We start from the raw sequence: 112,574 nt of genomic DNA on the forward strand, positions 1-112,574 counted from the left end.
ACCCGGACCTGATCACGGTCCGCGGCCGCCGGCTCCTCGCCGAGGCCGACGTCGTCATCGCCGACCGCCTCGGCCCCCGCGACCTCCTCGCCGAACTCCCGCCGCACGTCGAGGTGATCGACGCGGCGAAGATCCCGTACGGCCGTTTCATGGCCCAGGAGGCCATCAACAACGCGCTGATCGAGCACGCCAAGCAGGGCAAGTCGGTGGTCCGCCTCAAGGGCGGCGACCCCTTCGTGTTCGGCCGCGGCATGGAGGAGGCGCACGCCCTCGTCGAGGCCGGCATCCCGTACACCGTCGTGCCCGGCATCTCCAGCTCCATCTCGGTCCCCGGCGCCGCGGGCATCCCCGTCACGCACCGCGGGGTCGCCCACGAGTTCACCGTCGTCAGCGGGCACGTCGCCCCGGACGACGAGCGCTCCCTGGTCGACTGGCCGTCCCTGGCGAAGCTCACGGGCACCCTCGTGATCCTCATGGGCGTCGACAAGATCGGCCGGATCGCGGAGACCCTCGTCGCGCACGGCAAGGCCCCGGACACCCCCGTCGCCCTCGTCCAGGAGGGCACCACGGCCGCCCAGCGCCGCGTCGACGCCACCCTCGCGACGGTCGAGGAGACGGTCCGGGCCGAGGACGTCCGCCCCCCGGCGGTCATCGTCATCGGCGAGGTCGTCACCGTGGGCCCCACCCCGTCGGCCTGACCCGCCACCACCAGCCCCACCCCCACCCACCCGGACGAGGCAGCAGCATCCCGTGGCCGAACTCATCACCGTCGACACCCCCGACGACCCGCGCCTGCACGACTACACCGGCCTGACCGACGTCGACCTGCGCCGCCGCCGCGAACCAGCCGAGGGCCTGTTCATCGCCGAGGGCGAGAAGGTCGTCCGGCGCGCCCTGGACGCGGGCTACGAGATGCGCTCGATGCTGCTGTCGGCCAAGTGGGTCGACGCCATGCGCGACGTCATCGAAGCCACCGGCGCCCCCGTCTACACGGTCGACCCGGAACTCGCCGAGCGCGTCACCGGCTACCACGTGCACCGCGGCGCCCTCGCCTCGATGCAGCGCAAGCCGCTGCCGACGGCGGCCGAACTCCTGGGCAGCGCCCGGCGCGTGGCCGTCATGGAGTCGGTGAACGACCACACCAACATCGGCGCCATCTTCCGCTCGGCGGCCGCCCTCGGCATGGACGCGGTACTGCTCTCCCCGGACTGCGCCGACCCCCTGTACCGGCGCAGCGTCAAGGTCTCGATGGGCGCGGTCTTCTCCGTGCCGTACGCCCGCCTTGAGGCCTGGCCGAAGGACCTGACGACGGTCCGGGAGGCGGGCTTCACCCTGCTCGCCCTCACCCCGGACGAGCGGGCGAAGACCCTCGACGAGACCGCCCCGCACCGGATGGACCGCGTGGCCCTGATGCTCGGCGCCGAGGGCGACGGCCTCTCCGCCCGGGCCCTGCGCGCGGCCGACGAGTGGGTCCGCATCCCCATGTCCCACGGCGTCGACTCGCTCAACGTCGGCGCGGCGGCGGCGGTCGCCTTCTACGCGGTGACGGCGGGCCGCCCCGAAGCGCACGTCTAGCGCTCGTCTAGCGCACGTCGTCCTCGAACGCCGCCCCGTACCGCTCGGCCGTCACCGGCGTGTCCAGTGGCCGGTCCGCCGGCTCCACCCGCTCCTGCCGCGTCGGCGCGGCTCCGCTCCGGCGGTCACCGCCGTCGAGTCCCCGCGACGGGCCCTGACACCCCTGGGCCGCGGCGATGCCGAGCGCCACGAGCAGGGTCACCACGACGAACACGAACAGCCGCTGCCGCAGCAGCCTCGGATTGGCCGGCCGCCGCCCGGTCCCCGTCGTGCGCGGCCCGGGACGTCCCGCCCCGCTGCGCGGCGCCGGACGGCTGCCGCTGCCCGGGCGGGTGCCGCGGCCGGTGGGCGTGGGCCGCGATCCCGACCGGGACGCCGTACCGCCCCCGCGCGATGCGGTACCGCCCCCGCGCGACGCCGGTCCACCGCGCGCCGCGCCGCCCCGTGACGGAGTCGCGCCGCGCACCGGCCCGGACCCCCGGGAAGCGGCACCGCCGCGCGACGCGGGACTGCCCTGCGGGCGGCGCCGCCCGGCCTCCGGGGGGCCCTCGGGGAGCCGCCCGGTCGGCCGGTCCGCGTCGCCGGTCCGGGGAGCCGGCGGCCGCGCGTCGGCCAGGCCCTGTGCCTCACGGGCGGCGATCTCCTTCAGCCGCATCGACAGCTGGAGCGTGCTCGGCCGCTCCTCGGGGTCCTTGGCGAGGCAGGCCCGCACCAGCGGGGCCAGCGCGTCCGGCACGCCCTGGAGATGCGGCTCCTCGTGCACCACGCGGTACAGCATCACCTCCGAACTGCCGTGCCCGAAGGGGGAGTCGCCCGTCGACGCGTACGCGAGCGTGGCGCCCAGCGAGAAGACGTCCGTGGCGGGCGTGACGGCCGCGCCCCGCACCTGCTCGGGCGCGAGGAAACCGGGGGAGCCGACCGCCGTGCCGACGTGGGTGAGCGTCGAGGCGCCCGTCGCCCAGGCGATGCCGAAGTCGATGATCCGCGGCCCCTTCGGGGACAGCAGGATGTTGGACGGCTTCAGGTCCCGGTGCACGACCCCGGCCTCGTGCACGGCGACCAGGCCCTCCGACAGGGCGGCCCCGACGGCCGCGACGTCGGCGGCGCACAGCGGCCCCCCGTCGGCGACCTTGTCGTGCAGGGACGGGCCGGGCACGTACTGCGTGGCGAACCAGGGGCGGTCGGCGTCCAGATCGGCGGCCACGAGCCGTGCCGTGCACCCGCCGCGGATCCGCCGCGCCGCCGAGACCTCGCGCGCGAACCGCGAGCGGAACTCCTGATCCTCCGCCAGGTCGGGCCGGATGACCTTCAGCGCGACCCGCTGCCCCTTCTTGTCGGAGCCCAGGTAGACAACGCCCATCCCGCCCGCGCCGAGCCGTCGGTGAAGCCTGAACGAGCCGACGACGCGCGGGTCCTCGCGCCTCAGGCGCATCATCGCCATGTTCATCCCCGCTGCCCGGTCCCTGTGACGTGCCACAGCTTACGTTTCCCCGGCCCCCCGCGCGCAGAGGCCGCGCCCTCTCCCGGCGACGGATTGTCGGTGCCGGGCGGGCGACTTGAGGGCGGGTCAGGACACCGGCCGCCGTGCCGGACGCGGACGCCACAAGATCCCAACCGGCCGACACGGCAGGGGGATTGGACCCGCACGGGACCGGCCGCGGGGCGCGTCCGGACAAGCGGACGGGACGACGCGCAGGTCAGGGGCGGTGCCGGCGGGGGAGGGGCGTCGGGCACGCACAGGGGTGCGCGGGGGTGTCGCGGAAGTGAGCGAAGTCACGCGCTCGGGGCCTCGCGCCCCATCGGGGACGGTTCGGAGAAACCGGGCGGACCCGCCGCCCCCTCCGGGAAGACCCGGAGACCCGGGACCGCGTCTCCACCCTGGGGAGTACGTGCCCCGGCACGGCTCATCCTCCGGGAGGCCCGGTATTCGGTACGAGGGCATGACGTCCCGGTGTGTCCCGGCACCTAGATTTGAGGACAAGCGGCGGGTGCAGGACTCGTCCCCCGAGGTCGGACACCCGCCGCCGCACAGACCGACCAACCAGGCCAACCAACGGTCAGGAGAACACCATGGCCCACACGGCATCGCGGACAGCGCTCCGCACGCGGGAGCGGGTGGCGTACGCCGCGTTCCGCCCGCGTCGCCAGGGCCGCCGTCACCCCCTGGTGGCGACGCTCATGGCGCTTCCCCTGGCGGTTCTGCTCCTCGTCGTCTTCGACGGCTGGGAGACGGTGGCCACACAGGCGTCGTCCGTGGGTGTGATGCTGGGGCGCTGAACCGCGACCCCAGGCCCGGAAGAGCGGTCCGGGTGGGGACATCCATCCATGAAACCCCGTGGGGACGGGGGTGCGGCGGACGGCACAGATGCCGGCGCAGCTGGGGAGCTGCGCCGGCATTGCCGTACTCCCACGACCGCCCGCGCACTGCTCCAGCGACCGCCCACCGCACCGCACCGGTGCCCCGGCACCGCCGGCGCGACTACCCTCACTCCGTGACAGCCAGCTCCCTCGTGTCCCAGCTGACCGGCAGGGCCACGAGCACCGCGCACGCACGGACCACCACCTGCCCCTGCGGGACGGACACGACGCTCGCCGACCGCCCGGACGGCACCGTCGTACGGCACGGGGAGACCGTCGCCAAGGCCCACCCGCCCGGCACGGACCCGCGCGAGCTGGCCCAGCGCCTCGCCCTCGCCACCCGCCTCCCGGACGTCCTCCTCGCCCCCGTCGAGCCGGCCCCGGTCGACCTGCACGGCAGACTCGTGACGTTCTGGCCGTACGGCAGCCCCGTCGACCCCGACGAGCCGGACTCGGCGCCCTGGGAGGCGGCCGGCGACCTGCTCGCCCGGCTGCACCGCACCCCCCTCGACGGCGCCGACGCGCCCGCCATGCGGGGCCCCCTCAAGGCGGCCCGTGCCGTCGAACACCTCCGCCGCGCCGCCGACCGGCACCCGGCCGCCGACGCCGTGCTGCGCGCCTGGGACACGCTGCCCGCCTGGGCCCGCGCCGAGGCGCCCGCGCCCGGCACCACGACCCTGTGCCACGGAGACCTGCACCTCGGCCAGCTCGTCCGGCACCCCGACGGCCGCTGGCTGCTCATAGACGTCGACGACGTGGGCACCGGCGTCCCCGCCTGGGACCTGGCCCGCCCGGCGGCCTGGTACGCCTGCGGACTGCTCACGCCCGAGGAGTGGGACCGGTTCCTGACCGCGTACCGCGCCGCGGACGGCCCCGCCGTGCCCGCGGCCGGCGACCCCTGGCCCGCGCTCGACGTCCCGGCCCGTGCGCTGACCGTGCAGACCGGCGCCCAGGCCCTGGTGAAGTCCGCGGCGGCCGGCCGGCCCCTGGACGAGGTGGAGGAACTGGTCCTGGCGGCGTGCGACCGGATGGCATCCGTACCGGCCGCTGCGGCCGATCCCTGCGAATCGGCACAAGGTTTCGCGAAGTAGGGTGCAACCGACCGCCGCCGGACGGAGTCTTGTCCTGGCGATACGCGAAGCAGGAACGACCGGCGAGGAGTTGAGCCGACGATGCAGTGTCCGAAGTGCCGAGCCCCGATGCACACCTACAACCGCAACGGCGTCCAGATCGAGCAGTGCAGCGGATGCCGGGGGATCTTCCTGGACTACGGCGAGCTGGAGTCGCTGACCCGGCTGGAGTCCCAGTGGCAGCAGCCCGCCGCCCCGCCGCCCCCGGCCGCCCCGCAGGCCTACCCCGCGGCACCCGCTCCCGCCTGGGGCGCCCCGCAGCACGGCCACCACCCCCACGGGCGCCGTCACAAGAGCTTCGGGCACATGCTGTTCTCCAGCTGAACGGCATGGACCGCGCCGCTGACCCGCACCACGAAGAAGCCCCCCGGTGAGAACCGGGGGGCTTCGGTGCGTGGACGATACTGGGATTGAACCAGTGACCTCTTCCGTGTCAGGGAAGCGCTCTCCCGCTGAGCTAATCGTCCTCGGGACCACGATCCGAAGATCGCGAGTACTGCGTGCGCGATACTGGGATTGAACCAGTGACCTCTTCCGTGTCAGGGAAGCGCTCTCCCGCTGAGCTAATCGCGCGGGTCAGACCTTCGACGACCGTCGAAGATCCAGTGGACGATACTGGGATTGAACCAGTGACCTCTTCCGTGTCAGGGAAGCGCTCTCCCGCTGAGCTAATCGTCCTTGGAGGTGGAGACGGGATTTGAACCCGTGTAGACGGCTTTGCAGGCCGTTGCCTCGCCTCTCGGCCACTCCACCAGGAGTGTAGGGGACGGAAATCCCCCTCTTCCTTCGAGCGGACGACGAGGTTCGAACTCGCGACCTCAACCTTGGCAAGGTTGCGCTCTACCAACTGAGCTACGTCCGCCTGTCGTTTCGGTCCGCTCGCGCGGCCCGGCGACGAGTTGAACTCTAGCGGATTCCGCAGCCAGGACAAAAACGCGTTTGCGCAGCGTGCTGCGCTACGCCTGCTCACGGACCTGCGAGGGTCCCCGCGGGGTCACGGCTAGGTCACCCCTCGGACACCCGCCCTAGACTCGATCGCGTGCTCGACCTCGCTCCTCTCGCCCGCTTCGGCGACCGCGTCGCCACCGGTCTGACCGACGTCACCAGCGATCCCGCGGCCCTGGACTCCACCGGCTTCTGGGCCGTCTGCGCCGACTTCGAGGGCCGTCTGACCTGCGCCCGCTTCCGGGACGTCCGGGAACAGCCGGTCCCGGCCCCCGTCCCGGGCGCCTGGCGCGGACCGGCCGCCGGTGACTGGACGTCGTCCCTCGACCGCGCCGCGTACACGGCGGGCGTCCGGCGGATCCGGGAGCACATAGCGGCCGGCGAGGTCTACCAGGCCAACCTGTGCCGGGTGCTGTCCGCGCCCGTCGCTCCCGACGCCGACGTCGACGCCCTTACCGCCCTGCTGGCCCGCGGCAACCCCGCCCCGTACGCCGGAACGATCCGGCTGCCCGGACACGGCGTCGAGATCGCCACCGCCTCGCCCGAGCTGTTCCTGCGCCGGGACGGCCGCACCGTCGAGTCGGGGCCGATCAAGGGCACCGGACGCACCGAGGCCGACCTCCTGGACAAGGACTACGCCGAGAACGTGATGATCGTGGATCTCGTCCGCAACGACATCGGCCGGGTCTGCGCCACCGGCTCCGTCTCGGTCCCCGACCTGTGCGCCGTCGAGAAGCACCCCGGCCTCGTCCACCTCGTGTCGACCGTACGGGGCGAGCTGCGCGACGGGGCCGGCTGGCCGGAACTGCTCGACGCCGCGTTCCCGCCCGGCTCCGTGACCGGCGCGCCCAAGTCCAGCGCCCTGACGATCATCGACGCCCTGGAGACGGCGCCCCGCGGCCCCTACTGCGGCGGCGTCGGCTGGGTCGACGCCGACCGGGGCACCGCCGAGCTGGCCGTCGGCATCCGCACCTTCTGGATCGAGCGGCCCGCCCCCGGCACCGCCGTCCTGCGGTTCGGCACCGGCGCCGGGATCACCTGGGGCTCCGACCCCGAGGGGGAGTGGCGGGAGACCGAACTGAAGGCGTCCCGGCTGCTCGCGGTAGCGTCGGGAGCGTACGAGGAGAGCGAAGGGACTTGTTGACGTGAAGATCTGGCTCGACGGCGGGCTGCAGGACATCGAGTCCGCCCGCGTCTCCGTCTTCGACCACGGACTGACCGTGGGCGACGGCATCTTCGAGACGGTGAAGGCGGTCGACGGCAAGCCGTTCGCGCTCACCCGGCACCTGGACCGGCTGACCCGGTCCGCGCGCGGCCTCGGCCTGCCCGACCCCGACCACGACGAGGTCCGCCGCGCCTGCGCCGCCGTCCTCGACGCGAACCCCATGCCGCTCGGCCGGCTGCGCATCACCTTCACCGGCGGCCACGGCCCGCTCGGCTCCGACCGCGGCGAGCACGGCCCCACCCTCGTCGTCGCCCTCGGCGGGACCACCCGGCGCCCCGACTCCACCGCCGTCGTCACCGTCCCCTGGACGCGCAACGAACGCGGCGCGCTCACCGGCCTGAAGACGACCTCGTACGCCGAGAACGTCGTCGCCCTCGCCCGCGCCCGCGAACAGGGCGCCTCCGAGGCGCTGTTCGGCAACACGGTGGGGCACCTGTGCGAGGGCACCGGCTCCAACGTCTTCGTCGTCCTCGACGGCGAGATCCACACCCCGCCGCTCGCCTCCGGCTGCCTCGCCGGCATCACCCGCGAGCTGACCGTCGAGTGGACCGGCGCCAAGGAGACCGACCTGCCGCTCGACGTCCTGGAGCGGGCCGACGAAATCTTCCTCACCTCCACGCTGCGCGACGTCCAGGCCGTGCACCGCGTCGACGGCCGCGAACTGCCCGGCGCACCCGGCCCGGCGACCGCCAAGGCCATGCGGATCTTCGACGAGCGGGCCGGCGACGATCTCGACCCCTGACAGCCGGGCATATTCGGCTGACCCGGTGGCGCGGCAGCGGGTAGAACACAACCGATGACCACGACCCTGCGGCCGACCGAGCCGCTCCAGCAGCACGCCGACGGGACACGTTCGCGCCGCTACCAGGTGTGCGTGAACAGCCGTCCCGTCGGCGTGATACACCTCGGCACGCATCCCGTCTTCGGCGACGCGGTGGCCCGCGTCATGAAGCTGCGGATCGACGAGCCGGACCGGCGGCGCGGCCGGGGCACCGTCGCCGCGCTCGCCGCCGAGGAGGTCGCCCGCGGCTGGGGCTGCCGGCGCATCGAGGCCGACGTCCCCGCCGAACCGGAAGCGGCCTTCCGCCTCGCCACCGCCCTCGGCTACGTCGTCCGCAACCGCAACATGACGAAGGCCCTCGGCGACACACCGCCCGCCCTGCCCGCCGGCACCCGGGCGCGCCCCATGACCGAGGAGGAGTTCGGGCCCTGGCTGGCCAAGGGCCGCGAGGAGTACGCCCGCAACTGGAGGGAGCGGGGCGTCCCCGAGGCCGAGGCCCGGGCCAAGTCCGAGCGCGACCACGCGAGCCTGCTGCCCGACGGGCGGCGCACGGCCGACATGATCTTCAGCGTCCTCGAACACGAGGGGACACCGGTCGGCACCCTGTGGCTGGCGCTGCGCCACGACCACGCCTTCGTCTTCGACGTCGAGACCGCCGCCGCACACCGCGGCCGGGGCCACGGCCGCTCCCTGCTGCTCCTCGCGGAGACCCAGGCCGTCGAGGGCGGAAAGCACGCCATCGGGCTCAACGTCTTCGCGGGCAACACCCCGGCGGAACGGCTCTACGACTCCCTGGGCTACGAGACGTCGCGGTACGCGATGTACAAGCCGCTGCTGTAGCCGGGGCCGGTCGGCCGGCGGCCGCTCACGCCTCCCGCGCCGCCAGCAGCCGGTCCGCGATCTCCTCGATCCGCGTCCGCAGCCCCTCCTGGCTCTTGCCGCCGTCGAGGCGCTCGCCCCCGATGACGTACGTGGGGGTGCCCGTCACGCCGATCGCCTTGCCCTCGGCCTGGTCCGCGTCGACGATCAGGATGTGCCGGCCGTCGATCAGCGCGGTGTCGAACTCCTCGGCGTCCAGACCGAGTTCGCCGGCGACATCGACGAGCACCGGCTCGCCCCGGCGGGACAGGTCCTCGACCCGCTCCAGCACGGCCTCGACGTACTCCCAGCCCTTGCCCTGCTCAGCCGCCTCCTCGGCGGCCTGCGCAGCGGCGAAGGCGTGCTTGTGCTTCTCCAGCGGGAAGTGCCGCAGCCGCAGCTCGAGACGGTCGCCGTAGCGGGCGCGCAGGGCACGCAAGTCGGCCAGCGCGGTACGGCAGTCCGGGCACTGCAGCTCGCACCAGACGTCGAGGACGGGCGGGGCGGGGCGGACGGGGGAGGAGTCGCTCATGCCCCCAAGTCTTCCAGCCCCGGCCCCCGCGGCCCAATCGGCCCTCGCAGGTCAGGACGCGGAACGGCGGGGGCGCGCCGCCCGCGCGTACGTCCCGCCCGGCACCTGCGGAGGAGCCGACCCCGAGATGTCCCTGATCTACGGCCGGGGCATGGCCCGCCGGGGGCCGGGCGGTGCAGGATGGAAGGGACGAAGTGCCCGACAGCGCCACGCGTGGAGGACCGGATGATTGCCGAGACCGTCTGTTCCGCCGTCGCCGTGGCCGGCCTGGGCATCGCCGCGATCACCGCGTACCGCAAGAGGTTCCTGCCGGCGGCCCGCATCGCGGGCTACGCGCTCGTCCCGCTCGGCCTGGTGATGACGGGCGTGGTCGACTGGCTGGCCGACACCGCCCTCAGCCCGACGGCGTGGGCGGGCTTCGGGGTGCTCGGCGCCTCCTGGCTGCTGTTCGCGTCCACGCGCGCGGTGGAGCGCCGCCGGGGCGGCAGCCGCAAGGAGCGCAAGGCGGCAGCGGCGGCGGCACAGCGCGACGCCGTGGCGCCGACCGCCTCCGCGCCCTCCCTGGGGCAGGGCGCACGCCCGGCGGCCAAGCCCGCGCCCTCCTCCGCACCCCGCGCCGAGGACGACTTCAGCGACATCGAGGCCATCCTCAAGAAGCACGGAATCTGACGCTCCCCGTGCCTGGCTGAAACGACACAGTGGGCCGCCCGAGCGCCCCGAAACGATCACAAGCGGCACCGGACCACGCGGATTTCTGTGAACTCCGGTGCTTTCCGGGCGGCTTGTTCGCGCGGGACCCCTCACCTGCGTCATCATCGCGGCGAGATGCTGGACACGACACAGAGCGAGGCCGCGCCGTCGCACGACGAGCCGTCCAAGGACGAGCCACGCGGTTGCCTCTTCGCCCTTTCCCAGCCACCGCTGATGATCTTCCTTGCGGTGATCGGGTGTCTGCTGCTCATGGCTTCGCTGCACGATCTGCTGCTGCTCTGAGCCGTACCCGCGGTCTCCGGCGTCACCCGCCGGGGGCCGCGTCGACAACCCGTCCCGGGATCGGTGGACAGCCGGCCCCGGGTCGTCGGACCACCCGCCCCGGCACGTGTCCGGCGCCGGCCGCGGCGGACGTCAGCCCGCCGCCTCCTTGCGCCGCGCCCGGTACGCGGCCACGTGCAGCCGGTTCCCGCAGGTGCGGCTGTCGCAGTAGCGCCGCGAGCGGTTCCGCGAGAGGTCGACGAAGGCCCGACGGCAGTCGGGCGCCTCGCAGCGCCGCAGCCGCTCCTGCTCCCCGGCGACGACGAAGAACGCCAGCGCCATCCCGCAGTCGGCGGCCAGGTGGTCCGCGACGGAGGCCCCGGGCGCGAAGTAGTGCACGTGCCAGTCGTGGCCGTCGTGGTCGGTGAGGCGCGGCGTGGTGCCGGCCGCGGCCACCAGTTCGTTGATCAGCACGGCGGCCGACCGGGCGTCGGGGGCCGCGAAGACCGACGCGAACCGGGCGCGCACCTTGCGGACCGCGGACAGGTCGAACTCCGAGAGCACCCCGGCGTCGCTGATCCGGTGGTTCCCCACGAACTCGGCGAGGGCGTCGACGTCCGCCAGTCCGTCCGGCGTCGTGTCGTCCTCCGGTGCGGTGTTCACCAGATCCACCACGGTGTCCAGTGCGCACCGGGTGTCGTGGGTGATCAGCACGTTTCGCTCCCTGGCCTGATGGTCGGGCGGGGCGCCCGCCGATGCTGGCCGATGGTAGTGGCTTCCGCGCCGGACGCACCGGCTCCGTCGCCGCCCTGGGCACCGCGGCTCCGTCGCCGACGCCGGTCCGGCCGCCCGTGGTGCCCGTACAACGACCTCCGCCCCGCCCGCGTTCCCGCCGCCCGCCGATGCCTCTCCGTCACGCACAGTGGCCGCCCCGGCCCGTGATCCGTACGGCCGCCACGCGCACCGGCGCCGCCACCGCGGAGGTCCGCGGCGACGGCGCCGTGTGTGTGCCTTATGCGGTTGTCTGAGCCCGAGCCGTCACCCCGAGTCGACGGCGCCGGGCGGTCTGGTGCGCCCTCGGCCTAGCTTTCCGCCAGGATGTGCGAAAGCTCCTGGTCGAGATCGAAGTGCCGGTGTTCCGTGCCGGGGGGCACGGCGGCGTCGGTCCGCTTCAGGAAGGACTCCAGGGCCCGTGCCGGGGCCTCGAGCAGCGCCTCGCCCTCCGGGGAGCTGAGGGCGATGCAGACGACGCCCTGACCGTGGCTGCGCGACGGCCAGACACGGACGTCGCCGGTGCCGGTGGGACGGTGAAGCCCTTCGGCGAGGAGGTCGCGGGCGAACACCCACTCGACGGTCTCCTCGGCTCCGGTGTGGAAGGTGGCGTGCACGGCGTAGGGGTCGGCCGTGTCGTACCGCAGGCCTGCGGGGACAGGCAGGGAGGACTCGCTCGACACAACGAGGCGCAGGTGCAGCTCGCAGCTGACCGTGGTGTTCATAAGCGCCAGGGCCTTTCGCTCAGTGTGCGCTCGGGGATTCGCACGTCGGCGAAATCGACATGCCACCTACGGTGCCGTTGTAAACCCCTCTGAGTGTTTTGCGTGCGTTTACGTAACTCTTCCGGCGGAGAGATCGTCCCACTCGGACGTCCATTACGGTGACCGGATTCCACTCGGGTAGGGTTTACCCGTATGAATACGGGGAGTAACGAGCCGGGCGAGGTGGCCATGGCAACGGACGAGACCGGAAGCGGCAGGGCCGGATCGGGCGCCACGGCCGCGGACACGGGTGCCGAGGAGCGGGGCCTCGGATCGCGCGCGCCGGAATTCGTGAAGGCGCGCCGCATGCTGCACCTCAGCTGGCAGGTCGGCGTCTTCGTGATCGGCCTGGCGGTCGTGGTGACCGGCATCATCATGCTGCCGCTGCCCGGTCCCGGCTGGGTCGTGATCTTCGGCGGCATGGCGATCTGGGCGACCGAGTTCGTCTGGGCGCAGCTCGTGCTGCGCTGGACCAAGCGCAAGGTCACCGAGGCGGCGCAGCGCGCCCTCGATCCCAAGGTGCGGCGCCGCAACATCATCCTGACGACCGTCGGCCTGGTGATCGTCGCCGCGCTGCTGGCGGTCTACGTCTGGAAGTTCGGCTTCGAGATGCCCTGGAAGATCGAGAACCAGTGAGCGGCGCGGGGCCGCGGTGACCGTCGGGCGCTGGTCACAGGCACCCCCTGACATGGGGTAATGTTCTTCCTGCGCCCGGGCGATTAGCTCAGCGGAAGAGCGCTTCGTTCACACCGAAGAGGTCACTGGTTCGAACCCAGTATCGCCCACCGGATCGCACGACGACCCGGCTCACGGAGGACCGTGAGCCGGGTCGTCCGCTGTGTCCTGAGCCGTGCGGCGCGCCGCGTGCGGGGCCCGAATCCGCCACATCCCGCCCGCCTTCACCCAACCGTAACCTTCCGGCTTGCCCGGTTTGTGGGGTCGGACGCTGTTCGACAGGTCGACCGCAGGGCTTTCACCTGGGGTTTTCCGGCGGCGGAGGTGAGGGTGAGGCGTCCGGCGCCGTCGTGGACGGGCCTTGCCAGGGATGAATTCCTGCCCGAATCATTGACGTGCTCGTAGGCCCTCCGTAACTTGTGGCGGCAAGCGCTTACTTGAAACGATTCATGAGAGCGGACGCAACCTCGCTGGGGAGGCTCATATGCAGCAGAACAGGAATGTTGAGAGGCGGACGGTCCTCAAAGCGGCCGGGGCCTCCCTGGCCGTCGCGGGACTGGGCGCCACGGCCACGGCCTGCGGCGGGGGCAGCGGTTCGGGCGACGGAACGGTGACGATCCGTTACGCCTGGTGGGGTGCGGAGGACCGGGCGCAGCGCATCAACAAGACCATCGAGCTCTTCGAGAAGAAGTACCCGAAGATCAAGGTGAAAACGGACTTCCAGCCGTACGGCGACTTCTGGAAGAAGTTCAACACCCAGGCCTCCGGCGGGAATCCGCCGGACGTCTTCCAGAACGCGATCGGATTCCTGCGGAAATACGACGCGAAGAATGTGCTGCTCGATCTCAACGAGCAGGTCGAGGCCGGCAATCTCTCGCTCGACGGATTCCGCGCCGGTCTCGAGAAGTTCGGCGAGGTCGACGGCAAGCTCCTCGGCGTTCCGGTCGGTTCGAACTCGATGGCCCTGGTCATCGACAAGCCCGTCTACACCCGCGCCGGCGTCAAGCCCGAACTGGGCTGGACGTGGGACGACTTCGACGAGGCGCTGCGCAAGATCCGCGACAAGACGGGCCGCGCCGGTGACAGCGGCATGTACGGCGTCATGTACCTCTACGACCTGTACCTCCGTCAGAACGGCAAGGCGTTCTTCACCGAGGACGGACTCGGTTTCACCGAGGCGGATCTGACGCAGTGGTGGACGAAGGCCGAGAAGGGCGTGAAGTCCGGCCTGTTCGCCGACCCGAAGAAGGTCGCCCAGATCAAGCCCAAGTCGGCCCTGTCGGCGGAACTCGCGGGCAGCGAGTTCACCTGGGACAACTTCACCGTCCGCTACACCTCCGAGGGCAAGAGCGAGTACGGTCTCGCGCCCATCCCGAGCACGGACGGCAAGAAGACCGGCCAGTACCTCGGCTCCCTGATGCTGAGCGCCTCCAAGCGCACCCAGCACCCCAAGGAAGTCGCCCAGTTCATCGACTTCATGACGCACGACCCCGAGGTCGCCAAGATCATGGGCTACGACCGCGGTGTGCCGGCGACGCAGGCGCAGTTCGACGCGTACCAGCCGACCGACCCGGTCAACAAGGCGATCGCCGAGTACGAGAAGTCCATCGAGGCGGCCGGCGTCCTGGAGACCATCACCCCGCACCCGAACGGCGCCGACATCTGTGAGGCCGCCTTCCTGCGCATCGCGGAGGAGATGGCGCTCGGCAAGCGGTCCGTGAGTGACGCCGTCAAGCAGTTCTTCACCGAGTCGAAGACGGCTCTCGGCAGCTGATGGGAACCACCGTGACACACGCCCCTGCGACGGAGGGCCTCATGAGGGACTCCGAGCCGCGGCACGGTCCGGTGAACTCCGCGAGCCCCGCCGCCCGCAAGCGGCGGGGCCGCCGGGAGAACCTGACCGGCTACCTCTTCATGTCTCCCTGGATCGCCGGGTTCCTGCTGCTGACGGCGGGCCCGATGGCGGCCTCGCTCTACTTCGCGTTCACCGACTACAACCTGTTCGACGCCCCCCGGTGGATCGGCTTCGACAACTTCTCCGAGATGTTCGGCGACCCGCGCTGGCGCCACTCGGTGCAGGTGACGCTCTGGTACGTCGTGGTCGGCACGCCGATCAAGCTGCTCGCCGCGCTCGGCGTGGCGCTGCTGCTGGCGCAGAAGCGGCGCGGCCAGGCCTTCTACCGCGCGGCGTTCTACGCGCCGTCGCTGATCGGCGCGAGCGTGTCCGTCGCGATCGTCTGGAAGGCGATCTTCTCGGACGGCGCGGTCGTCGACCGCACGCAGCGGTTCTTCGGGATCGACGCCGGCGGCTGGACCGGCGATCCCGACCTCATCATCTACAGCCTGGTGGCGCTGACGGTCTGGCAGTTCGGCGCGCCGATGGTCATCTTCCTGGCCGGTCTCAAGCAGGTCCCGCGCGAGCTGTACGAGGCGGCCGACGTCGACGGCGCCGGCAAGCTGCGCCAGTTCTGGAACATCACCCTGCCGATGATCTCCCCGGTGCTGTTCTTCAACGTCCTGCTGGAGACCATCCACTCCTTCCAGATCTTCAGCTCGGCGTACATCGTCGGCGGCGGCGCCGGAGGCAACGCCTGCGGCCCGGCGGACGGCTCCATGGTCTACACCTGCTACCTGTACGTCCAGGGCTTCGAGAACAGCCGGATGGGCCTGGCCTCCGCCATGGCGTGGATGCTGCTGGTCGCGGTCGCGCTGGTGACGGCGGTGCTGTTCTGGTCCCAGAAGCGCTGGGTGCACTACGAGGAGGGCGGCCGATGAGTACCGAGGCCACCGACGTCACGCCCGCCCGGTCCGCGAAGGGGGCGGCCCTGCGCGGCAGGCTGTCCGGTTCCCTCGCCTGGCACCTCGGGGCGCTGGCGGTCCTCGTCGTGATCCTCTACCCGGTGGTCTGGGTGATCGGCGGCTCCTTCAAGAAGAGTGAGGACATCGTCGGCAGCCTGGACCTGTTCCCGGCCGACCCGATCACGTCCAACTACACACGGCTGACCGAGGGCATCGCCGACGTCGCGATCTCGACGTTCTTCATGAACTCGCTGTTCCTGTCGCTCGGTTCGGTCGTCGGCATCCTGGTGTCCTGCTCGCTGACGGCCTATGCCTTCGCGAAGATCAGGTTCGTGGGCCGCAATCTGCTGTTCACGCTGATGATCGGGACGCTCCTGCTGCCGTACCACGTGCTGCTGATCCCGCAGTACGTGCTGTTCCGCAACATGGACATGATCAACACGTACACGCCGCTGCTGCTCGGCAAGTACCTCGCCACGGAGGCGTTCTTCGTCTTCCTCATGGTGCAGTTCATGCGGAACCTGCCGAGGGAGCTGGACGAGGCCGCCCGTCTCGACGGCTGCGGGCATTTCCGCATCTACTGGTCGATCGTGCTCCCGTTGAGCCGCCCCGCCCTGATCACCAGCGCGATCTTCACCTTCATCAACGCCTGGAACGACTTCATGGGCCCGCTGATCTACCTCAACGAGCCCGACAAGTACACGGTCTCGCTGGGTCTGAAGATGTTCGTCGACCAGGAGGCCGTGGCCGACTACGGCGGCATGATCGCCATGTCCCTCGTCGCGCTGCTGCCGGTGCTGGCCTTCTTCCTGGCCTTCCAGCGCTACCTGATCGACGGCATGGCGACGTCCGGTCTCAAGGGCTGAGGGGAGCCGGTCATGTCCCAGGCGCGTGCCAAGGCCCGTACGGAGCGCGGCGAGTCGCGGTTCTTCGAACGGTTCGCCGTGTTCGCCGAGTGCCTGCTCACCGGGGTGTGGATCGCGGTGGCCTCGCTGCCGCTGGTGACCTACCCCGCCGCGTTCGCCGCCGGCGCCCGGCACCTGCGGCGGCACACGCGCCACGAGGTCGGCGGCTGGCGCGCGTTCACCGCCGACTTCCGTTCGGCGGTGCGCCGCGGCTGGCTCGTCGGGCTCGGCGGATGGGCCGCGCTGGCCGCCGTCTGGATCGACGTGCAGGCCGTGCGAGCCGGGCTGCCGGGCGGACCGCTGGTCGGAGCGGTCGGGCTGTTCGCGTTGATCGGCGCCGCCGTCGCCGGACTGCGCGCGAGCGCCGCCTGGCAGCCCGGCGCCTCCTGGCGCGCGCTGCTCGCCGACGCCGGGCGGCGCACCGTCCTCGACCCGGCCGGCTCCTTCCTGATCGTCGGCGGACTGGCCGTGGTGGTCTGCTCCGCCTGGTTCGCCGCGCCGCTGGCGGTCCCCGTCCTCGGGGCCGTCGCGGCCGCCTGCCTCGCCGTCGAGGAGCGTTACCGGCGCCGCTGAGCGGTGCCCCCGGTTACAGGGCCGGCGCCCGCGGGCGCCGCGCCTCTATCTGTCATGCCCCTGACCATCCGTTTCTGCTCGGACAGGATCCCGCACGGACAAGGAAAGGCTGCGTCACCCATGTCTCCCATTCCCCGCAGATCCCTGCTCAAGGCCGCCGCGGTCGCCGGCGCCGCCGCTCAGTTCAGCTGGGCCCTCGGCCACCAGGACGCGCAGGCCGCGCCCGCCGCCGCACCGGCCGGCGCCGAACCGGTCACCCTGGACTGGCTGGAGGACGGCGGCCTCGGCGCCGCCCCCGGCTCCACCGTCGGCGTGCCCTGGCCCCGGGGCGCCCACCAGGAGGACCAGACCTTCGCGGTGACCGACGCCGACGGCAACTCCGTACCCGTGCAGTCCTGGCCGCTCGCCCACTGGCCCGACGGCTCCCTCAAGTGGACCGCCCACGCCGTCAGTTCCGGCTCCGGCAAGCTCACCCTCGCCGCCGGCGAGGCCGCCGCGCCCGCCAAGAAGGTCACCGTCGACAAGAGCGGCGGCACGATCGCCGTCTCGACCGGCGTCATCACCGCGAAGATCGGCACGTCCGGCGCCACGATCGTCAAGTCCGTGACCCGCGGCTCCACCGAGATCGCCAGGAACGGCCGGCTCGTGCTGCTGCGCCAGCCCGAGTTCGAGGACGGCGACCAGACCACCGTGAAGACCGAGCGCTTCGACGGCGTCATCTCCGACGTCGCCGTCGAGCAGGAGGGCCCGGTCCGCGCCGTCGTCCGCGTCGACGGCAAGCACCGCAAGGGCGACCGAAGCTGGATCCCCTTCTCCATCCGTCTGTACTTCTACGCCGGCGCCGACTCCTTCCGGATGGTGCACACCATCACCTTCGACGGCTCCCAGGAGCCCGGCAAGGCGAGCGGCGACTTCATCCGCGGCCTCGGCGTCCGCTTCAGCGTTCCCCTGCGCGACCAGTCCTACGACCGCCACATCCGCATGGGCGGCGAGGGCACCGGCCTGCTCCGCGAGGCCGTCAAGGGCATCACCGGACTGCGCCGCGACCCGGGCGCCGCCGTGCAGGCCGCCCAGTACGAGGGCAAGAAGCTGCCCGACCCGTCCACCTGGGACCAGCGCGTCACCACCCGCCTCCAGTACATCCCCGAGTGGGGCGACTACACCCTCTCCCAGCTCTCCGCCGACGGCTTCTGTCTGCGCAAGCGCACCAAGAAGGGCTACGGCTGGATCCCCGCGGGCGGCGGCCGGCGCGCCTCCGGCTTCGGCTACGTCGGCGGCGTCAGCGGCGGACTCTCCTTCGGCCTGCGGGACTTCTGGGAGAAGTTCCCCGCCCAGCTCGACATCCGCGACGCCCACACCGACGAGGCCGAGGTCACCCTCTGGCTCTGGTCGCCCGAGGCGCAGCCCATGGACCTGCGCTTCTACCACGACGGCATGGGCCAGGACACCTTCCCCGAACAGATCGAAGGCCTCAACATCACCTACGAGGACTACGAGCCCGGATTCGGCACCCCGTACGGCATCGCCCGCACCTCCGAACTCCTCTTCTGGGCCAACGAGTCCACGCCCGGCGCCGACACCCTCGCCGCACAGGTCGAGGCCGTCCGCGTCCTGCCACAGCTCGCCGCCCCGCCCAAGCAGCTGATCAAGGCCGGCGTCTTCGGCAAGGGCCTGTTCGCCGAACCCGACCGCTCCACCCCGGCCAAGGCGAAGATCGAGGACCACCTCGACTTCCTCTTCACCTACTACAAGGACCAGGTGGAGATGCGCCGTTGGTACGGCTTCTGGGACTACGGCGACATCATGCACACCTACGACACCCACCGGCACCAGTGGCGCTACGACATCGGCGGCTACGCCTGGGACAACTCCGAACTCTCGCCCGACCTGTGGCTCTGGTACGCGTACCTCAGAAGCGGACGCGCCGACATCTTCCGCTTCGCCGAGGCCATGACCCGCCACACCGGCGAGGTCGACGTCTACCACATCGGCGAATGGGCCGGCCTCGGCACCCGGCACGGCGTGCAGCACTTCGCCGACAGCGCCAAGCAGCAGCGCATCGCCAACACCACCTACCGCCGCTACTACTACTTCCTCACCGCGGACGAACGTGTCGGCGACCTCATGCACGCCAACGTCGACTCCGACGAGACGTTCCTCGCCCTCGACCCGCTGCGCAAGATCCGCACCGAGCCGTACACGCCCGACCGGCACGCCCTGTCGATCGGCTTCGGCACCGACTGGAGCGGCCTGGTCTCGGCGTGGCTCACCGAGTGGGAGCGCAAGGGCCCCAAGTGGGAGAAGGCCAAGGCCCGGGTGCTCTCCACCATGGAGACCATCGCCGCCCAGCCCAACGGCTTCGTGCAGGGCAGCGGCCTGTACGACCTGGACACCGGCAGGTTCGCCGTCGCCGACACCCCGAAGGTCGAGGTCTCCCACCTGTCGGCCGTCTTCGGCCTCGGCGAACTGTGCGCCGAACTCATCGACCTCGTCGACATGCCGAAGTTCAAGGAGGCGTACCTGGACTACTGCCGCTACTACAACGCCACCAAGGCCGAACAGGCCGCCCGCTACGGCAAGAACTTCGGCTCGATCATCCTCTTCCAGGGCCACTCGCGCCTCGACGCCTATGCCGCCGTCCAGACCGGCGACGGCAAGCTCGCCGCCCGGGCCTGGGACAAGTTCTACAACTCCGACGGCTACAAGGAGTCCGCGCCCTGGAAGACCGAGAAGCTCAGCGGCCCCGCCACCCTCGTGCCGGGCAGCGAGGCCACCTGGGTGTCCACCAACGACACCGCGCTCTACGGCCTCGCCGCCATCGAGAACCTCGCGCTGCTCGGTGACCGGATGCCGTAGCGCACCGATCGCGGCCGGGCGGGCACACTCCGGGCATGGACTGGAACCACTACCGCTTCCGCAGCACGTGGGCCCTGCCCGCGCCCGCCCCGGCCGTGTACCGCGCCCTGGAACGGATCGAGGACTACCCCCGCTGGTGGCCCCAGGTCCGTGAGGTCCGCCGCACCGACGCCACCAGCGGCATCCTGCGGATCCGCTCCCTCCTCCCGTACGACCTGACCACGGCCCTGCGGGAGGAGCGGCGCGACGCGGCGGCCGGGATCCTCCAGGTCTCCATCGGCGGCGACATGGACGGCTGGGCACGCTGGACGCTGATCCCCGACGGACGCGGCACCCTCGTCCGCTACGACCAGGAGGTCGACGTCCGCAAACCCCTGCTGCGCCGGCTCGCCGTACCCGGACGCCCCTTCTTCCGCGCCAACCACCGGATGATGATGCGGTCGGGACGGCGCGGCCTCGCCGCGTACCTGGCGGAGGACTGACGACGCCGCCCGAAGCGGTTTGAAGGAAGCCCTCCCACCCCTGTATTGTTCAGTGCGTTCCCGGGCGATTAGCTCAGCGGAAGAGCGCTTCGTTCACACCGAAGAGGTCACTGGTTCGAACCCAGTATCGCCCACGATCGCGAGAGCGACGTGTGTCCGCGTAAGGCGCGGACCGCGTCGCTCTCGCGTGTTTTGCGCGGCTGCGCCGCGCGGGTGGGGGCTCCGCCACCCACACCCCCGCGCTGCCGTGGTCGGCGTTGAGAGATCAGGCCGCCGCCGGCAGGCTCGGGCGCAGTGGCCACGCCGGGTCCACCGCCGCCTCCGTGCCGCTGCGGGCGAACCACGCCTGAAGGCCCCGCGCCTGTGCCGCGTGCCACAGCGCCTGGAGCGTGTGCAGCTCGGCCGGGGACAGCCGCTCGAGCCGCTCCGCGAACCGCCGCCCCACCGCCCGCACCACGTCCAGCGACGCCAGCGCGTCCGCACCGGCGTCGTGCGCGCCCTCCAGCGGAACGTCGTAGTGCGCGCACAGGTCCGTCAGCGTACGGCGGCCCTTGCGGTAGCGGTCCAGATGCCGGTCCAGCACCAGCGGATCCAGCACCCGCAGCGGCGTCGCCTCGAACCACCGGCTCAGCGACGACGCCCGGTGCCGGCGCAACTCCCGGTCCAGCAGCGTCAGATCGAACGGTGCGTTCATCACCACCAGCGGCCGTCCCGCCGACGCCTGCTCGGCCAGTGTCTCCGCCACCTCGTACATCACCGGCGCGGGCCAGCGGCCGTTGCGCTGCAGATGTTCCTCCGTCAGCCCGTGCACCGCCGTCGCAGACGCGGGCACCGGCACACCCGGGTTCACCAGCCAGCGGTACACCCGCGGCCGCATGCCCGGCGCGTCCTGGACGACGACCGCCGCCGACACAATGCGGTCGGTCTCGACGTCCACGCCCGTGGTCTCCGTGTCGAACGCGGCCAGGGGCCCCTCGAACCAGCACGCCATACTCAACCAACCCCTCGATCACCCTCGGCAGTTGGCGCGCCGTCCGCTCCGCCCGCTGCCCGTTTCGGTGATACCCGGGCTGTTTGCGCACTACGCCGGAAGGAGACAACAGGAGTACGGGTCCCCGCAGTTCAGCGACCCGCAGCGGGGAATCACCTGTTCTGGAAGGCTGTTGGTCATGGCCATCGCGCAGCCCGAACGGGGCGGGCTGCTGCCCGAGCGCACGGCACCCACCCGGGGCTCACTCGCCACCACCGCCTGCATGGAGACCTTGCAGGTCGGCTATCTGCACGCCGTCGCGGCCGCCGCCGGCTGCTCACTGTCCCAGCCGTTCCCGGACAACGGCATCGACTGGCACGTCAGCCACAGCGCGCCCGGACACACCGTCGATGACGAGGTCACCATCAAGGTGCAGCTCAAGGCGACCTACCAGCTCCCGCCGAACCCGCCCGGCCGGACCTTCGCCTTCACGCTCGACAACGACCACCTGGCCAAGCTCGCCCGCACCCCGGTCTCCGTGCACAAGATCCTCGTCGTGATGATCGTGCCGCGCTCCCGGGACCAGTGGCTGCGCGCCGGACACGACCGCCTCGACCTCAGGCACTGCTGCTACTGGACCAACCTGGCCGGCCACCCCGTCACGGGTCGCCGCCGCACCACCGTGCGGATACCGACCTCACGCGTCTTCGACGACCGCGCGCTCTGCGAGATCATGACGCGCGTCGGGACGGGCGGAAAACCATGAGGACGGCGAGGAACCGTGACGACGGCGGCGGCGAGGAAACCGTGAGGACGCCCGAGAAACCATGAGGACGCCCGAGAAACCGTGAGGACGGGAGGGACCCCATGACGCACCGCCCGACCGAGGAGCCCCCGCGCCCCGCCCGGCCGCACCCCGCCGGCCCCACCTGGCACGGCCGCGTCCCCGACCCCGGCGACGTCGACCCCGCCGTGCTCGCCGCCCTGCTCGGGCGGCACGGCTGGCAGCGCCACGGCGGCGCCGGCGGACGCTACGGCCGCTGGACCCCGCCCGGCCCCGGCGCCGGCGCCGGCGGCACCAGCCTCCTCGTGCCCGAGAGCCGCGCCTTCCCCGACAGCGACGACCTGCTCGGCGAGGCCCTCCACGCCCTCACCCGCAGCGGCACCCCCTCCGCCCGCGAGGTCCTGCTCGCCCTGACCGTGCCCAGCGACGAGGTCCACTGGTGGCGCGACGTCCCGGACGGACCCGCCGGCGCCGCCCCCTGGACCGTCGAGGAACAGCTGCGCACCGCCGCCCGCCGCATGCTCCTCGCCGCCGCCCTCGCCACCCGCGCGCGAGCCGGCTACCACGGCGCGCGGCACCGGCGGCCCGCCACCGCGGCCCTCGGCGACGTCCTCGTCGGCTCCGCGACCGGCGGCCGCAGCCTCACCGCCTTCCTGCCCGTCGCCACCGGCCGCCCCCTCGCCGTACGCCTCCACCAGGCGCTGTACGCCGCCCGCGAGGCCGTGGACTACCGGCGCGCCACCGGCGGCATGGACGCCTTCGACGCGGCCGTCGAGACCGGCGTCAGCCACGAACTCACCGACGCCCTCGTCGCCCTCGTCAAGGGCAGTGAGGGCGCCCGCGTCGCCGTCGCCTGGGCCCCCGCCGCCGGCGTCCCCGACGGCTGCGCCCCCGGCGCCGAGCCCGTCGAGTTCTCGCCCGGCGACCTGCCCGTGCTGCGCGAGGCCGGCGCCCGCTACCTGCGCGCCGAGCCGTCGGTGCCCGTGCGGCTGACGGGCGCCGTCGTACGGATGCGCAGGTCCGGGCCGCGCGGCCCCGGCACCGTACGGCTGCGGGTGCTCGCCGGGGCCGACGTCGCGCACGTGCGGATGACGCTGGACGAGGAGGCGTACCGCATCGCCGGACACGCGCACCTCGTCGGACTGCCGGTGCGCGTGCAGGGGCGGCTGGAGAGCCGGGACGGGTTCCGGCGGCTCACCGGGGCCGACGCGGTCGTGCCCGTGCAGGTCGACGACGCCGAGCGGGACCGGCTGATGAAGTCGCTCCAGGAGGACCTGGACTTCTTCGAAGGCGCCTGCGGAGGGGACATCGGCGACTGATCCGGGCGCCGCGGGGCTCAGGGAGCGGGGACCGATTTCGCGGAGGGCCGCCCCGGGTCGGTACGATCCGGTCATGCGCGCGCTCCCGGTATGGCGCCGCATTCCCCTTCAGTCAGGAGAGACCGGTGTCAGACGTCCGTGTGATCATCCAACGCGATTCCGAGCGGGAAGAGCGCGTGGTGACGACGGGCACTACGGCCGCCGACCTCTTCGCCGGCGAGCGCTCGATCATCGCCGCGCGCGTGTCCGGCGAGCTCAAGGACCTGTCGTACGCCCTGTCCGAGGGCGACGAGGTCGAGGGCGTCGAGATCTCCTCCGAGGACGGTCTCAACATCCTGCGCCACTCCACCGCGCACGTCATGGCCCAGGCCGTGCAGGAGCTCTTCCCCGAGGCCAAGCTGGGCATCGGCCCGCCCGTCAAGGACGGCTTCTACTACGACTTCGACGTCGAGAAGCCGTTCACGCCCGAGGATCTCAAGGCCATCGAGAAGAAGATGCAGGAGATCCAGAAGCGCGGGCAGAAGTTCGCCCGCCGCGTCGTCACCGACGAGGCCGCCCGCGAGGAGCTGGCGAACGAGCCCTACAAGCTGGAGCTGATCGGCCTCAAGGGCTCCGCGTCCAGCGACGACGGCGCGGACGTCGAGGTCGGCGCCGGTGAGCTGACGATCTACGACAACCTGGACGCCAAGACCGGCGAGCTGTGCTGGAAGGACCTCTGCCGCGGTCCCCACCTGCCCTCGACCCGCCTCATCCCGGCGTTCAAGCTGATGCGCAACGCGGCCGCCTACTGGCGCGGCAGCGAGAAGAACCCCATGCTCCAGCGCATCTACGGCACCGCCTGGCCGTCCAAGGACGAGCTGAAGCAGTACCTGGAGTTCCTCGCCGAGGCCGAGAAGCGCGACCACCGCAAGCTCGGCAGCGAGCTCGACCTGTTCTCCGTCCCGGAGCAGATCGGCTCCGGCCTCGCGGTCTTCCACCCCAAGGGCGGCATCGTCCGCCGCGTCATGGAGGACTACTCGCGGCGCCGCCACGAGGAAGAGGGCTACGAGTTCGTCTACACCCCGCACGCGACGAAGGGGAAGCTCTTCGAGACCTCGGGCCACCTGGACTGGTACGCCGACGGCATGTACCCGCCCATGCAGCTCGACGAGGGCGTGGACTACTACCTCAAGCCCATGAACTGCCCGATGCACAACCTGATCTTCGACGCGCGCGGCCGCTCGTACCGCGAACTGCCGCTGCGCTTCTTCGAGTTCGGGACCGTGTACCGGTACGAGAAGTCGGGCGTCGTGCACGGTCTGACCCGCGCACGCGGCTTCACCCAGGACGACGCGCACATCTACTGCACCCGTGAGCAGATGTCCGAGGAGCTCGACAAGACGCTCACCTTCGTGTTGAACCTGCTGCGCGACTACGGCCTCACCGACTTCTACCTGGAGCTGTCCACCAAGGACCCGGAGAAGTTCGTCGGCTCCGACGAGGCCTGGGAGGAGGCGACGGAGACCCTGCGCCAGGTCGCCGAGAAGCAGGGCCTGCCGCTGGTCCCGGACCCGGGCGGCGCCGCCTTCTACGGCCCGAAGATCTCCGTCCAGGCGAAGGACGCCATCGGCCGCACCTGGCAGATGTCGACGATCCAGCTCGACTTCAACCTGCCGGAGCGCTTCGACCTGGAGTACACGGCCGCGGACGGCTCCAAGACCCGCCCGGTCATGATCCACCGCGCGCTGTTCGGCTCCATCGAGCGCTTCTTCGCGGTGCTGCTGGAGCACTACGCGGGCGCCTTCCCGGCGTGGCTCGCGCCGGTGCAGGCGATCGGCATCCCGATCGGCGACGCGCACGTGGAGTACCTGGAGAAGTTCGCCGCGGCCGCCAAGAAGAAGGGCCTGCGCGTCGAGGTCGACTCCTCCTCGGACCGCATGCAGAAGAAGATCCGCAACGCCCAGAAGCAGAAGGTGCCGTTCATGGTCATCGCGGGCGACGAGGACATGGCGAACAACGCCGTCTCCTTCCGCTACCGCGACGGATCGCAGGAGAACGGCATCCCCCTCGAAGAGGCCATCGCCAAGATCGCCAAGGTCGTGGAGGAGCGGGCACAGGTCTGAGCGACCGGCCCGAAGGCTCCCGGTGGCCGGACGACACTGTTGGCGAGACCGTGTCCGGCCGCCGCGAGCCCTTCACCCCTTGGGGGGACGAAGCCGCCCAAGGGGCCGAGTTCCTCAGCCTGACCTGAGGAGGGCGAGTGTGGCGGTCCGTAGCGATGTCGCCGCTTCTTCCACGGACATGCGGTGCGCCCTGACTTCGTCGCCCGCCGCGTGACCGAGAGCGGTGACTGCGGCCACCAGCCAGGTGGCCGGCGGCGCGGCGTCGAACTCGCCTGACGCCTGGCCCTTCTCGATCAGCCGGGTGAGCCGGGCCGCGACGGGCTCATGCCGGGCCACGTCGGCGTCGGCGCCGGCACGGGTGCTTCCGAGCTGGAGGAGCACCGGGTTGCGTTCGAACAGCCGCCAGCCGATGTCCTGAAGTCGCAGGAGCGCGTCCAGGGCGGAACCACTCTTCTCTTCCGCCTCGTCCATCGCGGCCATGGCCTGGTCCGTGATCCGGTCCGCGACAGCCTCAAGCAGCGCGTCACGGGTGCCGAAGTGGGCGTATACGGTCTGGCGGGTGACGTCGGCCGCGGCGGCGATGGCGGCCATACCGGCGTCGGGCCGCTCGGCCAGCAGCCGGACCGCGGCGTCCAGCACTGCGGCCCTGCTGCGCTCGGCGTCGGCGCGACGGCGGGGCCGAACCCGCGGGGAGTCGTCCGAGGTCTCGAAAGCAGTCAACTCTTACACCCTTGTCAGAGATGGATGTCTCGCTATATCTTACGGGCATGTAAGAGGTTGTTGCGGGGTGGCCCCGCACGCATGGCAGGAGCATGGTGAATCCTCTCCACACGAAGCCTCCCGAGCAGTTCATCGCCGACTTCTTCACGACCTTTACCGAAGCCGTGGTCCATGGCTCGGAAGACGCCTCTGACCTGATGTCCAGGTACTACACACGCGACGTCGTTCAAGTCGCCGACGGCGTACCACTCGACTGGGACCGCCTCGTCGCTCACCTCCGCCCGGTGCGCAAGAACCTGCGCGAGTTCCGGTTCGAGGTGCACGAGGCGTTCGCGGACGGGGACCGCATCGCCACCCGCTTCACGATTCACGCCCGGATGCGCAAGGGCGGACCGGTGTCCACGCGAGTCCACATGTTCGCGGAGTTCACCCCCGACGGCTTGTTGCGACGAGCCGAGCAGCTCACGCGAGCCGTCGCCCCCACCGAAACCGAGGCGCAGGAGTAATCCGCATGCTCGTCCGGCTCGTCCAGGGCCTCGCCCTGCTGTCCACAGGTGCCCTTGCCGGCGCATTCGGCTATGGAGCGGCCAACCTCGTTCCCACCTTCAACGCCGTACCGCTCGACATGAGGCTGTCCTTCCACGCCCAGTTGATGCAGATGAACGGCATCACCATGCAAGGCGCCATGGGCATGTCGGCGCTCAGCGCCCTCGCACTCGCCGTCATGATGCGTGGCGCCTCACGGCGGCTGGCCGCAGGGGCGGGGCTCCTCGCCCTGGCGTCCTTCCTGATCACCCGTCTCGGCAACGTCCCCATCAACGGCCGCATCAAGCAGTGGGCGGCCACCTCGGCGCCCGCCGATCACGCCGAAATCCTGGCCCGCTGGGAGGCGTTCAACTACGCACGCACAGGCGCCGCCTTCGCGGCCTTCGCGCTGCTGATCCTTCTCTCCCTGCGCGGTGTTGATGCCGGCCAGTCGACAGGTGACCGCCGCCCGTAGCGAGCCTGTCGTATCCCTGCGTCACGTTCAGCCCGGGATTCGCCAGCGGTGGCCACGGACCACCGGGGGCCTTTCCCTTCCCCCAGGCGGGACGCCATATGCTGCACGCATGACGAGTGAGCCGGAGCAGCAGTTGGGAGTGGGGTCGCAGGACGCGTTCCAGCGTCTGTGGACGCCCCACCGGATGGCCTACATCCAGGGCGAGAACAAGCCCACCGGCCCCGGGGCCGGCGACGGCTGCCCCTTCTGCTCCATCCCCGCCAAGTCCGACGAGGACGGCCTGATCGTCCGGCGCGGCGAGCGGGTCTACGCGGTGCTCAACCTCTACCCGTACAACGGCGGCCACCTCATGACCGTGCCGTACCGGCACGTCGCGGACTACACCGAGCTCACCGCGGAGGAGACCGCCGAGCTGGCCGAACTGACCAAGCAGGCGATGACGGCCCTGCGCACCGCGTCCGGCGCGCACGGGTTCAACATCGGCATGAACCAGGGCACCGTGGCGGGCGCCGGCATCGCGGCCCACCTGCACCAGCACATCGTCCCGCGCTGGGGCGGCGACACGAACTTCATGCCGGTCGTGGGCCACACGAAGGTCCTGCCGCAGCTCCTGGCGGACACCCGCAAGATGCTGGCGGACGCCTGGCCGAGAGCCTGACCGTCACTTGGCAGCCAAGTCCGGCACCATCAGCCCGTCCGGCGCTTGAGGACGAGGCCGTCCAGGCCGAAAAAATGGGGGTTTCTGGGGGGGGCAAGCCCCCCCCAGAAACCCCCCGCCCAACCGCCGGACGGCTCACGCGTCGTAGACGTCCGCCTTCTTCGGCGCCGCGTCCTGCACCGCCGTGCTGAGCGACGCCGACCGCGACCCGAACTTCTCGGTGTCCACGCCGTTCTCCTTCAGCACCTTGATCGCCGCCGCGTGCACCACCCGCAGCACCGGCGTGGCCGCCCGCAGCGCGTCGTCGGCCATGAAGCGGTGCCGCCACGGCTTGTCCGCCCAGGCGTGCCGCAGACCGAACGGCTCGGGCAGGCTCAGCGAGCCACCGAGCCACTTCAGCAGCGGCGGGTACCAGGTCAGCGGCGCCCGCGCCGCGAGCCGCACCACCTCGTCCGTGTCGACCAGCGGCAGCTTCACCGTCCTGGTCTCCCAGAACTTGACCGACTTCTGGACCTGCTTCTCCTTGGCCGCCGGCTTCGTCGTGAACAGCGGGTGCACCGGCCCGAGCGCGTGCCCGGTCACCTCGATCCGCAGCGTCTCGTGCAGCACGGTCACCGTGATCAGCATGGTGATCACCAACTGGCCGTCCCACAGCGTCCACTGCACACCCAGGTAGTGCCGGTCGCCCGCGCCGAACTGCTGCTTGTTGCAGATGTCCTGTATCGCGTGCGACTTGACCTGGTACGCCTCGACGTCCGTGCCCTCCGGCCGGGACACCGCCCCCGCGTTCTCCCCGACGGGCGTGACGATCCAGTGCCGGATCGACGGCTTCGGGAAGCCGCCCGTGTTGAGCGGGCCGCGCTCCAGCATGCGCAGCTGGTCGTGGATGGAGCGGATGACGTCCCAGCTGCGGAACGGGTGGATCTCGCGGCTGGGATCGGCGGGCACCAGATCCTCGGCTAGCTGCCAGCTGCCCCAGCGGGTGCCCATGCCGAGGATGCCCTTGGGGCCCGCGTAGAAGACCGAGTTGGACTGCTGTTCCGCGGCGAGCCTGGCCAGGGACTGGCGCAGGTTCTCGGCGGCCGTCTCGCTCGGGCCGGTCGGCACCGTCTCGGGCACCTTGGCGCCCACGCTGCTGCCGGACAGCAGCCCGTCCCAGCGCTCCCGCAGGTCCCGCGCCGTGTTCTCGCAGACCCGCTTGGCGAGGAACCAGCCGACCACCGGCAGGATCACCGCCGCGCGCGCGTACCAGGCCCAGAAGCCCGTGAACGGCATGCGCAGCAGGAAGATCACCGCGAGGGCGCCCATCGCGACCAGCAGGGTCGTGGCGAGCGCTCCGGCCCGCTTGTCGTCGCGCTTGGCGATGGTGGTGCGGATCTGGAAGACCAGCAGCCAGACCAGCAGGCCCGGCAGGAACAGCAGACCGCACAGCACCATGATCGCGCTGAGCTGGTTGTCGCGGTTCTTGCGGATGTGGTTCGCCGCGAGGCAGTGCTCCACGACGACCTGCGGCTCGGCGCCGAAGGACTGGATCAGCGGCTTGCGGCCGGCGCCCAGCATCCGGTCCACCACGGCGCGCGAGAACGCCTCGCCGAGGTTCGGCTTGAACAGCGCGACCTTGCCCGCGCTGACCTTGGACTCGTGCCACTCGCCGTTGGCCTTGAGTATCTCCTCGACGTCGTTGTCCCGATAGGCCGCCGAGGCCAGCGCGAAGGTCGCCGTCTGCGCCTCGTCGCCCGTACGCGGCACTTGCGGACCGAAGATGTCCGCGTAACCGCTCTCAACGGTCATTCCCGCCCCCCAGATCGACGCCGTACCTGCTTCTGCGGCCTTCCCGACTTCCCTGCCGCGCACACCTGTTGATCAGGTCATCAGCGTATCCGCAGGCGGCGACGTGCGCCGACGGACGGGGAAAGCCGCCCGGCGGCGCACGTGGAAGCACGCGGGGGAGCACGCCGGTTGCGGCGTGCCCCAGGTGAACTACCCCGCTTCGGCGGTCTGTTGCCGGAGCCGCTCAGCGACCTGTGGCGGCATCGGTTCGTGCCGCGCGTACGCCCGGCTGAACCGGGCCGTGCCGTGCGACAGGGAGCGCAGGTCGACGGCGTAGCGGCTGATCTCGATCTCGGGCACCTCGGCGCGGATCAGGGTGCGTCCGCCGGGCGTCTGCTCGGTGCCGAGGACCCGGCCGCGCCGGCCGGACAGGTCGCTCATCACGGAGCCCACGTAGTCGTCGCCGACGAGCACCGACACCTCGGCCACCGGCTCCAGCAGATGGATCCTCGCGTCGGCGGCCGCCTCCCGCAGGGCGAGCGCGCCCGCCGTCTGGAACGCGGCGTCGGAGGAGTCCACCGAGTGCGCCTTGCCGTCCAGCAACGTCACGCGCACGTCGACCAGTCGGTTGCCGGACGTCACACCCTTGAGCGCCTGCGCCCGCACGCCCTTCTCGACCGACGGGATGAACTGCCGCGGCACGGCCCCGCCGACGACCTTGTCCACGAACTCGATGCCCGAGCCGCCCGGCAGGGGCTCCACCTCGATCTCGCAGATCGCGAACTGCCCGTGCCCGCCGGACTGTTTCACGTGCCGTCCCCGCCCGGCCGACTTCGTCGCGAACGTCTCCCGGAGCGACACCCGGTGCGGTACGACGTCGACCTGGACGCCGTACCGGCTGCGCAGCCGCTCCAGCGCGACGTCCGCGTGCGCCTCGCCCAGGCACCACAGGACCACCTGGTGGGTGTCCTGGTTCTGCTCCAGCCGCATCGTCGGGTCCTCGGCGACGAGCCTGGCCAGGCCCTGCGAGAGCTTGTCCTCGTCCGGTTTGCTGTGTGCCTGGATGGCGAGCGGCAGCAGCGGGTCGGGCATCTCCCAGGGCGCCATCAGCAGTGGCTCGTCCTTCGCGGAGAGGGTGTCCCCGGTCTCGGCGCGGCTCAGCTTCGCGACGCAGGCGAGGTCGCCCGCGATCACGTGCGAGACGGGTCGTTGCTGCTTGCCGAACGGCGTGGACAGCGTGCCGATCTTCTCGTCGACGTCGTGGTCCTCGTGGCCCCGGTCGGCGAGGCCGTGCCCGGAGACGTGGACGGTCTGGTCGGCGCGCAGGGTGCCGGAGAAGACCCGCACCAGCGAGATCCGGCCGACGTACGGGTCGGAGGACGTCTTGACGACCTCGGCGACCAGGGGCGCGTCCGGATCGCACGGCTTCAGCTCGCGCGGCTCGCCGTCCGGCGTCGTCACGCGGGGCGCCTCGCCCTCCAGCGTGGTGGGGAAGCCGCGGGTGACCAGTTCCAGCAGTTCCACGGTGCCGAGCCCCTGCCGGGCGCCGTCGGCGGCGGGGGCGGCGGCCAGGACGGGGAAGAACACGCCCCGCGCCACGGCCCGCTCCAGGTCCTGGATCAGGGTGCCGACGTCGACCGGTTCACCGCCGAGGTAGCGGTCCATGAGGGTCTCGTCCTCGCTCTCCGCGATGATCCCCTCGATGAGCCGGTTGCGGGCCTCCTCGATGAGCGGCAGCTGGTCCTCGCCCGGCTCGGACTCCTTGCGCTCGCCGGTCGAGTAGTCGAACAGCTTCTGCGACAGCAGCCCGATCAGTCCGGTCACGGGCGCGTGCCCGTCCGGCGCCTGCGGACCGCGCAGCGGCAGGTAGAGCGGCAGCACCGCGTCGGGATCGTCCGCGCCGAAGGCCTCGGCGCACAAGCGCGTCATCTCCTCGAAGCCGGCGCGCGCGGACTCAAGGTGCGTGATCACGATGGCCCGCGGCATGCCGACGGCCGCGCACTCCTCCCACACCACGCGGGTGGAGCCGTCCACGCCGTCGGAGGCCGAGACGACGAAGAGGGCCGCGTCCGCCGCTCGCAGACCGGCCCTGAGTTCACCGACGAAGTCGGCGTATCCGGGGGTGTCGAGGAGATTGATCTTGATGCCGTCCCATTCGACCGGCACCAGGGACAGCTGCACCGAGCGCTGCTGACGGTGCTCGATGTCGTCGTAGTCGGAGACGGTGCCGCCGTCCTCCACGCGGCCCGCCCGGTTCACCGCCCCCGCGGTCAGCGCGAGGGCCTCCACCAGCGTGGTCTTGCCCGATCCGGAGTGGCCGACCAACACCACATTCCGTACGGACGCGGGATGGTCGGCCGCCGGGGCCCTGCCGGCGGCTCCGGGGTGTGTGTGCGCCTTGTCGCCCATAACCTTGCCTCCCGTGCACGGTGAGGTCACTGTGGGCGCGGACACGCGGACACCGCGTGCTGGGCGGCTCCTGCGACGCCCGCGGTCCTTCGAGCTTTCCACTCCCGTCACGGTGCGTCCATACGAACGACGCGATCCCGCCGCGCCCGGGGCCTTCACGCGGGGCACGTGCGCCGTTCGCGCCGGGACACGTGCGCCGGGTGCCCGGCCGTCACCGGCACGCACGCGTGGCTACGATGGGCCAGCCGGTGGCCAGCAGGGGCCCTCCGGCGACACCGACCGTCGGGAAGGCCATGCTGAACAAGTACGCGCGTGCATTCTTCACGCGTGTCCTCACACCGTTCGCCGCGTTTCTCATCCGCCGGGGCGTGAGCCCGGACACGGTCACGCTCATCGGCACCGCCGGTGTGGTCGCGGGCGCGCTGGTCTTCTACCCCCGGGGAGAGTTCTTCTGGGGCACGGTCGTGATCACGCTGTTCGTGTTCTCCGACCTGGTCGACGGCAACATGGCCCGCCAGCTGGGCCGCAACAGCCGCTGGGGCGCCTTCCTCGACTCCACCCTCGACCGGGTCGCCGACGGCGCGATCTTCGGCGGCTTCGCGCTCTGGTACGCGGGCGGCGGCGACGACAACGTCCTGTGCGCGGTGTCGATCTTCTGCCTGGCCAGTGGCCAGGTCGTGTCGTACACCAAGGCGCGCGGCGAGTCGATCGGGCTGCCGGTGGCCGTCAACGGGCTCGTGGAGCGCGCCGAGCGGCTGGTGGTCTCGCTGGTCGCGGCGGGCCTCGCGGGCTTCGACACCTTCGGTGTGCCCGGCATCCACGTGCTGCTGCCCATCGCGCTGTGGCTCGTCGCCGTCGGCAGCATGGTCACGCTGATCCAGCGCGTCGTCACGGTCCGCCGGGAGTCCGCGGAGGCCGAGGCCGCCGCCGAGGCGCAGGACAATGAAGACGACCAGCACACCGACGAGCGCGACGACCAGCACAACGCCTCCCACGGCAGCGAGGCCGCGAAATGAAGGCCCGGGACCAGCTCACGGACGCGCTGTACGGCCTCGGCTGGAGCACCGTCAAGAAGCTCCCCGAGCCGGCTGCCGTACGGCTCGGCCGCACCATCGCCGACATCGCCTGGAAGCGGCGCGGCAAGGGCGTGCTGCGCCTGGAGAGCAACCTCGCGCGCGTGGTGCCCGACGCGGGTCCCGAGCGGCTCGCCGAGCTGTCCCGCGCGGGGATGCGCTCCTACCTGCGCTACTGGATGGAGTCGTTCCGGCTGCCGGCCTGGAGCCCCGAGCGCGTCAGCACCGGCGTCGAGGTCAAGGACCTGCACCACCTGACCGACGGCCTCGCCGCCGGCAGGGGCGTGATCGTCGCCCTGCCGCACCTGGCCAACTGGGACCTCGCCGGCGCCTGGGTCACCACGCACCTGAAGATGCCCTTCACGACCGTCGCCGAACGCCTCAGGCCCGAGTCGCTCTACGACCGTTTCGTCGCCTACCGCGAGGGCCTCGGCATGGAGGTCCTGCCGCACAGCGGCGGCAGCGCCTTCGGCACCCTCGCCCGGCGGCTGCGCGACGGCGGCCTGATCTGCCTGGTCGCCGACCGGGACCTGTCCGAGTCCGGCGTGCCCGTCGAGTTCTTCGGCGACACCGCCCGCATGCCCGCCGGTCCGGCGCTGCTCGCCCAGCAGACCGGCGCGCGGCTGCTGCCGGTGACGCTCTGGTACGACGACTCGCCGGTGATGAAGGGCCGGATCCACGCCCCGGTCGACGTACCCGAGTCGGGCACCCGCGCCGAGAGGACGTCCGTCATGACACAGGCGCTGGCCGACGCCTTCGCCACGGGGATCGCCGACCATCCGGAGGACTGGCACATGCTCCAGCGCTTGTGGCTCGACGACCTCGAACCGCGCCCGGGCGACGGCGCCGCGGACGGGGAGCGCCCGTGAGGATCGGCATCGTCTGCCCGTACTCCTGGGACGTCCCGGGCGGAGTCCAGTTCCACATCCGCGACCTGGCGGAGTACTTCCTGCGGCTCGGTCACGAGGTGTCCGTCCTCGCGCCCGCCGACGACGACACCCCGCTGCCGCCGTACGTCGTGTCGGCCGGCCGCGCGGTGCCGGTGCCGTACAACGGCTCGGTGGCCCGCCTCAACTTCGGCTTCCTGTCGGCGGCCCGGGTGCGGCGCTGGCTGCACGACGGCCAGTTCGACGTCATCCACATCCACGAGCCGACGTCGCCGTCCCTGGGCCTGCTGGCCTGCTGGGCCGCGCAGGGCCCGATCGTGGCGACGTTCCACACGTCCAACCCGCGCTCCCGCGCGATGATCGCCGCGTACTCCATCCTCCAGGCCGCCCTGGAGAAGATCAGCGCGCGCATCGCCGTCAGCGAGTACGCCCGCCGCACCCTCGTCGAGCACCTCGGCGGGGACGCGGTGGTCATCCCCAACGGCGTCGACGTGGACTTCTTCGCCAAGGCCGAGCCCAAGCCCGAGTGGCAGGGCGACACGATCGGCTTCATCGGCCGCATCGACGAACCCCGCAAGGGCCTGCCCGTGCTGATGAGGGCCCTGCCGAAGATCCTCGCCGCCCGCCCGCAGGCCCGGCTCCTGGTCGCCGGCCGCGGCGACGAGGAGGAGGCGGTGGAGACCCTGCCCGCCGAGCTGCGCTCCCGCGTCGAGTTCCTCGGCATGGTCAGCGACGAGGACAAGGCCCGGCTGCTGCGCAGCGTCGACCTGTACGTGGCGCCCAACACCGGCGGCGAGAGCTTCGGCATCATCCTCGTCGAGGCCCTGTCGGCCGGCGCGCCCGTCCTCGCCGCCGACCTGGACGCCTTCGCGCAGGTCCTGGACCGGGGCGCGGCGGGGGAGCTGTTCCCGAACGAGGACGCGGACGCGCTCGCCGAGACGGCCGTACGCCTCCTGGAGGACCCGGCTCGGCGCGCGGAACTGCGCGAGCGCGGCAGCAACCACGTGCGCCGCTTCGACTGGTCGACCGTCGGCGCGGACATCCTCTCGGTGTACGAGACGGTCACGGCGGGCGCGGCGGCGGTCGCGGCGGACGACAGGACGACGAGCCTGAGGGCACGGCTGGGTCTGGCGCGCGACTAGCCGGCACGAGGCCGGGTCCCCGGGATCCGCGCGCGACTGGGCGGGACGGGGACGGGGACGGGGTCTCGCGCGGGACCGGGGCTCGCGCGCGACCGGGCGACGCCCGGTCCGACACGGGCGGCACCGGGCCGATTCGGCACAGGTAGCCTCGGCGCGTGACCGCAACTCTCATCTGGATCCTCGTCGTCCTCGTGGCCGTCGGCCTCTACCTGAGCTGGACCGCCGGGCGGCTGGACCGGCTGCACGCCCGGATCGACGCCGCCCGCGCCGCGCTCGACGCGCAGCTGCTCAGGAGGGCCTCCGTCGCCCAGGAACTGGCCACCTCCGGGGTGCTCGACCCGGCCGCGTCGATCGTCCTGTACGAGGCCGCGCACGCCGCCCGGCAGGCCGAGGAGGAACAACGGGAGGTCGCCGAGAGCGAGTTGAGCCAGGCCCTGCGCGCGGTCTTCGGGGAAGCGCCGCAGGTGGAGGCGGTGCGGGAGGCGCCCGGCGGCGAGGAGGCCGCGCGCGAGCTGACGGAGGCGGTGCGCAAGGTGCCGATGGCCCGGCGCTTCCACAACGACGCCGTGCGGGCGGCGCGCGCGCTGCGCCGGCACCGCAAGGTGCGCTGGTTCCGGCTGGCCGGACACGCGCCGTTCCCGCTGGCCTTCGAGATGGACGACGAGCCGCCCGCGGCCCTGGTGGACCGGTCCGCGTAGCCGCTCGGCGCGGAAAACGATCCACCGCCTTCCCATTGGCCCTTGCTGTGGCCTGGTCCCCTCACGTTTCCTCGATGACGCAGCATCCCTCTTTCCCATCAGTGAGGTCACCCGTGTCCAGCACCGAGAACCAGGCTCCCGAGATCGGCACCGCCCGCGTCAAGCGCGGCATGGCGGAGCAGCTCAAGGGCGGCGTGATCATGGACGTCGTCACGCCGGAACAGGCGAAGATCGCGGAGGACGCGGGCGCCGTCGCCGTCATGGCCCTGGAGCGGGTCCCGGCCGACATCCGCAAGGACGGCGGCGTGGCCCGGATGTCCGACCCGGACATGATCGAGGGCATCATCGACGCCGTCTCCATCCCGGTGATGGCCAAGTCCCGCATCGGCCACTTCGTCGAGGCCCAGGTCCTGCAGTCCCTCGGCGTGGACTACATCGACGAGTCCGAGGTCCTCACCCCGGCCGACGAGGTCAACCACTCCGACAAGTGGGCGTTCACCACCCCCTTCGTCTGCGGCGCCACCAACCTCGGTGAGGCCCTGCGCCGCATCGCCGAGGGCGCGGCCATGATCCGCTCCAAGGGCGAGGCCGGCACCGGCAACGTCGTCGAGGCCGTCCGTCACCTGCGCCAGATCAAGAACGAGATCGCCCGCCTGCGCGGCTACGACAACAACGAGCTGTACGCCGCCGCCAAGGAGCTGCGCGCCCCGTACGAGCTGGTCAAGGAGACCGCCGAGCTGGGCAAGCTCCCGGTCGTGCTGTTCTCCGCCGGTGGCGTCGCCACCCCGGCCGACGCCGCCCTGATGCGTCAGCTCGGCGCCGAGGGCGTCTTCGTCGGCTCCGGCATCTTCAAGTCCGGCGACCCGGCCAAGCGCGCCGCCGCCATCGTGAAGGCCACCACCTTCTACGACGACCCCAAGATCATCGCGGACGCGTCCCGGAACCTCGGCGAGGCCATGGTCGGCATCAACTGCGACACCCTCCCCGAGACCGAGCGCTACGCCAACCGCGGCTGGTAACACCCATGTCCCGAGGAACCCCTGTCATCGGTGTCCTGGCCCTCCAGGGCGACGTACGGGAGCACCTCGTCGCCCTGGCCGCGGCCGACGCCGTGGCCAGGCCGGTCAGGCGCCCCGAAGAACTCGCCGAGGTCGACGGGCTCGTCCTCCCCGGCGGCGAGTCGACCACCATCTCCAAACTGGCCGTCCTCTTCGGCCTGATGGAGCCCCTTCGCGCACGCGTGCGGGCCGGCATGCCGGTCTACGGCACCTGCGCCGGCATGATCATGCTCGCCGACAAGATCCTCGACCCGCGGTCGGGCCAGGAGACCATCGGCGGCATCGACATGATCGTGCGCCGCAACGCCTTCGGACGGCAGAACGAGTCCTTCGAGGCGGCCCTCGACGTCGAGGGCGTCGCGGGCGACCCCGTGGAGGGCGTCTTCATCCGCGCCCCCTGGGTCGAGTCCGTGGGCGCGGCGGCCGAGGTGCTCGCCGAGCACGACGGCCACATCGTCGCCGTCCGCCAGGGCAACGCGCTCGCCACGTCGTTCCACCCGGAACTGACCGGCGACCACCGCGTGCACGCCCTCTTCGTCGACATGGTGCGCGCGAACGCCGGAGCCGAGTCCTTGTAGGATTCCTGCGTTCGGTGCAGAGATGGGTAACGCGAAGGAGACAGGCAGATGTCCGGCCACTCTAAATGGGCCACGACGAAGCACAAGAAGGCCGTCATCGATGCCAAGCGCGGCAAGCTCTTCGCGAAGCTGATCAAGAACATCGAGGTCGCGGCGCGGATGGGCGGCGCCGACCCCGAGGGCAACCCGACGCTGTACGACGCCATCCAGAAGGCGAAGAAGTCGTCGGTCCCCAACAAGAACATCGACTCCGCGGTCAAGCGCGGCGCGGGCCTGGAGGCCGGCGGCGCCGACTACGAGACGATCATGTACGAGGGCTACGGGCCGAACGGCGTCGCGGTGCTCATCGAGTGCCTCACCGACAACCGCAACCGCGCCGCCTCCGAGGTGCGCGTCGCCATGACCCGCAACGGCGGCTCCATGGCCGACCCGGGCTCGGTGTCGTACCTGTTCAACCGCAAGGGCGTCGTCATCGTCCCCAAGGGCGAGCTGTCCGAGGACGACGTGCTCGGCGCGGTCCTGGACGCGGGCGCCGAGGAGGTCAACGACCTCGGCGAGACCTTCGAGGTCATCAGCGAGGCCACCGACCTGGTCGCGGTCCGCACCGCCCTCCAGGACGCGGGCATCGACTACGACTCCGCCGACGCCAACTTCGTCCCGACCATGCAGGTCGAACTGGACGAGGAGGGCGCCAAGAAGATCTTCAAGCTGATCGACGCGCTCGAGGACAGCGACGACGTGCAGAACGTCTTCGCCAACTTCGACGTCAGCGACGAGATCATGGAGAAGGTCGACGCGTAACGCCGCCGCGGGCCTTGAATCCGCTCAACGGGCCGACGGGACACACCCGTCGGCCCGTCGTGTTGTCGGGCGTTGTCGGTGCCACCCGATAGCCTGCACAAACAGGTGATCGAAGGGAGGGGCGTCGCGTGCGCGTACTGGGGGTCGACCCGGGGCTGACCCGCTGCGGAGTCGGGGTCGTCGAAGGCGTCGCCGGACGGCCGCTCAGCATGCTCGGCGTCGGTGTCGTGCGCACACCGGCGGACGCGGACCTCGGCCACCGCCTCGTCGCCATCGAGCAGGGCCTGGAACAGTGGCTCGACGAACACCGCCCGGAGTACGTCGCGGTGGAGCGCGTCTTCAGCCAGCACAACGTCCGTACGGTGATGGGCACCGCCCAGGCCAGCGCCGTCGCCCTGCTGTGCGCCTCCCGCCGCGGCATCCCCGTCGCCCTGCACACCCCCAGCGAGGTCAAGGCCGCCGTCACCGGCTCGGGCCGCGCCGACAAGGCCCAGGTCGGCGCCATGGTCACGCGCCTGCTGCGGCTCGCCGCGCCCCCGAAACCGGCCGACGCCGCCGACGCCCTCGCGCTCGCCATCTGCCACATCTGGCGCGCCCCCGCGCACAGCCGCCTCCAGCAGGCCGTCGCCCGGCACGCCACCCACGCAACGAAAGGCCGTACGGCATGATCGCCTTCGTCAGCGGCACCGTCGCCGCGCTCGCCCCCGACGCCGCGGTCGTGGAGGTCGGCGGCGTCGGCATGGCCGTCCAGTGCACGCCCAACACGCTGTCCACGCTCCGCGTCGGGCAGCCCGCCAGGCTCGCCACGTCCCTCGTCGTGCGGGAGGACTCCCTCACCCTGTACGGCTTCGCCGACGACGACGAGCGCCAGACGTTCGAACTGCTCCAGACCGCGAGCGGCGTCGGCCCCCGGCTGGCCCAGGCGATGCTGGCCGTGCACACCCCGGACGCCCTGCGGCGCGCGGTGTCCACCGGCGACGAGAAGGCGCTCACCGCCGTCCCCGGCATCGGCAAGAAGGGCGCTCAGAAACTCCTGCTCGAACTGAAGGACCGCCTCGGCGAACCCCTCGGCGCGCCCGCCGTCGGCGCCCCGGTCACCGCCGGCTGGCGCGACCAGCTGCACGCCGCCCTCATCGGCCTCGGCTATGCGACCCGCGAGGCCGACGAGGCGGTCGCCGCCGTCGCCCCGCAGGCCGAGGCCGCCGAGGGAACGCCCCAGGTGGGGCAGCTGCTGAAGGCGGCCCTCCAGACCCTGAACAGAACGCGCTGAGCGCCCCGGACGGGACGCGCTGAGCGACCCGCCGGGCGCCCCGACCGCATCGGCCGGAAACCGCCCTCGCGGCAATGGCCGAAAGCCGCCCAGCGGGGCGCCTGCGGACGCTCAGCCGCACGCAGCCCGACCGCACGCAGCCCTCCCACCCCACCGACCGCGACCCCGAGGCACACTCCATGAACTGGGACGACACGACCGACAGCACCGCGGCCGAGCGGCTCGTCGGCTCCGTCGCCGACCGTGAGGACCAGGCCGTCGAGGCCGCGCTGCGCCCCAAGGACCTGGGCGAGTTCATCGGCCAGGAGAAGGTCCGCGAACAGCTCGACCTCGTCCTGCGCGCCGCACGCGCGCGTGGCGCCACCGCCGACCACGTGCTGCTCTCCGGCGCCCCCGGCCTCGGCAAGACCACCCTGTCGATGATCATCGCGGCCGAGATGGGCGCCCCCATCCGCATCACCTCCGGCCCCGCCATCCAGCACGCAGGCGACCTCGCGGCGATCCTGTCCTCCCTCCAGGAGGGCGAGGTCCTCTTCCTCGACGAGATCCACCGCATGTCGCGGCCCGCCGAGGAGATGCTCTACATGGCGATGGAGGACTTCCGCGTCGACGTCATCGTCGGCAAGGGCCCCGGCGCCACCGCCATCCCGCTCGAACTGCCCCCGTTCACCCTGGTCGGCGCCACCACCCGCGCCGGACTCCTGCCGCCCCCGCTGCGCGACCGCTTCGGCTTCACGGCGCACATGGAGTTCTACGAGCCCGCCGAACTCGAGCGCGTGATCCACCGCTCCGCGAGCCTCCTCGACGTCGAGATCGACACCGCGGGCGCCGCCGAGATCGCCGGCCGCTCCCGCGGCACCCCCCGCATCGCCAACCGCCTGCTGCGCCGCGTCCGCGACTACGCCCAGGTCAAGGCCGACGGCCACATCACCCAGGACATCGCCGCTGCCGCCCTCGCGGTCTACGAGGTCGACGCCCGCGGCCTCGACCGCCTCGACCGGGCCGTGCTGGAGGCCCTGCTCAAGCTGTTCGGCGGCGGCCCCGTCGGCCTGTCGACGCTCGCGGTCGCCGTGGGGGAGGAGCGCGAGACCGTCGAGGAGGTCGCCGAGCCGTTCCTCGTACGGGAGGGGCTCCTCGCCCGCACACCGCGCGGCCGCGTGGCCACGCCCGCCGCATGGGCGCATCTCGGCCTCACGCCGCCCCGGTCGCAGAGCGGGGGAAACGGACAACAGGACCTGTTCGGGGCGTGACGGCGAGCGCATTCGCCGAGGACAGGAACCCCGGTGCCATGCTGAGCGTTGTTCCATGCGCGCGGACTCGCTTAGACTCCGCCGATGCCGCCTTTGCCGGTGGCATCACACACCCCCAACCATCAGGCCGTTCACCATCGCGGTCGCGTGAAGGAAGTTCCGACCCGTGAGTCTCCTGACCCTCCTCCCGTTCATCGTGCTCATCGGGGCCATGTTCCTGATGACCCGCTCGGCCAAGAAGAAGCAGCAGCAGGCCATCGAGATGCGGAACCAGATGCAGCCCGGTTCCGGCGTCCGCACCATCGGGGGCATGTACGCCACGGTCAAGGAGGTCAACGAGGACACGGTCCTCCTCGACGCCGGTCCCGGCGTCGAACTGCTCTTCGCGAAGAACTCGATCGGTGCCGTCCTGACCGACGACGAGTACAACCGCATCGTGCACGGCATCGAGCACGACCTGAAGTCCGACGGCGACATCGTCCCGGACGACGCCTCCTCCCTCACCGGGACCGACGAGACCTCCGCCGCCGACTCCGACGACAAGTCCGTCGACCTCGGCAAGAAGGACGAGGCCGCGGCCGACGAGCCGGCCGAGACCGCCCCCGCCGAGGCGAAGACGGACGAGGCGCCGAAGAAGACCGACGGCGACTCCGAGGCGAAGTAGTAGCGCCCCGGGGCGTGCGGGGAACGGACCCGTGCGCTCCTGGGCCTGCGCAGCTCGCACGGGGGATCCCGACACCATGTCATGGCCGCCCGCGCGCCCACCCGGCGTGAGAGCGGCCCGAGAGGGAGTACGAGAAGGTGGCAGCACCTAAAAAGGGCCGGAACGCGAGCGCCCAGAGCAAGCCGGGGCGCTCGCTGGCCCTGATTCTGATCGCCATCGTGGCGCTCACCGGTGGCATGTTCGCCTCCGGGCACACCACTCCGCGTCTCGGCATCGACCTGGCCGGCGGTACGAGCATCACGCTCCGGGCGGTTCCCGAGGCCGGCCAGGAGAACGCGATCAACAAGACCAACATGGACACGGCGGTCTCCATCATGGAGCGCCGGGTCAATGGTCTGGGTGTCTCGGAGGCCGAGGTCCAGACGCAGGGCGATCGCAACATCATCGTCAACATCCCCAAGGGCACCAACTCCAAGCAGGCCCGGGACCAGGTGGGCACCACCGCCAAGCTCTACTTCCGTCCGGTCGTCGCCACGGAGCTCGCGGGCGGCGCCGCCCAGCCCAGCCCGGCGCCCAGCGCGTCCGGCGGCGCGTCCGACAAGGACAAGGCCGGGGACAAGGCCACGGACAAGGGCGACGAGAAGGCGTCCTCCGCGCCCTCCGCCGGCAGCTCCGCCGCCCCGTCGGCGAGCGCCACGACGCAGGGCCGCCCCGCGAGCGACGCCCTGAAGGCGAGCCCCACCCCGTCCGCGTCCGCCTCCGCCTCCGGTGACGCCTCCCCGAGCGCCCCGCCGTCCGCCGGCGCGAGCGCGCCCGCGGGCGACGCCAAGCTCCAGGAGCAGTACGCGGCGCTCGACTGCACCAAGCCCGCCGTCCGCGCCAAGGCCGGCGACGGCGCGAAGCCCGAGGACTCCACGCTCGCCTGCGGCCAGAACGCGCAGGGCCAGTGGCAGAAGTACATCCTCGGCCCCGCCGAGGTCGACGGCACGGACGTCGACGACGCCCAGGCGGTCTTCAACACCCAGACCGGTGCCGGCTGGACCGTCACGATGGACTTCACGAACAAGGGCTCCAAGAAGTTCGCGTCCATCACCGGCAAGCTGGCCCAGAACCAGTCCCCGCAGAACCAGTTCGCCATCGTCCTGGACGGCGAGGTCGTCTCCGACCCGTACGTCAGCCAGGCCCTCACCGGCGGCAACGCGGAAATCTCCGGCAACTTCGACCAGGAGTCCGCGCAGAACCTCGCCAACATGCTGTCGTACGGCGCCCTGCCGCTGACCTTCCAGGAGGACAGCGTCACCACGGTGACCGCGGCGCTCGGCGGCGAGCAGCTGGAGGCCGGTCTGATCGCCGGCGCGATCGGCCTCGCGCTGGTCGTCATCTACCTGCTGGTCTACTACCGCGGCCTGTCGTTCATCGCCATCGCCTCGCTGCTGGTCTCCGCGGCCCTCACCTACGTGATCATGTCGCTGCTCGGCCCGGCCATCGGCTTCGCGCTGAACCTCCCCGCCGTGTGCGGCGCCATCGTCGCCATCGGCATCACCGCGGACTCGTTCATCGTGTACTTCGAACGCGTCCGCGACGAGATCCGCGAGGGCCGCACGCTGCGCCCCGCCGTCGAGCGCGCCTGGCCGCGTGCCCGACGCACCATCCTGGTCTCCGACTTCGTGTCGTTCCTCGCCGCCGCGGTGCTGTTCGTCGTCACCGTCGGCAAGGTCCAGGGCTTCGCGTTCACGCTCGGCCTGACCACCGTGCTCGACGTGGTCGTGGTGTTCCTCTTCACCAAGCCGCTGCTCACGCTGATGGCCCGCCGCCGGTTCTTCGCGAGCGGCCACAAGTGGTCCGGCCTCGACCCGAAGAGCCTGGGTGCCCAGCCTCCGCTGCGCCGCACCCGCCGTCCCATCCACTCCGCCGCCGGCCCCGTCGACCCGAAGGAGGCGTGAGCGATGTCGAAACTCGGCACCCTCGGCGCCCGACTGCACCGTGGCGAGATCGGCTACGACTTCGTCAAGAACCGCAAGATCTGGTACGGCATCTCCATCCTCATCACCATCACGGCCATCGTCGGCCTGGCGGTGCGCGGCCTGAACATGGGCATCGAGTTCCAGGGCGGAGCGGTCTTCACCACGCCCAAGAGCACGAGCGCCTCGGTGTCGCAGGTGGAGGAGTTCGCCGAAGAGGCGTCCGGCCACGACGCGATCGTGCAGCAGCTCGGCGACGGCAGCATGCGCATCCAGGTCGCCGGCATCGACACCGGCGCGGCCGACAAGATCAAGGACACGCTCGCCGACGACCTCGGGCTCGACGCCGAGCAGATCAACGCGGACCTCGTCGGCCCCAGTTGGGGTGACCAGATCGCCAACAAAGCCTGGCAGGGCCTCGGCATCTTCATGGTCCTCGTGGTGATCTACCTGGCGATCGCCTTCGAGTGGCGCATGGCGCTCGCCGCGTTCGTCGCGCTGATCCACGACATCACCATCACCGTCGGCATCTACGCCCTCGTGGGCTTCGAGGTCACACCGGGCACGGTGATCGGTCTGCTGACCATCCTCGGCTATTCGCTGTACGACACGGTCGTCGTCTTCGACAGCCTGAAGGAACAGACGAAGGACATCACCAAACAGACCCGCTGGACGTACAGCGAGATCGCCAACCGCTCGATCAACAGCACCTTGGTGCGGTCGATCAACACCACGGTCGTCGCGCTGCTGCCGGTGGCGGGCCTGCTGTTCATCGGCGGCGGTGTCCTCGGGGCCGGCATGCTCAACGACATCTCGCTGTCGCTGTTCGTCGGCCTCGCCGCCGGCGCGTACTCGTCGATCTTCATCGCCACGCCGCTCGTCGCCGACCTCAAGGAACTCGAGCCGCCGATGAAGGCGCTCAAGAAGCGCGTCCTCGCCAAGCGTGCCCAGGGCGGCGGCGAGCCCGAGGACGCCCACGCCGACGAGGCCTACGACGACGAGCCGGACGACGAGGACGTCGACGTGGACGACGGCGCCGCCGCTGTCGTCGGCCCGCGCAGCCGCTCCGCGTCCCGCGCCCGGGGCCGCGGCCGTCCCCAGGGGAAGCGCCGATGACGGACATCCAGGAGCTGCTCCTCAGCCGCATCCGGGACGTGCCGGACCACCCGGAGCCGGGCGTGATGTTCAAGGACATCACCCCGCTCCTGGCGGACCCGGCGGCGTTCACGGCGCTCACCGACGCGCTCGCGGAGATCGCCGAGCGCGCCGGCGCCACCAAGGTCGTCGGCCTGGAGGCCCGGGGCTTCATCCTGGGAGCCCCCGTCGCCGTCCGCGCCGGCCTCGGCTTCATCCCGGTGCGCAAGGCGGGCAAGCTCCCCGGAGCCACCCTCGCCCAGGCGTACGACCTGGAGTACGGCTCGGCCGAGATCGAGGTGCACGCCGAGGACCTGGGCGCCGACGACCGCGTCCTGGTCGTCGACGACGTCCTCGCCACCGGCGGCACCGCGGAGGCCTCGGTCCAGCTCATCCGCAGGGCGGGCGCCGAGGTCGCGGGCCTCGCCGTCCTCATGGAGCTCGGTTTCCTCGGCGGCCGCGCCCGCGTGGAACCGGCCCTCGCGGGCGCCCCGCTGGAGGCGCTGCTCACCGTGTAGAGCGCCGCTGACCAGGGCGGAAGCACCAGCACGACACCGCGGAGGCGGGCCCGGAGGAATCCGGCGCCCGCCCCTCGTGTTTCCCCGGTTGACAGGTCTCACAATGGCCTGAAGGGGATCCTCCGGCCCGGGATCGCTACCATGGGGTCTCCGGAGCCTGACCGGGGGACCCGGATCGTGCACGAGGAGCCCTCTTGCCAGACGAGGCCCAGCCCCTGACCGCCGCGAAGCCCGAGTCCGCCTCGGCCGCCGCGGCCAAGCCCGCGCCGAGCACGCCCCAGGCGAAGAACGACCCCAGCGGGCCGGTCCAGCACGCCCAGTCGGCGCCCGTGGACAAGCGGGCCGAGGAGTCAAGGCCCAAGCCGGCACCCTCCGAGGAGCGCCCCGCGCAGCCGCCCGTCGTCCGCGCCCCCACCGGCCAGCCCGCCCGCGCCGGCTCCTCCAACCGCGTGCGGGCCCGCCTCGCCCGCCTCGGCGTCCAGCGCGCCAACCCGTACAACCCGGTCCTGGAGCCCCTGCTGCGCATAGTCCGCAGCAACGACCCCAAGATCGAGACGGCCACGCTCCGCCAGATCGAGCGCGCCTACCAGGTCGCCGAGCGCTGGCACCGCGGCCAGAAGCGCAAGAGCGGCGACCCGTACATCACGCACCCCCTCGCCGTCACCACGATCCTCGCCGAACTGGGCATGGATCCGGCCACGCTGATGGCCGGACTGCTGCACGACACCGTCGAGGACACCGAGTACGGCCTGGAGGACCTGCGCCGCGACTTCGGCGACGTCGTCGCCCTGCTCGTGGACGGCGTCACCAAGCTCGACAAGGTCAAGTTCGGGGAGGCCGCGCAGGCCGAGACCGTCCGCAAGATGGTCGTCGCCATGGCCAAGGACCCGCGCGTCCTGGTCATCAAGCTCGCCGACCGCCTGCACAACATGCGCACCATGCGCTACCTCAAGCGCGAGAAGCAGGAGAAGAAGGCGCGCGAGACCCTGGAGATCTACGCGCCGCTCGCCCACCGCCTGGGCATGAACACCATCAAGTGGGAGCTGGAGGACCTCGCCTTCGCGATCCTCTACCCCAAGATGTACGACGAGATCGTCCGCCTCGTCGCCGAGCGCGCCCCCAAGCGCGACGAGTACCTCGCCATAGTGACCGACGAGGTGCAGCAGGACCTCAGGGCCGCCCGCATCAAGGCCACCGTCACGGGCCGCCCGAAGCACTACTACAGCGTCTACCAGAAGATGATCGTCCGCGGTCGTGACTTCGCGGAGATCTACGACCTGGTGGGCATCCGCGTCCTCGTGGACACCGTCCGCGACTGCTACGCGGCCCTCGGCACGGTGCACGCGCGATGGAACCCGGTCCCCGGCCGGTTCAAGGACTACATCGCGATGCCCAAGTTCAACATGTACCAGTCGCTGCACACGACGGTCATCGGCCCCGGCGGCAAGCCCGTCGAGCTCCAGATCCGCACGTTCGACATGCACCGCCGCGCCGAGTACGGCATCGCCGCGCACTGGAAGTACAAGCAGGAGGCCGTCGCCGGCGCCTCCAAGGTCCGCACCGACGCGCCCCGGTCCGGCAAGGACAAGGACGCCATCAACGACATGGCGTGGCTGCGGCAGCTGCTGGACTGGCAGAAGGAGACCGAGGACCCCGGCGAGTTCCTGGAGTCCCTGCGCTTCGACCTCTCCCGCAACGAGGTCTTCGTCTTCACACCGAAGGGCGACGTCATCGCCCTGCCCGCCGGGGCCACCCCGGTCGACTTCGCGTACGCCGTCCACACGGAGGTCGGCCACCGCACGATAGGAGCACGGGTCAACGGCCGCCTGGTGCCGCTGGAGTCCACGCTGGACAACGGCGACCTGGTGGAGGTCTTCACCTCCAAGGCGGCGGGCGCCGGCCCCTCCCGCGACTGGCTCGGCTTCGTCAAGTCGCCGCGCGCCCGCAACAAGATCCGCGCCTGGTTCTCCAAGGAGCGCCGCGACGAGGCGATCGAGCAGGGCAAGGACGCCATCGTCCGCGCGATGCGCAAGCAGAACCTGCCGATCCAGCGCATCCTCACCGGCGACTCCCTCGTCACGCTCGCGCACGAGATGCGCTACTCGGACATCTCCGCGCTGTACGCGGCGATCGGCGAGGGCCACGTCTCCGCGCAGAACATCGTGCAGAAGCTGGTGCAGGCCCTCGGCGGCGAGGAGGCCGCCACCGAGGAGATCGACGAGTCGGTCCCCCCGGCCCGCGGCCGCAGCCGCAAGCGCCGCTCCAGCTCCGACCCCGGCGTCATCGTCAAGGGCGTCGAGGACGTGTGGGTCAAGCTGGCCCGCTGCTGCACCCCGGTCCCCGGCGACCCCATCATCGGGTTCGTCACCCGCGGCAGCGGCGTCTCGGTGCACCGCAGCGACTGCGTCAACGTCGACTCGCTGTCCCGCGAACCCGAGCGCATCCTCGAAGTCGAGTGGGCGCCCACCCAGTCCTCGGTGTTCCTGGTGGCCATCCAGGTCGAGGCCCTGGACCGCTCCCGGCTGCTGTCGGACGTCACGCGCGTCCTGTCCGACCAGCACGTGAACATCCTGTCCGCGGCCGTCCAGACCTCCCGCGACCGCGTCGCCACCTCCCGCTTCACCTTCGAGATGGGCGACCCGAAGCACCTCGGTCACGTCCTGAAGGCGGTCAGGGGAGTGGAGGGCGTCTACGACGTGTACCGCGTGACGTCCGCGCGCAACAGGACGTAGCGCCGCCCACCCGCACGACGAAGGGGCTTCCCGTACCGCGTGGGTACGGGAAGCCCCTTCGTCACTGCCGGCCCGTGCGCGTCAGCCGCCGAACTCCTGGAGGCCCTTCAGGGCCTGGTCCAGGAGCGCCTGGCGGCCCTCCAGCTCACGCTCCAGCTTGTCGGCCTTCGCGGTGTTGCCCTGGGCGCGCGCCTGCTCGATCTGGCCCTTGAGCTTGTCCACCGCCGCCTGGAGCTGACCGGTCAGACCTTCGGCACGCGCGCGTGCCTCCGGGTTCGTCCGGCGCCACTCGGCCTCCTCGGCCTCCTGAATGGCCCGCTCCACGGCGTGCATCCGGCCCTCGACCTTCGGCCGCGCGTCGCGCGGCACGTGACCGATGGCCTCCCACCGCTCGTTGATCGAACGGAAGGCGGCACGGGCGGCCTTGAGGTCCGTGACGGGGAGGATCTTCTCGGCCTCCTGGGCCAGCTCCTCCTTGAGCTTCAGGTTCTCCGCCTGCTCCGCGTCCCGCTCGGCGAACACCGAGCTGCGGGCGGCGAAGAAGACGTCCTGAGCGCCGCGGAAGCGGTTCCACAGGTCGTCCTCGTGCTCGCGCTGGGCGCGGCCCGCGGCCTTCCACTCCGTCATCAGCTCCCGGTACCGGGCGGCCGTCGGCCCCCAGTCCGTCGAGCCCGACAGCGACTCCGCCTCGGCGACCAGCCGCTCCTTGATCCGGCGGGCCTCCTCGCGCTGCGCGTCCAGCTGCGCGAAGTGCTGCTTGCGCCGCTTGGAGAACGCCGAGCGCGCGTGCGAGAAGCGGTGCCACAGCTCGTCGTCGGACTTGCGGTCCAGCCGCGGCAGACCCTTCCAGGTGTCCACCAGCGCCCGCAGCCGCTCACCGGCTACCCGCCACTGGTCGGACTGCGCCAGCTCCTCCGCCTCGGCGACCAGCGCCTCCTTGGACCTGCGCGCCTCGTCGGACTGCTTCGCCCGCTGCGCCCTGCGCTCCTCGCGGCGCTTCTCCACCAGCTCCACGAGCTTGTCCAGCCGGACCCGCAGCGCGTCCAGGTCGCCGACGGCGTGATGCGCATCGACCTGCTCGCGCAGGTGGTCGATGGCGGCCATGGCGTCCTTCGACGACAGGTCGGTCGTCTTCACTCGCTTCTCGAGGAGGCCGATCTCGACAACCAGGCCCTCGTACTTGCGCTCGAAGTAGGCCAGCGCCTCCTCGGGGGAGCCTGCCTGCCAGGAACCGACGACCTGCTCGCCGTCGGCCGTACGCACGTACACGGTCCCCGTCTCGTCGACGCGGCCCCACGGGTCGCTGCTCACAGCGCCTCCTCCACATGATGCCGTCGAGGGGCCTGTCGAGCTCCCCCGGGCATCGTCCACAGTTTCGTCACGGCCAACATAGGCGACCGGCGGGGCGGCTGTCCGCATCCCGCGCGACCGAAATTTCGCAGTTCGGGGTCAGGATTTCGTGACGGTCGCCTTGTTGATGACCACCGTCGCGTTCGGTGCTCCGTCACCGGCTCCGGTGCTCTCGCCCGCCTTGGCGATCTTCTGCAGCACCTTCATGCCGGACTCGGAAACGGTACCGAACGGCGTGTAGCTGGGCGGCAACTTGCTGTCCTCGTAGACCAGGAAGAACTGGCTGCCCCCGGAGTTCTTCTGCCCCGTGTTGGCCATCGCGACCGTGCCCTTGGGGTAGGTGTTGCCCTTCAGGCTTTTGTCCTTCAGGTTCTCGTCCGGGATCGTGTAGCCGGGGCCGCCGGTGCCCTGGCCGGTCGGGTCGCCGCACTGCAGCACGTAGATGCCGTTGGTGGTGAGGCGGTGGCACTTCGTGTGGTCGAAGTAGCCCTTCCCGGCGAGGAAGCTGAACGAGTTGACCGTGTGCGGGGCCGCCGACGTCTTCAGGTCGATGTCTATGTCGCCGCAGGTCGTCGCGAGCTTCATCGTGTACTTCGCGGACTTGTCGATCGACATCGCAGGTTCCTTCTTCCAGGTCTGCGACTCGACCTTGCCCTCGGCGGGCTTCTCGCACGGGTCGGGTGCCTTGCTGGGCGCCGACGCGCTCGGGCTGACCTCCGCGTTCGCGTTGGCCTTGTCGTCACCCTTGAGCGCTCCGGTCGTGTACAGCGCGAGGCTGCCCACCACGGTCACGCCGAGGACCGACGCGATCACGGCGGTGCGCATGCGCGCCTTGCGCCGTGCGGACGTGCGCCGCTGCTGCTGCCGCAAGAACTTCTCCCGGGCGAGCTGACGCCGCCGCTGCTCCTGGCTGACCACCGGGTTCTCTCCTCATGCGTCTCGTGTGTCGTCCGGTACGCGTGCGTGCGGTGAGCCGACCGCCTGCGTGTGCCCCGTACCGTATATGGGTTCGCTGAGGAATCGGCAGCGCCGGTAGGCTCTGACCACGGGCGCAGCCCGAGCGCAACCCCACCCGAACCGACACAAACGAAGGACGATCGTGCTCATTGCCGGGTTCCCCGCCGGGGCCTGGGGGACGAACTGTTATCTCGTCGCCCCCGCCGCCGGTGAGGAGTGCGTGATCATCGACCCCGGCCACCAGGCCGCCCAGGGCGTCGAGGAGGCACTGAAGAAGCATCGGCTCAAGCCCGTCGCCGTCGTCCTCACCCACGGCCACATCGACCACGTGGCCTCGGTCGTCCCGGTGTGCGGCGCGCACGACGTGCCGGCCTGGATCCACCCCGAGGACCGCTACATGATGAGCGACCCCGAGAAGGCGCTCGGCCGTTCCATCGGGATGCCGCTGATGGGGGAGCTCACCGTGGGGGAACCCGACGACGTCAAGGAGCTGGCCGACGGCGCGAAGCTGGAGCTGGCGGGCCTGGAGTTCTCCGTCGCTCACGCGCCGGGCCATACCAAGGGGTCGGTGACCTTCGGGATGCCCGGGACGGCGGACATTCCGCCGGTGTTCTTCTCGGGCGACCTGCTGTTCGCCGGCTCCGTCGGACGCACCGACCTGCCCGGCGGTGACATGGCCGAGATGCTCGACTCGCTGGCCCGCGTGTGCCTGCCGCTCGACGACTCGACCGTGGTGCTGTCCGGCCACGGCCCCCAGACGACCATCGGCCAGGAGCGCGCCACCAACCCCTACCTGCGGCAGGTGGCGGCCGGCCAGGGAGCACCGCACGCTCCCCGACGAGGAATGTGACGAGAGACCTTCCGTGAGTACCTTCCAGGCCCCCAAGGGCACGTACGACCTGATCCCGCCGGACTCCGCCACGTACCTGGCGGTCCGCGAGGCGATCGCCGCCCCGCTGCGCAACTCCGGCTACGGCTACGTCGAGACGCCCGGCTTCGAGAACGTCGAGCTGTTCGCGCGCGGTGTCGGCGAGTCCACCGACATCGTCACCAAGGAGATGTACGCCTTCGAGACCAAGGGCGGCGACAAGCTCGCCCTGCGTCCGGAGGGCACGGCCTCCGTCCTGCGCGCCGCGCTGGAGGCCAACCTGCACAAGACCGGCAACCTCCCGGTCAAGCTCTGGTACTCGGGCTCCTACTACCGCTACGAGCGCCCGCAGAAGGGCCGTTACCGCCACTTCTCCCAGGTCGGCGCCGAGGCGATCGGCGCGGAGGACCCGGCGCTCGACGCCGAGCTGATCATCCTGGCCGACCAGGCGTACCGCTCGCTGGGCCTGCGCAACTTCCGCATCCTGCTCAACTCCCTGGGCGACAAGGAGTGCCGGCCGGTGTACCGCGCCGCGCTGCAGGACTTCCTGCGCGGCCTGGACCTCGACGAGGACACCCTGCGGCGTGCGGAGATCAACCCGCTGCGCGTGCTCGACGACAAGCGGGAGTCGGTCCAGAAGCAGCTGACCGGCGCGCCGCTGCTGCGCGACTACCTGTGCGACGCGTGCAAGGCGTACCACGAGGAGGTCCGCGAGCTGATCACCGCGGCGGGCGTCGCCTTCGAGGACGACCCGAAGCTGGTGCGCGGCCTGGACTACTACACGCGCACCACGTTCGAGTTCCTCCACGACGGCCTCGGCTCGCAGTCCGCGGTGGGCGGCGGCGGCCGCTACGACGGCCTGTCCGAGATGATCGGCGGCCCCGCGCTGCCGTCGGTGGGCTGGGCGCTCGGCGTCGACCGCACGGTCCTGGCGCTGGAGGCGGAGGGCGTCGAACTCGAACTCCCCGCCGCCACCAGCGTGTACGCGGTCGCCATCGGCGAGGACGCCCGCCGCCTGTTGTTCGCGAAGGTCACCGAGCTGCGCAAGAACGGCGTCGCGGCCGACTTCTGCTACGGCGGAAAGGGCCTCAAGGGCGCCATGAAGAACGCGAACCGCAGCGGCGCGCGCTACACGATCGTCGCCGGGGAACGCGACCTCGCCGAAGGCGTCGTCCAGCTCAAGGACATGGAGTCCGGCGAGCAGACGGCGGTCGGCGTCAACGAGATCGTCGCCGAACTCGAGTCCCGGCTCGGCTGACCGTCGGGACGAAGGCGCCGCGGGCCCGTGCGTACGGGTGTGCGGCGCCTTTCGCGTGCCTGTCCGAAACCGCGCCACCTTCGGTCCCCGCTTATGCGGAGTGAACGGTGCGCACACAGGACCGTGCGGCACAATGGCCCTGCCCGAAGCAGGTCCGAACTCGCGAGTGACGGAATCGGCGTGATGAGCAAGACGACAGTCAAGGACGTCTCCACCGAGCCCGAGCCGGAGCGCGCCCCGAGCGCGTCGCGCGCCTCGCGCGCGGAGGGCGGCAGCCGCGCCCTCGCCCTGCTGCTCGTGATCACCGGCGCGGCCGGACTGCTCGCCGCGTGGGTCATCACGCTCGACAAGTTCAAGCTGCTCGAGGCCAAGGTCGCGGGCGAGACGTTCACGCCCGGCTGCAGCCTCAACCCCGTCGTCTCCTGCGGCAGCGTCATGGAGAGCGACCAGGCCGCCGTCTTCGGCTTCCCCAACCCGATGCTCGGCCTCGTCGCCTACGGCATGGTCGTCTGCGTCGGCATGAGCCTGCTCGCCGGGGCCCGCTTCCCGCGCTGGTACTGGCTCACCTTCAACGCGGGCACCCTCTTCGGCACCGGCTTCTGCGCCTGGCTGATGTTCCAGTCCCTGTACCGGATCAACGCGCTGTGCCTGTGGTGCTGCCTCGCCTGGGTCGCCACGATCGTCATGTTCTGGTACGTGACCTCGTTCAACGTCCGCAAGGGCTTCCTGCCCGCCCCGGCCTGGCTGCGCGGCTTCTTCGGCGAGTTCACCTGGGTCATGCCCGTGCTGCACATCGGCATCATCGGCATGCTGGTCCTGACCCGCTGGTGGGACTTCTGGACGAGCTGACAGCGGACGACGCGTTGTCAGTGGGGTGATTTAGGGTTGCCGACGTGGAGCCCGACCTGTTCACCGCCGCAGCAGAAGAACGCCAGGAGAAGGACCCCGCGGGCAGCCCCCTCGCGGTCCGGATGCGCCCGCGCACCCTCGACGAGGTGGTGGGCCAGCAGCACCTGCTGAAGCCGGGCTCACCGCTGCGCCGCCTGGTCGGCGAGGGCGCCGCCGGCCCCGCCGGTCCCTCCTCGGTGATCCTCTGGGGCCCGCCCGGCACCGGCAAGACGACCCTGGCGTACGTCGTCTCGAAGGCCACCAACAAGCGCTTCGTGGAGCTGTCCGCGATCACCGCGGGCGTCAAGGAGGTCCGCGCGGTCATCGAGGGCGCCCGCCGCGCGGTCGGCGGCTTCGGCAAGGAGACCGTTCTCTTCCTCGACGAGATCCACCGCTTCAGCAAGGCCCAGCAGGACTCCCTCCTCCCGGCCGTCGAGAACCGCTGGGTCACGCTGATCGCCGCGACCACCGAGAACCCGTACTTCTCGGTGATCTCCCCGCTGCTCTCCCGCTCCCTGCTGCTCACCCTCGAACCCCTCACGGACGACGACCTCCGCGGCCTGCTCCGCCGGGCCCTCGCCGACGAGCGCGGCCTCAAGGACGCCGTCACCCTCCCCGAGGACACCGAGGACCACCTGCTGCGCATCGCCGGCGGCGACGCCCGCCGCGCCCTGACCGCTCTGGAGGCCGCCGCCGGGGCCGCCCTCGACAAGGGCGAGACGGAGATCGCGCTGAGCACCCTGGAGGAGACGGTCGACCGGGCGGCCGTGAAGTACGACCGCGACGGCGACCAGCACTACGACGTCGCCAGCGCCCTCATCAAGTCCATCCGAGGCTCCGACGTCGACGCCGCCCTGCACTACCTGGCCCGCATGATCGAGGCGGGGGAGGACCCCCGCTTCATCGCGCGCCGCCTGATGATCTCCGCCAGCGAGGACATCGGCCTCGCCGACCCGAACGCGCTGCCCACCGCGGTCGCCGCCGCCCAGGCCGTCGCCATGATCGGCTTCCCCGAGGCCGCCCTCACCCTCAGCCACGCCACGATCGCCCTCGCCCTGGCCCCCAAGTCCAACGCCGCGACCACCGCCATCGGCGCCGCCCTCGAAGACGTCCGCAAGGGCCTCGCCGGCCCCGTCCCGCCCCACCTGCGCGACGGGCACTACAAGGGCGCCGCGAAACTGGGCCACGCGCAGGGGTACGTCTACCCGCACGACCTGCCCGAGGGCATCGCCGAACAGCAGTACGCGCCGGACGCCCTCAAGGACCGCCAGTACTACGAACCCACCCGGCACGGCGCCGAGGCGCGCTACGCGGACGCGGTCGAGTGGACCAGGAAGCACCTCGGTCGGAAGCGGTCCTGACCACCCTGTAGACTTGCCCGAAGTGCTGCGTCCCGTGTCCGGCTCCGGTCGGCGCCTCAGGCGGGACATCCAGCCGGATCTTTCGATCCAGGAGCGTCGCGCACCGTCGTAGGTGTCGCGGGCAGCCCACCACCACCCGGAGTCCCGGGACCGGTCGGTGGGCCGTTCGTGTGCTGCACGTATGTGCCCAGCCAGGGAAACGGCTGCCCGACTCGTCCCCCGCGGACCCGTCGGGAATCCCCCGGCTGCGGATGCGACCTCCCGTAACCCTGAGGCAGCCGAATTGAGAAAAGGAACAGAAGTGGCGAACCAGTCCCGCCCCAAGGTCAAGAAGTCGCGTGCCCTCGGCATCGCGCTGACCCCGAAGGCCGTCAAGTACTTCGAGGCCCGCCCCTACCCGCCGGGCGAGCACGGCCGCGGCCGCAAGCAGAACTCGGACTACAAGGTCCGTCTGCTCGAGAAGCAGCGTCTGCGCGCCCAGTACGACATCTCCGAGCGTCAGCTGGTCCGCGCCTACGAGCGTGCGTCCAAGGTCCAGGGCAAGACCGGTGAGGCCCTGATCGTGGAGCTGGAGAAGCGCCTCGACGCGCTGGTCCTGCGTTCGGGCATCGCCCGCACGATCTACCAGGCCCGCCAGATGGTCGTCCACGGCCACATCCAGGTCAACGGCAAGAAGGTCGACAAGCCGTCCTTCGTCGTCCGTCCCGACGATGTCGTCCAGGTCCGCGACCGCAGCAAGGAGAAGACCCTCTTCACGATCGCCCGTGAAGGCGGCTTCGCCCCCGACGGCGAGACCCCGCGCTACCTCCAGGTGAACCTCAAGGCCCTGGCGTTCCGCCTGGACCGCGAGCCGAACCGCAAGGAGATCCCGGTGATCTGCGACGAGCAGCTCGTCGTCGAGTACTACGCCCGCTGATCCTGCGGACGTAGTCACCCCAGCGGTACTTCAGCCCGCCGTCTCCCCGCCCTTAGAGGTGGGCGAGGCGGCGGGCTGCTGCGTGCGCGGCGCCGCCGGCCGGGGCTCCCGCGCGGTCGCCCCCCGCTGAGCCGGCAGCGCGTCCAGCGCCGCCCGCCGCCGCACCAGCGCCCGCGCCACCGCCTCCCGCCGACCGAGCCGCGCCCCCTGCGCCACGCACTCCTCGTACCGGGCGTCGCCCAGCCCTTCGCGGGCCATCGCCTCGCACAGCTCGTGCGGCGCGTTGAAGTACGCCGAGCCGAACAGCGGCAGACCCACCGACGGCCACATCCGCCCCGCCGCGCCCTGGAGCACCGCCGCCTCCGCCGCGTCGCCCTCCGCCGCCGTCACCAGCGCCACCAGCTCCACCGCCAGCACCGAGCCGAGCAGGTCGTGGAAGGAATGCGCGTCCGACAGGCAGTCGCGCAGCAGTTCCCGGGCCCGCTCCAGATCGCCCTCGTGCCAGGCCGCGTACGCCAGCACGTACAGGGCGTACGCCCGCGCCCACCGCTCGCCGTGGTCCTCGCACACCCGGCGCACGTCCTCGCACAGGCGCACCGCGTCCGGCAGATCGCCCTGGAACGCGCGCGTCATCGCCAGCTCCACCTGGCCCATCAGCACGTTGCTGTTCAGCTCGCCGATCCGCCGGTAGCGCTCCAGCGCCGCCCGCAGCAGCGTCTCCGCCCGCGCCATGTCGTCCGTGATCAGCGCCAGACAGCCCGTGCGGTGCTCCGCGTACGCCACCGCCGTCTCGCTCGCGAACCGCTCCGCCTCCGCGCGGCACTCCTGGAGCGCCGCCATCGCCAGTCCGGTGTCGCCCTGGAGGATCGCCACATAGCCGAGCACCCACAGCGCCTTCAGCCGGGCCTGGTCGTTGCCCGAGTCCAGCCGGGCCGCCTGCTCCAGCCAGTGCCGGCCCTCCGACAGCCGACCGCAGCCCACCCACACGAACCACAGGGTGCCCGCCAGGTACTGGCCGAGATGCGCCTCCTCCGGGTCGGACAGACAGAACTCCAGCGCCGCCCGCACGTTCGGCAGCTCCGCCTCGATGCTCGCCGCCACCTCGCCCTGACGCGGCGAGAACCACTCCAGCTCGCACCAGGTCGCGAGGCCCACGCACCAGTCGCGGTGCCGCCGGCGCATCCGCTCCGCGTCACCGGCCGCCTCCAGCCACTGGGCGCCGTACGCCCGCACCGTGTCGAGCATGCGGTACCGCACGCCCGCCGGACCCTCCTCGCGCGTCACCACCGACTGCGCGAGCAGCGCGCCCAGCACGTCCAGCACGTCCTCGGCGGCCAGCCCGTCGCCGCTGCACACGTACTCGGCTGCCTCCAGGTCGACCGGGCCGGCGAACACCGACAGCCGCGCCCACAGCAGCCGTTCCTCCGCGGTGCACAGCTCGTGGCTCCAGCCGATCGCCGTGCGCAGCGCCTGGTGCCGGGGCAGGGCGTCCCGGCCGCCGCCCGTCAGCAGCCGGAACCGGTCGTCCAGCCGCTCCAGCAACTGCGCGGGGGACAGCGCCCCGAGCCGACCCGCCGCCAGTTCGATCGCCAGCGGAATGCCCTCCAGGCGCCGGCACACCTCCCGCACCTCGGGGCCGTCGCCGACCGTGATGCCCTGCTGCTCCGCCCGGACCCTGAACAGCTCGACCGCCTCGTCCTCGCCCAGCGGCGCCAGCGGGACCAGCCGCTCCCCGGCCACGGCCAGCGCCCGCCGCGCCACCGCCAGGATCCGCAGCCCCGGCACCCGGTGCAGCAGTTCCGTCACCAGCGCCGCGCACCGGTCCACCAGGTGCTCGAAGCCGTCGAGGACCAGCAGCGAGCGGCGTCCGGCGAGATGCTCGACCAGCGTCTCGCGGGGCCCTCGCGTGGTGTGGTCCGTCAGGCCGAGGGCCGCCACCACCGCGTGGTCGACGAACGCCGGGTCACGCACCGGCGCCAGCTCCGCCCGCCACACCCCGTCCGGCGGCGCGGACTTCGCCGCCGCGTGCACCGCGAGGCGCGACTTGCCGACCCCGCCCATGCCCGTCACCGTCACCAGCCGCGCGTCCTCCAGGGCCCGGGAAAGCTCGGCCAGTTCAGCCGCCCGCCCCACGAAGGCGTCCAGTTCCAGGGGCAGATTGCCGTCCGCGGAGGTGCCGCCGCGCCGATGATCCCGCATGGGACACGGAGCGTACTGAAGCGAATTCGGTCCGTACAATCGCTTCCCGCCGCCCGCCGCCGACGGTAATGCGGTACGGACCCCCGCGCCCGGCGCGATAGGCTCGGTGCACGACTTTCTCGATGTTCAGGCACGTTTTCAGGGAGCGGGTGGCACACAGTGTCCGGTGGAGAGGTGGCCGGAATCCTGGTGGCCGTGTTCTGGGCGATCCTGGTCTCCTTCCTCGCCGTCGCGCTGGCGAGGCTGGCCCAGACGCTCAGAGCGACCACCAAGCTCGTGGCGGACGTGACCGACCAGGCGGTCCCGCTGCTGGCGGACGCCTCCTCGGCGGTGCGCTCCGCGCAGACCCAGATCGACCGGGTCGACGCGATCGCCACCGACGTGCAGGAGGTCACCTCCAACGCCTCGGCGCTGTCCACCACCGTCGCCTCCACGTTCGGCGGCCCGCTGGTCAAGGTCGCGGCCTTCGGCTACGGCGTGCGCAAGGCCATCGCCGGCCGCCGCGAGGAGGACGCACCCGCGAAGGCGTCGAGGCGTACCGTGATCGTGGGCCGTACGGTGCCGACCGCGCGGCGGACGAAGCGGAAGAAGGGCTGATCCCACATATGTTCCGCCGTACGTTCTGGTTCACCACAGGTGTCGCCACCGGTGTGTGGGCCACCACCAAGGTCAACCGCAAGCTGAAGCAACTGACCCCCGAGCACCTGGCCGTGACCGCGGCCAACAAGGCGATCGAGGCCGGTCACCGGCTCAAGGACCGCGCGGTCGGCTTCGCGCTCGACGTCCGCGACAACATGGCGCAGCGCGAGGCCGAACTGGACGACGCGCTCGGGCTGAACGCCCCCGTCGACCGTGAACTGCCGGAGGTCCGGCACTACACGGCCATCGAGAACCGCAACACCCCGAAGACGACCGCGAAGTACATCGACAGGACGACGTACTCGTACAACCGGAATGAGGACCACTGATGGAGTCGGCCGAGATCCGCCGCCGCTGGCTGAGCTTCTTCGAGGAGCGCGGGCACACCGTCGTCCCTTCGGCGTCGCTCATCGCGGACGACCCGACTCTGCTGCTCGTCCCGGCCGGCATGGTGCCCTTCAAGCCCTACTTCCTGGGCGAGGTCAAGCCGCCGTTCGACCGCGCCACCAGCGTGCAGAAGTGCGTGCGCACCCCCGACATCGAAGAGGTCGGCAAGACCACGCGGCACGGCACGTTCTTCCAGATGTGCGGCAACTTCTCCTTCGGCGACTACTTCAAGGAAGGCGCCATCAAGCTCGCCTGGGAGCTGCTCACCAGCCCTCAGGACAAGGGCGGTTACGGCCTCGACCCCGAGCGCCTGTGGATCACCGTCTACAAGGACGACGACGAGGCCGAGCGCATCTGGCACGAGGTCGTCGGCGTGCCCAAGGAGCGCATCCAGCGCCTGGGCATGAAGGACAACTACTGGTCCATGGGCGTCCCCGGCCCGTGCGGCCCCTGCTCCGAGATCAACTACGACCGCGGCCCCGAGTTCGGCGCCGAGGGCGGCCCCGCCGTCAACGACGAGCGGTACGTGGAGATCTGGAACCTCGTCTTCATGCAGTACGAGCGGGGCGAGGGCATCGGCAAGGACAACTTCGAGATCCTCGGGGACCTGCCGAGCAAGAACATCGACACCGGCCTCGGCCTCGAGCGGCTCGCCATGATTCTGCAGGGCGTGCAGAACATGTACGAGATCGACACCTCCATGGCCGTCATCGACAAGGCCACCGAGCTGACCGGCGTCCGCTACGGCGACGCCCACGACTCGGACGTGTCCCTGCGCGTCGTCACCGACCACATGCGCACCGCCACGATGCTCATCGGCGACGGCGTCACCCCCGGCAACGAGGGCCGCGGCTACGTGCTGCGCCGCATCATGCGCCGCGCCATCCGCAACATGCGCCTGCTCGGCGCCACCGGCCCGGTCGTCAAGGACCTCATCGACGTCGTGATCGGCATGATGGGGCAGCAGTACCCGGAGCTGATCACCGACCGCGAGCGCATCGAGAAGGTCGCCCTCGCCGAGGAGGCCCGCTTCCTCAAGACCCTCAACGCCGGTACGAACGTCCTGGACACCGCCGTCGCCGAGACCAAGGCCTCCGGTTCCACCGTGCTGCCCGGCGACAAGGCCTTCCTGCTCCACGACACGTGGGGCTTCCCGATCGACCTCACCCTGGAGATGGCCGCCGAGCAGGGCCTGAAGGTCGACGAGGACGGCTTCCGCCGCCTGATGAAGGAGCAGCGGGAGCGCGCCAAGGCCGACGCCCAGTCCAAGAAGACCGGGCACGCCGACATGGGCGCCTACCGGGAGATCGCCGACAGCGCCGGCGAGACCGAGTTCATCGGGTACACAGACACCGAGGGCGAGTCGACCGTCGTCGGCATCCTCGTCAACGGCGTCTCCTCGCCGGCCGCGACCGAGGGCGACGAGGTCGAGATCGTCCTCGACCGCACCCCGTTCTACGCCGAGGGCGGCGGCCAGATCGGCGACACCGGCCGCATCAAGGCGGACTCCGGCGCCGTCATCGACGTCCGCGACTGCCAGAAGCCGGTGCCGGGCGTGTACGTCCACAAGGGCGTCGTCCAGGTCGGCGAGGTCACCGTCGGAGCCAAGGCCCAGGCCTCGATCGACGACCGCCGCCGCAAGGCCATCGCCCGCGCCCACTCGGCCACCCACCTGACCCACCAGGCCCTGCGCGACGCCCTCGGCCCGACGGCCGCCCAGGCCGGTTCCGAGAACCAGCCCGGCCGCTTCCGCTTCGACTTCGGCTCCCCGTCCGCCGTGCCGCAGACGGTCATGACCGACGTCGAGCAGAAGATCAACGAGGTGCTCGCCCGCGACCTCGACGTGCGCGCCGACGTCATGGGCATCGAGGAGGCCAAGAAGCAGGGCGCCATCGCCGAGTTCGGCGAGAAGTACGGCGAGCGCGTCCGCGTCGTGACCATCGGCGACTTCTCCAAGGAGCTGTGCGGCGGCACGCACGTGCACAACACCGCCCAGCTCGGCCTGGTGAAGCTGCTCGGCGAGTCCTCCATCGGCTCCGGCGTGCGCCGTATCGAGGCCCTCGTCGGCGTCGACGCCTACAACTTCCTGGCCCGTGAGCACACGGTCGTCGCCCAGCTCCAGGAGCTGATCAAGGGCCGCCCGGAGGAGCTCCCGGAGAAGGTCTCCGCCATGCTCGGCAAGCTGAAGGACGCCGAGAAGGAGATCGAGAAGTTCCGCGCCGAGAAGGTCCTCCAGGCCGCCGCCGGTCTCGCCGAGTCCGCCAAGGACGTACGCGGCGTTGCCCTGGTGACCGGCCAGGTGCCGGACGGCACGACCGCCGACGACCTGCGCAAGCTGGTCCTCGACGTGCGCGGCCGCATCCAGGGCGGCCGGGCCGCCGTCGTCGCCCTGTTCACCACGGTGAACGGCAAGCCGCTGACGGTCATCGCCACCAACGAGGCCGCCCGCGAGCGCGGCCTCAAGGCCGGCGACCTGGTCCGCACCGCCGCCAAGACGCTCGGCGGCGGCGGAGGCGGCAAGCCGGACGTCGCCCAGGGCGGCGGCCAGAACCCGGCCGCCATCGGCGACGCCGTCGACGCCGTCGAGCGGCTCGTGGCGGACACCGCCAAGTGAGCGGACCGCAGCGGCACGACCAGGCGGCCGGCCCGGCGATGCGCCGCGGCCGCCGCCTGGCGATCGACGTCGGGGACGCCCGTATCGGGGTCGCCTCCTGCGACCCCGACGGGATCCTCGCCACCCCCGTCGAGACCGTCCCCGGCCGGGACGTCCCCGCCGCGCACCGCCGGCTGAGGCAACTGGTCGAGGAGTACGAGCCCATCGAGGTCGTCGTCGGCCTCCCCCGCTCCCTCAAGGGGGGCGAGGGCCCGGCCGCCGTCAAGGTCCGCGGCTTCGCCCAGGAACTCGCACGCATGATCGCGCCGGTTCCGGTGAGACTCGTGGACGAACGCATGACGACGGTGACGGCCACTCAAGGGCTGCGCGCCTCCGGCGTACGGTCCAAGAAGGGCCGCTCCGTGATCGACCAGGCGGCCGCGGTCATCATCCTGCAGCAGGCGCTGGAATCCGAACGGGTGTCAGGCAAAGCACCCGGCGAGGGCGTCGAAGTGGTCATCTGATCGCGATACGGTAACGTTCCGCGCGATGCGGCGGTGTTCGAACAGCCGCCGCACAAAGAGAGGCGGGACGGAAGCCGGGGCTGCACACCGTGCGACCGCCGCCTCGCGGCTCTAGGGGATCGATGACTGAGTATGGCCGGGGCCCAGGCTCCGAACCGTGGCATCCGGACGACCCGTTGTACGGGGACGGCGGATGGACAGGACAGCAGGCCCAGGTCGGTCAGCAGTCCCCTTACGGCGGCCAGCCGCAGCACTACCCGCAGCAGCAGCCGCAGCCGCAGTACGACGAGTGGGGCCGGCAGTACGACCAGCAGCAGTACCCGGCCGCACCCCAGCAGCACCCGCAGTACGACGGCGACGCCTGGGGCACCGGCGGCCACCCGCAGGTCCCGTACCCCGACCCCGCGGACCCCTACGGCGGGCAGAGCGCCGCGTACGGCGGCGACCAGTCCGACTACTACGGCAACCCCGAGGCCTATCCGCCGCCCGAGCCGCCGAGCCGCAGGCAGGCCGAGCCCGAACCGCGCACGGACTGGGACCCCGGCCCCGACCAGGGCGAGCACGCCTTCTTCGCGGGCGGCGGCGATGACGACGACGGTGCCGACGACCACGGCGACGACAGGGACCGGCCCGGACGCGGCCGGGGCCGCGGCGGCAAGGGCAAGAAGCGCCGCAACGGCTGCGCCTGCCTGGTGGTCCTCGCGGTGTTCGGTGGGGGAATCGCCGGAGTTGGCTACTTTGGCTTCCAGTTCTACCAGAATCGTTTCGGTGACGCCCCGGACTACGCGGGCGACGGCACCGGCCAGGCCGTGACCGTCCAGATCCCCAAGGGCGCGAGCGGCTACGACATCGGCCGGCGGCTGAAGGAGGCCGGCGTCGTCAAGAGCGTCGACGCCTTCGTGGCCGCCCAGGCGCAGAACCCCGACGGCAAGAGCATCCAGGCCGGTGCCTACCTGCTGAACAAGCGGATGTCCGCCGAGAGCGCGGTCGCGCTGATGCTCGACCCCAAGAGCCAGAACAACGTCATGGTCACGCCGGGCCAGCGCAACGTCCAGGTCTACAAGGCCATCGACGAGAAGCTCGGCCTGTCCGACGGCAGCACCGAGAAGGTCGCCGAGTCCAAGTTCAAGACCCTCGGCCTGCCCGAGTGGGCCAACAACGACGGCGACATAAAGGACCCGCTGGAGGGTTTCCTCTGGCCGGGCACCTATCCGGCGGCCGAGGGCATGAAGCCCGAGACGGTCCTGAAGGACATGGTCGCCCAGGCGAAGAAGAAGTACCTCGCGTACGAGCTGTCCGCCAAGGCCAAGGGCCTCAAGCTGGACAACCCGCTCGAACTCGTCACCGTCGCCAGCCTCGTGCAGGCCGAGGGCAAGACGCACGACGACTTCCGGAAGATGGCCGAGGTGGTCTACAACCGCCTCAAGCCCACCAACACCGAGACCAACCAACTGCTCCAGTTCGACTCGACCTTCAACTACCTGAAGGGCCAGAGCAACATCAACATCAGCGAGTCCGAGATCAACAGCAACCCGGACCCGTACAACACCTACACCAACAAGGGCCTGCCGCCCGGACCGATCGGCAACCCCGGTGAGGACGCGCTGAAGGCGGCGCTGAACCCGACCAGCGAAGGCTGGATCTACTTCGTGGCGACCGACGGTGCCCACAAGACCGAGTTCGCCCGGACCCACGACGAATTCCTGAAGCTCAAGGAAAAGTTCAATGAGAGCTCGGGCAACTGACGCCCGCCGGGCCGCCGTGCTCGGTTCGCCCATCGCCCACTCCCTCTCCCCGGTGCTGCACCGCACCGCCTACGAGGAACTGGGCCTGACGGGCTGGTCGTACGACCGCTTCGAGGTGGACGAGGCCGCGCTGCCCGGCTTCCTGGCGGAGCTCGGTCCCGAGTGGGCCGGGCTGTCGCTGACGATGCCGCTCAAGCGCGCCGTGATCCCGCTGCTCGACGAGGTCAGCGGGACGGCGGCCTCGGTCGAGGCGGTCAACACCGTGGTGTTCACCGGGGACGGCCGCCGCGTCGGCGACAACACCGACATCCCCGGCATGATCGCCGCCCTGCGCGAACGCGGCATCGAACAGGTCGACTCGGCCGCGATCCTCGGCGCCGGCGCCACCGCCTCCTCCGCGCTGGCCGCGCTCGCCCGGATCTGCACCGGCGAGGTCGTCGCCTACGTCCGCAGCGAGACACGCGCCGCCGAGATGCGGCAGTGGGGCGAACGGCTCGACGTCGAGGTCCGCACCGCCGACTGGGCCGACGCCGAACGGGCCCTGCACGCACCGCTCGTGATCGCGACGACCCCGGCCGGCGCGACGGACGCGCTGTCCTCCGCCGTCCCGGAACGCCCCGCCACCCTCTTCGACGTGCTCTACGACCCCTGGCCCACTGCGCTCGCGGCGCGCTGGTCGGCCTACGGCGGCGCCGTCGTCAGCGGCCTCGACCTGCTCGTCCACCAGGCGGTGCTCCAGGTCGAGCAGATGACGGGGCGGGCCCCGGCACCGCTGGACGCCATGCGAAAAGCGGGCGAGCACGCCCTCGCCGAACGCTAAGATCCTCTCCGTTCCGCAGGGGGCGGAACGGGGAGGGGAACAACCGACCATGTCCGAAAGCGTGACCCTGGCGTCCTGGAAGACCCAGATCTTCGAGGCGGTGCTGGGGTTTCTGCCCTTCTGGCTCCAGATGACCATCATCGGTCTGATCCTGGCGCTGCTCGTGGCCTACTGGGGCGTCTCACTGAAGCGGAAGATCGCCCACCGCCGTGCCGTGCGCAGCGGCCGGCCGATCCACGCCGCCGCCCAGCACGGGCAGGGCCGGGGCGCCGACCACCTGGGCCAGTACGCCCAGCCGCAGCCGCAGCCCGCGCAGCAGAGCAGCGGTGCCGACTACCTGGGCCAGTACGCGCAGCCGCAGGCCAACGCGGGCGACGCCCAGCGCGGTTGACCACCCGCACGTGACGATGTGACCGGTGTGCACGAAGCTCGTGCACACCGGCTGAATCTCCTCGGCAGGCCATTGCGGGCGCGGCGGGCGCCTGGGGATCATCGCCCGATGACCCCACATTCCCGGCGGAGGTTCCTCACCTACCTGGTGGCCGCGCCCACCCTGGCCCTGGCCACCGAGACGGCCGTCGGCGGGGCGCGGGAGGCCGCGGCCGTGGTGCCCACCCCGCCCCAGCCCGCCGACCTGCTCGACATCGGCGACGTCCTGATCCTGGCCGGCGCCCCCACCGCGCACATGCTGGTGCTCACCGTCGACGAAGAAGGCACGGCCGAGCTGAGACTGCCGCGCATGGAGTGCGGCCAGGGACTCACCACCGCGGTGGCCATGCTCGTCGCCGAAGAACTCGACACACCGCTCGACCGGGTCCGCGTCACCCTCGAAGACGCCCGCCCCGAGCTGCTGTTCAACCAGATGACCGGCGCCTCCAACGCCGTCCGCTCGCTCTACGACCCGGTCCGGCGCACCGCCGCCACCGCACGCGCCCGACTCGTCGCCGCCGCGGCCCGGCGCTGGAACACCGACGCCGGCACCCTCACCGTCCGCGACGGTGTCGTCCACTCGCCCGACGGGCACAGCGTCGGATACGGCGACCTCACCGCGGACGCCGCCTCCCGGGACCTGGCCACCGGCACCGCGACGCCCAAGCCGGAGTCCGAGCACACCCTCGTCGGCACCCCCACGAACCGCGTCGACGCCCGCGCGATGGTCACCGGCAGGCTGGCCTACGCCGTCGACCTCGACGTCCCCGGCGCCAAGCCCTGCGTGCTGCGCCGCCCGCCCACCCTCAACGGCACCGTCGAGTCCGTGCGCAACGCGGCCGCCGTGCGCGCCATGCCGGGCGTCCTCGACGTGGTGACCGTGGACACCGGTGTCGCCGTCGTCGCCGAGACCTTCGGGCAGGCCATCACCGCCAAGGACGCCCTCGACGTCGACTGGGGACCCGGCACCGTCGACGACCTCTCCGACGACGACATCAGGGCCCGGCTCAGGGCCGCCGTACCCGCCCTGCCGCTGCCGGGGCTGTCGGCCGCCGTGGTCGACGCCGAGTTCGACTTCGCCTTCGTCAGCCACGCCCCGCTCGAACCCAACTCGGCCGTCGCCGACGTGCGCGACGACCGCGCCGAGATCTGGTCGGGGCTCAAGACGCCGATCGCCGCCCAGCGGGCCGTCGCCGAGGCCGTCGGACTCCCGCTGGACAAGGTCACCGTCCACGTCACCCAGTCCGGTGGCTCCTTCGGCCGGCGCCTCTTCCACGACGGCGCCGTGGAGGCAGCGAAGGTGTCCAAGAAGGCCGGCAGGCCCGTACGCCTGATGTGGACCCGCACCGACGACATGCGGCACGGCCGGATGCGCCCCGCCACCCACCACCGCATCCGCGCCACCCACCTGCTCGGCGAGGTCCTCACCTTCACCCACCGGGTGGCCGCCGTGCGCACCGACTTCGGGCACGGCATGGGCGACGTCCTCACGTCCTTCGCCGCCGAACTCCCCGACGGCCTCGCCAACAAGACCGTCGCGCAGTCCGAGTTCCTGCTCACCGTGAAGTCCCCCTACAACTTCGGCGTCACCTCGCACTCCCTCACCGAGATCCCGCTGAAGATGCCCACCGGCTCCTGGCGCTCGGTGTACTCGGCCACCAGCCGCGGCGCCGAGGAGATCGTCGTCGACGAACTGGCGCGGCGGCTCGGCGCGGACTCCGTCGCCTTCCGGCGCCGCCACCTGCGCACCGACCGGCAGCGCGCCGTCCTCGACAAGGCGGCCCGCGAGGGGGAGTGGGGGCGTGACATGCCCGCCGGGCACGCCCAGGGCATCGGTTTCCACGACGAGTACAAGTCCTGCACGGCCTGCCTCGTCGAGATCGACGCCACGGACCCCGCCGACCCGCGCGTCGTCCGGGCCGTCATCGCCGTGGACGTCGGCCGGGTCGTCAATCCGCGCGGCCTGGAGGCGCAGATGCTCGGCGGCCTCACCGACGCCATCGCCACCACCCTGCGCGCCGGTCTGCACATCGAGCGCGGCCTGCCACTGGAGGGCAGCTACTCGCAGTTCCACTACGCGCGGCAGAAGGACAGCCCTCTCGACGCCCGGGTCTTCGTCATGCCCGGCACCGGCGAGCCCGGCGGCGCGGGCGAGCTGGGCCTGCCCGCCGCGGTCGGCGCCGTCGCGGGCGCCTACGCGCGGGCCACCGGGACCCGGCCGCGCCGCTTCCCGGTCAACTTCGACGTCGACTTCGAACCCTTCCCGCGCTGAGGAGCCCGCACCGTCATGCCGTCCCACACCTTCACCGTGAACGGGGAGACCGTCACCGTCGACGCCCCCGACGACCTGCCCCTGCTGTGGGTGCTGCGCGACCTGCTCGGCATCCGCGGCCCCAAGTACGGCTGCGGCATCAACGTCTGCAAGGCCTGCACCAGCCACCTCGACGGCGAGGCCGTCAACCCGTGCGTCGTCCCGGTCGCCGAGGCCGCGGGCCGCGAGGTCACCACCATCGAGGGCCTCGCCGACGGCGACACCCTGCACCCCGTCCAGGAGGCCTGGCTGGAGACCGACGTCGCGCAGTGCGGCTACTGCCAGCCCGGCCAGATCATGGCCGCCGTCGCCCTGCTCAAGCGCACCCGCAACCCCACCGACGCCGACATCGACGAGATCGCGAACGTCTGCCGCTGCGGCACCTACGTCCGCATCCGCGAGGCGATCAAGGCGGCCGCCGCCCGTATGCCCTGACCCGGCGGCCCGTCCGCCAGATGGACCGGCGGCCTGGCAGCGCCACCGGACGTGGGAGGATCGGAGGTGGCGGGCCGGGACCGCGCACCCGGTCGAGCCGTCGCCGTGCGCGAGGTCACGCGCACGTACGGGCAGTACTACCGGGGCGCGAGCACTGAGGAGCACCGTTGAGCAGGTTGCGCTGGCTGACCGCGGGGGAGTCCCACGGTCCCGCACTTGTCGCGACGCTGGAGGGCCTTCCCGCCGGCGTGCCGATCACCACGGAGATGGTGGCGGACCACTTGGCGAGGCGCCGGCTGGGCTACGGGCGCGGTGCGCGGATGAAGTTCGAGCGGGACGAGGTCACCTTCCTCGGCGGTGTCCGGCACGGCCTGACCCTGGGTTCCCCGGTCGCGGTCATGGTCGGCAACACCGAGTGGCCGAAGTGGGAGCAGGTGATGGCGGCCGACCCGGTCGACCCCGAGATCCTGGCCGGCCTCGCGCGCAACGCGCCGCTGACCCGTCCCCGCCCCGGTCACGCGGATCTGGCGGGCATGCAGAAGTACGGCTTCGACGAGGCCCGCCCGGTCCTGGAACGCGCCTCCGCCCGCGAGACCGCGGCCCGCGTGGCGCTGGGCGCGGTGGCACGGTCCTACTTGAAGGAGACGGCCGGCATCGAGATCGTCTCGCACGTCGTGGAACTGGCCGCGGCCAAGGCCCCCTACGGTGTCTACCCCACCCCGGGGGACGTGGAGCGGCTGGACGCGGACCCGGTGCGGTGTCTGGACCAGGACGCGTCGAAGGCGATGGTCGCGGAGATCGACCAGGCCCACAAGGACGGCGACACCCTCGGCGGCGTCGTCGAGGTCCTCGCCTACGGCGTCCCGGTCGGCCTCGGTTCCCACGTGCACTGGGACCGGCGCCTGGACGCCCGGCTGGCCGCCGCGCTGATGGGCATCCAGGCGATCAAGGGCGTCGAGGTCGGTGACGGCTTCGACCTGGCGCGGGTGCCGGGCTCCAAGGCGCACGACGAGATCCTCACCACCGACGAGGGCATCAAGCGCGCCACCGGCCGCTCGGGCGGCACCGAAGGCGGGCTGACCACCGGTGAGCTGCTGCGGGTGCGTGCGGCGATGAAGCCGATCGCGACCGTGCCGCGCGCGCTGCGGACGGTGGACGTGGTCACCGGCGAGGCCGCGCAGGCCCACCACCAGCGCTCCGACGTGTGCGCCGTCCCGGCGGCCGGGATCGTGGCGGAGGCGATGGTGGCGCTGGTGCTGGCGGACGCGGTGGCGGAGAAGTTCGGCGGCGACTCGGTCGTGGAGACGCGCCGCAACGTCACGTCGTACCTCGAGAACCTGGCCGTCCGGTGAGCCCGGCACCGCTGGTCGTGCTGGTCGGCCCGATGGGGGTGGGCAAGTCCACCGTCGGCCGGCTCCTCGCGGACCGTCTCGGCGTCGCCTACCGCGACACCGACGACGACATCGTGACCGCCCAGGGCAGGGCCATCGCCGACATCTTCGTCGACGACGGCGAACCCGCCTTCCGCGCCATCGAGAAGCAGGCGGTGCACCAGGCCCTCGCCGAACACGACGGCGTCCTCGCGCTGGGCGGCGGCGCGATCCTCGACGCCGACACCCGCGCGCTCCTCGCGGGCCACCGGGTCGTGTACCTCTCGATGGACGTCGAGGAGGCGGTCAGGCGCACCGGCCTGAACGCGGCCCGGCCCCTGCTCGCCGTGAACCCGCGCAAGCAGTGGCGCGAGTTGATGGAGGCACGCCGCCACCTCTACGAAGAGGTCGCCACCACGGTCGTCCCCACCGACGGCCGCACACCCGAAGAGGTCACCCAAGCCGCCCTGGACGCACTGGAGTTGAAGGAAGCATGAGCGAGGCAGTCACCCGGATCCAGGTCGGCGGCACGGCGGGCACCGACCCGTACGAGGTCCTGGTGGGCCGCCGGCTCCTGGGCGAACTGGCGGGACTGATCGGCCCGAAGGCCAAGAAGGTCGCGATCGTGCACCCGGAGGCACTGGCCGAGACGGGCGACGCCCTCCGCGCCGACCTGACCGGACAGGGCTACGAGGCGGTCGCCATCCAGGTGCCGAACGCGGAGGAGGCCAAGACGGCCGAGGTCGCGGCGTACTGCTGGAAGGCGCTCGGCCAGTCCGGCTTCACGCGCACCGACGTCATCGTCGGCGTCGGCGGCGGAGCCACCACGGACCTGGCCGGTTTCGTGGCGGCGACCTGGCTGCGCGGGGTGCGCTGGATCGCGATCCCGACGACCGTGCTGGCCATGGTGGACGCCGCGGTCGGCGGCAAGACCGGCATCAACACCGCCGAGGGCAAGAACCTGGTGGGCGCCTTCCACCCGCCCGCGGGCGTGCTGTGCGACCTGGCCGCGCTGGACTCGCTCCCGGTCAACGACTACGTCTCCGGCCTCGCCGAGGTCATCAAGGCGGGCTTCATCGCCGACCCGGCCATCCTGGACCTCATCGAGTCCGACCCCGAGGCCGCCCGCACCCCGGCCGGCCCGCACACCGCGGAACTCATCGAGCGTTCCATCCGGGTCAAGGCCGACGTGGTCTCCTCGGACCTCAAGGAATCCGGCCTGCGGGAGATCCTCAACTACGGCCACACCCTCGGCCACGCCATCGAGAAGAACGAGCGCTACAAGTGGCGGCACGGCGCCGCCGTGTCCGTCGGCATGCACTTCGCCGCCGAACTGGGCCGCCTCGCGGGGCGCCTGGACGACGCCACCGCCGACCGCCACCGCACCATCCTCGAATCCGTCGGGCTCCCCCTCCACTACCGCTACGACCAGTGGCCCAAGCTCGTGGAGAACATGAAGGTCGACAAGAAGTCCCGCGGCGACCTGCTGCGCTTCATCGTCCTGGACGGCCTCGCCAAGCCCACCGTCCTCGAAGGACCCGACCCGGCCGTCCTCCTCGCCGCCTACGGCGAAGTGGGCGAGTAGCTCCCCGAAAGACGCCTTCCGCCCGATTCGCTTCCCGCACCGGGCACTTGGCGCCGCCCCCGGCCGTTCACCAAACGACGGCCGGGGGCGGTACCGTTCGGTAGCACGCGGGTCTTCCCCCGCCGTCAGCGTCGAGATCGCCTGTACGAGACGGAGTGGCACCGGATGCAGCACGCAGTGGGTTCTCCGCTGCCGCCGCCCCACCAGCCGGGGCACGGACCGGCCGCCGGCTGGGCGCCGGCCGCACACCACCCGGGCCAGGGCCCCGCCCCCGCGCCGCCGGGCTTCACGGGAGCACCTCCGGTACCGCCCGCACCGCACCCGCCGATGCCCCCCGCCCCGGACACCACGGGCCACGTACCGCTGCCCCCGGGCGGCCCGGTCGCCATGCCGAGCCCACCACCGGCTCACACGGCGCCCGACCCCACCACCACGACCATCGCGGTGCTCCTCATAGGCCCGGCGGGCGCCGGCAAGACGAGCGTCGCCAAGTACTGGGCGGACCACCGCCGCGTCCCCACCGCCCACATCAGCCTCGACGACGTCCGCGAATGGGTCCGCTCGGGCTTCGCCGACCCGCAGTCCGGCTGGAACGACAACTCGGAGGCCCAGTACCGCCTGGCCCGCCGCACCTGCGGCTTCGCCGCGCGGAACTTCCTGGCCAACGGCATCTCGTGCATTCTCGACGACGCGGTCTTCCCCGACCGCCCGGTCGTCGGCCTCGGCGGCTGGAAACGCCACGTGGGCCCCGGCCTGCTCCCGGTCGTCCTCCTCCCGGGCCTGGACATCGTCCTGGAACGCAACGCGGAACGCTCGGGCAACCGGCGGCTCACGGACGAGGAGGTCGCCCGCATCCACGGCCGTATGGCCGGCTGGTACGGCTCGGGCCTCCCCATCATCGACAACTCCCAGCTGGACATCCCGGAAACGGCGCGAGTCCTGGACGAAATCCTGACCCGCTCCATAGCGAGCCCACCCCAGTGGTGAACGCGCCCACCTGAACCGGCGCTGACGGAGTGCCGCTGAGCCCCGCGGCACGACTGCCCGCAGCCATGTCGGCACGAGATGGGCGGGAGAGCCGCGATCCGGCGGGAGTGGGGCGTGGGGGTGTGGCGGCAGTCCGCCGCTTAGCCGGTCACCACCGCCGGTTGCCGTGAAGGCGGGCGTAAGGGCCCGACCCGCGGCGGACTCCGCCACACCCCACGCCCCCGACACCACGACGCACCCGACCGCGGCGTCACGCCAGCCACACCCACAGCCGCGCACCACCACGCAACCGCACCACCACGCAACCGCACCACCACACCGCCCCGCGACCGCACCACCACGCAACCGCCCCGCCGGCCCAGCGGCCGGCGCCCCGCGCAAACGGCCCCACCCAACCGGCAACATCCCCCCACCCCTCGTACGCTCGCCTCATGCCAGAGGTGTACGCGGACCGCCGAACCCGCCTACGGGAACGCTGCAACGCGGGCGGCAGCGCGGCGGCGCTCGTCTCCCGCCCCGCCAACGTGCGCTACCTCGCGGGCGCCGCCCCCCACGGCGCGGTCCTGCTCCTGGGCGCCACCGCCACGGACGACCTCCTGATCTGCGCCGACCCCCCTGACGCCCACCCCGCCCGACCTCCCGGCCCCAACGGCGGCCCCGGCACCTCCCTCCCCGACGACACCCTCCCCGTCCGCACCCTCAGCACCCTCACCACGCGCACCAGCACCACGACCACCACCACGACCGCCCCCGACCCCGCCACCGCAGCAGCCCGGGCGGCCGCGGAGCAGGGCGCCGACTCCCTGGCCGTGGAGGAACACCACCTCACCGTCGCCCGCCACCGCGGCATCCGCACGGCCGCCCCCCACCTCCGCCTCGCCGACCTCGGCGGCGCCGTGGAGCAGCTGAGGGTCGTCAAGGACGAGGAAGAGATCTCCTGCCTCCGCGTCGGCGCGGAGATCGCCGACCAGGCCCTCGGCGAACTCCTCGAGTCGATCCTCGTCGGCCGCACCGAACGCCACCTCGCGCTCGAACTGGAACGCCGCCTCGTGGACCACGGCGCCGACGGCCCCGCGTTCCCCACCTCCGTCGCCACCGGCCCGCACGCCGGCCGCCGGGGCCACCGCCCCACGGACCGCCGCGTGGAGGAGGGCGACTTCCTCTCCGTCTGCCTCGGCGCCACCTACCGCGGCTACCGCTGCGAGATCGGCCGCACGTTCGTGATCGGCACCAGCCCCGCGGACTGGCAGATCGAGCTGTACGACCTGGTCTTCGCCGCGCAGCGCGCCGGCCGCGAGAGCCTCGTCCCGGGCGCCGCCTACCGCGACGTGGACCGCGCCGCACGCCACGTACTGGATTCCGCCGGCTACGCCCAGGCGCTCCCGGCGCTCACCGGACACGGCGTCGGACTCGAAATCGACGAGGACCCTCAATTGGCCCCCGCGGCCATGGGTAAACTGGACGCTTGCGTGCCGGTCACCGTCGAGCCGGGGGTCCACCTCCCGGGCAGGGGCGGCGTCCGGATCGATGACACGCTCGTCGTGCGCCCCGAGGCGGACGGCGGACCCGAGCTACTCACCATCACGACCAAGGAGCTGCTCGCGCTGTAGCGGCACAGCCGCGGCGCCTGCCCCGGGGTCGTCCACGTCAGTCCAGGAGATTCCGCAACCGTGGCTTCCACGAACGACCTCAAGAACGGCATGGTGCTCAAGCTCGAAGGCGGCCAGCTCTGGTCCGTCGTCGAGTTCCAGCACGTCAAGCCCGGCAAGGGCCCGGCCTTCGTGCGCACCAAGCTCAAGAACGTGCTTTCCGGCAAGGTCGTCGACAAGACCTTCAACGCCGGCGTCAAGGTCGAAACGGCCACCGTCGACAAGCGCGACATGCAGTTCTCCTACATGGACGGCGACTACTTCGTCTTCATGGACATGGAGACCTACGACCAGCTCATGGTCGACCGCAAGGCCGTCGGCGACGCCGCCAACTTCCTCGTGGAGGGCTTCACGGCCACCGTCGCCCAGCACGAGGGCGAGGTGCTCTTCGTGGAGCTCCCGGCCGCCGTCGAGCTGACGATCCAGGAGACCGAGCCGGGCGTCCAGGGCGACCGCTCCACCGGCGGCACCAAGCCGGCCACGCTGGAGACCGGTCACCAGATCCAGGTCCCGCTCTTCATCACCACCGGTGAGAAGATCAAGGTCGACACCCGCACGAGCGACTACCTCGGCCGGGTGAACAGCTAACCGTGGCTGCCCGCAACACGGCCCGCAAGCGTGCCTTCCAGATCCTCTTCGAGGGCGACCAGCGCGGCGCCGACGTCCTGACGGTCCTCGCGGACTGGATCCGGCACTCCCGGACCGACACCCGGCAGCCGCCGGTGAGCGAGTACACGATGCAGCTGGTCGAGGGCTACGCGGAACACGCGAAGCGCATCGACGAGCTGATCGCGCAGTACTCGGTCGGCTGGACGCTCGACCGCATGCCGGTCGTGGACCGCAACATCCTGCGGCTCGGTGCCTACGAGCTGATCTGGGCCGACGAGACCCCGGACGCCGTCGTCCTCGACGAGATGGTGCAGCTGGCGAAGGAGTTCTCCACGGACGAGTCGCCCTCGTTCGTCAACGGCCTGCTCGGCCGTCTGAAGGAACTGAAGCCGTCCCTGCGCCGCGACGAGGCGTAACAGGCAGCGAAACGCCGAAGGGCCCGCAGCGATCCCGCTGCGGGCCCTTCGGCGTTCGTCCCGGGCCCCGCGCCCGGAGGTACGTTTCTGCTGATACCTCGGACGCTCTCGACCCGTGGAGCGGTCAGCTCTCCTCGTGGGCCACCGCGCGACGCGCGTCGGCGTCCAGCACACCCCAGCTGATCAGCTGCTCGGTGAGGACCGAGGGCGACTGGTCGTAGATGACGGCGAGGGTGCGCAGGTCGTCCTGGCGGATCGACAGCACCTTGCCGTTGTAGTCACCGCGCTGCGACTGGATCGTGGCCGCGTACCGCTGCAGCGGGCCCGCCTTCTCGGCCGGCACCGTGGCCAGGCGCTCCAGGTCCAGGACCAGCTTCGGCGGCGGCTCGGCCGCACCACCGGGCGTCGTGCCCGGAAGCAGTTCCTGCACGGGCACGCCGTAGAAATCCGCGAGCTCGGCGAGGCGCTGCACGGTCACGGCACGGTCGCCGCGCTCGTACGAACCGACCACGACGGCCTTCCAGCGTCCCTGGGACTTCTCCTCGACACCGTGGAGGGAAAGGCCCTGCTGGGTGCGGATCGCCCGGAGCTTGGCCCCGAGCTGTTTGGCGTATTCGCTGGACATATAGCTCCCCGGCACTGTGTCAACGCGGCCTGACTCTGATCCGTGCCGCGCGGCTGGTAACTCACTGTGAGGTTACGCAGCGTTACTCTCCCGCGTCAAGCCGAATGGTCCGCACCGACTCTTCCGTGCGAGCGGCGCCCGATTGCGCCGAACGAGTGAGGCCGGGGGCCGGTCAAGGCGTGTCGTGGGCGCCTGCTACCGTTGAGAACGCAATTCCGACGTCCTTTAAGGTCCGTCCCGTGAGGCGGAGAAGGAGGTCCGTTTCCCATGGACACGCAGGACACGCAGTCCGATGCGCGGCCCGTTCTCGAAGGCCCCGACATCGCGCGGGTACTGACCCGCATCGCCCACGAGATCGTCGAGCGCGCAAAAGGCGCGGACGACGTGGTGCTCCTCGGCATTCCGACCCGCGGCGTCTTCCTCGCCCAGCGGCTCGCCGCCAAGCTCGAGCAGATCACCGAACGCAAGGTGCCGGTCGGCTCGCTCGACATCACCATGTACCGCGACGACCTGCGCATGCACCCGCCGCGTGCGCTGGCCCGCACCGAGATCCCCGGTGACGGCATCGACGGCCGCCTGGTCGTCCTCGTGGACGACGTGCTCTTCTCCGGCCGCACCATCCGCGCCGCCCTCGACGCCCTGAACGACATCGGGCGCCCGCGCGCGGTGCAGCTCGCCGTCCTGGTCGACCGCGGCCACCGCGAACTGCCGATCCGTGCCGACTACGTCGGCAAGAACCTCCCCACGTCGCTGCGGGAGACGGTCAAGGTCCAGCTCGCCGAGGAGGACGGTCGCGACACCGTGCTGCTCGGTGCCAAGCCGGCCGCCCCGGGCGCGCACCAGTAGGACACCGGCGTACGCCGACGGCGTACGTCCGCCCAGCCGCGCCCCCGCCTGCCCGAATTCTCCCGAATGAACTGCCTTACGGAGCCTGACAGATGCAGCGTCATCTCATCTCGGCCGCCGACCTCTCCCGCGACGACGCCGTCCTGATCCTCGACACCGCCGAGGAGATGGCCCGGGTCGCCGACCGGCCGATCAAGAAGCTGCCGACCCTGCGCGGCCGCACCGTCGTGAACCTCTTCTTCGAGGACTCCACCCGCACCCGGATCTCCTTCGAGGCCGCCGAGAAGCGGCTGTCCGCGGACGTCATCAACTTCTCCGCCAAGGGCTCCTCGGTGTCCAAGGGCGAGTCCCTGAAGGACACCGCCCAGACCCTGGAGGCCATGGGCGTCGACGCCGTCGTCATCCGGCACGGCGCCTCCGGAGCCCCCTACCGCCTCGCCAACTCCGGCTGGATCGACGCCGCCGTGATCAACGCGGGCGACGGCACCCACCAGCACCCCACCCAGGCCCTGCTGGACGCCTTCACCATGCGCCGCCGGCTCGTCGGCCGCGACGCCGGGCTCGGCCAGGACCTCTCCGGCAGGCGTATCACGATCGTCGGCGACGTCCTGCACAGCCGCGTCGCCCGCTCCAACGTCGACCTGCTGAACACACTCGGCGCCGAGGTCACCCTCGTCGCCCCGCCCACCCTCGTGCCGGTCGGCGTCGAGACCTGGCCCTGCGAGGTGTCGTACGACCTCGACAGCACCCTGATGAAGTCCGACGCCGTGATGATGCTGCGCGTCCAGCGCGAGCGCATGAACGCCGCCTTCTTCCCGACCGAGCGCGAGTACTCGCGTCGCTACGGCCTCGACGGCGACCGCATGGCGAAGATGCCGGAGCACGCCATCGTCATGCACCCCGGCCCCATGGTCCGCGGCATGGAGATCACCGCCGAGGTCGCCGACTCCGACCGCTGCACGGTCGTCGAACAGGTCGCCAACGGCGTCTCCATCCGGATGGCCGTCCTGTACCTGCTGCTGGGCGGCAACGAGCCCGCCGTCACCCACACCCGTACCGAGGAGAAGTAAGAACGATGAGCAAGACCCTGATCCGTGGTGCGAAGGTGCTCGGCGGCGAGCCGCAGGACGTCCTGATCGACGGCGAGACGATCGCCGAAGTGGGCACCGGCCTGTCCGCCGAGGGTGCCGAGGTCGTCGAGGCCGACGGCAAGGTGCTCCTGCCGGGCCTGGTCGACCTGCACACCCACCTGCGCGAGCCCGGCCGCGAGGACTCCGAGACCGTCCTGACCGGTACCCGCTCCGCCGCCTCCGGCGGCTACACCGTTGTGTTCGCCATGGCCAACACCTTCCCCGTCGCCGACACCGCCGGCGTCGTCGAGCAGGTCTGGCGGCTCGGCAAGGAGCACGGCTACTGCGACGTGCGGCCCGTCGGCGCCGTCACCGTCGGCCTGGAGGGCAGGAAGCTCGCCGAGCTGGGCGCCATGCACGAGTCGGCGGCCGGCGTCACCGTCTTCTCCGACGACGGCAAGTGCGTCCACGACGCCGTGATCATGCGCCGCGCCCTGGAGTACGTGAAGGCCTTCGGCGGCGTCGTCGCCCAGCACGCCCAGGAGCCGCGGCTGACCGAGGGCGCCGAGATGAACGAGGGCGTCGTCTCCGCCGAACTCGGCCTCGGCGGCTGGCCCGCGGTCGCCGAGGAGGCGATCATCGCCCGCGACGTGCTGCTCGCCGAGCACGTCGGCTCCCGCGTCCACATCTGCCACCTGTCGACCGCCGGGTCCGTCGAGATCGTCCGCTGGGCCAAGTCCCGCGGCATCGACGTCACCGCCGAGGTCACCCCGCACCACCTCCTGCTCACCGAGGAACTGGTCCGGACGTACAACCCCGTCTACAAGGTCAACCCGCCGCTGCGCACCGAGCGTGACGTGATGGCGCTGCGCGAGGCGCTCGCCGACGGCACGATCGACATCGTCGCCACCGACCACGCCCCGCACCCGCACGAGGACAAGGACTGCGAGTGGGCCGCCGCCGCCATGGGCATGGTCGGCCTGGAGACCGCGCTGTCGGTGGTCCAGGAGACGATGGTGGAAACCGGCCTGCTCGACTGGGCGCAGGTCGCCGACCGCATGTCCGTCAAGCCCGCCCTGATCGGCCGCGCCGAGGGCCACGGCCGGCCCGTCTCGGCAGGTGAGCCCGCCAACCTCACGCTGGTGGACACCGCATACCGTGGGTCGGTGGACCCCGCGGGCTTCGCCTCGCGCAGCCGCAACACGCCGTACGAGGGCCGCGAGCTGCCGGGCCGTGTGACCCACACGTGGCTGCGGGGCAAGGCCACGCTCGTCGACGGGAAGCTCACGTGACACCTCTGATCCTGCTGGCCGCCGAGAAGAAATCGGCGGAAGTGACCGACTGGGCCGCCCGCATCGGCTGGGTCGTCGGCCTCGCCCTCTTCGTCGCGCTCGTCTACTGGCTGATGCGCGAGGGCTGGAAGTGGCGCGGCACCCTCCAGAGCGACCTTCCGGAGCTGCCCGCCGCGCCGGACGGCCCCGGCCCGGCGAAACTGACCCTGAGCGGCCGGTACCACGGCTCCACCACCGCCGGGCAGTGGCTCGACCGCATCGTCGCCCACGGCCTGGGCACCCGCAGCCGTGCCGAGCTCACCCTCACGGACGCGGGACTGGACGTCGTACGCCCCGGCGCGAACGACTTCTTCATCCCCAGGGCGGCGCTGCGCGAGGCCCGGCTCGACAAGGGCATCGCCGGCAAGGTCCTGACCGAGGGCGGACTGCTCGTCGTCACCTGGGCGCACGGCGACAAGCTGCTCGACTCCGGGTTCCGCTCGGACCGCGCGGCCGAGCACCACGCGTGGGTCGACGCCCTCAACTCCATGATCGAAACCAACAGCACGGAAGGCGCCGAACGATGACGACCTCCACCAGGGGAACCAGGGTTCCCGCCGTACTCGTCCTGGAGGACGGCCGGATCTTCCGCGGCCGCGCCTACGGGGCCGTGGGGGAGACGTTCGGCGAGGCCGTGTTCTCCACCGGCATGACCGGCTACCAGGAGACCCTCACCGACCCGTCGTACCACCGCCAGGTCGTCGTGATGACCGCCCCGCACGTCGGCAACACCGGCGTCAACGACGAGGACCCCGAGTCGAAGCGCATCTGGGTCGCGGGATACGTGGTGCGCGACCCCGCGCGCGTGCCGTCCAACTGGCGCTCCCGCCGCTCCCTCGACGAGGAGCTGGCCGCGCAGGGCGTCGTCGGCATCAGCGGCATCGACACCCGCGCCCTGACCCGGCACCTGCGCGAGCGCGGCGCCATGCGCGTCGGCATCTTCTCCGGCCACGCGCTGCCCGACGAGGGCACCATGCTCGCCGAGGTCCGCCAGGCCCCCGAGATGACGGGCGCGAACCTCTCCGCCGAGGTCGCCACCACCGAGCCGTACGTCGTCCCCGCGATCGGCGAGAAGAAGTTCACCGTCGCCGCCGTCGACCTCGGCATCAAGGGCATGACCCCGCACCGCATGGCCGAGCGCGGCATCGAGGTGCACGTGCTGCCCGCCACGGCCACCGTCGAGGACGTCTACGCCGTGAACCCCGACGGCGTGTTCTTCTCCAACGGCCCCGGCGACCCCGCCACCGCCGACCACCCCGTCTCCGTGATGCGGGGCGTCCTGGAGCGCGGCACCCCGCTGTTCGGCATCTGCTTCGGCAACCAGATCCTGGGCCGCGCCCTCGGCTTCGGCACCTTCAAGCTGAAGTACGGCCACCGCGGCATCAACCAGCCCGTGCAGGACCGCACGACCGGCAAGGTCGAGGTCACCGCGCACAACCACGGATTCGCCGTCGACGCCCCGCTCGACAAGGTGTCCGACACCCCCTACGGCCGCGCCGAGGTCTCCCACGTCTGCCTCAACGACAACGTGGTGGAGGGCCTCCAGCTCCTCGACAAGCCGGCCTTCAGCGTCCAGTACCACCCCGAAGCGGCAGCCGGCCCGCACGACGCCGCCTACCTGTTCGACCGCTTCGTGAAGCTCATGGAGGGCCAGCGTGCCTAAGCGCACCGATATCCAGTCCGTCCTGGTCATCGGCTCCGGCCCGATCGTCATCGGCCAGGCCGCCGAGTTCGACTACTCCGGCACCCAGGCGTGCCGCGTGCTCAAGGCCGAGGGCCTGCGCGTCGTCCTGGTGAACTCCAACCCGGCGACGATCATGACCGACCCGGAGATCGCCGACGCCACCTACGTCGAGCCGATCACCCCCGAGTTCGTCGAGAAGATCATCGCCAAGGAGCGCCCCGACGCCCTGCTGCCCACCCTGGGCGGCCAGACGGCCCTCAACACCGCGATCTCCCTGCACGAGAACGGCGTCCTCGACAAGTACGGCGTCGAGCTGATCGGCGCCAACGTCGAGGCGATCCACAAGGGCGAGGACCGCGACCAGTTCAAGGAGGTCGTGGAGGCCGTCCGCGCCAAGATCGGGCACGGCGAGTCCGCCCGCTCCTACATCTGCCACACCATGGACGACGTCCTGCGCGGCGTCGAGGAGCTCGGCGGCTACCCGGTCGTGGTCCGCCCCTCCTTCACGATGGGCGGCGCCGGCTCCGGCTTCGCGCACGACGAGGAGGAGCTGCGCCGCATCGCCGGACAGGGCCTCACGCTCTCCCCGACCACCGAGGTGCTCCTGGAGGAGTCCATCCTCGGCTGGAAGGAGTACGAGCTGGAGCTGATGCGCGACAAGAACGACAACGTCGTGGTCGTCTGCTCCATCGAGAACTTCGACCCGATGGGCGTGCACACCGGCGACTCCATCACCGTCGCCCCCGCGATGACGCTCACCGACCGCGAGTACCAGATCCTGCGCGACATCGGCATCGCCGTGATCCGCGAGGTCGGCGTCGACACCGGCGGCTGCAACATCCAGTTCGCGGTCAACCCCGAGGACGGCCGGGTCATCGTCATCGAGATGAACCCGCGCGTGTCCCGCTCCTCCGCGCTCGCCTCCAAGGCCACCGGCTTCCCGATCGCGAAGATCGCCGCCAAGCTCGCCGTCGGCTACACCCTGGACGAGATCCCGAACGACATCACGCGCGAGACCCCGGCCTCCTTCGAGCCGACCCTCGACTACGTGGTCGTGAAGGCGCCGCGCTTCGCCTTCGAGAAGTTCCCGCAGGCCGACTCCACGCTGACCACCACCATGAAGTCGGTCGGCGAGGCCATGGCCATCGGCCGCAACTTCACCGAGGCCTTCCAGAAGGCGCTGCGCTCGCTGGAGAAGAAGGGCAGCCAGTTCACCTTCGTCGGCGAGCCCGGCGACAAGACCGAGTTGCTCGAGCAGGCGGTCCGCCCGACCGACGGACGCATCAACACCGTCATGCAGGCCATCCGCGCCGGCGCCACCCCGGAGGAGGTCTTCGCGTACACGAAGATCGACCCCTGGTTCGTCGACCAGCTCTTCCTCATCAAGGAGATCGCCGACGAGCTCGCCGAGGCGCCCGAGCTGACCCGCGAGCTGCTCGCCGAGGCCAAGCGGCACGGCTTCTCCGACCAGCAGATCGGCGAGATCCGCGGCCTGCGCGAGGACGTCGTCCGCGAGGTCCGGCACGCGCTCGGCATCCGCCCGGTCTACAAGACGGTCGACACCTGCGCCGCCGAGTTCGCCGCGAAGACGCCGTACTTCTACTCGTCCTACGACGAGGAGACCGAGGTCGCCCCGCGCGAGAAGCCCGCGGTGATCATCCTGGGCTCCGGCCCCAACCGCATCGGCCAGGGCATCGAGTTCGACTACTCCTGCGTCCACGCCTCGTTCGCGCTGAGCGACGCCGGCTACGAGACCGTGATGGTCAACTGCAACCCGGAGACCGTCTCCACGGACTACGACACCTCCGACCGCCTGTACTTCGAGCCGCTGACGCTGGAGGACGTGCTGGAGATCGTCCACGCCGAGCAGCAGGCCGGGCCCGTCGCGGGCGTCGTCGTGCAGCTCGGCGGGCAGACCCCGCTCGGCCTGTCGCAGGCGCTCAAGGACAACGGCGTGCCCATCGTCGGCACCTCCCCGGAGGCCATCCACGCCGCCGAGGACCGCGGCGCCTTCGGCCGCGTCCTCGCCGAGGCCGGCCTGCCCGCCCCCAAGCACGGCACCGCCACCACCTTCGCCGAGGCCAAGGCCATCGCCGACGAGATCGGCTACCCGGTCCTCGTCCGCCCGTCCTACGTGCTCGGCGGACGCGGCATGGAGATCGTCTACGACGAGAACCGTCTGGAGGCGTACATCGCCGAGTCGACCGAGATCAGCCCCTCGCGGCCGGTCCTCGTCGACCGCTTCCTGGACGACGCCATCGAGATCGACGTCGACGCCCTGTACGACGGCGAGGAGCTGTACCTCGGCGGCGTCATGGAGCACATCGAGGAGGCCGGCATCCACTCCGGCGACTCGGCGTGCGCCCTGCCCCCCATCACCCTGGGCGGCTTCGACATCAAGCGGCTGCGCGCCTCCACCGAGGGCATCGCGCGGGGCGTCGGCGTGCGCGGCCTGATCAACATCCAGTTCGCGCTGGCCGGCGACATCCTCTACGTCCTGGAGGCCAACCCGCGCGCCTCGCGCACCGTCCCCTTCACCTCGAAGGCGACCGCGGTGCCGCTCGCCAAGGCCGCCGCCCGCATCTCGCTGGGCGCGACCATCGCCGAGCTGCGCGCCGAGGGCCTGCTGCCGGCCACCGGCGACGGCGGCGAACTGCCGCTCGACGCGCCGATCTCCGTCAAGGAGGCCGTCATGCCGTGGTCGCGGTTCCGCGACATCCACGGCCGCGGCGTCGACACCGTCCTCGGCCCGGAGATGCGCTCCACCGGCGAGGTCATGGGCATCGACTCCGTCTTCGGCACGGCGTACGCCAAGTCGCAGGCGGGCGCCTACGGGCCGCTGCCGACCAAGGGCCGCGCCTTCATCTCGGTCGCCAACCGCGACAAGCGCTCGATGATCTTCCCGGCGCGCGAGCTCGTCGCGCACGGCTTCGAGCTGCTCGCCACGTCCGGCACCGCCGAGGTGCTCAAGCGCAACGGCATCAACGCCACCGTCGTCCGCAAGCAGTCCGAGGGCCCCGGCCCGAACGGCGAGCGGACCATCGTCCAGCTCATCCACGACGGCGAGGTCGACCTCATCGTCAACACCCCGTACGGCACCGGCGGCCGCCTCGACGGCTACGACATCCGCACGGCGGCCGTGGCACGCTCCGTGCCCTGCCTGACGACCGTCCAGGCCCTCGCCGCGGCGGTCCAGGGCATCGACGCGCTCAACCACGGCGACGTGGGCGTCCGATCGCTCCAGGAACACGCGGAATTCCTGACCGCGGCCCGCGACTAGCCCCGAGGGGGACACCGGAAACGGTGTCCCCCTCCGCATGAGGACACCATGTACACCTTCTTCTTCACTCTCTTCTTCCGGCGGATGGACGCGGAGCGGGCCCACCACCTCGCCTTCCGCTGGATCCGGCTCGCCGCCCGCATCCCCGTGCTGCGCACCTTCCTCGCCGCCGTGCTCGCCCCCCGGCACAAGGAGCTGCGCACCGAGGCCCTCGGCCTGCGCATGCACGGCCCCTTCGGACTCGCGGCCGGCTTCGACAAGAACGCCGCCGCCATCGACGGCATGGCCATGCTCGGCTTCGACCACGTCGAGATCGGCACGGTCACCGGCGAGCCGCAGCCCGGCAACCCCAAGAAGCGGCTGTTCCGGCTGGTCGAGGACCGCGCGCTGATCAACCGCATGGGCTTCAACAACGACGGCTCGCTCGCCGTCGCCGCCCGGCTGGCCTCCCGCAACCCCGTCTTCAGGACCGTCGTCGGCGTCAACATCGGCAAGACCAAGGTCGTCCCCGAGGAGGAGGCCGTCGCGGACTACGTGAAGTCGGCCGAGCGGCTCGCCCCGTTCGCCGACTACCTCGTCGTCAACGTCTCCTCGCCGAACACCCCGGGGCTGCGCGACCTCCAGGCCGTCGACCACCTGCGGCCCCTGCTGAGCGCCGTCCGCGAGGCAGCCGACCGCCGGGTGCCCGACCGGCGCGTCCCGCTCCTGGTCAAGATCGCGCCGGACCTGGCCGACGAGGACGTCGACGCGGTCGCCGACCTGGCCGTCGAGCTCGGCCTGGACGGCATCATCGCCACCAACACCACCATCGCGCGCGAGGGCCTCGGCCTGACCTCCGCCCCCGCCCTGGTGCAGGAGACCGGCGGCCTGTCCGGCGCCCCGCTCAAGGCGCGCTCCCTGGAGGTGCTGCGCCGCCTGTACGCGCGCGTGGGCGACCGCGTCACCCTGATCGGGGTCGGCGGCATCGAGGACGCCGAGGACGCCTGGCAGCGCATCCTGGCCGGCGCCACGCTCGTCCAGGGCTACAGCGCCTTCATCTACCAGGGCCCCTTCTGGAGCCGCGCCCTCCACAAGGGCTTGGCCGCGCGCCTGCGCACCAGCCCGTACGCCACCCTCGCCGACGCGGTCGGCGCCGACGTGAGGAAGCCCGCATGACCGTATCGGAGCCCTTCGGCGCCCGCCTGCGCCGTGCCATGGACGAGCGCGGCCCGCTGTGCGTCGGCATCGACCCGCACGCTTCGTTGCTCGCCGAGTGGGGCCTGAACGACGACGTGGCGGGTCTGGAGCGGTTCAGCCGCACGGTCGTCGAGGCGGTCGCCGACCGGGTCGCCGTGCTCAAGCCGCAGAGCGCGTTCTTCGAGCGCTTCGGCTCGCGGGGCGTCGCCGTCCTGGAGAAGTCGGTCGAGGAGGCGCGGGCGGCGGGCGCGCTGGTCGTGATGGACGCCAAGCGCGGCGACATCGGCTCGACCATGGCCGCGTACGCGGAGTCGTTCCTGCACAAGGACGCCCCGCTGTTCTCGGACGCGCTGACCGTCTCCCCGTACCTCGGCTACGGCTCGCTGGGCCCGGCCGTCGCGCTGGCGCGCGAGAGCGGCGCCGGGCTGTTCGTGCTGGCGCTGACCTCCAACCCGGAGGGCGGCGAGGTCCAGCACGCGGTGCGGTCCGACGGGCGCAGCGTGGGCGCGACCGTGCTGGCCCACCTGGCCGCCGAGAACGCGGGGGAGGAGCCACTGGGGTCCTTCGGCGCGGTGGTCGGCGCGACGCTGGGCGACCTGTCGGCGTACGACCTGGACATCAACGGTCCGCTGCTGGCCCCCGGCATCGGTGCTCAGGGGGCGACCCCGGCCGATCTGCCGGGCGTGTTCGGTGCCGCGGTGCGCAACGTCGTGCCGAACGTCAGCCGCGGCGTGCTGCGGCACGGGCCCGACACCGCGGCCCTGCGCGCGGCCGCCGACCGCTTCGCCGGGGAGATCCGCGAGGCCGTGACCTCAGGCTGAGCACGGAGGAGTGCCGCCGGGCGCTCCCGGAGCGCTTCCCCCCGCTTGCGGGAGCCCCGGCCGGACGATCCAGCGCCCCCTTGAGCCTGGATACATCCTCAAATCCAGGGCATTATGTCCTAAATGTCCGCCCTGACGGAGGCTGACCAGGACTTTTCCGCTGTTCTCGCTGACTCTGGCGGAGTTGCCCGCTAGTCTCCGACGAGAGAACGGGCAAGCGTGTTGCTCGTGCCTCCCCAGGTGTGGGGCGACTAGGTTCCTCACCGGTCCGTATCCGACAGTTCGACATCCGAGGTGACGTAGGCGTGGCTCTTCCGCCCCTTACCCCTGAACAGCGCGCAGCCGCGCTCGAAAAGGCCGCCGCGGCTCGCCGGGAGCGGGCCGAGGTCAAGAATCGACTCAAGCACTCCGGCGCCTCCCTCCACGAGGTCATCAAGCAGGGCCAGGAGAACGACGTCATCGGCAAGATGAAGGTCTCCGCTCTCCTTGAGTCCCTGCCGGGCGTGGGCAAGGTCCGCGCCAAGCAGATCATGGAGCGACTGGGCATCTCCGAGAGCCGTCGTGTGCGAGGCCTCGGTTCCAACCAGATCGCCTCCCTGGAGCGCGAGTTCGGCAGCACCGGCTCCTGAGTCCCGGGCACCCCGGGACAACTGGAATAATCGCTGCATGACTGAACGTCCGCGGCTGACCGTGCTCTCCGGCCCCTCAGGGGTCGGCAAGAGCACGGTCGTCGCCCATATGCGCAAGGAACACCCCGAGGTCTGGCTCTCGGTGTCGGCGACGACCCGCAAGCCCCGCCCCGGCGAGAAGCACGGAGTCCACTACTTCTTCGTCACCGACGAGGAGATGGACAAGCTGATCGCCAACGGCGAGCTGCTGGAGTGGGCGGAGTTCGCCGGCAACCGCTACGGCACGCCGCGCGCGGCCGTCCTCGAGCACCTGGAGGCGGGTGTGCCCGTCCTCCTGGAGATCGACCTCCAGGGTGCCCGGCAGGTCCGCGAGTCCATGGCGGAGGCCCATCTCGTGTTCCTGGCTCCGCCCTCCTGGGAGGAGCTGGTGCGCAGACTCACCGGCCGGGGCACCGAACCGCCCGACGTGATCGAGCGGCGCCTCAGTGCGGCCAAGGTCGAGCTCGCGGCCGAGCCGGAGTTCGACGAGACCCTGGTCAACACCTCCGTCGAGGATGTGGCGCGCGAGCTGCTAGCCTTGATGGATGTTGTGTGATCACGGATTCCCCGATCCGCTGACCATTCGGCGCCGCCGGGTTCAGTGATCACGACCGATCTTTTCCCATCCATCGGAAGGTAGAGCGTGTCCTCTTCCATCTCCGCGCCCGAGGGCATCATCAACCCGCCGATCGACGAGCTCCTCGAGGCCACCGACTCGAAGTACAGCCTCGTGATCTACGCGGCCAAGCGGGCCCGCCAGATCAACGCGTACTACTCGCAGCTCGGCGAGGGCCTCCTCGAGTACGTCGGTCCGCTCGTCGACACCCACGTGCACGAGAAGCCGCTCTCGATCGCCCTCCGGGAGATCAACGCGGGGCTGCTGACGTCCGAGGCCGTCGAGGGTCCGGCGCAGTAGTATTTTCAGCTTTCAGTTGGTTTTTCCACAGGCCCGGCAGTCATGCTGCCGGGCCTGTGGTGTGTGATGGAGACGTGCGCTCGTCGTCCGGCGCACCCAAGCCGAGAAAGCGGGGAGAAACGGTGGACAAGCCGAAGGTCGTCCTGGGGGTCAGCGGAGGCATCGCGGCGTACAAGGCCTGCGAGCTGCTGCGCAGACTGACGGAGTCGGGCCACGACGTGCGCGTCGTCCCCACCGCGTCGGCGCTGCATTTCGTCGGGGCCGCCACCTGGTCCGCCCTCTCCGGCCACCCGGTCTCGACCGAGGTCTGGGACGACGTGCACGAGGTCCCGCACGTCCGCATCGGCCAGCACGCCGACCTGGTGATCGTCGCCCCGGCCACCGCCGACATGCTCGCCAAGGCCGCCCACGGCATCGCCGACGACCTGCTCACCAACACCCTCCTCACCGCCCGCTGTCCGGTCGTCTTCGCCCCGGCGATGCACACCGAGATGTGGGAGCACCCGGCCACCCAGGAGAACGTGGCCACCCTCCGCCGCCGCGGCGCCGTCGTCGTGGAACCGGCCGTGGGCCGCCTCACCGGCGTCGACACCGGCAAGGGGCGGCTGCCCGACCCCGCCGAGATCTTCGAGGTCTGCCGCCGGGTGCTGGCCCGCGGCGTCACCGAACCCGACCTCACCGGGCGGCACGTGGTCGTCAGCGCCGGCGGCACCCGCGAGCCCCTCGACCCCGTCCGCTTCCTCGGCAACCGCTCCTCGGGCAAGCAGGGCTACGCCCTCGCCCGCACCGCCGCCGCCCGCGGCGCCCGCGTCACGCTGATCTCGGCGAACGCCGCGCTGCCCGACCCGGCCGGCGTCGACGTCGTGCCCGTCGGCACGGCCGTCCAGCTGCGCGAGGAGGTGCTGAAGGCGGCCGCCGACGCCGACGCGGTCGTCATGGCCGCCGCGGTCGCGGACTTCCGCCCGGCGAGCTACGCCAGCGGGAAGATCAAGAAGAAGGACGGCCAGGAGCCCGAGCCCGTCACCCTGGTCCGCAACCCCGACATCCTCGCGGAGATCTCGGCCGACCGCGCCCGCCCCGGCCAGGTCGTCGTGGGCTTCGCCGCCGAGACCGACGACGTCCTCGCCAACGGCCGCAAGAAGCTCGCCCGCAAGGGCTGCGACCTCCTCGTGGTGAACGAGGTGGGGGAGCGCAAGACCTTCGGCGCCGAGGAGAACGAGGCCGTCGTCCTGGGCGCCGACGGCAGCGAGACCCCCGTGCCGCACGGCCCGAAGGAGGCACTGGCCGAAACCGTGTGGGACCTCGTGGCCGAACGACTGCGCTGAAGACCGCAGCCGAATTCACAGGTTCCTGAAACCATGCCCCTCCGGGCGCGGCGGCTCTGGCCAACCGCGCTTGCGATTGGGCAGAATGCGGGTGTCGCAGGTCACAGCGCTCCCGAGAGGCGAGACAGGGGGTCCAGTGGCCGAACGTCACCGATAAACTGTTACTCGGACGCCGCCGGGCGCAGCCCCCGGCCCGTCCACCAATGATCAGCCAGCAGCCGCTGCAACCCCAGGGAGCGTTGTGTCCCGTCGCCTGTTCACCTCGGAGTCCGTGACCGAGGGTCACCCCGACAAGATCGCTGACCAGATCAGCGACACCATTCTCGACGCGCTCCTGCGCGAGGACCCGACCTCACGTGTCGCGGTCGAGACCCTGATCACCACCGGCCTCGTGCACGTGGCCGGCGAGGTCACCACCAAGACCTACGCGGACATCGCGACCCTCGTCCGCGGCAAGATCCTCGAGATCGGCTACGACTCCTCCAAGAAGGGCTTCGACGGCGCCTCCTGCGGCGTGTCGGTGTCGATCGGCGCGCAGTCCCCGGACATCGCGCAGGGCGTGGACGCCGCCTACGAGGCCCGCGTCGAGGGCGACGAGGACGAGCTGGACCGGCAGGGCGCCGGCGACCAGGGCCTGATGTTCGGCTACGCGACGGACGAGACGCCGACGCTGATGCCGCTGCCGATCTTCCTGGCGCACCGCCTGTCGAAGCGCCTGTCCGAGGTGCGCAAGAACGGCACCATCCCCTACCTGCGCCCGGACGGCAAGACGCAGGTCACCATCGAGTACGACGGCGACAAGGCGGTCCGCCTGGACACGGTCGTCGTCTCCTCGCAGCACGCGTCGGACATCGACCTGGACTCGCTGCTCGCGCCCGACATCCGCGAGTTCGTCGTCGAGCCCGAGCTGAAGGCGCTCGTCGACGAGGGCATCAAGCTCGACACCGACAGCTACCGCCTGCTGGTCAACCCGACCGGCCGTTTCGAGATCGGCGGCCCGATGGGTGACGCCGGCCTGACCGGTCGCAAGATCATCATCGACACCTACGGCGGCATGGCCCGCCACGGCGGCGGCGCGTTCTCCGGCAAGGACCCGTCCAAGGTGGACCGCTCGGCGGCGTACGCGATGCGCTGGGTCGCGAAGAACGTCGTCGCCGCGGGTCTGGCCTCGCGCTGCGAGGTGCAGGTGGCGTACGCGATCGGCAAGGCCGAGCCGGTCGGCCTGTTCGTGGAGACGTTCGGCACGGCCAAGGTCGACACCGAGAAGATCGAGCAGGCCATCGACGAGGTCTTCGACCTCCGCCCGGCCGCGATCATCCGCGACCTCGACCTGCTCCGCCCGATCTACGCCCAGACCGCCGCGTACGGCCACTTCGGCCGTGAGCTGCCCGAGTTCACCTGGGAGCGCACGGACCGCGTGGACGCGCTGCGCAAGGCCGCGGGTCTGTAGCCCTCGGGCACGCACGTCAGGAGGCCCGGCACCCTTCGGGGCGCCGGGCCTCGGCGCGTTGGGCGTCGCGGCATCCGTTCCCGGTCCGGTCCCGGCGTACGGCCGGGTGCCCGGCCCCGGCGTACGGCTCCGGGCTCGGTGCGTGACGGCCGGAAATCCGCTCGCGGATCGCCGCCGCCCGGCGAGATGCTGGTGGAGCTGACACCGCGGTGCCCGGTGCGAAGGCAGCGGCTACTTCTGGGCTCGGGCGGACCACAGCCCCTGGAGCCCTCGCGGGTTCGAATCCCGTCGTCGGCCGGGCCTGCCCGGGCGACGTGGCCGAGTGGGCGATGGCAAAGTGCGTGCCGCAGCCGAAGGGGATCTCGGGCGCCGTCGGATGTCAGCGGGCTTTGGTAAGAATGCAAGCGTGAGCAGCGAGAACGAACAGGCCGACGGCGGCGCGGAGGGCGCGCCGCCCGAGCAGCTCGCGCTCATCCGGGAGAGCGTGCGCAAGGCGAGGACGCCGCGTGCCAAGCCGCGGACCTGGCGGGGCGCCGCGCTGGCCAAGGACCTGCCCGTGGCCCGCGTCCTCGTCGACAAGGGCGTGCTGCATCTCGACCGGTACTTCGACTACGCGGTGCCCGAGGAACTCGACGCGGACGCCCGGCCCGGGGTGCGGGTGCGGGTGCGGTTCGGGGCCGGGCGGCACCGGGTGCGCGACGGGCGGCGCGAGGGCGGCGGCCTCATCGACGGGTTCCTGATCGAGCGGCTCGCCGAGTCCGACTACTCCGGGCCGCTGGCCGCGCTCGCCCAGGTCGTCTCGCCCGAGCCGGTGCTCAGCGAGGAACTGCTGGGCCTGGCCCGCGCCGTAGCCGACCGGTACGCGGGCAGCCTCGCCGACGTGCTCCAGCTCGCCGTGCCGCCGCGCAACGCCCGCGCCGAGCAGCGGCCCTCACCCGCGCCGCTGCCCCCGCCGACCGCCCCCCGGGCCGCATCCTGGGCGCGCTACGAGCGCGGGGCCGCCTTCCTGGAGTCCCTGGCCGCGGGCGGCGCGCCGCGCGCCGTGTGGAACGCGCTGCCGGGTCCCGAGTGGAGCGACGAGCTGGCGCGGGCCGTCGCGGCGACACTCGCGTCGGGACGCGGGGCGCTCGTCGTCGTCCCCGACGGCCGGGCCGTCGCGCGGGTCGACGCCGCGCTGACCGCGCTGCTGGGGGAGGGCCGGCACGCGGTGCTCACCGCCGACGCCGGTCCGGAGAAGCGGTACGCGCAGTGGCTCGCGGTGCGCCGGGGGGCGGTACGGGCCGTCGTCGGGACCCGCGCCGCGATGTTCGCGCCGGTCCAGGATCTCGGCCTGGTCGCCCTCTGGGACGACGGCGACGACAGCCACAGCGAGCAGCACGCCCCGCAGCCGCACGCGCGCGAGGTGCTGCTGCTGCGCGCCGCACTGGACAAGTGCGGCTTCCTGCTGGGCGGTTGGAGCTGCACCGTGGAGGCGGCCCAGCTCGTGGAGACCGGCTGGGCCGGGCCGCTCGTCGCCACCCGGGAACAGGTGCGGGCCGCCGCCCCGCTCGTGCGGACCGTGGGCGACCAGGACCTCGCCCGGGACGAGGCCGCGCGGGCCGCCCGGCTGCCCACGCTCGCCTGGCAGGCCGTCAGGGACGGTCTGCGCAGCGGCCCGGTGCTGGTGCAAGTGCCCCGCCGGGGGTACGTGCCGAGGATGGCGTGCGCCACCTGCCGGGCGCCCGCCCGTTGCCGGCACTGCGCGGGTCCGCTGGAGGCGCAGGACGCGGAAGGGCTGCGCTGCGGTTGGTGCGGGCGTGAGGAGGGCGGCTGGCACTGCCCGGAGTGCGGTGGGTTCCGGCTGCGGGCCCAGGTCGTGGGGGCGCGGCGCACCGCCGAGGAGCTGGGGCGGGCCTTCCCCGCCGTGCCGGTGCGCACGTCGGGGCGCGAGCACGTGCTGGACACGGTGCCGGGAGCGCCCGCGCTGGTCGTGAGCACGCCGGGCGCCGAACCGGTGGCGGAGGGCGGCTACGCGGCGGCGCTGCTGCTGGACGGCTGGGCGATGCTGGGCCGGCCCGATCTGCGGGCGGGCGAGGACGCGCTGCGGCGCTGGATCGCGGCGTCGGCCCTGGTCCGGCCGCAGGGCGCGGGCGGCACCGTGGTCGTCGTCGCCGAACCGACGCTGCGGCCCGTGCAGGCGCTGGTGCGGTGGGACCCGGTCGGGCACGCCGTGCGGGAGCTGGGGGAGCGGGCCGAGCTGGGCTTTCCGCCGGTGTCGCGGATGGCGGCGGTGTCGGGTCCCCCGGAGGCGCTGGCCGCGTTCCTCGGCGCCGTCGAACTGCCGCTGCAGGCCGAGGTGTTGGGCCCCGTCCCGCTGCCCGTCACGGCGGCCGGAAGACAGCGCCGGCCCGGTGCGCCACCGCCCGGCGAGCAGTGGGACCGCGCGCTGATCCGGGTGCCCCCCGGCACGGGAGCCGCGCTGGCCGCCGCCCTGAAGACCGCCCAGGCGGCCCGCATGGCGCGGGGCGGAGCGGAGCCGGTGTGGGTGCGGATCGACCCGCTGGACATCGGGTGACACGACCGCACCCCGCCGGAGGCGGACGTGTCACCGCGAACACACGAGCCCCGGCCCCACACACGCCGCTGCCCTCCCAGGTCGGCGCCGGGAGGGCAGAACAGGCGGAGGGCGGCGCCGTCAGCCGTTGCGCGGGCCGGGGAACGGGGTCGGCCTCGGCTCTTCGCGGAGCGCCGGGCTGCCCGCCGTCGGCTGGGTCGGCATGGAGCGCGCCGCGGGGACCGTGGGCATGCCGGAACCCACCGCGACCGGCCGGTTGCCGGACGGCTCCGGGGCGTTCGCGGGTTCGGCGGCGGGCGCGGTCGGCTGCGGGGCGGCGCGGCGCGCACCGTAACGGCGGTGCACCGCCTGCTTGGTGACCCCGAGCGCGGAACCCACGGCGTCCCACGAGAAGCCGAGCGAGCGGTCGAAGTCCACGGCGGCCGTGACCAGCGTCTCGACACTGTCCCGCAGTTCCTGCGCGAGACGGACGGTGGGAGCGGGCGCGCGTCCGTAGACGACGAAGCCCGTGGCGGGGCCGGAGCGGCGCGGGCGGTAGACGTTGCCCAACTGGGCGGTGAGCGTGCGCAGTGCGTCCACCTGCCGGCGGACCCGCTCGATGTCCCGCACCAGCAAGTGCAGGCTGGCCCGAGCCTGGGCGTCGTGGGTTGCGTGGTCGGCCATGAACAAGCCTCTCGAACCGGCGTTGAAAGGAATGGGCCGCGTTCGCGGCCCGAAGTGGTCAACTCTTTCTTGACCAACGCGGATTCGCTCCGAGGGTCACGGGTCGGGGGCGTACGGGAATCTTCGCGCGCCCGTTTCCGCCGGCGCACCACCCGCTTCCCGCAGGCCCCCCGCCGCAGACGCGCGCCATAGACTTGCCCTGCCCGCCGACCCCCGCCCGAGAGGCCCGAACCACCCCATGAAGCTCGTCTTCGCCGGTACCCCCGAGGTCGCCGTTCCCGCTCTCGACGCTCTGCTCGCCTCCGGGCGGCACGAGGTGGCCGCCGTCGTCACGCGGCCCGACGCGCCGGCCGGGCGCGGGCGCAGGCTCGTCGCGAGCCCCGTCGCCGAGCGCGCCGAGGAGGCCGGCATCGAGGTGCTGAAGCCGGTGAAGCCGAAGGACCCCGAATTCCTCGCCCGGCTGCGGGAGATCGGCCCCGACTGCTGCCCCGTCGTCGCCTACGGCGCCCTGCTGCCCCGCGTCGCCCTCGATGTGCCCGCGCACGGCTGGGTCAACCTGCACTTCTCGCTGCTGCCCGCCTGGCGCGGCGCCGCCCCCGTGCAGCACTCCCTCATGGCGGGCGACGAGATCACCGGCGCGTCGACCTTCCTCATCGAGGAGGGGCTCGACTCCGGGCCCGTCTACGGCACCGTCACGGAGGAGATCCGGCCCACCGACACCAGCGGCGACCTGCTCACCCGGCTCGCCTTCGCCGGGGCCGGGCTGCTCGCCGCGACCATGGACGGCATCGAGGACGGCACCCTGAAGGCCGTGCCGCAGCCCGCCGAGGGCGTCAGTCACGCGCCGAAGATCACCGTCGAGGACGCCGAGGTCCACTGGAGCGCCCCCGCCCTGCGCGTCGACCGGATCGTGCGCGGCTGCACGCCCGCGCCCGGCGCCTGGACCACGTTCCGGGGCGAGCGGCTCAAGCTCATCCAGATCACGCCCGTGCCCGACCGGACCGACCTCGCCCCCGGGCAGCTCGCCGCAGGGAAGAACAGCGTGCACGTCGGCACCGGCTCGTACGCCGTGGAGCTGCTGTGGGTGCAGGCCCAGGGCAAGAAGCCGATGAAGGCGGCCGACTGGGCGCGCGGCGTGCGGATCGCCGACGGCGAGCGGCTCGGCGCCTGACGCGGGCGGCTCCCGGCCGCCCCGGACGACGTAGGCTGGAGCGCGCACTTCATCTCACCACCGGAGCACCTTTTTCGTGAGCGACCAGCCCCGTCGGCCCCGCAAACCCGGCAAGCCCTACCGACGGCCCCAGAAGGACCCCGTCCGCATCCTCGCCTTCGAGGCGCTGCGGGCCGTCGACGAACGGGACGCGTACGCCAACCTCGTCCTGCCGCCGCTGCTGCGCAAGGCGCGCGAGAAGGAGGGCCCCGAGAAGTTCGACGCCCGTGACGCGGCCCTCGCGACGGAACTCGTGTACGGCACACTGCGCCGGCAGGGCACCTACGACGCGGTGATCGCCGAATGCGTCGACCGGCCGCTGCGCGAGGTCGACCCGCCCGTCCTCGACGTACTGAGCCTCGGCGCGCACCAGTTGCTCGGCACGCGCATCCCGACGCACGCCGCCGTGTCCGCCACCGTCGAGCTCGCCCGGGTCGTCCTCGGCGACGGACGCGCCAAATTCGTCAACGCGGTGCTGCGCAAGATCGCCCAGCACGATCTCGACGACTGGCTGGACCGGGTCGCGCCGCCCTACGACGAGGACCCCGAGGACCATCTCGCCGTCGTGCACTCCCACCCGCGCTGGGTGGTCTCCGCCCTGTGGGACTCCCTCGGCGGCGGGCGCGCCGGCATCGAGGACCTGCTGCGCGCCGACAACGAACGGCCCGAGGTGACCCTGGTCGCCCGTCCCGGCCGCGCCACCACCGACGAACTGCTCGCCGAGGAGGCCGCCGTACCGGGGCGCTGGTCGCCGTACGCCGTGCGGCTGGCCGAGGGCGGCGAGCCCGGCGCCATCGACGCGGTGCGGGACGGCCGGGCGGGCGTGCAGGACGAGGGCAGCCAGCTCGTCGCGCTGGCCCTCGCCAACGCGCCCCTGGAGGGCGACGACAGGCGGTGGCTGGACGGGTGCGCGGGCCCCGGCGGGAAGGCCGCGCTGCTCGGCGCGCTCGCGGCGCGGCGGGGCGCGTTCCTGCTCGCCTCCGAGAAGCAGCCGCACCGGGCCGGGCTCGTGGCCCGCGCCCTGGACGGCAACCCCGGCCCCTACCAGGTGATCGCGGCCGACGGGACGAGGCCCGCGTGGCGGCCCGGCAGCTTCGACCGGGTGCTGGTCGACGTGCCCTGCACGGGACTCGGCGCGCTGCGCCGCCGCCCCGAGGCGCGCTGGCGGCGCCGCCCCGACGACCTGGACGGCTTCGCCCCGCTCCAGCGCGGCCTGCTGCGCGGTGCCCTGGAGTCGGTGCGGGTCGGCGGCGTCGTCGGCTACGCGACCTGCTCGCCGCACCTCGCGGAGACCCGGGCCGTGGTCGCCGACGTCCTCAAGCAGCACCCCGGCGCCGACCTCCTGGACGCCCGTCCGCTGCTGCCCGGCGTGCCGGACCTGGGCGAGGGGCCCGACGTCCAGCTGTGGCCGCACGTGCACGGCACGGACGCGATGTACCTCGCGCTCATTCGCCGGACCGCGTGACGGCGGGCTCCCTCTCCCGGGCCCTGCCGTCCTCGCGGGCCAGCCGGTGCGGCCACCACACCTTGGGGCCGACGTCCAGGAACAGGGACGTCACCAGCACCGACCGCACGACGAACGTGTCGAGCAGCACGCCGAGGGCGACCGCGAAGCCGATCTCCGCGAAGGCGACCATCGGCAGCGTGCCGAGCGCCGCGAACGTGCCGGCCAGCACCAGGCCCGCCGAGGTGATCACCGCGCCCGTCGTCGCGAGGCCGGTCACCACGCCGGGCCGGGTGCCCCGGTGGGCCGCCTCCTCGCGGATGCGGGTGGTCAGGAAGATGTTGTAGTCGATGCCGAGGGCGACCAGGAACACGAAGACGAACAGCGGGAAGTCCGTCGACTCGCCCGCGTAGTCGAAGACGTACCGGAACGCGAGGGCGCTGATGCCGAGCGCGGCGGCGAACGACAGGATCACCGTCCCGACCAGCAGCAGCGGGGCGATCAGCGCGCGCAGCAGCACGCACAGGATCAGCAGGACGACGACCAGCACCAGCGGGATGATCAGCACGTTGTCGTGCGTGGTCGCCTCGTCCATGTCCAGCAGGGCCGCGGAGCCGCCGCCCACCTTCGCGTCGGCGTCCGGCACCGCGTGCACGGCGTCGCGGACCCGCTCCACGGTCTGCTTCGCCTCCGCGCTGTCGGCGGGGGCGCGCAGGGTGGCCTCGAACAGCACCTTGCCCTCGTGGACCGGTTTCGCGCCCGGCGGGGGACCGAGCGACTCGGGGACGACGCCCTCGGCCGCGGCGACCGCGCGCCCCACCTGCCGCGCCTGCGCCTGGTTGCTGACCACGACGAGCGGATCGCCGCTGCCCGCCGCGAAGTAGCGCGCCGAGACCTCCTGCCCGGCGACCGAGTCCGGCCTGCCGGTGAACGCGTCGGCGTTCCCGATGCCCTCCGCCCGCAGCTGGACCAGCCCGAGCGAACAGACCGCCAGGAGCAGCGCCGTGACGCCCCAGACCAGCCGCGGGCGGCGGGCGATACGGCGGCCGGTGCGGGCCCACACGCCCCGTTCGGTCGGGTCGGCGGCGCCGTGGCGCGGGATCACCGGCCAGAAGATCCACCGGCCGAGGATCACCAGCAGGGCCGGGAACAGCGTCATCATCGCGAGCAGGGCGACCGCGACGCCGATCGCGGCGACCGGGCCGAGGCCGCTGGTGGAGTTCATCTCGGCGGCCAGCAGCACCAGCATGCTCAGCACGACGGTCGCACCCGAGGCGAGCACCGCCGGGCCCGCCCGGTGCAGCGCCAGCGTCATCGCGTCGTGCCGGTCCTCGTGGCGGCGCAGCTCCTCCCGGTACCGGGCGACCAGCAGCAGGGCGTAGTCCGTGCCCGCGCCGAACACGAGCACCGTCAGGATGCCCGCGCTCTGGCCGTTGACCGTGAGACCGGCGTGCTCGGCCAGGAAGTAGATCAGCGCCTGCGAGGTGAACAGCGCGGCGGTCACGGCGATCAGCGGCACCAGCAGCAGCGTCGGACTGCGGTAGGTGATCAGCAGCATCACCACGACCACGGCCATCGCCGCGAGCAGCAGCGTCGAGTCGATGCCCTCGAAGGCCTCGGCGAAGTCGGCCGAGGTGCCGCCCGGGCCCGTGATGTGCACGGCGAGTCCGCCGCCGCCCGCGCCGACGTCCTCCCGGATCGAGTCGACCGCGGGCGCGATCCGCTCCCAGCCCTGCTCGTCCATGGTGATCGGCACGTGGATCTGCGCCGCGCGCGGCTCGGACGGCCGGTCGAAGACGGGACCGCGGGTCTCCGCGCCGCGCACGCCGTACTCCCGCAGCTCCTTGAGCTGCGCCGCGTCCTCGGTGATCCGCGCGCGGTCCTGCGCCGTGAGGCCGCCGTCGCGCGCGTAAACCACGATTGCCGGAATCTGCTCCGGCCGGAAGTCCTCGGAGGTCTGAAGGACCTGCGTCGACTCGGCCGACCCCGGCAACCAGGACGCCGCGTCGTTGTCCTGGGCGTCGGCCAGCTTGGAGGCGAACGGCGCCGTGAGGAACAGCACCACCAGCCACAACACCAACACCAGCCACTTGGCCCGCCGCCCACACACCAGATGCCCGACGCCCCGCCCGCCGCTCATGGCGTCCCCCCGATCAGCGGGTCCGGCACAGGGGCGCGGGGAACCGCGCGACCAGCCACGGACGACCCGCACCGGACGTCGGACAGCTTCCCCCGGGTACCGATGCCGCCAACCCCCGGAGGGCATGGCACGCTTGGGTCATGGCCCCGCAGATCAACCCCAGCATCCTGTCCGCCGACTTCGCCCGACTCGCGGACGAGGCCAAGGCGGTCGAGGGAGCCGACTGGCTCCACGTCGACGTCATGGACAACCATTTCGTACCGAACCTCACGCTCGGTGTGCCGGTCGTCGAGTCGCTGGCCCGTGCGACGGACACTCCGCTGGACTGCCATCTGATGATCGAGGCCCCCGACCGGTGGGCGCCCCAGTACGTGGAGGCGGGAGCCGGTTCCGTCACCTTCCACGTCGAGGCGGCCGCCGCGCCGGTGCGGCTCGCCCGGGAGATCCGGGCCAAGGGCGCCCGCGCCTCCATGGCGCTCAAGCCCGCGACACCGATCGAGCCGTACGAGGATCTGCTCCCCGAGCTCGACATGCTGCTGATCATGACGGTCGAACCGGGCTTCGGGGGACAGGCGTTCCTCGACATCATGCTCCCGAAGATCCGCCGCAGCCGCGAGTTGATCAGCAAGCACGGCCTGGAACTGTGGCTGCAGGTCGACGGCGGAGTCTCGGCCTCCACCATCGAGCGGTGCGCGGACGCAGGCGCCGACGTCTTCGTCGCGGGATCGGCCGTCTACGGGGCATCCGACCCGGCCGAGGCGGTACGTGCACTGCGCAACCAGGCCGAGGGGGCGACGGCCAAGGCGTCCTGGGCGTGCGACCACTGAACCACGAGAACGTGAACGGCTCCCATCAGGGCTGATCAACCGCGCCGGATCTGCAAGGATGAACGGCGAATCCAGAGTGTGAACAGCAGTGAGGAGATCGCCGTGTCGGGTATGTCGGCGGGCCGGTCAGCCATGCGGATGGGACCCGCTGAGCTGGTGCAGGCGGCGGCCATGGCCCGCCGCTTCTACCTCGAGGGCAAATCCAAGATCCAGATCGCGGAGGAGTTCGGCGTCAGCCGCTTCAAAGTGGCCCGGGTCCTGGAGACCGCCCTCGAACGGGACCTCGTACGAATCGAGATCAGGGTGCCCGCCGAGCTGGACGCCGAGCGCTCGGACGCGCTCCGCGCCCGCTACGGGCTCAGGCACGCCGTGGTGGTGGAGTCCCCGGCCGACGCCGAGGAGACGCCCGATCCGGAGAACCTGGGGGAAGTGGCCGCCGACCTGCTCGGCGAACTGGTCAACGAGGGGGACGTGCTGGGCCTGGCCTGGGGCCGCTCCACCATCCACATGGCGGCGGCCCTGAACCGGCTGCCGCCCTGCACCGTCGTGCAGCTGACGGGCGTGTACGACGCCGGGACCGCCGAGCGCGGCTCCGTCGAGGCCGTCCGCCGCGCCGCGCAGGTCTCCGGCGGCGACGCGCACCCCATCTACGCGCCGATGCTGCTGCCGGACGCGGCCACCGCACAGGCGCTGCGCAACCAGACCGGCATCGCCCGGGCCTTCGAGTACTTCGACAAGGTCACGGTCGCCTGCGTCTCCATCGGCTCCTGGGAGCCCGGCATCTCGACGGTGCACGACATGCTCAGCGACGAGGAACGGGCCCACTACGCCTCGCTGGGCGTCGCCGCCGAGATGTCCGCGCACCTCTTCGACTCCGAGGGGCGCCGGGTCGGCAGGGACCTGGGGGAGCGGTGCATCACCGTCAAGGCCGACCAGCTGCGGCGCATCCCGGAGGTCGTCGCGATCGCGGGCGGCCAGCGCAAGGCCGCCGCCATCGACGCGGTGCTGCGCTCCGGCCTCGTCACCAGCCTGGTGACGGACACCTCGGCCGCTGACTACCTGATGACGGCCGGCACCACGCCGCGTCCCGCGCTGGGCAGGAACGACCCGGACGGGCTCTGACACCGGGACCCCGGAGGGCGGCCGTGGCAGCATCGACCGCATGCTGCCGCGGTTCGTCCCTCGCGTCCTCGCCGGACTGCTCGTCTGTCTGGCGGTGCTGGTCACCGGATGCTCCGGCACCGGCGGCCCGCCCCCCGCGCGGGACGGCGGCACGGCGACCGTCTGGGTGTCCGAGCTGCCCCCCGAGGCCCGTGAGACGCTCGAACGCATCGACGCCGGCGGCCCGTTCCCGTACGAGAAGGACGGCTCCGTCTTCGGCAACTTCGAGGGACTGCTGCCGGACCGCGAGCGCGGCTACTACCGGGAGTACACGGTCGAGACGCCCGGCTCGGACGACCGCGGCGCCCGGCGTCTGGTCACCGGGCGGGGCGGCGAGATCTACTACACCGACGACCACTACGCATCCTTCAGGGCGGTACGGAGATGACGGGCGGCACGGAGATGACGGGCGGTACGGAATGACGGACGACCTGGCGGGCCGGCTCCTGGTCACACTGGACCTCGACGGGGTGACCGACAAGGCGGACCTGATGGACCGCTGTGCCCGCGCCCTCGCCCTGCCCGACTGGTTCGGCCGCAACTGGGACGCCCTCGTCGACAGCCTCTCCGACCACACGGTCTGGCCCGAGGGCGCCGTGGAGCGGGGCCTGCTGCTCGTCGTCACCGGCTGGCAGGGCTATGCGAAGGAACGCCCCGCCGAGTGGCGCACCGCGCAGGACGTGTTCGCGGAGGCGGCCGACCGCACCCCGCGGCTCGCAGTGCTGCTCGCCCTTGGAGCTTCCTCCTAGCAGGCCCCTGACCTGCCTGGACGATGAGCCAGGACCGTGCATTCCGGTCGTCATGGGACAATGAAGTACGTGCTCTTCCCCCTGGCTGACCTGTCCGGGGGCCACCTCTGATCGACTGGGATGTGCAGCACGTGCGTTTCCTCAATGACATCCAGCCCGCCTACGACCTGACGTACGACGACGTCTTCATGGTGCCGAGCCGCTCAGCGGTCGGGTCGCGGCAGGGCGTGGACCTCAGCTCCCCGGACGGGACGGGTACCACGATCCCGCTGGTCGTCGCCAACATGACCGCCATCGCCGGCCGCCGCATGGCCGAGACGGTGGCCCGGCGCGGCGGCCTGGTCGTCATCCCGCAGGACATCCCCATCGAGGTCGTCACCGACGTCGTCTCCTGGGTCAAGAGCCGCCACCTGGTGCTGGACACCCCCATCGTGCTGGCCCCCCACCAGACCGTCGCCGACGCGCTGTCCCTGCTGCCGAAGCGGGCGCACAACGCCGGGGTCGTCGTGGACGACGAGCAGCGGCCGATCGGCGTGGTCACCGACACCGACCTGTCCGGCGTGGACCGCTTCACCCAGCTCGAAGTGGTCATGTCCAAGGACCTGTTGCTGATCGACGCGGACATGGACCCGCGCAAGGCCTTCAACACCCTCGACGCCGCCAACCGCCGCTACGCGCCCGCGGTCGACTCCGACGGCCGGCTCGTCGGCATCCTCACCCGCAAGGGCGCCCTGCGCGCCACGCTCTACACCCCGGCCGTCGACGGACAGGGCCGGCTGCGCATCGCCGCCGCCGTCGGCATCAACGGCGACGTGGCCGGCAAGGCCCAGCAGCTGCTCGCGGCGGGCGTCGACACGCTCGTCATCGACACCGCGCACGGCCACCAGGAGTCGATGATCAGCGCCGTCAAGCTGGTGCGCGACCTCGACCCGTCCGTGCCGGTCGTCGCGGGCAACATCGTGTCCGCCGACGGCGTGCGCGACCTGATCGAGGCGGGCGCCGACATCATCAAGGTCGGCGTCGGACCGGGCGCCATGTGCACCACGCGCATGATGACCGGCGTGGGCCGGCCCCAGTTCTCCGCCGTCCTCGAGTGCGCCGCCGAGGCGAAGAAGTACGGCAAGCACGTGTGGGCCGACGGCGGCGTCCGCCACCCGCGCGACGTGGCCATGGCGCTCGCGGCCGGCGCGTCCAACGTCATGATCGGCTCCTGGTTCGCCGGCACCTACGAGTCGCCGGGCGACCTCCAGCAGGACGCCAACGGCCGCCTCTACAAGGAGTCCTTCGGCATGGCGTCCGCCCGCGCGGTCGCCAACCGCACCAGCGAGGAGTCCGCGTACGACCGGGCCCGCAAGTCGCTGTTCGAGGAGGGCATCTCCACCTCCCGCATGTTCCTCGACCCCGGCCGCCCCGGCGTCGAGGACCTGATCGACTCGATCATCGCGGGCGTCCGCTCCTCCTGCACCTACGCCGGTGCCGCGAGCCTGGAGGAGTTCGCCGAGAAGGCCGTCGTCGGCATCCAGAGCGCCGCCGGATACGCCGAGGGCAAGCCCCTGCACGCCAGCTGGAACTGACCGCCGCACCCCCGGCCCCCGGTCGTCCCGCCACGGGACGACCGGGGGCCCCGGCACGTCCGCCCCGTGGCTCGTTCACCCTCCCGACGACCTCCCGTGCAATGGTCGTAAGCCTCCGCGCAACGAACGCCCGCCGCCGCCGGAGGAACGCAACGATCTTGCGGAGATGCGCAAGGTTGCTGCATTACAGGGGCAACGTCCCACTCGTAGGGTTCTGCGCTGTACGTGGCGTGGCGAGGACCCGCTCGGTGGGTCCCCGCATCCCGCGGGGTCGCCGCCGGTCCCCGCCACCTCGACCGGCAGCGACGAAGGAGTCAACGCGTGCTCGACCAAGGCGCACCCCCGCACCACCGCCCCCAGGCCGCCCCACCGTCCCCGGGCGTCGCCGGGCGCCTCATGCGCCGCAAGCCCGTCGAACGCCTGGTCGCGGAGGGTGGCCAGGGCGAGGGAGGCAGCCTGCGCCGCTCCCTCGGCCTGTGGCAGCTGACGATGATCAGCATCGGCGCCACCCTCGGCACCGGCATCTTCGTCGTCCTCGGCGAGGCCGTCCCGAAGGCCGGACCCGCCGTGACGCTCGCCTTCGTCATCGCCGGCCTCACAGCGCTGTTCTCGGCCCTGTCCTACGCCGAACTCGCGGGCACCATCCCGGTCTCCGGCTCCTCGTACTCGTACGCGTACGCAACGATGGGCGAACTGATCGCCTGGGTCTGCGGCTGGTGTCTGATCCTCGAGTACGGCGTCTCCGTCGCGGCCGTCGCCGTCGGCTGGGGCGAGTACCTCAACGAACTGCTCGACGGAACCATCGGCGTCACCATCCCGGCCGCCCTCTCCGCGCCGCCCGGCGACGGCGGGATCTTCAACCTGCCCGCGCTGATCGTCGTCCTGCTCGCCATGGCGTTCCTGCTCGGCGGCGCCCGCGAGTCCGCCCGCGCCAACACCGTCATGGTCGTCGTGAAGATCGGCGCGCTGGTGCTGTTCTGCGCCATCGGCCTCCAGGGCTTCCGCTCCGGCAACTACGAGAACTTCATGCCGCTCGGCATGGCCGGCGTCAGCGCCGCCGGAGCCACCCTGTTCTTCTCGTACATCGGCTTCGACGCCGCCTCCACCGCCGGCGAGGAGGCCAAGAACGCGCAGCGCGACCTGCCCCGCGCGATCATGCTGTCCCTCGTCATCGTCACCGCGCTGTACGTGCTGGTCGCGGCCGTCGCCGTCGGCGCCAAGCCCTGGCAGCGCTTCGAGGGCAGCGAGGCCGGACTCGCCCAGATCATGCGCGAGGTCACCGGCCAGAGCTTCTGGGGCACCCTGCTCGCGTTCTGCGCCGTCGTCGCCATCGCCAGCGTCGTCCTGACCGTCCTGTACGGCCAGACCCGCATCCTGTTCGCCATGTCCCGCGACGGACTCGTGCCCAAGGTCTTCGGCAAGGTCCACCCGCGCACCGGCGCGCCCCGCGCCAACACCCTCATCGTGTCGCTGTTCTGCGGCGTCCTCGCCGCCGCCGTGCCCCTCGGGCAGCTCGCCGACGCCACCAGCATCGGCACCCTCTTCGCCTTCGCGCTGGTCAACGTCGCCGTCGTGGTGCTGCGCCGGAAGCGTCCCGAGATGCCCCGCACCTTCCGCGTGCCGCTGTCGCCGCTCCTGCCGGCGCTGGGCTTCGCCTTCTGCCTGTGGATGATGGGCAGCCTGGACAGCGTCACCTGGGTGGTCTTCGGTGTCTGGATGGCCGTCGGGCTCGTGGTCTACTTCGTGTACGGCTACCGCCGCTCGCGGCTGGCCGCACCGCTCGCACCATCGGAGAAGTGAACCACCCACCGTGCTGAACGATCTCGACGAACGCATCGTGCACGCCCTCGCCGAGGACGCCCGCCGCTCCTACGCGGACATCGGGCAACAGATCGGCCTGTCCGCGCCCGCCGTGAAGCGGCGCGTGGACAGGCTGCGGGCCACCGGGGCGATCACCGGATTCACCGTCCGGGTCGACCCGGCGGCCCTCGGCTGGGAGACCGAGGGGTTCGTCGAGATCTACTGCCGCAGCAACACCTCCCCGGAGACCATCCAGCGGGGCCTGGAGCGCTACCAGGAGGTCGTCGCCGCCTCCACCGTGACCGGCGACGCCGACGCGGTCGCCCAGGTCTTCGCCTCCGACATGCGGCATTTCGAGCGGGTCCTGGAGCGCATCGCCGGGGAGCCGTTCGTGGAGCGCACCAAGTCCGTGCTCGTGCTCTCCCCGCTGCTGCGCCGCTTCTCGTCGGGCTCGCCGACCTGAGGGCGGGCCGACGGGGGAGTGCCCGTCGGGGAAGTGCCGGCCGGGGGAGCGCCCGTCGGCAAAAGGGCTGGCCGGGGCGGACCGCTCCGGTCTAGCCTCGTGTCATGACCTGGCGACATTGATCCACCAGCCGCGCCTCCCGAGGTCCGCCTCGGACGCCGTACCTCCGGCGTCCGATCGGTCCTTATGGGAAGGCCTCATGACACTCTCACCCGCACGCGTGCCCGCCACCGGTGTCCGGCGGCTCACGACCACGCTGTACGGCTACTCGTTCCTGGACGACTTCGTCCTGCTCTACCCGGTGTACGCGCTGCTGTTCGCCGACACCGGCCTGTCGCTCTGGCAGATCTCCTCCCTGTTCGCCCTGTGGTCGGTCACCGGCGTGCTCCTGGAAGTGCCCTCGGGCGCCTGGGCCGACGCCGTCTCCCGCCGCCGGCTGCTGTGGATCGGCCCGCTCCTGACCGCCGCCGGGTTCGCGCTGTGGGTGACGGTCCCGTCGTACGGCGCCTTCGCGCTCGGCTTCGTGCTGTGGGGCGCGGGCGGAGCGCTCGGCTCCGGAGCGCTGGAGGCCCTCATCTACGACGAACTGGACCACCTCGGCGCCGCCGACCGGTACGCGCGGATCATGGGCCGGGCCCGGGCCGCGCGGCTGACCGGCACCGTGGCCTCCCTCGGTCTCGCGGGGCCCGTCTTCGCCCATGGCGGTTACCTCGCCGTCGGCGCCGCGGGCGTCCTGTCCTGCGTGCTGACCGCCCTCACCGCCACCCGGTTCCCCGAGCACCGCAAGAGCCCGGAGACCACCGGCGAGACCTGGGGGACGACCCTGCGGACCGGACTCGCCCAAGTACGCGGGGACCGTGCGGTGCGCGGCGCCCTGCTGCTGATGCCGGCCGTCGCCGCGGTGTGGGGCGCACTCGACGAGTACACCCCGCTGCTGGTCCGGGAGATCGGCGTCGCGGATGCCACGGTGCCCTACCTGATCATGCTGATCTGGGCGGGCGTCACCGCCGGCAGCCTCCTGGCCGGGCCGGCCGAGCGCCTAGGCACCTCCGGATTCGCGGCCCTGCTCGCGGGATCCGCCCTCGCCCTGGCCGTCGGCGGCGCGTCCCGCACCCTGGCCGGCATCGCCCTGGTGAGCCTCGCCTTCGCCGGGTTCCAGCTGGCGGAGGTGCTGGCCGACGTCCGCCTCCAGCACCGCATCGACGAGTCCCGCCGCGCCACGCTCACCTCGGTGGCGAGCCTGGGCACCGAGCTGGCCACCGTCGCCACGTTCGGGGTGTACGCGCTGCTGGGCACCGGCCTGGCGCACGGCACCGTCTTCGCGGTCCTCGCGGTGCCCTACCTGATCACGGCCCTGGTGCTGGTCAGAACTCGGGCTGCCAGGGCACGACGGTGAAGTCGCCCGTCCCCTTGACGACCTTCTCGAAGGGGGCGGAGCTCACGCACTTGGGCAGCCCGTCCATCTCGGCCGGGTTGCCCGTCGCGGCCCAGCTGTAGCCGAGCCGGTCGTGGCGGCCGAGGTCGTGGACGGTGACGCCGACCCGCTTGCCCTCGGCGCCCGGCAGGTCGGACTCCGTGACGACGCCCGAGACGACGGCGACCGGGCCGCCGGTCACCAGGCAGTCGACCGCGACCTCGGCCCGGGCGCCCTCGCCGTCCAGGTAGTGGCTGAAGGTGAAGGTGCCGGTGGCCTTCATGGGGTCGGCCTTGTCCTTCGCGGCCAGGTGCGCGTCGAAGGAGAAGGTGATGTCGTCCCCGGCCGAGCGGTACAGCTTGGCGGTGCCGGTGAGGGCCGCCGCCTCCCGCGGCCGGGACGCGTCCGAGGCGGTCGCGGCCGAGGCCGCCCCGGCCGTGAGCAGCAGTACCGAGCCGAACACGACGATCTTCGTACGGCGCTTCATGGCGGTCCTTTCCGCGGGTCGTGTGGACAGCCCCCACTCTTCCGGCCCGGCCCGGGCAGGACATCGCGCCCGGGGCGGGACCCGGCCTCCGCCACGCGGCGGGGCGGACCGGACGGGGCCGGTCTCCCAGGAGGAGCGGAACTACGCCCGAAGTCGCGCAACGAATCGCCGCCGACCCCAGGAAGCACGCAACGAACCGTCCACAGGCGCGCAACGGCTCCTTCTTGTCCCCCCTGGTCAGCCGCCCGTACCGTCCTACGTGGCCCCTTCAACCATCCGTGCGGGCCCCCGCAGCCACCCTTTCGCCCGGTGAGGAACACGCATGCGCACCGCCCTGCTCCAGAGCTCCGGACGGCCCGGCTCCACCGCCGGGAACCTGAAGGTCCTCGACGAGGCCGCCGAGCGTGCCGCCGCCGCGCGGGCCGGACTGCTCGTGGTCCCGGAGCTGTTCCTCACCGGCTACGCCATCGGCGACGACATCGCCCGCCTCGCCGAGCCGGCCGACGGCGACTGCGCCGACGCCGTCGCGGAGATCGCCACCCGGCACGGCGTCGCCGTCACCTACGGCTACCCGGAGCGCGACGGCGACACGGTCTACAACGCGGCCCAGCTGATCTCCGCCGACGGCACCCGCCTCGCGAACTACCGCAAGACGCACCTCTACGGCTGCTTCGAGCGCGACCACTTCACCCCCGGCGACCAGCAGGTCGTCCAGGCCGAGCTGAACGGCCTCACCGTCGGCCTGCTGATCTGCTACGACGTGGAGTTCCCGGAGAACGTCCGCGCCCACGCCCTGGCCGGCACCGACCTCCTGCTGGTGCCGACGGCCCAGCTGCACCCGTACCAGTTCGTCGCCGAGTCCGTCGTGCCGGTGCGCGCCTTCGAGAGCCAGATGTACGTCGCGTACGTCAACCGGGTCGGCCAGGAGGGCGAGTTCGAGTTCGTCGGGCTGACCACCATGGCCGGACCCGACGGGGTGGCCCGCGCCCGGGCCGGGCGCACCGAGGAACTCGTCCTCGCCGACGCCGACCCCGTCCTCCTCGCCGCCTGCCGCGAGGCGAACCCGTATCTGAAGGACCGCCGCCCGGGCCTGTACGGGTCCCTGGTCTGACCCCTCCCCACCAGCTTCCCCCGTAGTTCATCGCGCAAGGAGTCCGTACCCCATGACGTCCACGGTGCCCAACGCCGTCGAGCACGCCGACGAGCAGCAGCCGCCGATCACCATGTTCGGCCCGGACTTCCCGTACGCCTACGACGACTTCCTCGCCCACCCGGCGGGCCTCGGCCAGATACCCGCCACCGAGCACGGCACCGAGGTCGCGGTGATCGGCGGCGGCCTGTCCGGCATCGTCGCCGCCTACGAGCTGATGAAGATGGGCCTCAAGCCCGTCGTCTACGAGGCGGACCGGATCGGCGGGCGGCTGCGCACCGTCGGCTTCGACGGCTGCGACCCGGCGCTGACCGCCGAGATGGGCGCGATGCGCTTCCCGCCGTCCTCCACCGCCCTCCAGCACTACATCGACCTCGTCGGCCTTCAGACCCGCCCCTTCCCGAACCCGCTCGCCGAGGCGACGCCGTCGACGGTCGTCGACCTCAAGGGCGAGTCGCACTACGCCGAGACCATCGACGACCTGCCGCAGGTCTACCGGGACGTCGCCGCCGCCTGGAACAAGTGCCTCGAAGAGGGCGCCGACTTCTCCGACATGAACCAGGCCATGCGCGAGCGGGACGTGCCGCGCATCCGCGAGATCTGGGCGAAGCTCGTCGAGAAGCTCGACAACCAGACCTTCTACGGCTTCCTCTGCGACTCCGAGGCCTTCAAGTCCTTCCGGCACCGCGAGATCTTCGGCCAGGTCGGCTTCGGCACGGGCGGGTGGGACACGGACTTCCCCAACTCGATCCTCGAAATCCTGCGCGTCGTCTACACCGAGGCCGACGACCACCACCGCGGCATCGTCGGAGGCTCCCAGCAGCTGCCGCTGCGCCTGTGGGAGCGCGAGCCCGAGAAGATCGTGCACTGGCCCTACGGCACCTCGCTGAAGACCCTGCACGTGGACGGCGAGCCGCGCCCGGCCGTGACCCGGCTGCACCGCACCGCCGGCAACCACATCACGGTGACCGACGCGCACGGGGACATCCGCACCTTCCGGGCGGCGATCTTCACCGCGCAGTCCTGGATGCTGCTGTCGAAGATCGCCTGCGACGACTCGCTGTTCCCGATCGACCACTGGACCGCCATCGAGCGCACCCACTACATGGAGAGCTCGAAGCTGTTCGTGCCCGTGGACCGGCCGTTCTGGCTGGACAAGGACGAGGAGACCGGCCGGGACGTCATGTCGATGACGCTCACCGACCGCATGACGCGCGGGACGTACCTGCTGGACGACGGCCCGGACAAGCCGGCCGTCATCTGCCTCTCCTACACCTGGTGCGACGACAGCCTGAAGTGGCTGCCGCTGTCCGCGAACGAGCGGATGGAGGTCATGCTGAAGTCGCTCGGCGAGATCTACCCGAAGGTCGACATCAGGAAGCACATCATCGGCAGCCCGGTGACCGTGTCCTGGGAGAACGAGCCCTACTTCATGGGCGCGTTCAAGGCCAACCTGCCGGGCCACTACCGCTACCAGCGGCGCCTGTTCACGCACTTCATGCAGGACCGGCTGCCCGAGGACAAGCGCGGCATCTTCCTGGCCGGCGACGACATCTCGTGGACGGCCGGCTGGGCCGAGGGCGCCGTGCAGACCGCGCTGAACGCGGTGTGGGGCGTCATGCACCACCTGGGCGGCACGACCGACCCGACCAACCCGGGCCCGGGCGACGTCTACGACGAGATCGCGCCCGTGGAACTGCCCGAGGACTGACGCCGGGCGGCGGGATCCGGGGCTCAGTCCGGCAGCGGCGTGAGCATCATGCGGCCGGCGAAGCCCACCGCCGCGTCCAGCCGCTCGGTGAACTCCCCGGCGACGTCGGGCAGTCCGCGCAGCGCCCACAGGGCCCGGGCCGCCGCCCAGGCGGCGTCCCGGGCCCGCTCCAGGCTCCAGGCTCCGAGCAGGTGCGTGAGCGGGTCGGCGATCCGGAGCAGGTCGGGGCCCGGCATCAGCTCCTCGCGGACGCGTTCCTCCAGGGCCACGAGCAGCTCGCCCACCTGGTCGAACTCGTCCTCCAGATCGGCCGGTCCGCAGCCGAGCGCACGGCAGGCGTCCACGACGGCGAGCGCGAGGTCGTGACCGATGTGCGCGTTGACACCCGCCAGCGCGAACTGCAGTGGGCGTACGCCGGGATGGCGGCGGAACTGGAACAGGGGACGCCAGCAGGCCGGCGGGCGGCGGCCCTGCGCAGCGGCGTCGACCGCGTCGAAATAACGCCGCGCGAACCGCACGTCCAGCGTCGCCGCGGCACGCGGATCCGCGAACATCCCGGCGTCGATGCGCCGGTCGACGGCCTCCGTGACGGCCAGGTAGACGCGGTTGAAGACGGCGACGCCGTCCCCGGCCGGCAGCGTCGCGTCGAGGTCGCGCATCCGGGAGACGACCGGGTCGACGGCGTCCACGGCAACGGCGGCGGTGAGTTGTTCGCTATGCGCCATGGGGGCAGAGTCGCAGCTTCGCGGGGGCCGCGGTGACGGCGGGCCGGACGCTTCCCCGGAACGGGGGAACGCGCCCGGCCCGCAGCACGCCGTACCCGGGGTTATGAACCGGCCCGCCGGGCGTCCCCGTCGTCGTACGACGACGTGCCCTCGTCCAGGAGCGGCTCCTGCGTCTTCAGATGGGCCGGCGCGAAGGCGCGCAGGGCGTGGTAGCCGGTGATGACCACGACGGTGCCCAGCGCGATGCCGCTCAGCGAGAAGGTGTCGGTGAACTCCATCGTGACGTTGCCGACGCCGATGATGATGCCCGCGGCGGCCGGCACCAGGTTCAGCGGATTGCGCAGGTCGACCCCGGCGTTGATCCAGATCTGCGCGCCGAGCAGGCCGATCATGCCGTACAGGATGACGGTGATGCCGCCGAGCACCCCGCCGGGGATCGCGGCGACGACCGCGCCGAACTTCGGGCACAGGCCGAACAGCAGCGCGAAGCCGGCGGCGGTCCAGTACGCGGCCGTCGAGTACACGCGGGTCGCGGCCATCACGCCGATGTTCTCGGAGTACGTGGTGTTGGGCGGGCCGCCCAGCGCGGTGGACAGCATCGAGCCGACGCCGTCCGCGGAGATCGCCGTGCCCAGCTTGCCGTCCAGGTCGTCGCCGGTCATCTCGCCGACCGCCTTGACGTGCCCGGCGTTCTCGGCGACCAGGGCGATGACCACGGGCAGCGCGACGAGGATCGCCGACCACTCGAACGACGGGCCGTGCAGGTCGGGCAGCCCGATCCAGTCGGCCCGGCCCACGGCGGACAGGTCGAGCCGCCAGTGGTCGGTGAGCTTGCCGCTGCCGTCCACCGAGTGGATCTTGCCGAAGACCTGGTCGAACGCCCAGGAGACGCCGTAGCCGAAGATCAGGCCGAGGAAGATCGCGATGCGGGACCAGAAGCCGCGCAGGCAGACCACGGCGAGACCGGTGAACAGCATGACCAGCAGGGCCGTCCACTGGTCCTGCGGCCAGTACGTGGAGGCCGTCACGGGCGCCAGGTTGAAACCGATCAGCATCACGACCGCGCCCGTGACCACGGGCGGCATCACGGCGTGGATGATCCGGGCCCCGAACCGCTGCACCGCGAGCCCGACGAGGAACAGCGCGACGCCGACGACGAAGACCGCGCCGGTCACCGTGGCACTCGTGCCGCCCTGGGCGCGGATCACCGCGGCCACGCCGACGAAGGACAGCGAACAGCCCAGGTAGCTGGGCACCCTGCCGCGCGTCGCCAGCAGGAACACGACGGTCGCGACGCCCGACATCATGATCGCGAGGTTCGGGTCGAGGCCCATCAGGACCGGCGCCACGAAGCTCGCGCCGAACATGGCCACCACGTGCTGGGCGCCGAGCCCCACGGTGCGGGGCCAGGAGAGCCGCTCGTCGGGGCGGACCACCGCCCCGGGCGCCGGAGTGCGTCCGTCGCCGTGCAGTTTCCAGCGGACGCCGAGATCCATGTCAGGTGTCGCTTTCGTCGTACGTGCAGGTCCGGTCCATTGTGAGGGGCGCCGGACGGTGATTCGCACACCTGAGCGTCCACTTAGTATGGGCGGCGCGCCGATGTCGGTGTATCCGGCACTCACCTGGCGCGCACTCAGCACTCACCCCGCACGTCCAGGAGCACCGCCCGTGACCGCCGAAGCCCCGACCGCCCCCGACCTGCCGTACGCCGCAGACCTGCCGTACGGACGGCTGGTCCCCGTCACCGTCCACTTCGACGACCTGGACGCGCTCGGACTGCTGCACAACGCCCGCTACCCGCTGATGGTCGAGCGGGCCTGGGCCGAGCTGTGGCAGGACCACGGCTTCCGCTTCGAGGGCGACTGGGCCGCGGCCGGCGACGCCTGCAACGCGGTCAAGGAACTCCGCGTCAGCTACGAGGCCCCGGTCACCAGGCCCGGCGCCTACGCCGTCCACCTCTGGCTGGAGCGGCTCGGCACCACCGGCCTCACCTACGGCTTCCGATTCTGCTCGGCGGACGGGGCGGTGACCTACGCGCGCGGCAGCCGGGTGCTGGTGCGGCTCGACGCCGGGACGCTGCGCCCGGCGCCGTGGAGCGAGGAGTTCAGGGCCGCGGGCCGGGAACTGCTGCGCCCGGCGGACTGATCCCAGGACCGGTTGCGAAAGTCCCGCCTGCCCCGCGGCGCCCAGCACGCACGCTCGCGGCGTTGTCGGGTCGCCCGCGTACGCCCAGTACGCGGGCGACCCTCCGCCTTGCGATCGCACGCACCGGACGCCGCGGGGCCCGCCCTACGGGCGGACGACGGGACTTTCGCAACCGGCCCTGGGCCGCTCGCGGTCCGCGCCGCGCAGCACGCCCGCGAACACCACGAGCCCGCACGCCAGCAGCGTCACCAGACCGAACGACACCACGAGGCTGGTGGCCTCGGCCAGACCGCCGATCGCGCTCGGCGCCACCAGGCCCGAGGTGTACGTGATGGTGGCGACGCCCGCGATGGCCTGACTGGGGCTGGGGCCGCTGCGGCCCGCCGCCGCGAAGCACAGGGGCACGACCACCGCGATGCCGAGACCCATCAGCGCGAACCCGGCCATCGCCACCGCCGGATGGCCCGCCACCACGACGAGCAGCCCGCCGAGCCCGGCGAGGACACCGCTGGACCGGACCGTGCGCACCGCCCCGAACCGGTCCACGACCTTGTCGCCCGCGATCCGGGCCACCGCCATGGTGAGCGTGAAGCCGGTGGTGCACGCCGCCGCCAGACCCGGCGAGGCCTCCAGTTGGTCGCGCAGGTAGACCGCCGACCAGTCCAGGCTCGCGCCCTCGGCGAACACGGCGCAGAACCCGACCGCGCCGATCAGCAGCGCCGACCTCGGCGGCAGCGCGAAGCGCGGCGGGGCGGCCTCGTCCTCGGCGGGCTGGAGGTCCAGCACCCAGGTGCACGCGGCCACGCCGAGCACCGTCAGCACGGCCGCCGCCAGCAGGTGGTGGAGCCGGGCGTCGGCGCCCAGGTGCGCGGCGAGCGTGCCCGCCGCCGACCCGACCAGCGCGCCCGCGCTCCACATGCCGTGCAGCCCGGACATGATCGACCGGCCGAGCCGGTTCTCGACCTCGACGCCGAGCGCGTTCATCGCCACGTCCGCCATGCCGGCCGTGGCGCCGAACGTGAACAGCGCCAGGCACAGCGTGAGCAGGTTCGGGGCGAGGGAGGGCAGGACCAGCGACAGCGTCCACAGGGCCATCAGCCCGCGCAGCGCGTTGCGGGCGCCGAAGCGGTGACTGATGCTGCCCGCGAGCGGCATCGCCACGGACGCGCC

104 protein-coding genes and 7 tRNA genes (2 of these 111 running past the window's edge) are annotated in these 112,574 nt (G+C 71.8%); 88 read left to right on the forward strand and 23 right to left on the reverse strand.

The window, feature by feature from the left end; translation table 11 throughout:
* On the forward strand, positions 1-698 hold the 3' portion of the coding sequence (cobA, locus tag ACZ7D7_RS23730; protein ID WP_470826793.1) for a uroporphyrinogen-III C-methyltransferase. Its footprint begins 535 nt before the window's first position; the window shows 698 of its 1,233 coding nt (coding positions 536-1,233); its start codon lies off the left edge, out of view; its stop codon occupies positions 696-698.
* Between the two features lie 52 nt (positions 699-750).
* Positions 751-1,575 (forward strand): TrmH family RNA methyltransferase, encoded by an 825-nt coding sequence (locus ACZ7D7_RS23735; RefSeq protein ID WP_470826795.1) that lies wholly within the window; start codon positions 751-753, stop codon positions 1,573-1,575.
* 7 nt (positions 1,576-1,582) lie between these two features.
* Here the strand turns inward: ACZ7D7_RS23735 and ACZ7D7_RS23740 are convergent, their stop codons facing one another.
* Complete coding sequence (locus ACZ7D7_RS23740) at positions 1,583-3,022, reverse strand: serine/threonine-protein kinase (RefSeq protein ID WP_470826997.1); 1,440 nt, start codon at positions 3,020-3,022, stop codon at positions 1,583-1,585.
* A gap of 623 nt (positions 3,023-3,645) precedes the next feature.
* Between ACZ7D7_RS23740 and ACZ7D7_RS23745 the strand changes: the two genes are divergently transcribed.
* From ACZ7D7_RS23745 to ACZ7D7_RS23755, 3 genes are all read left to right on the forward strand, one after another.
* A complete protein-coding gene (locus tag ACZ7D7_RS23745; protein ID WP_470826796.1) occupies positions 3,646-3,852 on the forward strand; it encodes a hypothetical protein in 207 nt (68 codons plus the stop codon).
* A gap of 215 nt (positions 3,853-4,067) precedes the next feature.
* Positions 4,068-5,024, forward strand: a complete 957-nt coding sequence (locus ACZ7D7_RS23750) for an aminoglycoside phosphotransferase family protein (RefSeq protein WP_470826797.1) — start codon at positions 4,068-4,070, stop codon at positions 5,022-5,024.
* An 81-nt stretch (positions 5,025-5,105) separates the two neighbouring features.
* A complete protein-coding gene (locus ACZ7D7_RS23755; protein WP_470826798.1) occupies positions 5,106-5,387 on the forward strand; it encodes a TFIIB-type zinc ribbon-containing protein in 282 nt (93 codons plus the stop codon).
* Between the two features lie 71 nt (positions 5,388-5,458).
* Here ACZ7D7_RS23755 and ACZ7D7_RS23760 read toward each other — a convergent pair.
* From ACZ7D7_RS23760 to ACZ7D7_RS23780, 5 genes are all read right to left on the reverse strand, one after another.
* Positions 5,459-5,530 (reverse strand) — tRNA-Val (locus ACZ7D7_RS23760).
* A 34-nt stretch (positions 5,531-5,564) separates the two neighbouring features.
* Positions 5,565-5,636: transfer RNA gene (locus ACZ7D7_RS23765), tRNA-Val, on the reverse strand.
* Between the two features lie 33 nt (positions 5,637-5,669).
* A tRNA-Val gene (locus ACZ7D7_RS23770) sits at positions 5,670-5,741 on the reverse strand.
* Position 5,742: 1 nt separating this feature from the next.
* A tRNA-Cys gene (locus tag ACZ7D7_RS23775) sits at positions 5,743-5,816 on the reverse strand.
* Between the two features lie 36 nt (positions 5,817-5,852).
* Positions 5,853-5,925, reverse strand: a tRNA-Gly gene (locus ACZ7D7_RS23780).
* A gap of 177 nt (positions 5,926-6,102) precedes the next feature.
* Here ACZ7D7_RS23780 and ACZ7D7_RS23785 point away from each other — a divergent pair.
* From ACZ7D7_RS23785 to ACZ7D7_RS23795, 3 genes are read left to right on the forward strand one after another with little or no spacing between them, the layout of a single operon-like run.
* The gene (locus ACZ7D7_RS23785; protein ID WP_470826800.1) at positions 6,103-7,152 is read left to right on the forward strand and encodes a chorismate-binding protein; all 1,050 of its coding nucleotides are present in this window, start codon (positions 6,103-6,105) and stop codon (positions 7,150-7,152) included.
* Between the two features lies 1 nt (position 7,153).
* Positions 7,154-7,975, forward strand: coding sequence for an aminotransferase class IV (locus ACZ7D7_RS23790; protein ID WP_470826801.1), 822 nt, complete (start codon positions 7,154-7,156; stop codon positions 7,973-7,975).
* 54 nt (positions 7,976-8,029) lie between these two features.
* Positions 8,030-8,854, forward strand: a complete 825-nt coding sequence (locus tag ACZ7D7_RS23795; RefSeq protein ID WP_470826803.1) for a GNAT family N-acetyltransferase — start codon at positions 8,030-8,032, stop codon at positions 8,852-8,854.
* 25 nt (positions 8,855-8,879) lie between these two features.
* Here ACZ7D7_RS23795 and ACZ7D7_RS23800 read toward each other — a convergent pair whose 3' ends face one another.
* Positions 8,880-9,404 carry a DsbA family protein gene (locus tag ACZ7D7_RS23800; RefSeq protein WP_470826805.1) on the reverse strand — a complete coding sequence of 175 codons (525 nt, stop codon included), beginning with the start codon at positions 9,402-9,404 and terminating at the stop codon, positions 8,880-8,882.
* Positions 9,405-9,629: 225 nt separating this feature from the next.
* Between ACZ7D7_RS23800 and ACZ7D7_RS23805 the strand changes: the two genes are divergently transcribed.
* Both ACZ7D7_RS23805 and ACZ7D7_RS23810 read left to right on the forward strand, forming a co-directional pair.
* Positions 9,630-10,073, forward strand: a complete 444-nt coding sequence (locus ACZ7D7_RS23805) for a hypothetical protein (RefSeq protein ID WP_470826806.1) — start codon at positions 9,630-9,632, stop codon at positions 10,071-10,073.
* A 156-nt stretch (positions 10,074-10,229) separates the two neighbouring features.
* Entirely contained in the window at positions 10,230-10,397 is a 168-nt protein-coding gene (locus tag ACZ7D7_RS23810) for a hypothetical protein (protein WP_470826807.1), read from the forward strand.
* A 132-nt stretch (positions 10,398-10,529) separates the two neighbouring features.
* Here ACZ7D7_RS23810 and ACZ7D7_RS23815 read toward each other — a convergent pair whose 3' ends face one another.
* Positions 10,530-11,090: a CGNR zinc finger domain-containing protein gene (locus tag ACZ7D7_RS23815; protein WP_470826809.1), complete on the reverse strand. Its 561-nt coding sequence runs from the start codon at positions 11,088-11,090 to the stop codon at positions 10,530-10,532.
* A gap of 368 nt (positions 11,091-11,458) precedes the next feature.
* Entirely contained in the window at positions 11,459-11,872 is a 414-nt protein-coding gene (locus tag ACZ7D7_RS23820; RefSeq protein ID WP_004002642.1) for an SsgA family sporulation/cell division regulator, read from the reverse strand.
* Between the two features lie 192 nt (positions 11,873-12,064).
* On the opposite strand from ACZ7D7_RS23820, the gene ACZ7D7_RS23825 reads away from it, so the two are divergent.
* From ACZ7D7_RS23825 to ACZ7D7_RS23865, 9 genes are all read left to right on the forward strand, one after another.
* The gene (locus tag ACZ7D7_RS23825) at positions 12,065-12,547 is read left to right on the forward strand and encodes a TIGR02611 family protein (protein WP_470826810.1); all 483 of its coding nucleotides are present in this window, start codon (positions 12,065-12,067) and stop codon (positions 12,545-12,547) included.
* Positions 12,548-12,624: 77 nt separating this feature from the next.
* A tRNA-Val gene (locus ACZ7D7_RS23830) sits at positions 12,625-12,696 on the forward strand.
* 374 nt (positions 12,697-13,070) lie between these two features.
* Positions 13,071-14,360 carry an ABC transporter substrate-binding protein gene (locus ACZ7D7_RS23835; protein WP_470826811.1) on the forward strand — a complete coding sequence of 430 codons (1,290 nt, stop codon included), beginning with the start codon at positions 13,071-13,073 and terminating at the stop codon, positions 14,358-14,360.
* Positions 14,360-15,361: a carbohydrate ABC transporter permease gene (locus tag ACZ7D7_RS23840; RefSeq protein WP_470826812.1), complete on the forward strand. Its 1,002-nt coding sequence runs from the start codon at positions 14,360-14,362 to the stop codon at positions 15,359-15,361. The genes ACZ7D7_RS23835 and ACZ7D7_RS23840 overlap by 1 nt, the downstream gene beginning before the upstream one ends.
* Complete coding sequence (locus ACZ7D7_RS23845) at positions 15,358-16,251, forward strand: carbohydrate ABC transporter permease (RefSeq protein ID WP_470826813.1); 894 nt, start codon at positions 15,358-15,360, stop codon at positions 16,249-16,251. The genes ACZ7D7_RS23840 and ACZ7D7_RS23845 overlap by 4 nt, the downstream gene beginning before the upstream one ends.
* Before the next feature lie 12 nt (positions 16,252-16,263).
* Entirely contained in the window at positions 16,264-16,863 is a 600-nt protein-coding gene (locus ACZ7D7_RS23850) for a hypothetical protein (RefSeq protein ID WP_470826814.1), read from the forward strand.
* A 120-nt stretch (positions 16,864-16,983) separates the two neighbouring features.
* Positions 16,984-19,719 carry an exo-rhamnogalacturonan lyase family protein gene (locus ACZ7D7_RS23855; RefSeq protein ID WP_470826815.1) on the forward strand — a complete coding sequence of 912 codons (2,736 nt, stop codon included), beginning with the start codon at positions 16,984-16,986 and terminating at the stop codon, positions 19,717-19,719.
* 35 nt (positions 19,720-19,754) lie between these two features.
* A complete protein-coding gene (locus tag ACZ7D7_RS23860; protein ID WP_470826816.1) occupies positions 19,755-20,201 on the forward strand; it encodes an SRPBCC family protein in 447 nt (148 codons plus the stop codon).
* 62 nt (positions 20,202-20,263) lie between these two features.
* Positions 20,264-20,335 (forward strand) — tRNA-Val (locus ACZ7D7_RS23865).
* A gap of 131 nt (positions 20,336-20,466) precedes the next feature.
* Here ACZ7D7_RS23865 and ACZ7D7_RS23870 read toward each other — a convergent pair.
* Complete coding sequence (locus tag ACZ7D7_RS23870; protein ID WP_470826998.1) at positions 20,467-21,192, reverse strand: exonuclease domain-containing protein; 726 nt, start codon at positions 21,190-21,192, stop codon at positions 20,467-20,469.
* A 178-nt stretch (positions 21,193-21,370) separates the two neighbouring features.
* On the opposite strand from ACZ7D7_RS23870, the gene ACZ7D7_RS23875 reads away from it, so the two are divergent.
* The 3 genes from ACZ7D7_RS23875 (at position 21,371) to thrS (ending at position 25,376) form a co-directional block, all read left to right on the forward strand.
* Entirely contained in the window at positions 21,371-21,937 is a 567-nt protein-coding gene (locus tag ACZ7D7_RS23875; protein WP_470826817.1) for a DUF4365 domain-containing protein, read from the forward strand.
* A 101-nt stretch (positions 21,938-22,038) separates the two neighbouring features.
* Positions 22,039-23,274, forward strand: coding sequence for a hypothetical protein (locus tag ACZ7D7_RS23880; RefSeq protein WP_470826819.1), 1,236 nt, complete (start codon positions 22,039-22,041; stop codon positions 23,272-23,274).
* A gap of 125 nt (positions 23,275-23,399) precedes the next feature.
* On the forward strand, positions 23,400-25,376 hold the full coding sequence (gene thrS / locus ACZ7D7_RS23885) for a threonine--tRNA ligase (RefSeq protein WP_470826820.1): 1,977 nt from the start codon (positions 23,400-23,402) through the stop codon (positions 25,374-25,376).
* Between the two features lie 114 nt (positions 25,377-25,490).
* Here the strand turns inward: thrS and ACZ7D7_RS23890 are convergent, their stop codons facing one another.
* Positions 25,491-26,096, reverse strand: coding sequence for a TetR/AcrR family transcriptional regulator (locus tag ACZ7D7_RS23890; RefSeq protein WP_470826821.1), 606 nt, complete (start codon positions 26,094-26,096; stop codon positions 25,491-25,493).
* 92 nt (positions 26,097-26,188) lie between these two features.
* Here ACZ7D7_RS23890 and ACZ7D7_RS23895 point away from each other — a divergent pair, with 92 nt between their 5' ends.
* The 3 genes from ACZ7D7_RS23895 (at position 26,189) to ACZ7D7_RS23905 (ending at position 27,754) form a co-directional block, all read left to right on the forward strand.
* The gene (locus ACZ7D7_RS23895; RefSeq protein WP_470826822.1) at positions 26,189-26,602 is read left to right on the forward strand and encodes a nuclear transport factor 2 family protein; all 414 of its coding nucleotides are present in this window, start codon (positions 26,189-26,191) and stop codon (positions 26,600-26,602) included.
* A gap of 5 nt (positions 26,603-26,607) precedes the next feature.
* Positions 26,608-27,096: an anthrone oxygenase family protein gene (locus tag ACZ7D7_RS23900; protein WP_470826823.1), complete on the forward strand. Its 489-nt coding sequence runs from the start codon at positions 26,608-26,610 to the stop codon at positions 27,094-27,096.
* 109 nt (positions 27,097-27,205) lie between these two features.
* Complete coding sequence (locus ACZ7D7_RS23905; protein ID WP_470826824.1) at positions 27,206-27,754, forward strand: HIT family protein; 549 nt, start codon at positions 27,206-27,208, stop codon at positions 27,752-27,754.
* 135 nt (positions 27,755-27,889) lie between these two features.
* Here ACZ7D7_RS23905 and ACZ7D7_RS23910 read toward each other — a convergent pair whose 3' ends face one another.
* Both ACZ7D7_RS23910 and ACZ7D7_RS23915 read right to left on the reverse strand, forming a co-directional pair.
* Positions 27,890-29,545 carry a hypothetical protein gene (locus tag ACZ7D7_RS23910; protein WP_470826826.1) on the reverse strand — a complete coding sequence of 552 codons (1,656 nt, stop codon included), beginning with the start codon at positions 29,543-29,545 and terminating at the stop codon, positions 27,890-27,892.
* Between the two features lie 189 nt (positions 29,546-29,734).
* A complete protein-coding gene (locus ACZ7D7_RS23915; protein ID WP_470826827.1) occupies positions 29,735-31,933 on the reverse strand; it encodes an elongation factor G-like protein EF-G2 in 2,199 nt (732 codons plus the stop codon).
* A gap of 236 nt (positions 31,934-32,169) precedes the next feature.
* On the opposite strand from ACZ7D7_RS23915, the gene pgsA reads away from it, so the two are divergent.
* The 15 genes from pgsA (at position 32,170) to relA (ending at position 47,699) form a co-directional block, all read left to right on the forward strand.
* Positions 32,170-32,949: a phosphatidylinositol phosphate synthase gene (gene pgsA / locus ACZ7D7_RS23920; RefSeq protein WP_470826999.1), complete on the forward strand. Its 780-nt coding sequence runs from the start codon at positions 32,170-32,172 to the stop codon at positions 32,947-32,949.
* A complete protein-coding gene (locus ACZ7D7_RS23925) occupies positions 32,946-33,875 on the forward strand; it encodes a phosphatidylinositol mannoside acyltransferase (RefSeq protein WP_470826829.1) in 930 nt (309 codons plus the stop codon). Before pgsA ends, ACZ7D7_RS23925 begins: the two co-directional genes overlap by 4 nt.
* Positions 33,872-35,035 carry a glycosyltransferase family 4 protein gene (locus ACZ7D7_RS23930; protein ID WP_470826830.1) on the forward strand — a complete coding sequence of 388 codons (1,164 nt, stop codon included), beginning with the start codon at positions 33,872-33,874 and terminating at the stop codon, positions 35,033-35,035. The genes ACZ7D7_RS23925 and ACZ7D7_RS23930 overlap by 4 nt, the downstream gene beginning before the upstream one ends.
* Before the next feature lie 155 nt (positions 35,036-35,190).
* Complete coding sequence (locus ACZ7D7_RS23935) at positions 35,191-35,733, forward strand: LemA family protein (RefSeq protein ID WP_470826831.1); 543 nt, start codon at positions 35,191-35,193, stop codon at positions 35,731-35,733.
* A 113-nt stretch (positions 35,734-35,846) separates the two neighbouring features.
* Entirely contained in the window at positions 35,847-36,752 is a 906-nt protein-coding gene (pdxS, locus tag ACZ7D7_RS23940; protein ID WP_470826832.1) for a pyridoxal 5'-phosphate synthase lyase subunit PdxS, read from the forward strand.
* A gap of 5 nt (positions 36,753-36,757) precedes the next feature.
* Positions 36,758-37,369: a pyridoxal 5'-phosphate synthase glutaminase subunit PdxT gene (gene pdxT / locus ACZ7D7_RS23945; RefSeq protein ID WP_470826833.1), complete on the forward strand. Its 612-nt coding sequence runs from the start codon at positions 36,758-36,760 to the stop codon at positions 37,367-37,369.
* 48 nt (positions 37,370-37,417) lie between these two features.
* Entirely contained in the window at positions 37,418-38,170 is a 753-nt protein-coding gene (locus ACZ7D7_RS23950; RefSeq protein WP_451598251.1) for a YebC/PmpR family DNA-binding transcriptional regulator, read from the forward strand.
* A gap of 128 nt (positions 38,171-38,298) precedes the next feature.
* The gene (gene ruvC / locus ACZ7D7_RS23955) at positions 38,299-38,838 is read left to right on the forward strand and encodes a crossover junction endodeoxyribonuclease RuvC (protein WP_470826835.1); all 540 of its coding nucleotides are present in this window, start codon (positions 38,299-38,301) and stop codon (positions 38,836-38,838) included.
* Entirely contained in the window at positions 38,835-39,440 is a 606-nt protein-coding gene (ruvA, locus tag ACZ7D7_RS23960; RefSeq protein ID WP_470826837.1) for a Holliday junction branch migration protein RuvA, read from the forward strand. The genes ruvC and ruvA overlap by 4 nt, the downstream gene beginning before the upstream one ends.
* A gap of 179 nt (positions 39,441-39,619) precedes the next feature.
* The gene (gene ruvB / locus ACZ7D7_RS23965) at positions 39,620-40,690 is read left to right on the forward strand and encodes a Holliday junction branch migration DNA helicase RuvB (protein ID WP_470827000.1); all 1,071 of its coding nucleotides are present in this window, start codon (positions 39,620-39,622) and stop codon (positions 40,688-40,690) included.
* 166 nt (positions 40,691-40,856) lie between these two features.
* A complete protein-coding gene (yajC, locus tag ACZ7D7_RS23970) occupies positions 40,857-41,354 on the forward strand; it encodes a preprotein translocase subunit YajC (protein WP_470826839.1) in 498 nt (165 codons plus the stop codon).
* A gap of 137 nt (positions 41,355-41,491) precedes the next feature.
* Entirely contained in the window at positions 41,492-43,297 is a 1,806-nt protein-coding gene (secD, locus tag ACZ7D7_RS23975) for a protein translocase subunit SecD (RefSeq protein WP_470826840.1), read from the forward strand.
* 3 nt (positions 43,298-43,300) lie between these two features.
* Positions 43,301-44,431 (forward strand): protein translocase subunit SecF, encoded by a 1,131-nt coding sequence (gene secF, locus ACZ7D7_RS23980; RefSeq protein ID WP_470826841.1) that lies wholly within the window; start codon positions 43,301-43,303, stop codon positions 44,429-44,431.
* Positions 44,428-44,967: an adenine phosphoribosyltransferase gene (locus ACZ7D7_RS23985; RefSeq protein WP_470826842.1), complete on the forward strand. Its 540-nt coding sequence runs from the start codon at positions 44,428-44,430 to the stop codon at positions 44,965-44,967. Before secF ends, ACZ7D7_RS23985 begins: the two co-directional genes overlap by 4 nt.
* Before the next feature lie 194 nt (positions 44,968-45,161).
* Positions 45,162-47,699, forward strand: coding sequence for a GTP pyrophosphokinase (gene relA / locus ACZ7D7_RS23990; RefSeq protein ID WP_470826844.1), 2,538 nt, complete (start codon positions 45,162-45,164; stop codon positions 47,697-47,699).
* Positions 47,700-47,780: 81 nt separating this feature from the next.
* Here relA and ACZ7D7_RS23995 read toward each other — a convergent pair whose 3' ends face one another.
* Both ACZ7D7_RS23995 and ACZ7D7_RS24000 read right to left on the reverse strand, forming a co-directional pair.
* Complete coding sequence (locus ACZ7D7_RS23995) at positions 47,781-49,010, reverse strand: DUF349 domain-containing protein (RefSeq protein WP_470826845.1); 1,230 nt, start codon at positions 49,008-49,010, stop codon at positions 47,781-47,783.
* Between the two features lie 138 nt (positions 49,011-49,148).
* Positions 49,149-49,967: a peptidylprolyl isomerase gene (locus ACZ7D7_RS24000; protein WP_470826846.1), complete on the reverse strand. Its 819-nt coding sequence runs from the start codon at positions 49,965-49,967 to the stop codon at positions 49,149-49,151.
* 181 nt (positions 49,968-50,148) lie between these two features.
* Here ACZ7D7_RS24000 and ACZ7D7_RS24005 point away from each other — a divergent pair, with 181 nt between their 5' ends.
* The 5 genes from ACZ7D7_RS24005 (at position 50,149) to rpsD (ending at position 55,297) form a co-directional block, all read left to right on the forward strand.
* A complete protein-coding gene (locus ACZ7D7_RS24005; RefSeq protein ID WP_470826847.1) occupies positions 50,149-50,856 on the forward strand; it encodes an MBL fold metallo-hydrolase in 708 nt (235 codons plus the stop codon).
* A gap of 13 nt (positions 50,857-50,869) precedes the next feature.
* Positions 50,870-52,132, forward strand: a complete 1,263-nt coding sequence (gene hisS / locus ACZ7D7_RS24010) for a histidine--tRNA ligase (RefSeq protein ID WP_470826849.1) — start codon at positions 50,870-50,872, stop codon at positions 52,130-52,132.
* 183 nt (positions 52,133-52,315) lie between these two features.
* Positions 52,316-52,981 carry a vitamin K epoxide reductase family protein gene (locus ACZ7D7_RS24015; protein WP_470826850.1) on the forward strand — a complete coding sequence of 222 codons (666 nt, stop codon included), beginning with the start codon at positions 52,316-52,318 and terminating at the stop codon, positions 52,979-52,981.
* Between the two features lie 44 nt (positions 52,982-53,025).
* On the forward strand, positions 53,026-54,381 hold the full coding sequence (locus tag ACZ7D7_RS24020) for a replication-associated recombination protein A (RefSeq protein WP_470826851.1): 1,356 nt from the start codon (positions 53,026-53,028) through the stop codon (positions 54,379-54,381).
* Positions 54,382-54,682: 301 nt separating this feature from the next.
* Entirely contained in the window at positions 54,683-55,297 is a 615-nt protein-coding gene (gene rpsD / locus ACZ7D7_RS24025) for a 30S ribosomal protein S4 (RefSeq protein ID WP_029383113.1), read from the forward strand.
* A gap of 30 nt (positions 55,298-55,327) precedes the next feature.
* On the opposite strand, the gene ACZ7D7_RS24030 is transcribed toward rpsD, so the two are convergent.
* On the reverse strand, positions 55,328-57,496 hold the full coding sequence (locus ACZ7D7_RS24030) for an ATP-binding protein (protein WP_470826852.1): 2,169 nt from the start codon (positions 57,494-57,496) through the stop codon (positions 55,328-55,330).
* 159 nt (positions 57,497-57,655) lie between these two features.
* Here ACZ7D7_RS24030 and ACZ7D7_RS24035 point away from each other — a divergent pair, with 159 nt between their 5' ends.
* The 16 genes from ACZ7D7_RS24035 (at position 57,656) to nusB (ending at position 73,995) form a co-directional block, all read left to right on the forward strand.
* Positions 57,656-58,093, forward strand: coding sequence for a DUF948 domain-containing protein (locus ACZ7D7_RS24035; protein ID WP_470826854.1), 438 nt, complete (start codon positions 57,656-57,658; stop codon positions 58,091-58,093).
* Positions 58,094-58,101: 8 nt separating this feature from the next.
* Positions 58,102-58,464 (forward strand): hypothetical protein, encoded by a 363-nt coding sequence (locus ACZ7D7_RS24040; protein WP_470826856.1) that lies wholly within the window; start codon positions 58,102-58,104, stop codon positions 58,462-58,464.
* Positions 58,464-61,136 carry an alanine--tRNA ligase gene (alaS, locus tag ACZ7D7_RS24045; RefSeq protein ID WP_470826857.1) on the forward strand — a complete coding sequence of 891 codons (2,673 nt, stop codon included), beginning with the start codon at positions 58,464-58,466 and terminating at the stop codon, positions 61,134-61,136. The genes ACZ7D7_RS24040 and alaS overlap by 1 nt, the downstream gene beginning before the upstream one ends.
* Before the next feature lie 38 nt (positions 61,137-61,174).
* Positions 61,175-61,639: a Holliday junction resolvase RuvX gene (gene ruvX, locus ACZ7D7_RS24050; RefSeq protein WP_470827001.1), complete on the forward strand. Its 465-nt coding sequence runs from the start codon at positions 61,175-61,177 to the stop codon at positions 61,637-61,639.
* 122 nt (positions 61,640-61,761) lie between these two features.
* Positions 61,762-63,384, forward strand: coding sequence for an endolytic transglycosylase MltG (gene mltG / locus ACZ7D7_RS24055; protein ID WP_470826859.1), 1,623 nt, complete (start codon positions 61,762-61,764; stop codon positions 63,382-63,384).
* A complete protein-coding gene (locus tag ACZ7D7_RS24060; protein ID WP_470826860.1) occupies positions 63,365-64,204 on the forward strand; it encodes a shikimate dehydrogenase in 840 nt (279 codons plus the stop codon). Before mltG ends, ACZ7D7_RS24060 begins: the two co-directional genes overlap by 20 nt.
* A gap of 49 nt (positions 64,205-64,253) precedes the next feature.
* Entirely contained in the window at positions 64,254-64,595 is a 342-nt protein-coding gene (locus ACZ7D7_RS24065; protein WP_470826861.1) for a hypothetical protein, read from the forward strand.
* Positions 64,596-64,703: 108 nt separating this feature from the next.
* Positions 64,704-66,905 carry a xanthine dehydrogenase family protein molybdopterin-binding subunit gene (locus tag ACZ7D7_RS24070; protein WP_470826863.1) on the forward strand — a complete coding sequence of 734 codons (2,202 nt, stop codon included), beginning with the start codon at positions 64,704-64,706 and terminating at the stop codon, positions 66,903-66,905.
* A 15-nt stretch (positions 66,906-66,920) separates the two neighbouring features.
* The gene (locus tag ACZ7D7_RS24075; protein WP_470826864.1) at positions 66,921-67,379 is read left to right on the forward strand and encodes a (2Fe-2S)-binding protein; all 459 of its coding nucleotides are present in this window, start codon (positions 66,921-66,923) and stop codon (positions 67,377-67,379) included.
* A gap of 167 nt (positions 67,380-67,546) precedes the next feature.
* Complete coding sequence (gene aroC, locus ACZ7D7_RS24080) at positions 67,547-68,731, forward strand: chorismate synthase (RefSeq protein ID WP_470826526.1); 1,185 nt, start codon at positions 67,547-67,549, stop codon at positions 68,729-68,731.
* 32 nt (positions 68,732-68,763) lie between these two features.
* On the forward strand, positions 68,764-69,246 hold the full coding sequence (locus ACZ7D7_RS24085; RefSeq protein WP_470827002.1) for a shikimate kinase: 483 nt from the start codon (positions 68,764-68,766) through the stop codon (positions 69,244-69,246).
* Positions 69,243-70,334, forward strand: coding sequence for a 3-dehydroquinate synthase (gene aroB / locus ACZ7D7_RS24090; protein WP_470826866.1), 1,092 nt, complete (start codon positions 69,243-69,245; stop codon positions 70,332-70,334). The genes ACZ7D7_RS24085 and aroB overlap by 4 nt, the downstream gene beginning before the upstream one ends.
* 165 nt (positions 70,335-70,499) lie before the next feature.
* Positions 70,500-71,321, forward strand: a complete 822-nt coding sequence (locus ACZ7D7_RS24095) for a Pro-rich N-terminal domain-containing protein (protein ID WP_470826868.1) — start codon at positions 70,500-70,502, stop codon at positions 71,319-71,321.
* Positions 71,322-71,752: 431 nt separating this feature from the next.
* Positions 71,753-72,931, forward strand: coding sequence for a M24 family metallopeptidase (locus ACZ7D7_RS24100; RefSeq protein WP_470826870.1), 1,179 nt, complete (start codon positions 71,753-71,755; stop codon positions 72,929-72,931).
* A gap of 60 nt (positions 72,932-72,991) precedes the next feature.
* Positions 72,992-73,558: an elongation factor P gene (efp, locus tag ACZ7D7_RS24105; RefSeq protein ID WP_006131211.1), complete on the forward strand. Its 567-nt coding sequence runs from the start codon at positions 72,992-72,994 to the stop codon at positions 73,556-73,558.
* 2 nt (positions 73,559-73,560) lie between these two features.
* A complete protein-coding gene (nusB, locus tag ACZ7D7_RS24110) occupies positions 73,561-73,995 on the forward strand; it encodes a transcription antitermination factor NusB (protein ID WP_470826872.1) in 435 nt (144 codons plus the stop codon).
* Positions 73,996-74,119: 124 nt separating this feature from the next.
* On the opposite strand, the gene bldD is transcribed toward nusB, so the two are convergent.
* Entirely contained in the window at positions 74,120-74,620 is a 501-nt protein-coding gene (bldD, locus tag ACZ7D7_RS24115) for a transcriptional regulator BldD (RefSeq protein WP_142150451.1), read from the reverse strand.
* A gap of 267 nt (positions 74,621-74,887) precedes the next feature.
* Here bldD and pyrR point away from each other — a divergent pair, with 267 nt between their 5' ends.
* The 14 genes from pyrR to ACZ7D7_RS24185 all read left to right on the forward strand — a co-directional run bounded on the left by pyrR (position 74,888) and on the right by ACZ7D7_RS24185 (position 91,741).
* A complete protein-coding gene (gene pyrR / locus ACZ7D7_RS24120) occupies positions 74,888-75,466 on the forward strand; it encodes a bifunctional pyr operon transcriptional regulator/uracil phosphoribosyltransferase PyrR (RefSeq protein ID WP_470826874.1) in 579 nt (192 codons plus the stop codon).
* A gap of 92 nt (positions 75,467-75,558) precedes the next feature.
* On the forward strand, positions 75,559-76,536 hold the full coding sequence (locus tag ACZ7D7_RS24125; protein WP_470826875.1) for an aspartate carbamoyltransferase catalytic subunit: 978 nt from the start codon (positions 75,559-75,561) through the stop codon (positions 76,534-76,536).
* Positions 76,537-76,541: 5 nt separating this feature from the next.
* The gene (locus ACZ7D7_RS24130) at positions 76,542-77,828 is read left to right on the forward strand and encodes a dihydroorotase (protein WP_470826877.1); all 1,287 of its coding nucleotides are present in this window, start codon (positions 76,542-76,544) and stop codon (positions 77,826-77,828) included.
* Entirely contained in the window at positions 77,825-78,394 is a 570-nt protein-coding gene (locus ACZ7D7_RS24135; protein ID WP_470826878.1) for a PH-like domain-containing protein, read from the forward strand. The genes ACZ7D7_RS24130 and ACZ7D7_RS24135 overlap by 4 nt, the downstream gene beginning before the upstream one ends.
* Positions 78,391-79,530: a glutamine-hydrolyzing carbamoyl-phosphate synthase small subunit gene (carA, locus tag ACZ7D7_RS24140; RefSeq protein ID WP_470826879.1), complete on the forward strand. Its 1,140-nt coding sequence runs from the start codon at positions 78,391-78,393 to the stop codon at positions 79,528-79,530. The genes ACZ7D7_RS24135 and carA overlap by 4 nt, the downstream gene beginning before the upstream one ends.
* Complete coding sequence (gene carB, locus ACZ7D7_RS24145; protein WP_470826880.1) at positions 79,523-82,831, forward strand: carbamoyl-phosphate synthase large subunit; 3,309 nt, start codon at positions 79,523-79,525, stop codon at positions 82,829-82,831. The genes carA and carB overlap by 8 nt, the downstream gene beginning before the upstream one ends.
* Before the next feature lie 48 nt (positions 82,832-82,879).
* Entirely contained in the window at positions 82,880-83,986 is a 1,107-nt protein-coding gene (locus ACZ7D7_RS24150; protein WP_470826882.1) for a quinone-dependent dihydroorotate dehydrogenase, read from the forward strand.
* The gene (pyrF, locus tag ACZ7D7_RS24155; protein WP_470826883.1) at positions 83,983-84,828 is read left to right on the forward strand and encodes an orotidine-5'-phosphate decarboxylase; all 846 of its coding nucleotides are present in this window, start codon (positions 83,983-83,985) and stop codon (positions 84,826-84,828) included. Before ACZ7D7_RS24150 ends, pyrF begins: the two co-directional genes overlap by 4 nt.
* Before the next feature lie 305 nt (positions 84,829-85,133).
* Positions 85,134-85,457 (forward strand): integration host factor, encoded by a 324-nt coding sequence (locus ACZ7D7_RS24160; protein ID WP_003977346.1) that lies wholly within the window; start codon positions 85,134-85,136, stop codon positions 85,455-85,457.
* Positions 85,458-85,494: 37 nt separating this feature from the next.
* Positions 85,495-86,052: a guanylate kinase gene (gmk, locus tag ACZ7D7_RS24165; protein WP_470826884.1), complete on the forward strand. Its 558-nt coding sequence runs from the start codon at positions 85,495-85,497 to the stop codon at positions 86,050-86,052.
* Positions 86,053-86,139: 87 nt separating this feature from the next.
* Positions 86,140-86,412: a DNA-directed RNA polymerase subunit omega gene (rpoZ, locus tag ACZ7D7_RS24170; protein WP_003988945.1), complete on the forward strand. Its 273-nt coding sequence runs from the start codon at positions 86,140-86,142 to the stop codon at positions 86,410-86,412.
* A gap of 122 nt (positions 86,413-86,534) precedes the next feature.
* Positions 86,535-87,737, forward strand: coding sequence for a bifunctional phosphopantothenoylcysteine decarboxylase/phosphopantothenate--cysteine ligase CoaBC (gene coaBC, locus ACZ7D7_RS24175; protein WP_470826885.1), 1,203 nt, complete (start codon positions 86,535-86,537; stop codon positions 87,735-87,737).
* 241 nt (positions 87,738-87,978) lie between these two features.
* Positions 87,979-89,187: a methionine adenosyltransferase gene (metK, locus tag ACZ7D7_RS24180; protein ID WP_470826886.1), complete on the forward strand. Its 1,209-nt coding sequence runs from the start codon at positions 87,979-87,981 to the stop codon at positions 89,185-89,187.
* Positions 89,188-89,593: 406 nt separating this feature from the next.
* Positions 89,594-91,741: a primosomal protein N' gene (locus ACZ7D7_RS24185; protein ID WP_470826887.1), complete on the forward strand. Its 2,148-nt coding sequence runs from the start codon at positions 89,594-89,596 to the stop codon at positions 91,739-91,741.
* Positions 91,742-91,861: 120 nt separating this feature from the next.
* On the opposite strand, the gene ACZ7D7_RS24190 is transcribed toward ACZ7D7_RS24185, so the two are convergent.
* Positions 91,862-92,404 carry a hypothetical protein gene (locus ACZ7D7_RS24190; RefSeq protein ID WP_470826889.1) on the reverse strand — a complete coding sequence of 181 codons (543 nt, stop codon included), beginning with the start codon at positions 92,402-92,404 and terminating at the stop codon, positions 91,862-91,864.
* 238 nt (positions 92,405-92,642) lie between these two features.
* Here ACZ7D7_RS24190 and fmt point away from each other — a divergent pair, with 238 nt between their 5' ends.
* Both fmt and ACZ7D7_RS24200 read left to right on the forward strand, forming a co-directional pair.
* Positions 92,643-93,575 (forward strand): methionyl-tRNA formyltransferase, encoded by a 933-nt coding sequence (gene fmt / locus ACZ7D7_RS24195; protein WP_470826890.1) that lies wholly within the window; start codon positions 92,643-92,645, stop codon positions 93,573-93,575.
* A gap of 76 nt (positions 93,576-93,651) precedes the next feature.
* Complete coding sequence (locus ACZ7D7_RS24200) at positions 93,652-95,079, forward strand: RsmB/NOP family class I SAM-dependent RNA methyltransferase (RefSeq protein ID WP_470826891.1); 1,428 nt, start codon at positions 93,652-93,654, stop codon at positions 95,077-95,079.
* On the opposite strand, the gene ACZ7D7_RS24205 is transcribed toward ACZ7D7_RS24200, so the two are convergent.
* A complete protein-coding gene (locus ACZ7D7_RS24205) occupies positions 95,060-97,198 on the reverse strand; it encodes an MMPL family transporter (protein WP_470826892.1) in 2,139 nt (712 codons plus the stop codon). The genes ACZ7D7_RS24200 and ACZ7D7_RS24205 overlap by 20 nt on opposite strands.
* A gap of 140 nt (positions 97,199-97,338) precedes the next feature.
* On the opposite strand from ACZ7D7_RS24205, the gene rpe reads away from it, so the two are divergent.
* From rpe to ACZ7D7_RS24245, 8 genes are all read left to right on the forward strand, one after another.
* Entirely contained in the window at positions 97,339-98,025 is a 687-nt protein-coding gene (gene rpe, locus ACZ7D7_RS24210) for a ribulose-phosphate 3-epimerase (RefSeq protein WP_470826893.1), read from the forward strand.
* Between the two features lie 78 nt (positions 98,026-98,103).
* On the forward strand, positions 98,104-99,147 hold the full coding sequence (locus ACZ7D7_RS24215; RefSeq protein ID WP_470826894.1) for a sugar-binding transcriptional regulator: 1,044 nt from the start codon (positions 98,104-98,106) through the stop codon (positions 99,145-99,147).
* 40 nt (positions 99,148-99,187) lie between these two features.
* On the forward strand, positions 99,188-99,574 hold the full coding sequence (locus ACZ7D7_RS24220) for a guanyl-specific ribonuclease (RefSeq protein WP_470826895.1): 387 nt from the start codon (positions 99,188-99,190) through the stop codon (positions 99,572-99,574).
* Between the two features lie 31 nt (positions 99,575-99,605).
* Positions 99,606-99,935, forward strand: coding sequence for a barstar family protein (locus ACZ7D7_RS24225; protein ID WP_470826896.1), 330 nt, complete (start codon positions 99,606-99,608; stop codon positions 99,933-99,935).
* Positions 99,936-100,066: 131 nt separating this feature from the next.
* A complete protein-coding gene (locus ACZ7D7_RS24230; RefSeq protein WP_470826897.1) occupies positions 100,067-101,509 on the forward strand; it encodes a GuaB1 family IMP dehydrogenase-related protein in 1,443 nt (480 codons plus the stop codon).
* A gap of 321 nt (positions 101,510-101,830) precedes the next feature.
* Positions 101,831-103,309, forward strand: a complete 1,479-nt coding sequence (locus ACZ7D7_RS24235) for an amino acid permease (RefSeq protein ID WP_470826898.1) — start codon at positions 101,831-101,833, stop codon at positions 103,307-103,309.
* A gap of 10 nt (positions 103,310-103,319) precedes the next feature.
* A complete protein-coding gene (locus tag ACZ7D7_RS24240) occupies positions 103,320-103,772 on the forward strand; it encodes an Lrp/AsnC family transcriptional regulator (RefSeq protein WP_279551547.1) in 453 nt (150 codons plus the stop codon).
* A 199-nt stretch (positions 103,773-103,971) separates the two neighbouring features.
* Positions 103,972-105,168 carry an MFS transporter gene (locus ACZ7D7_RS24245; RefSeq protein WP_470826900.1) on the forward strand — a complete coding sequence of 399 codons (1,197 nt, stop codon included), beginning with the start codon at positions 103,972-103,974 and terminating at the stop codon, positions 105,166-105,168.
* On the opposite strand, the gene ACZ7D7_RS24250 is transcribed toward ACZ7D7_RS24245, so the two are convergent.
* Positions 105,137-105,673 (reverse strand): Repetin, encoded by a 537-nt coding sequence (locus ACZ7D7_RS24250; protein WP_470826901.1) that lies wholly within the window; start codon positions 105,671-105,673, stop codon positions 105,137-105,139. The two genes, ACZ7D7_RS24245 and ACZ7D7_RS24250, sit on opposite strands and share 32 nt — an antisense overlap.
* A gap of 322 nt (positions 105,674-105,995) precedes the next feature.
* Here ACZ7D7_RS24250 and ACZ7D7_RS24255 point away from each other — a divergent pair, with 322 nt between their 5' ends.
* Positions 105,996-106,784 (forward strand): carbon-nitrogen hydrolase family protein, encoded by a 789-nt coding sequence (locus tag ACZ7D7_RS24255; RefSeq protein ID WP_470826903.1) that lies wholly within the window; start codon positions 105,996-105,998, stop codon positions 106,782-106,784.
* A gap of 52 nt (positions 106,785-106,836) precedes the next feature.
* Positions 106,837-108,534: a flavin monoamine oxidase family protein gene (locus tag ACZ7D7_RS24260; protein ID WP_470826904.1), complete on the forward strand. Its 1,698-nt coding sequence runs from the start codon at positions 106,837-106,839 to the stop codon at positions 108,532-108,534.
* A 23-nt stretch (positions 108,535-108,557) separates the two neighbouring features.
* Here the strand turns inward: ACZ7D7_RS24260 and ACZ7D7_RS24265 are convergent, their stop codons facing one another.
* On the reverse strand, positions 108,558-109,259 hold the full coding sequence (locus ACZ7D7_RS24265) for a DUF5995 family protein (RefSeq protein WP_470826905.1): 702 nt from the start codon (positions 109,257-109,259) through the stop codon (positions 108,558-108,560).
* 101 nt (positions 109,260-109,360) lie between these two features.
* Entirely contained in the window at positions 109,361-110,755 is a 1,395-nt protein-coding gene (locus ACZ7D7_RS24270) for a uracil-xanthine permease family protein (RefSeq protein WP_470826906.1), read from the reverse strand.
* A 172-nt stretch (positions 110,756-110,927) separates the two neighbouring features.
* On the opposite strand from ACZ7D7_RS24270, the gene ACZ7D7_RS24275 reads away from it, so the two are divergent.
* Positions 110,928-111,404 (forward strand): acyl-CoA thioesterase, encoded by a 477-nt coding sequence (locus ACZ7D7_RS24275; protein ID WP_470826907.1) that lies wholly within the window; start codon positions 110,928-110,930, stop codon positions 111,402-111,404.
* 144 nt (positions 111,405-111,548) lie between these two features.
* Here ACZ7D7_RS24275 and ACZ7D7_RS24280 read toward each other — a convergent pair whose 3' ends face one another.
* Positions 111,549-112,574: the 3' portion of an MFS transporter gene (locus ACZ7D7_RS24280; protein ID WP_470826909.1), read on the reverse strand. Its footprint extends 177 nt past the window's final position; 1,026 of the gene's 1,203 nt are visible here — the last part of the coding sequence; its start codon lies beyond the right edge, outside the window — the gene reads right to left on this strand; it ends in the stop codon at positions 111,549-111,551.

Source organism: Streptomyces sp. NPDC037054, from assembly GCF_055606745.1.

What these genes read in the sequence shown, in the direction of transcription:
- ACZ7D7_RS23740 (WP_470826997.1), bottom strand. Translation starts at nt 3,022, where the DNA reads ATGAACATGGCGATGATGCGCCTGAGGCGCGAGGACCCGCGCGTCGTC.
- ACZ7D7_RS23745 (WP_470826796.1), top strand. Translation starts at nt 3,646, where the DNA reads ATGGCCCACACGGCATCGCGGACAGCGCTCCGCACGCGGGAGCGGGTG.
- ACZ7D7_RS23755 (WP_470826798.1), top strand. Translation starts at nt 5,106, where the DNA reads ATGCAGTGTCCGAAGTGCCGAGCCCCGATGCACACCTACAACCGCAAC.
- ACZ7D7_RS23795 (WP_470826803.1), top strand. Translation starts at nt 8,030, where the DNA reads ATGACCACGACCCTGCGGCCGACCGAGCCGCTCCAGCAGCACGCCGAC.
- ACZ7D7_RS23800 (WP_470826805.1), bottom strand. Translation starts at nt 9,404, where the DNA reads ATGAGCGACTCCTCCCCCGTCCGCCCCGCCCCGCCCGTCCTCGACGTC.
- ACZ7D7_RS23805 (WP_470826806.1), top strand. Translation starts at nt 9,630, where the DNA reads ATGATTGCCGAGACCGTCTGTTCCGCCGTCGCCGTGGCCGGCCTGGGC.
- ACZ7D7_RS23810 (WP_470826807.1), top strand. Translation starts at nt 10,230, where the DNA reads ATGCTGGACACGACACAGAGCGAGGCCGCGCCGTCGCACGACGAGCCG.
- ACZ7D7_RS23820 (WP_004002642.1), bottom strand. Translation starts at nt 11,872, where the DNA reads ATGAACACCACGGTCAGCTGCGAGCTGCACCTGCGCCTCGTTGTGTCG.
- ACZ7D7_RS23825 (WP_470826810.1), top strand. Translation starts at nt 12,065, where the DNA reads ATGAATACGGGGAGTAACGAGCCGGGCGAGGTGGCCATGGCAACGGAC.
- ACZ7D7_RS23835 (WP_470826811.1), top strand. Translation starts at nt 13,071, where the DNA reads ATGCAGCAGAACAGGAATGTTGAGAGGCGGACGGTCCTCAAAGCGGCC.
- ACZ7D7_RS23840 (WP_470826812.1), top strand. Translation starts at nt 14,360, where the DNA reads ATGGGAACCACCGTGACACACGCCCCTGCGACGGAGGGCCTCATGAGG.
- ACZ7D7_RS23845 (WP_470826813.1), top strand. Translation starts at nt 15,358, where the DNA reads ATGAGTACCGAGGCCACCGACGTCACGCCCGCCCGGTCCGCGAAGGGG.
- ACZ7D7_RS23850 (WP_470826814.1), top strand. Translation starts at nt 16,264, where the DNA reads ATGTCCCAGGCGCGTGCCAAGGCCCGTACGGAGCGCGGCGAGTCGCGG.
- ACZ7D7_RS23855 (WP_470826815.1), top strand. Translation starts at nt 16,984, where the DNA reads ATGTCTCCCATTCCCCGCAGATCCCTGCTCAAGGCCGCCGCGGTCGCC.
- ACZ7D7_RS23860 (WP_470826816.1), top strand. Translation starts at nt 19,755, where the DNA reads ATGGACTGGAACCACTACCGCTTCCGCAGCACGTGGGCCCTGCCCGCG.
- ACZ7D7_RS23870 (WP_470826998.1), bottom strand. Translation starts at nt 21,192, where the DNA reads ATGGCGTGCTGGTTCGAGGGGCCCCTGGCCGCGTTCGACACGGAGACC.
- ACZ7D7_RS23875 (WP_470826817.1), top strand. Translation starts at nt 21,371, where the DNA reads ATGGCCATCGCGCAGCCCGAACGGGGCGGGCTGCTGCCCGAGCGCACG.
- ACZ7D7_RS23880 (WP_470826819.1), top strand. Translation starts at nt 22,039, where the DNA reads ATGACGCACCGCCCGACCGAGGAGCCCCCGCGCCCCGCCCGGCCGCAC.
- ACZ7D7_RS23895 (WP_470826822.1), top strand. Translation starts at nt 26,189, where the DNA reads ATGGTGAATCCTCTCCACACGAAGCCTCCCGAGCAGTTCATCGCCGAC.
- ACZ7D7_RS23900 (WP_470826823.1), top strand. Translation starts at nt 26,608, where the DNA reads ATGCTCGTCCGGCTCGTCCAGGGCCTCGCCCTGCTGTCCACAGGTGCC.
- ACZ7D7_RS23905 (WP_470826824.1), top strand. Translation starts at nt 27,206, where the DNA reads ATGACGAGTGAGCCGGAGCAGCAGTTGGGAGTGGGGTCGCAGGACGCG.
- ACZ7D7_RS23910 (WP_470826826.1), bottom strand. Translation starts at nt 29,545, where the DNA reads ATGACCGTTGAGAGCGGTTACGCGGACATCTTCGGTCCGCAAGTGCCG.
- ACZ7D7_RS23915 (WP_470826827.1), bottom strand. Translation starts at nt 31,933, where the DNA reads ATGGGCGACAAGGCGCACACACACCCCGGAGCCGCCGGCAGGGCCCCG.
- pgsA (WP_470826999.1), top strand. Translation starts at nt 32,170, where the DNA reads ATGGGCCAGCCGGTGGCCAGCAGGGGCCCTCCGGCGACACCGACCGTC.
- ACZ7D7_RS23925 (WP_470826829.1), top strand. Translation starts at nt 32,946, where the DNA reads ATGAAGGCCCGGGACCAGCTCACGGACGCGCTGTACGGCCTCGGCTGG.
- pdxT (WP_470826833.1), top strand. Translation starts at nt 36,758, where the DNA reads ATGTCCCGAGGAACCCCTGTCATCGGTGTCCTGGCCCTCCAGGGCGAC.
- ACZ7D7_RS23950 (WP_451598251.1), top strand. Translation starts at nt 37,418, where the DNA reads ATGTCCGGCCACTCTAAATGGGCCACGACGAAGCACAAGAAGGCCGTC.
- ruvA (WP_470826837.1), top strand. Translation starts at nt 38,835, where the DNA reads ATGATCGCCTTCGTCAGCGGCACCGTCGCCGCGCTCGCCCCCGACGCC.
- ruvB (WP_470827000.1), top strand. Translation starts at nt 39,620, where the DNA reads ATGAACTGGGACGACACGACCGACAGCACCGCGGCCGAGCGGCTCGTC.
- secF (WP_470826841.1), top strand. Translation starts at nt 43,301, where the DNA reads ATGTCGAAACTCGGCACCCTCGGCGCCCGACTGCACCGTGGCGAGATC.
- ACZ7D7_RS23985 (WP_470826842.1), top strand. Translation starts at nt 44,428, where the DNA reads ATGACGGACATCCAGGAGCTGCTCCTCAGCCGCATCCGGGACGTGCCG.
- ACZ7D7_RS24015 (WP_470826850.1), top strand. Translation starts at nt 52,316, where the DNA reads ATGAGCAAGACGACAGTCAAGGACGTCTCCACCGAGCCCGAGCCGGAG.
- ACZ7D7_RS24030 (WP_470826852.1), bottom strand. Translation starts at nt 57,496, where the DNA reads ATGCGGGATCATCGGCGCGGCGGCACCTCCGCGGACGGCAATCTGCCC.
- ACZ7D7_RS24040 (WP_470826856.1), top strand. Translation starts at nt 58,102, where the DNA reads ATGTTCCGCCGTACGTTCTGGTTCACCACAGGTGTCGCCACCGGTGTG.
- alaS (WP_470826857.1), top strand. Translation starts at nt 58,464, where the DNA reads ATGGAGTCGGCCGAGATCCGCCGCCGCTGGCTGAGCTTCTTCGAGGAG.
- ruvX (WP_470827001.1), top strand. Translation starts at nt 61,175, where the DNA reads ATGCGCCGCGGCCGCCGCCTGGCGATCGACGTCGGGGACGCCCGTATC.
- mltG (WP_470826859.1), top strand. Translation starts at nt 61,762, where the DNA reads ATGACTGAGTATGGCCGGGGCCCAGGCTCCGAACCGTGGCATCCGGAC.
- ACZ7D7_RS24060 (WP_470826860.1), top strand. Translation starts at nt 63,365, where the DNA reads ATGAGAGCTCGGGCAACTGACGCCCGCCGGGCCGCCGTGCTCGGTTCG.
- ACZ7D7_RS24065 (WP_470826861.1), top strand. Translation starts at nt 64,254, where the DNA reads ATGTCCGAAAGCGTGACCCTGGCGTCCTGGAAGACCCAGATCTTCGAG.
- ACZ7D7_RS24070 (WP_470826863.1), top strand. Translation starts at nt 64,704, where the DNA reads ATGACCCCACATTCCCGGCGGAGGTTCCTCACCTACCTGGTGGCCGCG.
- ACZ7D7_RS24075 (WP_470826864.1), top strand. Translation starts at nt 66,921, where the DNA reads ATGCCGTCCCACACCTTCACCGTGAACGGGGAGACCGTCACCGTCGAC.
- ACZ7D7_RS24085 (WP_470827002.1), top strand. Translation starts at nt 68,764, where the DNA reads ATGGGGGTGGGCAAGTCCACCGTCGGCCGGCTCCTCGCGGACCGTCTC.
- aroB (WP_470826866.1), top strand. Translation starts at nt 69,243, where the DNA reads ATGAGCGAGGCAGTCACCCGGATCCAGGTCGGCGGCACGGCGGGCACC.
- ACZ7D7_RS24095 (WP_470826868.1), top strand. Translation starts at nt 70,500, where the DNA reads ATGCAGCACGCAGTGGGTTCTCCGCTGCCGCCGCCCCACCAGCCGGGG.
- ACZ7D7_RS24100 (WP_470826870.1), top strand. Translation starts at nt 71,753, where the DNA reads ATGCCAGAGGTGTACGCGGACCGCCGAACCCGCCTACGGGAACGCTGC.
- bldD (WP_142150451.1), bottom strand. Translation starts at nt 74,620, where the DNA reads ATGTCCAGCGAATACGCCAAACAGCTCGGGGCCAAGCTCCGGGCGATC.
- pyrR (WP_470826874.1), top strand. Translation starts at nt 74,888, where the DNA reads ATGGACACGCAGGACACGCAGTCCGATGCGCGGCCCGTTCTCGAAGGC.
- ACZ7D7_RS24125 (WP_470826875.1), top strand. Translation starts at nt 75,559, where the DNA reads ATGCAGCGTCATCTCATCTCGGCCGCCGACCTCTCCCGCGACGACGCC.
- ACZ7D7_RS24130 (WP_470826877.1), top strand. Translation starts at nt 76,542, where the DNA reads ATGAGCAAGACCCTGATCCGTGGTGCGAAGGTGCTCGGCGGCGAGCCG.
- carA (WP_470826879.1), top strand. Translation starts at nt 78,391, where the DNA reads ATGACGACCTCCACCAGGGGAACCAGGGTTCCCGCCGTACTCGTCCTG.
- ACZ7D7_RS24150 (WP_470826882.1), top strand. Translation starts at nt 82,880, where the DNA reads ATGTACACCTTCTTCTTCACTCTCTTCTTCCGGCGGATGGACGCGGAG.
- pyrF (WP_470826883.1), top strand. Translation starts at nt 83,983, where the DNA reads ATGACCGTATCGGAGCCCTTCGGCGCCCGCCTGCGCCGTGCCATGGAC.
- gmk (WP_470826884.1), top strand. Translation starts at nt 85,495, where the DNA reads ATGACTGAACGTCCGCGGCTGACCGTGCTCTCCGGCCCCTCAGGGGTC.
- ACZ7D7_RS24190 (WP_470826889.1), bottom strand. Translation starts at nt 92,404, where the DNA reads ATGGCCGACCACGCAACCCACGACGCCCAGGCTCGGGCCAGCCTGCAC.
- fmt (WP_470826890.1), top strand. Translation starts at nt 92,643, where the DNA reads ATGAAGCTCGTCTTCGCCGGTACCCCCGAGGTCGCCGTTCCCGCTCTC.
- ACZ7D7_RS24205 (WP_470826892.1), bottom strand. Translation starts at nt 97,198, where the DNA reads ATGAGCGGCGGGCGGGGCGTCGGGCATCTGGTGTGTGGGCGGCGGGCC.
- rpe (WP_470826893.1), top strand. Translation starts at nt 97,339, where the DNA reads ATGGCCCCGCAGATCAACCCCAGCATCCTGTCCGCCGACTTCGCCCGA.
- ACZ7D7_RS24220 (WP_470826895.1), top strand. Translation starts at nt 99,188, where the DNA reads ATGCTGCCGCGGTTCGTCCCTCGCGTCCTCGCCGGACTGCTCGTCTGT.
- ACZ7D7_RS24225 (WP_470826896.1), top strand. Translation starts at nt 99,606, where the DNA reads ATGACGGACGACCTGGCGGGCCGGCTCCTGGTCACACTGGACCTCGAC.
- ACZ7D7_RS24245 (WP_470826900.1), top strand. Translation starts at nt 103,972, where the DNA reads ATGACACTCTCACCCGCACGCGTGCCCGCCACCGGTGTCCGGCGGCTC.
- ACZ7D7_RS24250 (WP_470826901.1), bottom strand. Translation starts at nt 105,673, where the DNA reads ATGAAGCGCCGTACGAAGATCGTCGTGTTCGGCTCGGTACTGCTGCTC.
- ACZ7D7_RS24255 (WP_470826903.1), top strand. Translation starts at nt 105,996, where the DNA reads ATGCGCACCGCCCTGCTCCAGAGCTCCGGACGGCCCGGCTCCACCGCC.
- ACZ7D7_RS24260 (WP_470826904.1), top strand. Translation starts at nt 106,837, where the DNA reads ATGACGTCCACGGTGCCCAACGCCGTCGAGCACGCCGACGAGCAGCAG.
- ACZ7D7_RS24265 (WP_470826905.1), bottom strand. Translation starts at nt 109,259, where the DNA reads ATGGCGCATAGCGAACAACTCACCGCCGCCGTTGCCGTGGACGCCGTC.
- ACZ7D7_RS24270 (WP_470826906.1), bottom strand. Translation starts at nt 110,755, where the DNA reads ATGGATCTCGGCGTCCGCTGGAAACTGCACGGCGACGGACGCACTCCG.